Annotated in this window: 80 protein-coding genes, 11 tRNA genes, 3 rRNA genes and 1 riboswitch (1 of these 95 only partly in view); of the genes, 82 read left to right on the top strand and 12 right to left on the bottom strand. The window is 47.4% G+C overall.

Annotated elements, in window-relative coordinates; translation table 11 throughout:
- From fusA to MHI38_RS12355, 40 genes are all read left to right on the top strand, one after another.
- On the top strand, positions 1–572 hold the final stretch of the coding sequence (gene fusA / locus MHI38_RS12550) for an elongation factor G (RefSeq protein WP_341181287.1). The gene continues 1,507 nt to the left of window position 1, outside the view; the window shows 572 of its 2,079 coding nt (coding positions 1,508–2,079); its start codon lies off the left edge, out of view; its stop codon occupies positions 570–572.
- A gap of 93 nt (positions 573–665) precedes the next feature.
- Positions 666–1,856, top strand: coding sequence for an elongation factor Tu (gene tuf, locus MHI38_RS12545; RefSeq protein WP_123067252.1), 1,191 nt, complete (start codon positions 666–668; stop codon positions 1,854–1,856).
- Positions 1,857–2,289: 433 nt separating this feature from the next.
- On the top strand, positions 2,290–2,598 hold the full coding sequence (gene rpsJ, locus MHI38_RS12540) for a 30S ribosomal protein S10 (protein ID WP_017692074.1): 309 nt from the start codon (positions 2,290–2,292) through the stop codon (positions 2,596–2,598).
- Between the two features lie 47 nt (positions 2,599–2,645).
- Positions 2,646–3,269: a 50S ribosomal protein L3 gene (rplC, locus tag MHI38_RS12535; RefSeq protein ID WP_090924677.1), complete on the top strand. Its 624-nt coding sequence runs from the start codon at positions 2,646–2,648 to the stop codon at positions 3,267–3,269.
- A gap of 25 nt (positions 3,270–3,294) precedes the next feature.
- Positions 3,295–3,918: a 50S ribosomal protein L4 gene (gene rplD / locus MHI38_RS12530; RefSeq protein WP_090924676.1), complete on the top strand. Its 624-nt coding sequence runs from the start codon at positions 3,295–3,297 to the stop codon at positions 3,916–3,918.
- Entirely contained in the window at positions 3,918–4,208 is a 291-nt protein-coding gene (gene rplW / locus MHI38_RS12525) for a 50S ribosomal protein L23 (protein ID WP_090924675.1), read from the top strand. The genes rplD and rplW overlap by 1 nt, the downstream gene beginning before the upstream one ends.
- Positions 4,209–4,239: 31 nt before the next feature.
- Positions 4,240–5,070 (top strand): 50S ribosomal protein L2, encoded by an 831-nt coding sequence (rplB, locus tag MHI38_RS12520; protein ID WP_076292169.1) that lies wholly within the window; start codon positions 4,240–4,242, stop codon positions 5,068–5,070.
- Between the two features lie 71 nt (positions 5,071–5,141).
- Positions 5,142–5,420: a 30S ribosomal protein S19 gene (rpsS, locus tag MHI38_RS12515; RefSeq protein ID WP_056697694.1), complete on the top strand. Its 279-nt coding sequence runs from the start codon at positions 5,142–5,144 to the stop codon at positions 5,418–5,420.
- A gap of 35 nt (positions 5,421–5,455) precedes the next feature.
- Positions 5,456–5,788 carry a 50S ribosomal protein L22 gene (rplV, locus tag MHI38_RS12510; protein WP_090924674.1) on the top strand — a complete coding sequence of 111 codons (333 nt, stop codon included), beginning with the start codon at positions 5,456–5,458 and terminating at the stop codon, positions 5,786–5,788.
- Between the two features lie 15 nt (positions 5,789–5,803).
- Complete coding sequence (gene rpsC, locus MHI38_RS12505) at positions 5,804–6,469, top strand: 30S ribosomal protein S3 (RefSeq protein WP_090924673.1); 666 nt, start codon at positions 5,804–5,806, stop codon at positions 6,467–6,469.
- A gap of 2 nt (positions 6,470–6,471) precedes the next feature.
- Entirely contained in the window at positions 6,472–6,906 is a 435-nt protein-coding gene (gene rplP, locus MHI38_RS12500) for a 50S ribosomal protein L16 (protein ID WP_076292170.1), read from the top strand.
- Complete coding sequence (rpmC, locus tag MHI38_RS12495) at positions 6,896–7,093, top strand: 50S ribosomal protein L29 (protein ID WP_017692083.1); 198 nt, start codon at positions 6,896–6,898, stop codon at positions 7,091–7,093. Before rplP ends, rpmC begins: the two co-directional genes overlap by 11 nt.
- 48 nt (positions 7,094–7,141) lie before the next feature.
- On the top strand, positions 7,142–7,408 hold the full coding sequence (rpsQ, locus tag MHI38_RS12490) for a 30S ribosomal protein S17 (RefSeq protein ID WP_056697701.1): 267 nt from the start codon (positions 7,142–7,144) through the stop codon (positions 7,406–7,408).
- Positions 7,409–7,444: 36 nt separating this feature from the next.
- A complete protein-coding gene (gene rplN, locus MHI38_RS12485; protein ID WP_024633579.1) occupies positions 7,445–7,813 on the top strand; it encodes a 50S ribosomal protein L14 in 369 nt (122 codons plus the stop codon).
- A gap of 41 nt (positions 7,814–7,854) precedes the next feature.
- Complete coding sequence (rplX, locus tag MHI38_RS12480) at positions 7,855–8,208, top strand: 50S ribosomal protein L24 (RefSeq protein ID WP_090924672.1); 354 nt, start codon at positions 7,855–7,857, stop codon at positions 8,206–8,208.
- Between the two features lie 32 nt (positions 8,209–8,240).
- Complete coding sequence (rplE, locus tag MHI38_RS12475; RefSeq protein WP_090924671.1) at positions 8,241–8,783, top strand: 50S ribosomal protein L5; 543 nt, start codon at positions 8,241–8,243, stop codon at positions 8,781–8,783.
- A gap of 74 nt (positions 8,784–8,857) precedes the next feature.
- The gene (locus MHI38_RS12470; protein WP_013312154.1) at positions 8,858–9,043 is read left to right on the top strand and encodes a type Z 30S ribosomal protein S14; all 186 of its coding nucleotides are present in this window, start codon (positions 8,858–8,860) and stop codon (positions 9,041–9,043) included.
- Positions 9,044–9,075: 32 nt separating this feature from the next.
- Positions 9,076–9,474, top strand: coding sequence for a 30S ribosomal protein S8 (gene rpsH / locus MHI38_RS12465; protein ID WP_090924670.1), 399 nt, complete (start codon positions 9,076–9,078; stop codon positions 9,472–9,474).
- A 30-nt stretch (positions 9,475–9,504) separates the two neighbouring features.
- On the top strand, positions 9,505–10,047 hold the full coding sequence (gene rplF, locus MHI38_RS12460; RefSeq protein ID WP_090924669.1) for a 50S ribosomal protein L6: 543 nt from the start codon (positions 9,505–9,507) through the stop codon (positions 10,045–10,047).
- A gap of 117 nt (positions 10,048–10,164) precedes the next feature.
- Complete coding sequence (gene rplR, locus MHI38_RS12455; RefSeq protein WP_017692090.1) at positions 10,165–10,533, top strand: 50S ribosomal protein L18; 369 nt, start codon at positions 10,165–10,167, stop codon at positions 10,531–10,533.
- Positions 10,534–10,560: 27 nt separating this feature from the next.
- The gene (gene rpsE, locus MHI38_RS12450) at positions 10,561–11,058 is read left to right on the top strand and encodes a 30S ribosomal protein S5 (RefSeq protein WP_024633574.1); all 498 of its coding nucleotides are present in this window, start codon (positions 10,561–10,563) and stop codon (positions 11,056–11,058) included.
- Between the two features lie 12 nt (positions 11,059–11,070).
- Entirely contained in the window at positions 11,071–11,256 is a 186-nt protein-coding gene (gene rpmD, locus MHI38_RS12445) for a 50S ribosomal protein L30 (RefSeq protein WP_090924668.1), read from the top strand.
- Positions 11,257–11,301: 45 nt separating this feature from the next.
- Positions 11,302–11,742 carry a 50S ribosomal protein L15 gene (gene rplO, locus MHI38_RS12440; RefSeq protein WP_090924667.1) on the top strand — a complete coding sequence of 147 codons (441 nt, stop codon included), beginning with the start codon at positions 11,302–11,304 and terminating at the stop codon, positions 11,740–11,742.
- Positions 11,742–13,040, top strand: a complete 1,299-nt coding sequence (gene secY / locus MHI38_RS12435) for a preprotein translocase subunit SecY (RefSeq protein WP_090924666.1) — start codon at positions 11,742–11,744, stop codon at positions 13,038–13,040. Before rplO ends, secY begins: the two co-directional genes overlap by 1 nt.
- A gap of 90 nt (positions 13,041–13,130) precedes the next feature.
- Positions 13,131–13,775, top strand: a complete 645-nt coding sequence (locus tag MHI38_RS12430; protein ID WP_090924665.1) for an adenylate kinase — start codon at positions 13,131–13,133, stop codon at positions 13,773–13,775.
- A gap of 3 nt (positions 13,776–13,778) precedes the next feature.
- Positions 13,779–14,531: a type I methionyl aminopeptidase gene (gene map / locus MHI38_RS12425; protein WP_090924664.1), complete on the top strand. Its 753-nt coding sequence runs from the start codon at positions 13,779–13,781 to the stop codon at positions 14,529–14,531.
- Between the two features lie 10 nt (positions 14,532–14,541).
- Positions 14,542–14,850, top strand: coding sequence for a KOW domain-containing RNA-binding protein (locus MHI38_RS12420; RefSeq protein WP_090924663.1), 309 nt, complete (start codon positions 14,542–14,544; stop codon positions 14,848–14,850).
- A gap of 3 nt (positions 14,851–14,853) precedes the next feature.
- Positions 14,854–15,069: a translation initiation factor IF-1 gene (infA, locus tag MHI38_RS12415; RefSeq protein WP_017692098.1), complete on the top strand. Its 216-nt coding sequence runs from the start codon at positions 14,854–14,856 to the stop codon at positions 15,067–15,069.
- A 152-nt stretch (positions 15,070–15,221) separates the two neighbouring features.
- Positions 15,222–15,335 (top strand): 50S ribosomal protein L36, encoded by a 114-nt coding sequence (rpmJ, locus tag MHI38_RS12410; RefSeq protein ID WP_003333770.1) that lies wholly within the window; start codon positions 15,222–15,224, stop codon positions 15,333–15,335.
- A gap of 20 nt (positions 15,336–15,355) precedes the next feature.
- A complete protein-coding gene (gene rpsM / locus MHI38_RS12405) occupies positions 15,356–15,724 on the top strand; it encodes a 30S ribosomal protein S13 (RefSeq protein ID WP_056697730.1) in 369 nt (122 codons plus the stop codon).
- Between the two features lie 19 nt (positions 15,725–15,743).
- Positions 15,744–16,139: a 30S ribosomal protein S11 gene (gene rpsK / locus MHI38_RS12400; RefSeq protein WP_068537278.1), complete on the top strand. Its 396-nt coding sequence runs from the start codon at positions 15,744–15,746 to the stop codon at positions 16,137–16,139.
- Positions 16,140–16,275: 136 nt separating this feature from the next.
- Complete coding sequence (locus tag MHI38_RS12395) at positions 16,276–17,220, top strand: DNA-directed RNA polymerase subunit alpha (RefSeq protein ID WP_024633566.1); 945 nt, start codon at positions 16,276–16,278, stop codon at positions 17,218–17,220.
- 34 nt (positions 17,221–17,254) lie between these two features.
- Positions 17,255–17,620: a 50S ribosomal protein L17 gene (rplQ, locus tag MHI38_RS12390; RefSeq protein ID WP_017692102.1), complete on the top strand. Its 366-nt coding sequence runs from the start codon at positions 17,255–17,257 to the stop codon at positions 17,618–17,620.
- Positions 17,621–17,780: 160 nt separating this feature from the next.
- Complete coding sequence (truA, locus tag MHI38_RS12385; protein WP_090924662.1) at positions 17,781–18,554, top strand: tRNA pseudouridine(38-40) synthase TruA; 774 nt, start codon at positions 17,781–17,783, stop codon at positions 18,552–18,554.
- A gap of 205 nt (positions 18,555–18,759) precedes the next feature.
- Positions 18,760–19,197 (top strand): 50S ribosomal protein L13, encoded by a 438-nt coding sequence (gene rplM, locus MHI38_RS12380; protein WP_024633564.1) that lies wholly within the window; start codon positions 18,760–18,762, stop codon positions 19,195–19,197.
- Positions 19,198–19,216: 19 nt separating this feature from the next.
- The gene (rpsI, locus tag MHI38_RS12375; protein ID WP_090924661.1) at positions 19,217–19,609 is read left to right on the top strand and encodes a 30S ribosomal protein S9; all 393 of its coding nucleotides are present in this window, start codon (positions 19,217–19,219) and stop codon (positions 19,607–19,609) included.
- A gap of 790 nt (positions 19,610–20,399) precedes the next feature.
- Positions 20,400–21,092, top strand: coding sequence for a phosphoadenylyl-sulfate reductase (locus tag MHI38_RS12370; protein ID WP_090924660.1), 693 nt, complete (start codon positions 20,400–20,402; stop codon positions 21,090–21,092).
- 115 nt (positions 21,093–21,207) lie between these two features.
- Positions 21,208–22,377 (top strand): sulfate adenylyltransferase, encoded by a 1,170-nt coding sequence (sat, locus tag MHI38_RS12365; protein ID WP_308723521.1) that lies wholly within the window; start codon positions 21,208–21,210, stop codon positions 22,375–22,377.
- 68 nt (positions 22,378–22,445) lie between these two features.
- Positions 22,446–23,201, top strand: a complete 756-nt coding sequence (gene cwlD / locus MHI38_RS12360; RefSeq protein WP_090924658.1) for an N-acetylmuramoyl-L-alanine amidase CwlD — start codon at positions 22,446–22,448, stop codon at positions 23,199–23,201.
- Positions 23,202–23,279: 78 nt separating this feature from the next.
- On the top strand, positions 23,280–24,383 hold the full coding sequence (locus tag MHI38_RS12355) for an Mrp/NBP35 family ATP-binding protein (protein WP_154892111.1): 1,104 nt from the start codon (positions 23,280–23,282) through the stop codon (positions 24,381–24,383).
- A gap of 143 nt (positions 24,384–24,526) precedes the next feature.
- On the opposite strand, the gene gerD is transcribed toward MHI38_RS12355, so the two are convergent.
- Complete coding sequence (gene gerD / locus MHI38_RS12350) at positions 24,527–25,273, bottom strand: spore germination lipoprotein GerD (RefSeq protein WP_341181286.1); 747 nt, start codon at positions 25,271–25,273, stop codon at positions 24,527–24,529.
- A 125-nt stretch (positions 25,274–25,398) separates the two neighbouring features.
- Between gerD and MHI38_RS12345 the strand changes: the two genes are divergently transcribed.
- Complete coding sequence (locus tag MHI38_RS12345; RefSeq protein WP_090924655.1) at positions 25,399–26,013, top strand: KinB-signaling pathway activation protein; 615 nt, start codon at positions 25,399–25,401, stop codon at positions 26,011–26,013.
- A gap of 112 nt (positions 26,014–26,125) precedes the next feature.
- Here the strand turns inward: MHI38_RS12345 and pdaB are convergent, their stop codons facing one another.
- On the bottom strand, positions 26,126–26,902 hold the full coding sequence (gene pdaB, locus MHI38_RS12340; protein ID WP_090924654.1) for a polysaccharide deacetylase family sporulation protein PdaB: 777 nt from the start codon (positions 26,900–26,902) through the stop codon (positions 26,126–26,128).
- Positions 26,903–27,024: 122 nt separating this feature from the next.
- Here pdaB and MHI38_RS12335 point away from each other — a divergent pair, with 122 nt between their 5' ends.
- The 16 genes from MHI38_RS12335 to MHI38_RS12260 all read left to right on the top strand — a co-directional run bounded on the left by MHI38_RS12335 (position 27,025) and on the right by MHI38_RS12260 (position 34,642).
- A complete protein-coding gene (locus MHI38_RS12335) occupies positions 27,025–27,642 on the top strand; it encodes a stage II sporulation protein M (protein ID WP_308723516.1) in 618 nt (205 codons plus the stop codon).
- A gap of 171 nt (positions 27,643–27,813) precedes the next feature.
- Positions 27,814–28,044 (top strand): hypothetical protein, encoded by a 231-nt coding sequence (locus MHI38_RS12330; RefSeq protein WP_090924652.1) that lies wholly within the window; start codon positions 27,814–27,816, stop codon positions 28,042–28,044.
- Positions 28,045–28,518: 474 nt separating this feature from the next.
- Positions 28,519–30,074: ribosomal RNA gene (locus MHI38_RS12325) — 16S ribosomal RNA — on the top strand.
- Positions 30,075–30,421: 347 nt separating this feature from the next.
- Positions 30,422–33,348: ribosomal RNA gene (locus MHI38_RS12320) — 23S ribosomal RNA — on the top strand.
- A 139-nt stretch (positions 33,349–33,487) separates the two neighbouring features.
- Positions 33,488–33,604: ribosomal RNA gene (rrf, locus tag MHI38_RS12315) — 5S ribosomal RNA — on the top strand.
- The 16S, 23S and 5S rRNA genes sit together here with 11 tRNA genes alongside, the layout of an rRNA operon.
- 84 nt (positions 33,605–33,688) lie before the next feature.
- Positions 33,689–33,764: transfer RNA gene (locus MHI38_RS12310), tRNA-Asn, on the top strand.
- Between the two features lie 3 nt (positions 33,765–33,767).
- A tRNA-Thr gene (locus MHI38_RS12305) sits at positions 33,768–33,840 on the top strand.
- A 10-nt stretch (positions 33,841–33,850) separates the two neighbouring features.
- Positions 33,851–33,922: transfer RNA gene (locus tag MHI38_RS12300), tRNA-Glu, on the top strand.
- A 45-nt stretch (positions 33,923–33,967) separates the two neighbouring features.
- Positions 33,968–34,043, top strand: a tRNA-Val gene (locus tag MHI38_RS12295).
- 8 nt (positions 34,044–34,051) lie between these two features.
- Positions 34,052–34,126 (top strand) — tRNA-Gln (locus tag MHI38_RS12290).
- Between the two features lie 9 nt (positions 34,127–34,135).
- Positions 34,136–34,208 (top strand) — tRNA-Lys (locus MHI38_RS12285).
- Positions 34,209–34,220: 12 nt separating this feature from the next.
- Positions 34,221–34,301, top strand: a tRNA-Leu gene (locus MHI38_RS12280).
- A gap of 11 nt (positions 34,302–34,312) precedes the next feature.
- Positions 34,313–34,387 (top strand) — tRNA-Gly (locus tag MHI38_RS12275).
- 6 nt (positions 34,388–34,393) lie between these two features.
- Positions 34,394–34,470 (top strand) — tRNA-Arg (locus MHI38_RS12270).
- Positions 34,471–34,486: 16 nt separating this feature from the next.
- Positions 34,487–34,560 (top strand) — tRNA-Pro (locus MHI38_RS12265).
- Between the two features lie 11 nt (positions 34,561–34,571).
- Positions 34,572–34,642: transfer RNA gene (locus MHI38_RS12260), tRNA-Gly, on the top strand.
- A gap of 243 nt (positions 34,643–34,885) precedes the next feature.
- Here MHI38_RS12260 and MHI38_RS12255 read toward each other — a convergent pair.
- Complete coding sequence (locus MHI38_RS12255) at positions 34,886–35,245, bottom strand: WGxxGxxG family protein (protein WP_145334652.1); 360 nt, start codon at positions 35,243–35,245, stop codon at positions 34,886–34,888.
- A 581-nt stretch (positions 35,246–35,826) separates the two neighbouring features.
- On the opposite strand from MHI38_RS12255, the gene ppc reads away from it, so the two are divergent.
- The 16 genes from ppc (at position 35,827) to MHI38_RS12175 (ending at position 90,654) form a co-directional block, all read left to right on the top strand.
- Positions 35,827–38,619, top strand: coding sequence for a phosphoenolpyruvate carboxylase (ppc, locus tag MHI38_RS12250; RefSeq protein ID WP_154891776.1), 2,793 nt, complete (start codon positions 35,827–35,829; stop codon positions 38,617–38,619).
- A gap of 255 nt (positions 38,620–38,874) precedes the next feature.
- Entirely contained in the window at positions 38,875–39,441 is a 567-nt protein-coding gene (gene sigW, locus MHI38_RS12245; RefSeq protein WP_090924356.1) for an RNA polymerase sigma factor SigW, read from the top strand.
- A 135-nt stretch (positions 39,442–39,576) separates the two neighbouring features.
- Complete coding sequence (locus tag MHI38_RS12240) at positions 39,577–40,191, top strand: zf-HC2 domain-containing protein (protein WP_090924355.1); 615 nt, start codon at positions 39,577–39,579, stop codon at positions 40,189–40,191.
- Between the two features lie 289 nt (positions 40,192–40,480).
- Positions 40,481–41,320, top strand: a complete 840-nt coding sequence (gene cdaA / locus MHI38_RS12235) for a diadenylate cyclase CdaA (protein ID WP_090924354.1) — start codon at positions 40,481–40,483, stop codon at positions 41,318–41,320.
- Positions 41,313–42,812: a CdaR family protein gene (locus MHI38_RS12230; protein WP_186809839.1), complete on the top strand. Its 1,500-nt coding sequence runs from the start codon at positions 41,313–41,315 to the stop codon at positions 42,810–42,812. Before cdaA ends, MHI38_RS12230 begins: the two co-directional genes overlap by 8 nt.
- Positions 42,813–42,889: 77 nt before the next feature.
- Positions 42,890–44,230 (top strand): phosphoglucosamine mutase, encoded by a 1,341-nt coding sequence (gene glmM, locus MHI38_RS12225; protein WP_154891778.1) that lies wholly within the window; start codon positions 42,890–42,892, stop codon positions 44,228–44,230.
- 180 nt (positions 44,231–44,410) lie between these two features.
- Positions 44,411–44,563 (top strand): hypothetical protein, encoded by a 153-nt coding sequence (locus tag MHI38_RS12220; RefSeq protein ID WP_186331813.1) that lies wholly within the window; start codon positions 44,411–44,413, stop codon positions 44,561–44,563.
- A gap of 31 nt (positions 44,564–44,594) precedes the next feature.
- The gene (locus tag MHI38_RS12215; RefSeq protein ID WP_154891779.1) at positions 44,595–44,840 is read left to right on the top strand and encodes a hypothetical protein; all 246 of its coding nucleotides are present in this window, start codon (positions 44,595–44,597) and stop codon (positions 44,838–44,840) included.
- A gap of 156 nt (positions 44,841–44,996) precedes the next feature.
- Entirely contained in the window at positions 44,997–46,829 is a 1,833-nt protein-coding gene (gene glmS / locus MHI38_RS12210; protein ID WP_308723178.1) for a glutamine--fructose-6-phosphate transaminase (isomerizing), read from the top strand.
- Between the two features lie 712 nt (positions 46,830–47,541).
- Complete coding sequence (locus MHI38_RS12205; RefSeq protein WP_253491078.1) at positions 47,542–47,709, top strand: hypothetical protein; 168 nt, start codon at positions 47,542–47,544, stop codon at positions 47,707–47,709.
- Entirely contained in the window at positions 47,696–48,979 is a 1,284-nt protein-coding gene (ectB, locus tag MHI38_RS12200) for a diaminobutyrate--2-oxoglutarate transaminase (RefSeq protein WP_308723180.1), read from the top strand. Before MHI38_RS12205 ends, ectB begins: the two co-directional genes overlap by 14 nt.
- A 642-nt stretch (positions 48,980–49,621) precedes the next feature.
- A complete protein-coding gene (locus tag MHI38_RS12195; protein WP_341181285.1) occupies positions 49,622–64,474 on the top strand; it encodes an amino acid adenylation domain-containing protein in 14,853 nt (4,950 codons plus the stop codon).
- 159 nt (positions 64,475–64,633) lie between these two features.
- Positions 64,634–67,942, top strand: a complete 3,309-nt coding sequence (locus tag MHI38_RS12190; protein ID WP_341181284.1) for a non-ribosomal peptide synthetase — start codon at positions 64,634–64,636, stop codon at positions 67,940–67,942.
- Entirely contained in the window at positions 67,932–69,761 is a 1,830-nt protein-coding gene (locus MHI38_RS12185) for an ABC transporter transmembrane domain-containing protein (protein ID WP_154891782.1), read from the top strand. The genes MHI38_RS12190 and MHI38_RS12185 overlap by 11 nt, the downstream gene beginning before the upstream one ends.
- Complete coding sequence (locus MHI38_RS12180) at positions 69,758–71,491, top strand: ATP-binding cassette domain-containing protein (RefSeq protein ID WP_154891783.1); 1,734 nt, start codon at positions 69,758–69,760, stop codon at positions 71,489–71,491. The genes MHI38_RS12185 and MHI38_RS12180 overlap by 4 nt, the downstream gene beginning before the upstream one ends.
- Before the next feature lie 224 nt (positions 71,492–71,715).
- Positions 71,716–90,654: a non-ribosomal peptide synthetase gene (locus MHI38_RS12175; RefSeq protein WP_341181283.1), complete on the top strand. Its 18,939-nt coding sequence runs from the start codon at positions 71,716–71,718 to the stop codon at positions 90,652–90,654.
- A 71-nt stretch (positions 90,655–90,725) separates the two neighbouring features.
- Here the strand turns inward: MHI38_RS12175 and MHI38_RS12170 are convergent, their stop codons facing one another.
- On the bottom strand, positions 90,726–91,772 hold the full coding sequence (locus tag MHI38_RS12170; protein ID WP_341181282.1) for a helix-turn-helix transcriptional regulator: 1,047 nt from the start codon (positions 91,770–91,772) through the stop codon (positions 90,726–90,728).
- Between the two features lie 96 nt (positions 91,773–91,868).
- On the opposite strand from MHI38_RS12170, the gene MHI38_RS12165 reads away from it, so the two are divergent.
- The 7 genes from MHI38_RS12165 to mmuM all read left to right on the top strand — a co-directional run bounded on the left by MHI38_RS12165 (position 91,869) and on the right by mmuM (position 100,576).
- Positions 91,869–92,312, top strand: coding sequence for a VOC family protein (locus tag MHI38_RS12165; RefSeq protein WP_221786777.1), 444 nt, complete (start codon positions 91,869–91,871; stop codon positions 92,310–92,312).
- Positions 92,313–92,613: 301 nt separating this feature from the next.
- Entirely contained in the window at positions 92,614–93,534 is a 921-nt protein-coding gene (locus MHI38_RS12160; protein ID WP_221786779.1) for a methyl-accepting chemotaxis protein, read from the top strand.
- A gap of 233 nt (positions 93,535–93,767) precedes the next feature.
- Positions 93,768–95,480: a spore germination protein gene (locus MHI38_RS12155; protein WP_154891788.1), complete on the top strand. Its 1,713-nt coding sequence runs from the start codon at positions 93,768–93,770 to the stop codon at positions 95,478–95,480.
- 90 nt (positions 95,481–95,570) lie between these two features.
- Positions 95,571–96,671, top strand: coding sequence for a GerAB/ArcD/ProY family transporter (locus MHI38_RS12150; RefSeq protein ID WP_154891789.1), 1,101 nt, complete (start codon positions 95,571–95,573; stop codon positions 96,669–96,671).
- On the top strand, positions 96,668–97,873 hold the full coding sequence (locus MHI38_RS12145; RefSeq protein ID WP_154891790.1) for a Ger(x)C family spore germination protein: 1,206 nt from the start codon (positions 96,668–96,670) through the stop codon (positions 97,871–97,873). Before MHI38_RS12150 ends, MHI38_RS12145 begins: the two co-directional genes overlap by 4 nt.
- Positions 97,874–98,010: 137 nt before the next feature.
- A riboswitch (SAM riboswitch) is annotated at positions 98,011–98,112 on the top strand.
- A gap of 92 nt (positions 98,113–98,204) precedes the next feature.
- Positions 98,205–99,599, top strand: a complete 1,395-nt coding sequence (mmuP, locus tag MHI38_RS12140; RefSeq protein ID WP_154891817.1) for an S-methylmethionine permease — start codon at positions 98,205–98,207, stop codon at positions 99,597–99,599.
- Positions 99,596–100,576 carry a homocysteine S-methyltransferase gene (gene mmuM, locus MHI38_RS12135; RefSeq protein WP_341181281.1) on the top strand — a complete coding sequence of 327 codons (981 nt, stop codon included), beginning with the start codon at positions 99,596–99,598 and terminating at the stop codon, positions 100,574–100,576. Before mmuP ends, mmuM begins: the two co-directional genes overlap by 4 nt.
- 134 nt (positions 100,577–100,710) lie before the next feature.
- Here the strand turns inward: mmuM and MHI38_RS12130 are convergent, their stop codons facing one another.
- From MHI38_RS12130 to MHI38_RS12110, 5 genes are all read right to left on the bottom strand, one after another.
- A complete protein-coding gene (locus MHI38_RS12130) occupies positions 100,711–103,116 on the bottom strand; it encodes an ABC transporter permease (protein WP_341181280.1) in 2,406 nt (801 codons plus the stop codon).
- Between the two features lie 3 nt (positions 103,117–103,119).
- Positions 103,120–103,878, bottom strand: coding sequence for an ABC transporter ATP-binding protein (locus MHI38_RS12125; RefSeq protein WP_186809840.1), 759 nt, complete (start codon positions 103,876–103,878; stop codon positions 103,120–103,122).
- A gap of 153 nt (positions 103,879–104,031) precedes the next feature.
- Complete coding sequence (locus tag MHI38_RS12120) at positions 104,032–105,486, bottom strand: ATP-binding protein (RefSeq protein WP_154891794.1); 1,455 nt, start codon at positions 105,484–105,486, stop codon at positions 104,032–104,034.
- Positions 105,487–105,506: 20 nt separating this feature from the next.
- Positions 105,507–106,205: a response regulator transcription factor gene (locus MHI38_RS12115; RefSeq protein WP_154891795.1), complete on the bottom strand. Its 699-nt coding sequence runs from the start codon at positions 106,203–106,205 to the stop codon at positions 105,507–105,509.
- A 93-nt stretch (positions 106,206–106,298) separates the two neighbouring features.
- Positions 106,299–107,120 (bottom strand): helix-turn-helix domain-containing protein, encoded by an 822-nt coding sequence (locus tag MHI38_RS12110; protein WP_090924364.1) that lies wholly within the window; start codon positions 107,118–107,120, stop codon positions 106,299–106,301.
- Positions 107,121–107,356: 236 nt separating this feature from the next.
- Here MHI38_RS12110 and MHI38_RS12105 point away from each other — a divergent pair, with 236 nt between their 5' ends.
- Entirely contained in the window at positions 107,357–108,133 is a 777-nt protein-coding gene (locus MHI38_RS12105; protein ID WP_145334688.1) for a sugar phosphate isomerase/epimerase family protein, read from the top strand.
- A gap of 71 nt (positions 108,134–108,204) precedes the next feature.
- Positions 108,205–109,227, top strand: a complete 1,023-nt coding sequence (locus MHI38_RS12100) for a Gfo/Idh/MocA family protein (RefSeq protein ID WP_123065946.1) — start codon at positions 108,205–108,207, stop codon at positions 109,225–109,227.
- A 184-nt stretch (positions 109,228–109,411) separates the two neighbouring features.
- Here the strand turns inward: MHI38_RS12100 and MHI38_RS12095 are convergent, their stop codons facing one another.
- From MHI38_RS12095 to MHI38_RS12085, 3 genes are all read right to left on the bottom strand, one after another.
- Positions 109,412–112,927, bottom strand: a complete 3,516-nt coding sequence (locus tag MHI38_RS12095) for an S-layer homology domain-containing protein (protein WP_154891796.1) — start codon at positions 112,925–112,927, stop codon at positions 109,412–109,414.
- Positions 112,928–113,322: 395 nt separating this feature from the next.
- Positions 113,323–114,273 carry an aldo/keto reductase gene (locus MHI38_RS12090; protein ID WP_341181279.1) on the bottom strand — a complete coding sequence of 317 codons (951 nt, stop codon included), beginning with the start codon at positions 114,271–114,273 and terminating at the stop codon, positions 113,323–113,325.
- A 32-nt stretch (positions 114,274–114,305) separates the two neighbouring features.
- Positions 114,306–115,310, bottom strand: coding sequence for a Gfo/Idh/MocA family protein (locus tag MHI38_RS12085; RefSeq protein WP_154891798.1), 1,005 nt, complete (start codon positions 115,308–115,310; stop codon positions 114,306–114,308).
- Positions 115,311–115,343: the final 33 nt, after the last annotated feature.

The raw sequence follows: 115,343 nt of genomic DNA, 5'->3' as shown, positions 1-115,343 counted from the left end.
AATACGGTCACGTATGGGTTGAATTCGAACCTCTCGAGCCGGGTACAGGTAGCCAGTTCGAAAGTAAGGTTGTCGGTGGTTCCGTACCAAGAGAATACATTCAACCTGCATTGTCAGGGATTGAAGAGCAAATGAAAAACGGCGTTATCGCAGGCTTCCCGCTTGTTGACGTTAAGGCTACTATCGTAGACGGATCTTACCATGATGTCGATTCCAACGAGATGGCATTTAAAATTGCCGGATCTATGGCGCTGAAAGCAGCGAAAGACAAATGTAGTCCAGTTCTGCTTGAGCCTATCATGAAAGTAGAAGTAACTGTTCCAGAAGAGTACATGGGTGACGTAATGGGTATGTTGAATTCCCGTCGTGGCCGCATTGAAGGTATGGATTCCCGTAGTGGAGCTCAAATCATTCGTGCTAAGGTACCTCTCTCTGAGATGTTTGGTTACTCTACAACTCTTCGTTCCGGTACTCAAGGACGCGGCGTGTTCTCCATGGAGCTTTCTCACTATGAAGAAGTTCCTAAGAGCATTGCTGAAGAGATCGTTGCCAAAACAAAAGGCACCGAGTAGTTTTCTCACACTGAATGTTTGTGCTTGAACCTGGTTTGAAGCACTGCATTCAGTGAAACATAAAATCATAAATTTTAAGGAGGCCACGTTCAAATGGCAAAGGCTAAATACGAACGTAATAAACCGCACGTTAACATTGGTACTATTGGTCACGTCGATCATGGTAAAACAACTCTGACTGCTGCAATCACAACTGTATTGTCCAAAACTTACGGTGGTGCAGCAATTGCTTTCGATCAAATTGATAAAGCTCCAGAAGAGCGCGAGCGCGGTATCACAATCTCGACATCACACGTTGAGTACGAAACTGACACTCGTCACTACGCACACGTAGACTGCCCGGGTCACGCCGACTATGTTAAAAACATGATCACTGGCGCGGCACAAATGGACGGAGCTATCTTGGTAGTATCCGCAGCTGACGGCCCAATGCCACAAACTCGTGAGCACATCTTGCTCTCCCGTCAAGTAGGCGTACCTTACATTGTTGTTTTCTTGAACAAATGTGACATGGTTGAAGACGAAGAGTTGTTGGAATTGGTTGAGATGGAAGTTCGCGACCTTCTTAACGAATATGAGTTCCCAGGTGATGACACTCCAATCACTCGTGGTTCAGCTCGTGAAGCTCTGCAAAACCCTGATGGTGAGTGGGCTCAAAAAATCGTTGAGATGTTCAAAGAAATCGACACTTACATCCCACTGCCTGAGCGTCAAACTGACAAGCCTTTCTTGATGCCTGTCGAGGACGTATTCTCCATCACTGGTCGTGGTACCGTTGCTACAGGTCGTGTAGAGCGTGGTACTGTTAAAGTCGGCGAAGAGATCGAGATCGTTGGTATTACTGAAGAAACTAAAAAATCCGTAGTTACGGGCGTTGAGATGTTCCGTAAATTGTTGGATTCCGCACAAGCGGGCGACAACATCGGTGCATTGCTGCGTGGTGTTGACCGTACTCAAATCGAGCGTGGTCAAGTACTTGCTAAACCAGCATCTGTTAAACCACACACAGAATTCACTGCACAAATCTACGTTTTGACTAAAGAAGAGGGTGGCCGTCACAAGCCTTTCTTCACTGGATACCGTCCACAGTTCTACTTCCGTACAACTGACGTAACTGGTATCATCAACTTGCCAGAAGGTACTGAAATGGTAATGCCTGGTGACAACATCACGGTTACTGTTCAACTGATCTCTCCAATCGCGATCGAAGAAGGAACTAAGTTCTCTATTCGTGAAGGTGGACGTACAGTTGGTGCAGGTTCCGTAGCATCAATTCAAAAATAATTTGGCATTCGCCAAATGAGCATAAGCAACAGTGTACTGGAACGAGTAACATTGTATTGTAACGAAGCTTCGGAAGAGTTCTTTATCCGACATCGGATAAAGAACTCTTTTATTATGTCAACGTTTCGGAACCTGCGTCATCTAAAATGAACAAGATTTATCTTATAGATTGATAGGTTAGGCAGCCTGGATATGAAGAAAAACATTGAGCTAAATTGAGTCGATTCTTATGAAAAGATCAATTTAAATGTTTTTTTTAAATATGCTTGCAATACGCCCATCTTTTCTATATAATAATGAATGTTGTTCTTGTGACGTTGCGATGATGTGAGAGGTTACTGGCACACCCGGCCCCTTTGCCATGGGAGAGTGGCTAGAAAATTTTCACGGAGTATGTCCGATAAAAAATTGGGCGATAGAAGGAGGGACTAAAATGGCAAAGCAAAAAATTCGTATTCGTTTGAAAGCTTACGACCACAGAATTCTTGATCAATCCGCGGAGAAAATCGTTGAAACAGCAAAACGTTCGGGTGCAGGTGTATCCGGTCCGATTCCGCTTCCTACTGAAAAACAAATCATTACTATTCTTCGTGCGGTGCACAAGTACAAGGATTCTCGGGAGCAATTCGAGCAACGCACTCATAAGCGTTTGATCGATATCGTTAACCCGACTCCACAAACTGTGGATGCCTTGATGCGCTTGGATCTGCCGTCCGGTGTAGATATCGAAATTAAATTGTAATATATAGCAACAAACAAGACCACGTATAAAAGAAAAGAGGTGTCAACATGAAAGGTATCTTAGGAAAAAAACTTGGAATGACTCAAGTGTTTACCGCTGAAGGTAACGTAGTTCCAGTAACGGTTATCGAAGCAGGTCCTTGTGTTGTTTTGCAAAAGAAAGATATTGAAAACGATGGCTACGAAGCAGTTCAAATCGGTTTTGCCGATAAGAAAGAGAAAAATGCTAACAAGCCAGAAGCAGGACACGCTAAAAAAGCGAATACTGCACCTAAGCGCTACGTTCGTGAGCTTCGCGGCATTAACATTGCGGAATATGAAGTTGGCCAAGAATTGAAAGCTGACATTTTCGCTGAAGGCGAGTTCGTTGACGTAACAGGTATTTCTAAAGGTAAAGGTTTTGCCGGCGTTATCAAACGTTGGGGACAAAGCACTGGACCTATGTCACACGGTTCGCGTTATCACCGTGGCCCAGGTTCGATGGGTTCGATCCAAGCTAACCGCGTTCCTAAAGGCAAACGCCTGCCAGGACATATGGGACATGATACTGTTACAATTCAACGTCTTGAAGTTGTTAAAGTAGACGCTGAGCGTAATGTAATCCTCGTAAAAGGTTCTATTCCTGGACCGAAGAACAGCCTTGTAAGAGTCAAAGAAACGGTGAAAAAATAACCACTGAAGAAAGGAGGAACACAAAATGCCAAAAGTATCAGTTTACAATGTAGATGGTAGCCAAGTAGGTGAAGTTGAACTGAATGATGCGGTATTCGGTATTGAGCCGAATCAACACGTTCTGTACGATGCAGTTCTTATGCAACGCGCTTCTCTTCGTCAAGGTACCCACAAAGTAAAAGGACGTTCTGAAGTACGTGGCGGTGGACGTAAACCTTGGAAACAAAAAGGTACAGGTCGCGCTCGTCAAGGTTCGATTCGTTCTCCACAATGGAAAGGCGGCGGTATCGTATTTGGTCCGACACCACGGAGCTATGCGTACAAACTGCCTAAGAAAGTTCGCCGTCTGGCGATCAAGTCTGCTCTTTCATCCAAAGTGCAAGACAATGACATTATCGTTTTGGATGCTCTTGCGTTGAGCTCACCAAAAACAAAAGAGTTTGCAGCTATTTTGAACAATCTCAAAGTAGGTCGCAAAGCTTTGATTGTAGCTCCTAGCTATGATGATAATGTAGCTCTTTCTGCACGGAATATTCCGGGCGTGAAATTCGTAGCTGCTGATGGTATTAATGTTCTTGACGTGCTTTCGCACGACAAACTGATCATTACGAAAGAAGCAGTTCAGAAGGTAGAGGAGGTGCTCGCGTAATGAAAGATCCTCGTGATATTGTAAAACGTCCGATTATTACGGAACGTACTGCCGACATGATGAACGACTTGAAATATGTATTTGAAGTCGATATCCGTGCAAACAAAACCGAGATCAAAAAAGCGGTAGAAGCTATTTTCGGCGTAAAAGTGAAAAACGTGAACACACTTCGTGTTCCAGCTAAACCGAAACGGTACGGACGTTATTCCGGATATACAAGCGAATGGAAAAAAGCGTTTGTAACACTGACGCAAGACAGCAAATCGCTTGAGTTCTTTGAAACTGTATAATTGAAATCTTTGAAGTAAGGAGGGAAAACTAGTGCCAATCAAAAAGTATAAACCAACATCCCCGGCAAGACGGAACATGTCCGTTTCTACATTTGAGGAAATTACCACAGATAAGCCGGAGAAATCGTTGTTGGCCCCATTGAGCAAACAAGCAGGCCGCAACAACCAAGGTAAAATTACAGTTCGTCACCACGGTGGTGGACACAAACGTAAATACCGTATCATCGACTTCAAACGTACTAAAGATGGAATACCGGGCCGCGTTGCTACAATCGAGTACGACCCGAACCGTACTTCCAACATTGCATTGATTCACTATGCTGATGGTGAGAAACGTTACATCATCGCTCCTAAAGGTCTGAAAGTTGGAGATCAAGTATTCTCTGGTCCTGACGCAGATATCAAAATTGGTAACGCACTGCCGCTTGAAAACATTCCAGTAGGTACCGTTATCCACAACATCGAGTTGAAACCAGGTAAAGGCGGACAATTGGTTCGTGCTGCTGGTACAGAAGCTCAATTGCTTGGTAAAGAAGAAAAATACGTTTCCGTTCGTCTCTCTTCCGGAGAAGTTCGTCGTATTTTGAAAGTTTGCCGCGCAACAATCGGATCCGTTGGTAACCAAGACCACGAGCTTATCAAAATCGGTAAAGCCGGTCGTAGCCGTTGGTTGGGTCAACGTCCTGAGGTTCGTGGTGTGGTAATGAACCCTAACGATCACCCTCACGGTGGTGGTGAAGGTCGTGCTCCAATCGGACGTAAATCGCCAATGTCACCATGGGGTAAACCTACTCTTGGTTACAAAACGCGTAAGAAAAATAAAGCTTCTGATAAATACATCATCCGTCGCCGCACGAAGTAATACACACTGTGCATAACTTCGTGAGGCATCTACGGATGCATAAAAGCTATGTTTGAAGGGAGGATCTCCACATGAGTCGCAGTTTGAAAAAAGGGCCATTCATTGATGGCTACATGCTCAAGAAGGTAGAAGAGATGGAAGCATCAGGCAAGAAGAACGTTATCAAAACCTGGTCCCGTCGCTCTACAATTTTCCCACAATTCATCGGACACACATTTGGCGTTTACGACGGTCGTAAACACGTGCCAGTGTATGTAACTGAGGACATGGTTGGACACAAACTGGGTGAGTTCGCTCCAACCCGTACGTACAAAGGCCATACTGATGATGACAAGAAAACAAGAAGATAAATGAACATCTCTAATGTTTGAGAGGAGGTTACACAATGGAAGCAAAAGCACATGCTAAGTTTATCCGGATTGCTCCTCGTAAAGTTCAACTCGTTGTTGACTTGATTCGCGGCAAGCAAGTAGGTGAGGCGGTTGCCATTCTCCGTCACACTCCGAAATCCGCTTCTCCAGTTGTTGAGAAGTTGCTTAACTCCGCTATTGCGAATGCGGAACATAATTATTCTTTGGATGTTAATAACTTGGTGATCTCGCAAGCTTACGTAAACCAAGGACCAACGATGAAACGTTTCCGCCCTCGTGCAATGGGACGTGCAAGTCGTATTAACAAACGTACTAGCCACATTACTTTGGTGGTATCTGAAAAGTAGAAGGAGGGAAAACGTGTGGGCCAAAAGGTAAATCCAGTCGGACTTCGTGTCGGAGTTATCCGTGACTGGGAATCTAAGTGGTATGCAGGCAAAGACTTCGGCGATCTTTTGATGGAAGACGTGAAAATTCGTGAATTCCTGAAAAATAAATTGAAAGACTCCGCTATGTCTCGTGTTGAGATTGAGAGAGCGGCTAACCGTGTAAACGTAACGATTCACACAGCGAAACCAGGTATGGTAATCGGTAAAGGTGGATCTGAAGTTGAGAATCTTCGTAATCAAATTACGAAAATTGCTGGCGGTAAAAAAGTACACATCAACATCTCTGAAATTAAGAACCAAGACCTGGACGCGATCCTGGTAGCAGAAAGCATTGCACAACAATTGGAACGTCGTGTTTCTTTCCGTCGTGCTCTGAAACAAGCTATTCAAAGAACTATGCGCTCTGGTGCTAAAGGTATTAAAACTCAAGTAGGCGGACGTCTTGGCGGTGCTGAGATTGCACGTTCTGAAGGCTACAGCGAAGGAACTGTTCCACTGCACACACTGCGTGCTGACATTGACTATGGTACTGCAGAGGCTCATACTACTTACGGACGTATCGGCGTAAAAGTATGGATCTATCGTGGAGAGGTTCTTCCTACGGCTAAGAAACAAGCTGCTAAGGAAGGAGGCAACTAATCATGTTGGTACCAAAACGTGTAAAACACCGTAAGCAACAACGTGGACATATGAAAGGCCAAGCAAAAGGCGGAACTACGCTGAACTTTGGCGAATATGGTCTGCAAGCTACGGAACCGGCTTGGATTACGAACCGTCAAATCGAAGCGGCTCGTATTGCGATGACTCGTTACATCAAACGTGGTGGTAAAGTCTGGATTAAAATTTTCCCTGACAAACCAATCACTCAAAAGCCTCTCGAGGTTCGGATGGGTAGCGGTAAAGGTAACGTAGAAAAATGGGTTGCAGTAGTGAAACCAGGTAAGATCATGTTTGAACTTGCTGGTGTACCGGAGGATATTGCACGCGAAGCGATGCGTCTTGCCGCTCACAAACTGCCAATCAAGACGAAGTTCGTGAAACGTGAAGAATTGGGTGGTGAAGCAAATGAAAGCTAGTGAATTTCGCAACCTAACCTCTGCTGAAATCGAGCAAAAGATTGCCGGATTTAAAGAAGAACTCTTTAACCTCCGCTTTCAACTTGCTACCGGTCAGCTGGATAACCCGACTCGTATCCGTGATGTGCGTAAAGAAATAGCTCGTGCTAAAACGATCATCCGTGAAAGAGAATTGGGAATCGGTTAATTAGAGGTCGGATATACATTCCGTCCGTAATCAGGAAGGAGGCCAACAATGAGCGAAGAACGTAATGCACGTAAAGTTCAAACTGGTAAAGTTGTCAGTGATAAAATGGACAAAACGATTGTTGTTGCTGTAGAAACCTACAAAAACCACAAATTGTATCATAAACGCATTAAAGTTACTAAAAAGTTCAAAGCGCATGACGAAGAAAACACTGCGAAAATCGGTGACACGGTGAAAATCATGGAGACTCGTCCGCTTTCGAAAGATAAACGCTGGAGACTTACTGAAGTCGTTGAAAAAGCGGTTATCATCTAATTGCATGATCAGCATAGCTGGAAGGAGGAATACTAAATGATTCAACCATTTACACGTTTGACTGTAGCCGACAACTCCGGTGCGAAGGAACTGATGTGTATCCGCGTACTCGGCGGTACGGGACGTCGTACAGCTCAAATCGGTGATCTGATCGTTTGTTCTGTAAAACAAGCAACACCAGGCGGCGTTGTCAAAAAAGGTGATGTAGTTAGAGCGGTTGTCGTTCGTACGAAGCGTTCTGTACGTCGTAAAGACGGTTCCTACATCGGTTTTGATGAAAATGCAGCTGTTGTTGTAAAAGACGACAGAAGCCCACGTGGAACACGTATTTTCGGACCTGTTGCTCGTGAACTTCGCGAGAAAGATTTCATGAAAATCGTTTCCTTGGCCCCAGAGGTTATCTAATAGATTAAGCTCGTGATGTTTAGAAACAGGAGGTGTACGAAATGCCAAGAGTGAAAAAAGTTCTGGAATCCCATAACAACAAACTTCACGTTAAAAAGGAAGATACGGTTATGGTGATCAGCGGTAAAGACAAAGGTAAAAAAGGCCGTGTCATCGCTGCTTATCCTCGTGAAAACCGCGTCCTTGTGGAAGGTGTTAACATGGTGAAAAAACACCAGAAGCCTAACCAGCAAAACCCGCAAGGCGGCATTATCGAGAAGGAAGCTCCGATTCACGTTTCCAACGTGATGCACATCGATCCAAAGAGCGGAAAAGTAACCCGTATCGGTTACAAAGTTTTGGATAACGGTAAAAAAGTGCGCGTTGCAAAACGTTCCGGAGAAATTATCGACTAATTGAACCGAATGAGAAAGGAGGGCTATGATTCATGGCATCAAGAATGAAAGAACGTTACCTGCAAGAAATTGCTCCTGCTTTGATGCAGAAGTTTAACTATACAACGGTAATGCAAGTGCCGAAAATCGAGAAAATCGTTATCAACATGGGTGTGGGCGACGCTGTCCAAAACTCCAAAGTGTTGGATTCCGCAGTAAACGATTTGCAACTGATCGCAGGTCAAAAACCTGTAATCACTCGTGCGAAAAAATCAATCGCAGGATTCAAACTGCGTGAGAACATGCCTATCGGTGTGAAAGTAACATTGCGCGGCGAGCGTATGTACTACTTCCTCGATAAATTGTTCAACGTAACACTTCCACGTGTACGTGACTTCCGCGGTGTATCGAGCAAAGCGTTCGATGGTCGTGGTAACTACACTCTGGGTCTGAAAGAGCAATTGATCTTCCCAGAGATCGAGTATGATAAAGTAGACAAAGTCCGCGGTATGGATATTGTCATCGTAACAACGGCGAAAACAGACGAAGAGTCCCGTGAATTGCTTACGCAAATGGGAATGCCTTTCGTTAAATAATGTTGGCATAAACGTTCCGGGTGTCTGGAAGGACTCCCTTTTCTCCGAAATTATTTAGGAGGTGTCAGGCTAAAGTGGCAAAAACTTCGATGAAAGTTAAACAACAACGTACACCAAAGTTTAAAGTACGTGCTTATACACGCTGCGAGCGTTGTGGTCGTCCACATTCGGTACTGCAAAAGTTCAAAATTTGCAGAATTTGCTTCCGTGAATTAGCTTATAAAGGCCAGATCCCTGGCGTGAAAAAAGCAAGCTGGTAAAAAGTCCTGAACGGGAAGGAGGTTAACTCACAATGACTATGTCTGATCCAATTGCAGATATGCTTACTCGTATTCGTAACGCGAACACAGTTCGTCACGAAACGGTAGAAATGCCTGCTTCGACAATGAAAAAACAAATCGCCGATATCCTGAAGCGTGAAGGTTTCATCCGTGACGCTGAATATATCGAAGATAACAAACAAGGGATTATCCGTGTTTTCTTGAAATACGGTCAAAATAACGAGCGCGTTATCACTGGTCTGAAAAGAATCAGTAAACCAGGTCTTCGTGTTTACACGAAAAGCAATGAAGTACCTCGCGTACTTGGCGGCCTTGGAATCGCGATTATCTCGACATCCAAAGGTGTTATGACGGACAAAGAAGCTCGTCAATCGAAATCCGGCGGAGAAGTCGTCTGCTACGTTTGGTAATATAACGTCACAAGATAGGAGGTGCAACATATGTCTCGTATTGGTCGCAAACCAATTACAGTACCAAGTGGTGTAGACATCACTTTGGACAATACCGTTATCACGGTAAAAGGACCTAAAGGAACTTTGACTCGTGAACTTCACAAAGACATGAAGGTTACAGTTGAAAACAACGAAATTACAGTTGTGCGTCCTTCCGATAACAAAACTCACCGTTCTTTACACGGCACAACACGTAGCGTTGTCAGCAACATGGTGAGTGGCGTAACTGAAGGATTCGCTAAATCTCTGGAGTTGGTTGGGGTCGGATATCGTGCAAGCAAATCCGGAGATAAAATCGTTCTGAACGTTGGTTACTCTCACCCGGTTGAAATTACACCGGAAGCGGGAATCGAATTCGAAGTACCTTCGAATACGAAAATCATTGTTCGCGGTATCGATAAAGAGCGCGTAGGTGCTTACGCTGCTAAAATTCGTTCCGTTCGTGAACCTGAGCCGTACAAAGGTAAAGGTATTAAATATGAAGGCGAGCGTATCATCCGTAAGGAAGGTAAAGCCGGTAAGAAGAAATAAGATTTCTCTTACCGCCTTTTCGCGGCTTTCGGCTTGCTTGCTTCGTGTGTTTCTAATATACCCCGTGGCTTCTGCTTTGAAGCCAGCGAGGTAACCTGAAAGGAGTGAATCCCTGAGATGATTACGAAACCAGATAAAAACAAGGCTCGTCTGAAAAGACACCTTCGTGTTCGTAAGAAAATCCAAGGAACGGCTGCACGTCCTCGTTTGAACGTTTTCCGTTCTGGTAAACATATGTACGCTCAAATCATCGATGATGTAGCTGGTGTAACAATCGCTTCCGCGTCTACTGTAGACAAAGAATTGAGCACTGACATCAAAAATGGTGCATCTGTTGAATCTGCTCGTAAAGTTGGCGAACTCGTTGCTAAACGTGCAAAAGATAAAGGTGTTTCCAATATCGTATTTGACCGTAGCGGATATCTGTATCATGGTCGTATCGCAGCATTGGCTGAAGCGGCTCGTGAAGCAGGACTTGAGTTTTAAGATATTTTTCAAAAGGAGGTTAACGACTTGCGTGTAGATCCGAATACTTTGGAACTGTCTGAAAGAGTAGTAAACATTAATCGCGTAGCTAAAGTAGTAAAAGGCGGACGCCGTTTCAGCTTTAGCGCACTGGTTGTAGTCGGCGACGGCAACGGCTGGGTTGGAGCGGGTATCGGTAAAGCGGGCGAAGTACCTGATGCAATTCGCAAAGGTATTGAAGATGCTAAGAAAAACCTTGTACACGTTCCACTCGTAGGAACTTCGATTCCTCACTTGGTAACAGGTAAGTTCGGCGCAGGACGCGTTCTGTTGAAACCAGCATCTGAAGGTACTGGTGTTATCGCTGGTGGTCCTGTACGTGCGGTTCTCGAACTTGCTGGTGTAGGTGACATTTTGACAAAATCTCTGGGTTCTTCGAATTCCATGAACATGGTCAATGCGACTTTGGAAGGTTTGTCCCGTTTGAAGCGTGCTGAAGACGTGGCTAAACTGCGCGGAAAATCCGTCGAAGAGCTTCTGGGTTAGGAGGGAATTCTCATGGCTAAATTAGAAATTACCCTCGTCCGTAGCTTGATCGGACGTCCGGAGACGCAAAGAACAACTGTGAAAACATTGGGATTGCGCAAAATCAACAGCAAAGTGATCCAAAACGATAATCCTGCCATCCGTGGTATGATTAACAAAGTAAGTCACTTGGTAGCTGTAAAAGAAGTAGAAGCTTAATATACGGGTATACACCCACAAATCTTTAAGGAGGTGCAACGAACGATGAAGTTACATGAGCTTTCACCATCTCCTGGATCGCGTAAAGAACGCAAACGTGTTGGTCGCGGTCCAAGTAGTGGTACAGGTAAAACATCAGGTCGCGGTCATAAAGGACAAAACGCTCGTTCGGGCGGTGGTGTTCGTCCAGGCTTCGAAGGTGGACAAAATCCATTGTATCGTCGCTTGCCAAAACGCGGTTTCGTAAACCCAACTCGCAAAGAATATGCAGTTGTTAATATCGAAGACCTGAATAGTTTGCCTGCGGGTACTGAAGTAACTCCAGAATTCTTGATGACGAACGGCGTTGTTAAAAACGCTAAATCCGGAATCAAAGTCCTGGGTAACGGTGAAGTCACTGTGAAGCTGACTGTTAAAGCTAACAAGTTTTCTCAATCTGCGGTGGAGAAAATTGAAGCTGCCGGCGGTACAACCGAGGTGATTTAATGTTCAAGACCCTAAAGAATATCTGGCGGGTTGAGGATCTGCGCAAAAGGGTATTATTTACCCTTTTTGTACTGATCATTTACCGCATCGGCTCCTTTGTCCCCGTTCCGGGCGTTAACAAAGATGTGTTCGAAGCGACAAATTCTGCGGGTAAAGAAGTTTTTGGACTTCTCAATACGTTCTCGGGTGGAGCACTGTTCCAGTTCTCTATATTTGCTCTCGGGATCGTTCCTTACATCACTGCGTCTATCATAGTACAGTTGCTTTCCATGGACGTTATTCCTAAATTAGCGGAGTGGGCAAAGCAAGGTGAACAAGGTAAGAAGAAATCTGCACAACTGACTCGTTATTTAACGATCGGGCTGGCATTGATTCAAGCGTTCGGTACGTCGATCGGATTCAACCGCTTGTACAATACAGACATGATTCCTAACGCTACGTTTGCAGATTATATCTTGATCGCAATTGTACTTACGGCCGGTACTTCATTCCTGATGTGGCTTGGTGAGCAGATCACCGAGAAAGGCATCGGAAACGGAATCTCGATTTTGATCTTTGCGGGTATCCTGTCAACAGTGCCTAACATTATCAAACAAACAATCGAGTCCGACTTCATCCAACCTGATCAATTGTTCATGAACATTCTTAAAGGTGTGATCATCGCGATTGTCATCGTGCTGATTATCATCGGGGTCATTTACATTCAACAGGCGATTCGGAAAATTCCTGTACAGTACGCAAAACGTGTCGTAGGAAACAAAATGTACGGTGGACAGAATACACATATCCCGCTGAAGATTAATGCAGCTGGTGTTATCCCTGTCATCTTCGCATCATCGCTGTTGATGTTCCCAACGATTATCGCCAACTTCTGGGCTAATCATGGTTGGGCACAGTGGATCGGTCAGAACTTGACTACACACAAACCACTTGGTATGGTGCTGTATGTCGTGATGATCTTCGGATTCACATTCTTCTATACGTTCGTACAGATGAATCCACAGCAGATGGCTGATAATATGAAAAAGAACGGCGGTTACATTCCGGGTATTCGCCCAGGTAAAGCAACCGAGAAATATCTGACCCGTGTCATGACTCGTTTGACAATGGCCGGAGCCATCTTCTTGGCAGTCATTTCCGTTCTGCCTGTATTCTTAGGGGCACTTTCTGGTTTGCCTCAATCAGCGCAAATTGGAGGAACTTCCCTCCTGATCGTTATCGGTGTTGCGCTGGATACGATGAAGCAAATCGAAAGCCAATTGATCAAACGCCACTACAAAGGTTTTATCAATAAATAGGCAATAGGTTCCGGTTGAGTAAAGATTTACTTGCCGGCACCTATTGTGCTGTTTGTTGATGTAGGGTAGTCTTGGAGGGAGTGACATAACGTGAACATCCTATTCATGGGCCCTCCGGGGGCAGGAAAAGGTACGCAAGCAGACGTCATTGTGAAAGAGTTCGGTATTCCCCATATTTCAACAGGCGATGCATTTCGTCTTGCGATTAAACAGGGAACTCCCATTGGCCTGAAAGCCAAGGAATATATGGATCAAGGATTACTTGTACCAGATGATGTTACCATTGGCATCGTTGAAGAACGATTGCAACAGTCGGACTGCAGAGAAGGTTTCCTCTTGGATGGTTTTCCAAGAACCCTGTCTCAGGCAGAAGCGCTGGATGGCATCCTGGAACGACTGAACTCAGGTCTTGATCATGTGATCAACCTGAAAGTGGATCGCAACAAATTGCTGGCTCGTTTGACGGGTCGTCGTATTTGTAAAAACTGTGGTTCGACTTATCATGTCGTATTTAATCCACCAAAGCAGGATGGTATCTGTGATAAATGCGGCGGCGAGTTGTACCAACGCTCTGATGATAACGAAGAGAGCGTAGGCACTCGTTTGGACGAATATATCAACAAAACAGCACCACTCCTCACGTTCTACGAAACTAAAGGCCTTCTTCGTCAAATCGACGGAGAACAGGATATCGATCAAGTTTCTCAAGAAATCGTGTCCTTGTTGAGAGGTTAATTGATGATCATTGGTAAGTCCGAAACGGAACTGGGTTTGATGAGGGAAGCTGGGAGAATTGTTGCGGAAACGCATCGTCTCTTGGAAGAACACATTGTTCCCGGTATTACGACTGGTGAACTTGACCATATGGCTGATCAATTTATTCGCAGTCAAGGAGCTGTGCCGTCTTTCAAAGGTTATAACGGTTTCCCTGCCAGTGTGTGCGCTTCAGTGAATGAAGAGTTGGTACATGGATTTCCCGGCAAACGCAAGTTGAACGAGGGCGATATCGTTACGTTTGACATTGGCGCGCAGTACCAGGGGTATCATGGAGATTCTGCCTGGACCTATCCAGTTGGCCGTATTTCCGAAGAAGCTCGTCGTCTTCTGGACGTTACCGAGGCTTCATTATACGCAGGACTAGCGCTGGTAAAACCAGACGTTCGCTTGTTTACAATATCTCATGCAATTCAGAAATATATCGAAGATGAAGGGTTTTCCGTCGTTCGTGAATATGTCGGTCACGGCATTGGAGCGAATCTGCACGAGGAACCATCGATTCCGAACTATGGTCTTCCTGATCGTGGACCAAGGTTAAAGGCTGGTATGGTGCTAGCTATTGAGCCAATGGTTAACGCAGGCAGACGGTATGTGAAAACGTTGGAAGATAACTGGACTGTCGTTACAGCTGATGGATCGTTATGTGCCCACTTTGAACACACCGTAGCAGTTACACCTGAGGGTATGGAAATTTTCACAAAACTGAATGCGTAGGTGATTAGGCATGAACAATCCGTCGAATCCGCAGCTCGGTCAAATTGTGAAGATCCGTAAAGGCCGCAATGCGGACCAAGCCGCAGTAATTGTTGCTATAGAGGACAATAGGTTCGTATATATCGCGGATGGAGACAAACGAAAGTTTGATCAACCCAAGAAGAAGAATGTTCTTCATCTTGAACTTCAACCGATGATTAGCAGTGAGGTTGTAAACAGTTTAAACGAGAGTGGTCGGGTGACAAACGGAAAGCTCCGCTATGCGGTTCATTCGTTTCTGGAATCCACCAACATTCAAGCTGAAGAGAAAGGAGACTGACTAATGGCCAAGGAAGATGTCATTGAAGTGGAAGGCACGGTTCTTGAACCGCTGCCGAATGCAACGTTCAAGGTTGAGCTTGAGAATGGTCATCAAATTCTCGCTCACGTTTCCGGGAAATTACGGATGCACTTCATCCGTATCCTGACTGGAGACAAAGTAGTTGTTCAGTTATCGCCTTATGATCTAACAAAAGGTCGTATAACTTACCGTAAATAGTAGTAGACAGTTGCAATGAACTGTGAAGCTTATGAAGCGGGTTTTGCCCGGCAAAACTTGCGAAAGCTTCGAAGCCGGTTTTACAATAGTAGAACAAGGTCAATGCTTACGAAGAGGGTTTTGCTAAGCAGAACTTTGAGGAGGTAATTCACATGAAGGTAAGACCTTCGGTCAAGCCGATTTGCGAAAAATGCAAAGTCATTCGCCGCAAAGGGAATGTAATGGTTATCTGTGAAAATCCAAAACACAAACAAAAACAAGGTTAATGAAGGGGGTGTAGCGTAAAATGGCACGTATAGCTGGTGTGGATTTGCCACGTGATAAGCGCGTTGAGATCGCCTTGACTTATATTTTCGGAATCGGTAAAACGACTTCCCAGAAAATTCTGAGCTCTACAGGCATCAATCAGAACACTCGTGTTCGTGATTTGACGGAAGATGAAGTCAGCAAATTGCGTGAAAGTATCGACAAAGAGGTCAAAGTTGAAGGTGACCTGCGTCGTGAAATCTCTTTGAATATTAAACGTTTGACGGAGATCGGTTGTTACCGTGGAGTTCGTCATCGTCGTGGTCTGCCTGTTCGTGGACAACGTACGAAAACGAATGCTCGTACTCGTAAAGGTCCTCGTCGTACTGTAGCGAACAAGAAGAAATAATAAGGGGGGATAAGAGAAAATGGCTAAACCGAAAAAAGTCGTACGTACTAAACGTCGTGACCGTAAAAATATTGAATCTGGCGTGGCACATATCCGTTCCACTTTCAATAACACTATCGTTACTATTACGGATCCTCACGGAAACGCGATTTCGTGGGCAAGCTCCGGCGGCCTCGGATTCAGAGGTTCCCGTAAATCGACTCCGTTTGCTGCACAAATGGCTGCTGAGACTGCTGCCAAAGCTGCAATGGAGCATGGGATGAAATCCGTTGAGGTTATGGTTAAAGGACCAGGCGCAGGCCGTGAAGCAGCGATCCGCTCTTTGCAAGCTGCTGGTCTTGAAGTTAACCTGATCAAAGACGTAACTCCAGTCCCGCATAACGGATGCCGTCCTCCAAAACGTCGTCGTGTCTAATGAGATTTGCCCCTGCGTGTGGTATACTTCCGGCACAATCTGCTAATAATGGTTGTTTAGGCATACTACTACATGTTTTCGCAAGAGAAGGTAAATGTTTCATAGAGGACCGACGTTTTGAAGGAGGGGTATTGCAGTGATAGAAATCGAAAAGCCGAAAATTGAGACGGTAGACGTCAACGATGATGGCACCTATGGGAAATTCGTAGTAGAACCGCTGGAGCGCGGATACGGTACGACGCTTGGAAACTCGCTTCGCCGAATCCTGCTCTCATCACTGCCGGGTGCGGCAGTGTCTTCGGTTCAAATCGATGGCGTTCTGCATGAATTTGCTACAGTTCCTGGCGTAATGGAAGATGTTACAGAGATTATCCTTAACCTGAAAGCTTTGTCGCTCAAAATTCATTCTGACGAGGAGAAAGTGCTCGAGATTGATGCTGAAGGCGAAGGAGCAATCACGGCTGGAGACATTCGTGCTGATTCCGATGTAGAAATCCTTAACCCGGATCTTCACATTGCTACGCTTGGACCAGGTTCGAGACTTCACATGCGTATTTTTGCCAATCGCGGTCGCGGCTACGTCCAGGCAGATCGGAATAAACGCGATGACCAGCCGATCGGCGTCATCCCTGTCGATTCCATCTTCACCCCGATCAGCCGCGTAAACTACGCTGTGGAAAATACGCGTGTAGGCCAAGTAACCAACTATGACAAGCTCACGTTGGAAGTTTGGACTGACGGAAGTATTCGTCCTGAAGAGGCTGTAAGCCTTGGCGCTAAAATTTTGACCGAGCATCTCATGCTCTTCGTGGGTCTTACAGACGAAGCGAAGGATGCAGAGATCATGGTTGAAAAAGAAGAAGACAAAAAAGAAAAAGTACTCGAAATGACGATCGAAGAGCTGGATCTCTCTGTTCGTTCCTACAACTGCCTCAAACGTGCTGGTATTAATACCGTACAAGAGCTGACTACGAAAACGGAAGAAGACATGATGAAAGTCCGTAACCTCGGACGCAAGTCTTTGGAAGAAGTTCAAGAGAAGCTTGAGGAACTGGGTTTGGGACTACGTACAGAAGAATAGACAGCTGAGTGCTTGAAGTGAAGGAGGGAAAACAATGGCATACCAAAAGTTGGGCCGTAATTCCAGCGCACGTAAAGCTTTGTTCCGTGACCTGGTAACCGACCTGTTCTTATACGAGCGCATTCAGACAACTGAAGCGAAAGCAAAAGAGGTTCGCTCTATTGCTGAAAAACTGATCACTAAAGCGAAAAAGGGAGATCTTCATGCCCGTCGCCAAGTGGCAGCATATGTTCGCCGCGAAACTATCGATGGTGAGCAAGATGCAATCCAAAAACTGTTTAGCGAATTGTCCGGTCGTTACGCTGAGCGTCCAGGCGGATACACACGTATCCTGAAACTGGGACCTCGTCGTGGTGACGCAGCGCCTATGGTTTACTTGGAACTGGTAGACCGCGCGTAATACAGATGTGAGATGAGGAAAGGGGACAGAGTCCAAGATTCTGAGTCAACCCTTTTTTTCTCTTCATTTCGGAATTCGTGCTGTAAATGAAGCTCCGTAAGGGGCTTCTTTTGCTGTTCGGGATAGGGTTATGTATAGTATGGAACAAAGGTGTGGTAATATGCGCAACTTATGTATGACGGTAACTTATGATGGAACGGCCTACTACGGCTTTCAAGTACAGCCAGGAGGTAATACCATTCAGGACCACCTTGAGGATGCTATTCGTGCGTTGACTGGTGAGACGGTGAAAATCACGGGGTCAGGCCGAACGGATGCAGGCGTTCATGCCCGCAGACAAATCTTCAATTTTCCTACAGCGTCCCAGATTCCGGTGGAACGTTGGTGTATTGCACTCAACTCCAGATTGCCATCTGACATTGTTGTTATTGATGCAATGGAGGTACCGCTAGATTTTCATTCTCGTTATGCAGCGAAAAAGAAAACCTATCGATATACGGTCAATGCAAACCAATTTCCGGATGTCTTTAACAGAAGACTGCAGCATCATCATCATGCCAAGCTGGACATCACTGCGATGGAAGAGGGCCTGCGTCATTTCATAGGCACATATGACTTTACTTCCTTTGCTTCACGCAAGTCTCAGAAAGAGAATCATGTGCGTTCGGTATACGAAGCATGGATAGAAGTGGACCGTTCAATGTGCAGGGACCATCCTCGCGATCAGGGTGTCATTCACATTTATGTGAGTGGTAACGGCTTTTTGCAACATATGGTGCGTATCATTGTAGGGACACTGCTGGAGGTCGGAGAGGGTAAACGGAAAGCCTCTGATGTGCCGGATATGATTGCTGCATGCAACCGTTCTGCTGCGGGACCAACTGCAGTTAGTTGTGGTTTGATGCTCTGGGATCTTGAATACAAAAAAGATTAAATTTGGTGAGTAAAAAGCTCAAATAATACTTGCGAATTAGTCTCCTATCATGTAATATAAAAGTTGTGTTTTCTTAATGGCTTTCCCACAGCCCCAATTAAGATGTTCACATCGCAACAACTATCCATCAACACCTAAAGTTATCACTTAACGAACGAAGATAAATGAAAAATGATGATTTTGAACATTTAAGGAGGAACTTTTCATGCGTACTACGTACATGGCGAAGCCTAACGAAGTTGAGCGCCAATGGCACATCATTGATGCTGAAGGCAAAACCCTCGGACGTTTGGCGAGCGAAGCAGCTGCTTTGATCCGCGGCAAACATAAGCCACAATTCACTCCACATGTGGACACTGGCGATTTCGTTGTTATCATCAATGCAGAGAAAATTGTATTGACTGGTAAAAAAATGCAAGGTAAAAAATACTACCGTCACTCGATGCACCCAGGTGGTTTGAAAGTAACTACTGCAGAAGAGATGGTTAAAAACAAACCTGAACGTATGTTGGAATTGGCTGTTCGCGGTATGCTTCCTAAAACTCGCATGGGCGAGAAAATGAAGCTGAGACTTAAAGCGTACAGAGGCACTGAGCATCCACACGCAGCACAAAAACCAGAAGTTTACGAACTTCGCGGTTAATTAAAAGGAGGACAGTTTCATGGCACAAGTACAATACTATGGGACAGGTCGTCGTAAACATTCGGTAGCACGTGTTCGCCTTGTACCGGGTGAAGGACGCATTGTCATCAATAAACGTGATATTAATGAATACTTTGGTTTGGAAACACTCAAACTGATCGTAAAACAACCACTGACTTTGACAGAAACGCTCACTAACTATGACGTTTTGGTTATCGCTCACGGTGGCGGAATCTCCGGTCAAGCCGGTGCGATCCGTCACGGTATCTCCCGCGCTCTGCTCAAAGCAGATCCAGAATACCGTGCATCCCTGAAAAAAGCAGGATTCCTGACTCGTGACCCACGTATGAAAGAACGTAAAAAATACGGTCTTAAAGCGGCTCGTCGCGCACCTCAGTTCTCCAAACGTTAAGATTTTTCAAAGTCCTTGGCTTCGGCCAGGGACTTTTTTGTGTTTTATCTACTAATAGGCTATGCCTAATTTGAATATTCTAACGTTAACGTAATAGCAACATGATTCCCATTGAGAGAAAAACGAGGTTACAAGAGATTAGCTGTAACTTTAGTTTTGTATATCCTTGAATTTTGATCTAATTCATATCTAAATTAACCTTCTTAATCCAAATGAATTCAAATTGATTAATCAATGTCCATCCGCCATTCCCCTCTATGACTTGATCCACGTTATAACTCTAACTATCGTTAGCACAAATCTTAACCGTATATAGCAATACTACTACACCCAATCAATATCATTTTTTCTCATGTCTCAGATATCAGTCTTTTTTATGAATACGATAAAGGGTTCTTACTTTTGTTATTTGACGGAGTTGCAGTCTCGGCTTTCACTATTCCTCAAATGAGGATGCCTCTTCTGACAGGATACGCTCTCTAATGATGAAAAATAATTCGTCCTTCATCCCAAAAATCCAACAATAGCAACGTTTTTTTCTCTTTAGGATCTTGAGCACTTGAAAGTTATGTTTATAAGATTTTTGTATAGTTTTACCTTCATTTCATCTAGAAGCCTAATAAGCACTAAAAGTTGAGCGTTGTTATACTGATTTTTTCTGAGTAGAACTGATGTAATTTACCAGATGGCAGGCATTGACATCGCGAGTGAAAGATTTATACTATACATAATTCATATTAGATTAGTCGGCTTTTGTGGTTTTGAGATCATGAATGGGGGAAATTGAACAATGAACTTGTTAGAAAAGGAAGAACTGGCTCGTACAAAAGCAGAGGAACTGGAGCACGCAAGCCCGGAAGATATTATTCGCTATGCGGTTGAAACATTTCCTAATATCACATTTGCATGCAGCTTCGGTGCAGAGGATGTTGTACTTGTAGATATGTTGCAAAAAATTAGCCCATCTACTGATGTTTTTTATCTGGATACAGATTTTCATTTTCAGGAAACATATGATACGCGTGATCGGATGCAAGAAAAGTACAACCTTGAGTTTGTAAAAGTATCGCCAAAAATCACACCAGAAGAACAAGCTGCTCAGCATGGGGAAGAATTATGGAAATCCGATCCTAATGCTTGTTGTAACATTCGTAAGGTGGAACCTCTGACACGTATTCTTTCGCAGTATGATGCATGGATTACGGGGATTCGCAGAGATCAGGCACCAACGCGTGCAAACTCCAAGAAGGTTGAATATGATACTAAGTTTGGACTCATGAAATTTAACCCGATTGCACATTGGACGAGTGAGGATGTGTGGGAATACATTCGTGCTAATAACGTGACATATAACCCGCTGCATGATCAAAATTACCCGAGCATCGGGTGCGAGCATTGCACACGCCAGGTAATGCCTGGGGAAGATCCTCGCGCGGGGCGCTGGTCTGGTAATGATAAAACGGAGTGCGGATTGCACAAATAAGCTGATTAATAGAGTTATGGCATGATAGCGCAAATGTCTTTTTCAGTTAAACCATTTTAGAATGATAATGCAGTTTTCATCAAAATATCGGATGTTTTAATAAGGAGCTGACAAGATGACTTCGATTCTGCCTCATGGAGGTGCGCTGGTGCAGCGTATCGTACAAGGAGAAGAACGTGAGCAATTATTGCAGGATAGCAAAAACCTGAACTCATTGCAGATTAACACCTGGACGATCTCAGATTTGGATTTGATTGGTGTAGGTGCGTTTTCACCGCTTCAAGGCTTTATGAATGAGGAAGATTATCTGTCTGTCGTATCCCGAATGCGTTTAGCGGATGGCACAGTATGGAGCATACCGATTACACTGGCTGTAAATGATCAACAGGCTGATTCACTTCGTAAAGGTGAAACTGTAGCTCTTGTTGGTGAAGCGGATGGAGTAACGTACGGTCTGCTCGAGGTTCAAAGCATCTATAAGGTGGATCAGGCAGAGGAAGCACGTCGTGTTTTCAAAACCGATGATCCTGAACACCCTGGTGTGAAAAAACTGCTGGAGCGTCCTGCAACATATGTAGGAGGTCCAATTCAAGTGTTGAACCGTCCGAAACCGGCCAAGTTTGAAGAATTCTATTATGACCCGGCTCAGACACGTAAGATTTTTCAGGATAAAGGATGGAGAACTGTTGTTGGTTTTCAGACGCGTAACCCTGTCCACCGGGCACATGAGTATATCCAGAAGAGTGCAATGGAAATCGTTGATGCACTTTTTTTGAATCCACTTGTAGGTGAGACGAAGTCTGATGATGTTCCAGCGAATGTGCGCATGAAGAGTTATCTGGTACTGCTGGAGAACTATTATCCGGCGGATCGTGCGTTTCTGGGTGTATTCCCGGCTGCAATGCGGTATGCGGGACCTCGTGAAGCCATTTTTCATGCCATGGTACGTAAAAATTATGGCTGCACTCATTTTATCGTAGGGCGTGATCATGCGGGTGTAGGTGATTATTACGGAACCTATGAAGCACAAGAGATCTTCTCTAATTTTACGGCTGAGGAATTGGGCATTACACCACTGTTCTTTGAGCACAGTTTCTTCTGTACCAAATGCGGAAATATGGCTTCCAGCAAAACCTGCCCTCATGACAAGAAACATCATATGACTTTGTCGGGAACCAAGGTACGTGGATTGTTGCGTAATGGTGAATGTCCACCGCCAGAATTTACACGTCCTGAGGTTGCTGAGGTGTTGATTGAGGGCATGTCAGAGCAAGTCCATTCCTAAGGGTATATTTGTCCATCTTGTCCCATATAGATGATTAGAGTCATTTATAGGGACGAGGTGGTTTTTTTATGCGCAAAAACATGGGGAAACATCTGGTAGTCTGGGTCCGGTTAAAAACAGTGAAGAGGGTTATGCTGAGCCTATGTTTGTTGGCTATGTTTGTAGCGGTTGTTTCGTATGAGATGCCCTCGGCCAAAACGTCAGGATATTGGAGTTTGCCTCTGGCTGGCAAGGTGATCGCTATTGATGCAGGTCATGGCGGACCAGATGGGGGAGCCGTGAGCAGGCAGGGAGTTATTGAGAAGGATATCAATCTGTCCATTGCGCTGTATGTTAGAGACTATCTGCAACAGGCAGGAGCTCTTGTTGTGATGACTCGTGAGATCGATAAGGATTTGGCCGACGAGGGAACGAGAGGGTACTCCAGACGTAAGACAGAGGATCTCAAACAGAGAGTAAGACAGATTGAAGATAAACAAGCTGATTTATTTATCAGCATTCACATGAACAGTGTGCCATCTAATCGGTGGAGCGGTGCACAAGTCTTTTACACGCCTAATCATCCTGATAACGAAGGTCTTGCAAATCTGCTACAAGCCGAAATGATTCGGAATCTGGAAAATACAGACCGTATAGCGAAAACGGTGAGTACCGTTTATCTGCTTCAGGCTCTGAAAATCCCGTCAGCACTCGTTGAGGTCGGCTTCTTGTCTCATCCGGAAGAGGCCCGTCTGCTCGCTGAAGAAACGTACCAACGCAAAGTAGCCGCATCTATTTATAACGGTATTCTCCGATATGCTTCAGGTGAACGTCCGAAAAGTTAGTCACAAGAAGAGAGGTAGTGCTATAATTGGAACAGCATACCTAACACATGCCAATAGATAAAACCGAGGTGCTGTCTGATGTTATCAAAAGAACAGATACTTGAACTTTTACAGCCATTACAGGAACCGCAGCTAGGACAAAGCTTAGTGGAACTGGGATGGATTCGTGACATTATGGTGAAAGAACACCATGTGGCCTTAAGCATGGTGACACTGGAGAATCGGCCAGAAGATGCAACCGCTTTAACGGATGCTGCACGTAACCTGCTTTCCCAGCATGGAGTGAAGGATGTGCATATCCGCACACGGGTAGCGTCAGAGCATGACCGTCAGAGCCTTAACCTGGGACAAGTGCAGCAAGAGCAAGATCAGGATGAAGTGCTTGTAAAAGGTCATGCGGCTGGTCTCGATGGACATGAGCTGTTAAGCCCTGAGTCGGGAGTTCGTTTTATTGCCATAGCTAGTGGTAAAGGGGGCGTGGGGAAATCAACGGTCACCGTTAACCTGGCTGTAGCCCTGGCTCGTCAAGGGAAGAAAGTCGGTCTCATTGATGCTGATATTTATGGTTTCAGTGTGCCGGATATGATGGGGATTGAAGAATACCCTGTCGTTGAGGACGGTGTGATTCAACCGGTCGAACGTTTTGGCGTCAAAGTGATGTCTATGGGTTTCTTCATTCGGGAAAATAACCCTGTGATCTGGCGTGGCCCAATGCTTGGCCGGATGCTACGTCAGTTCTTCACCGATGTTCAGTGGGGCGAACTGGATTACATGTTGCTGGATCTGCCACCGGGCACCGGAGATGTTGCGCTTGATGTGCATCAGATGTTGCCACAGAGCAAAGAGATCATTGTAACGACTCCACATGCGACCGCAGCCTTTGTAGCGGCGCGTGCCGGAGCGATGGCCATTCAAACAGAACATGAACTGTTAGGTGTGGTTGAGAACATGGCGTACTACGAATGTGGTAAATGTGGGGAGAAAGAGTATGTCTTTGGTCGTGGAGGGGGCGGACGTCTTGCCGAAAGCTTGCATACGGTACTGCTTGCCCAGATTCCATTAGGTGCTCCAGATAACCATCCTTCTGAGCCGGATTTCTCACCGTCTGTGTACAAGGCAGAGACAACAATAGGAGCTATATATGACGAGGTTGCCAAGTCAATCGAGTCTAAGTTTGAATGAGTTTCTTATGTGATTAAAATTTAATGTGCTTATAAATAAAGCCTGCGTCCTTTGGATGCAGGCTTTTCACATGATCTCTACTTTGGAAATTTGAAGCTTATCAACGTTTCTCTTCTTGCAGAACCTGGATCATCTTTGCAGTTCTATGAACTTCCACCGCCACCACCGGAGTCTCCACCTCCAGAATCACCACTGCCACCATCTCCCTGACCACCGGATTCCTGCCCCTTTTGCCCGCCACCGCTTTCCGTTTTAGGCTGGAGCTCTTCTTGTACCACTTTTTTCAGCAAAGTAAGAACTTCCATACGAAACAAAGGATTTTGCATCACTTCCTGCATAACGGTCATCGTTTGTTTTCGGTATTCCGGGGTTTTGGTCATATCCATGAACATCTTGGATACTTCAGGAGATTTCATGATATCCCCAATCGACTTCTGATACGTCGGATCTTTGATCAGTTGCATATGCAGTTGTTTGCTTTGTCCGTTGATCGCTTTGGCGAATTCACCGGCAAATTGCGGATCGGTCATGATTTTCTCGAATTCCTTCTGGTATTCAGGAGCGGTTATGGTATCTTTTACGGCAATACGTATTTGTTCCGAAGATTGCATTGGCATTAACATTTTCATTCCTACCGTTCCCGATCCACCACCAGAGCTCCCGACTTCTTCTGACCCACCGCCTCCACCACCGCCAGAGGAGCTTTGACCCGTTAGAGCCTCTTCAACAGCCTTCTTGCCTTCATCACTTTTCAAAATATCTACGACCATCGTTTTCATCTCTTTATAACTGCCCTGAGGAGGCGAAGAACTCTGATCTGAACCGCAGCCGGCGAGCATGACGGATAGCCCCAATACAACGTAGCATAGCTGCCATATAGGCCGTTTCATGTGTACAATCCCTCCTTGATTAGATACTGGATGTAGTATGTGATGGGAAAGGGGGAAATATGTTGAGCAATGATGGTTTTTTGCTGTGAAGGTTGGTAAAATAAACACTCGGGGGTGGAAAACATTTGAATTTGCGTAGATGGTTTTTCCTATTTTGGACAGCCTTGCTTATTGGCGCCGCGGGAGCATTAGGTACAGGATTGATTATGATGTTGGTAAACGGAGAAAAAATGAATGGTATTGCTGATTTTATGCTGTATCTTCTGATTCTGTTTGGCTCCGGAGTGATGATTAGCGTATATTCACAAATGGGTTTCTTTGCATATCTCATCTTGAATTATATGGGCAAGGGTGTATTCCCAAGACGCGGATGGCAGATTGTGCAGGTTGTGCTGACTGTGCTAGCTTTGCTGGACATCATGTTCTTGCGTTTATTTGTCGGAGGAGGACGAGAGCGTATCTCGGACATTGTGCTGGGACTGATCATTTTGGCGGCTGCAATTGTTACCGCTTACGTGAAAGTGAAACAGACACATATCTCTGCGTTAGTACCAACGCTCTTTTTCATGATCGCCGTGACTGCAGTGGAAACGATTGGTGTACTGCGTATTGACGTTAATGCAGCTACCATCTTTATTGTGATCCCTTTGCTGTTATGTAATGCATATCAGATGCTGATCCTGCACAAGCTGGTCGATAGCTCAAAAGAAGCGGCTGTGAATCCTGCTCCGAGTCGTTGAATGAATGTTGGGTATAAAGAGTTGAAGGGCCATACACATGAATAAGGTTTTCATAACGATGAAAAATACAAAAAGAGCTAACTGTGTTAGCTCTTTTTCAACTGTTTGCGTATTATTGGCCGCTGGCTTGATCGCGTACTTCCTTACCCTCTACACTTGAATGGTTAAGGAGTTCAGATACGGTGACGAATTCATAGCCCTGATTTTTTAATTTATCGATGATGGCCGGAAGTGCTTCATGAGTTTGTTTCGATGAGTCGCTGGCATGCAACAGGACAATGTCACCGGGATGTGCTTTGCTGACGACACGATCAACGATTGTCTGTACTCCGGGGTTTTTCCAATCCAGAGAATCTGTATCCCATTGTACAACTTGATAGTTTAGACTATTCGCAACCTGAAGCACGCGTTTATCAAAATCTCCGTTAGGCAATCGTAGCAAATTGGGTTCTTTTCCCGTTAAATCGGTTAAAATGCTGTGAGCTGTCGAAATCTCCTTGCGGATCTGCTCTTCGGTCAGGCTAGTATAGTTCTCGTGCCGATGTCCATGACTACCGATCTCATAGCCTGCATCTTTGATGGCAGTCACAATCTCGGGATGGGTTTTGCTCCAGGGTGAGGAGAGAAAGAAGGTGGCCTTCTGCACTTTATTCTCCTGAAGAACTTTAAGAATCGGTTCAGTTCGTTTATCACCCCAGCTAATGTCAAAGGTAAGTGCAATGACCTTCTTGTCAGTCGGTACACTGTAGACGGCGGAAGGTGCTTCTTCCGAGAACACTGACACGTTGCCACTTTCCAAATAAATAATACCAATCGCAAAAATGGCAGCAACGAGCACAATCAGATTACGTTTGATCTTTTTGCCGCTGAATACATAGAACGAGTTCATTTCGCTAAGCGCCCCTCTCCCAATAAAGAAATGCTTGTTTACTTCTCAATGTATGCTCGTACCGTCCAGTTATTCGTTTTACATCTTTGTTTGTCCATCATTTCGGTTTACAGGAGGTTGTTATGTTAAAATTCAGTACATTTATAAGAGATATGGGTAAGATTAGAGGAGCTTTAATCTGGTCATTTTTATTGTTCGCTGTGGGTATAGGAGCAGGGTGGGTGAGTACTGGCCCCCTAGAAGAGTTACTGTTAGGGCAGATTGAAGGGCTTCGCCAAATCAGTCAGCAGTTGGAGCAAGGAGGAAATGTGCAGTGGAATTTCTTCTTACTTATCTTTTTCAATAATGCCATTAAAAGTGTATTGGTTATCTATGCAGGTATTTTCTTCGGAATCTTGCCAATTATCTTTCTGCTAATCAACGGGATGGTGCTTGGCTTTGTTGTTCACACCACGATGAATTATGGGGCAAGCTTTTTTGATATTGTCGTGAAGGGGCTTCTTCCACATGGCATTATCGAAATCCCGGTTATTATTATTGCCTGTGCGTTTGGATTGAGGTTCGGCGGTTTGGTCGTGCGGAGTCTGGCGCAAATGGGAGGCGACAAACGGGCAATGATCGGATCTCGGTGGAAAGAGTTTATGAATATGACGTTAACGGCAAGTTTTTGGGTAGTCATCTTGCTTCTCGTTGCAGCGGTTATTGAGAGCACGCTCACATATGCACTTGTGAGAGATTAAAATTATTTGTGCAAATTTTGTGATACCCAGCATTCATAAATTCCCAGTAATTTGACCATAACAATAAAACGGGTTTCAGCAGTGCAGACAAAAAAGAGATATGTTCAACAAAAGAAGATGCTGAAAGACGAGTGTGACTATAGAGGCTATGCACAAAAAGGAGAACTCTTAATGCTGGGTATGCTATTTAACGAGAAAGAATGCAAGGAACTGGACTATGTATTACGCAAAGAGTTGGATGAAATGCTGTTCGATCTAAGTGACCATCGTCTTGACCAAGAGATTAAATATGCTATAGCGAGTCGGTATAAAACAGTATTCCGTATGTATGCAAGGTTCGCCCCGCCTAAAGAGTTATCCAAGTATGCAAGAGGCGGTAAGCTAAAAAACTCCAAGCTATAAAATAAAGCTGAACATATAATTTTAAACGTTATGATGAGAGGTGTAGCTCTCTAGATAGAGAATGCGCCTCTCATTGTATTCGCCATTTGCTAAAGGGAATGATCAACTTATTTGTCGAAATAGGGTTGACCTTTTCGAAACTATATGGTAAATTAATTTTCGTTCCATTTTTAAGGAGCCGTTTGATTGGACAAGCATTTTTATAAGACAGTAGCTAAAACGGTTGAAAAAAATGCTTGCAAAGAAAACGTGGATGTGTTACATTATAAAAGTCGCCGCTGAAACGACGACAACATGAAAAACAACGCATCAAATTATGTTTGATCTTTGAAAACTGAACAACGAGTGAGTATCGATCTTGCTTGCAAGATCAAAATGAGATTTTTAATCTCGTCAGATTCAAAATGAGCTTATCGCTCTTTTCAATACCCTGATGAGTTTCAGAACGTTTAACGACGCTGACGAAATTCATCTTTATTGGAGAGTTTGATCCTGGCTCAGGACGAACGCTGGCGGCATGCCTAATACATGCAAGTCGAGCGGACTTGAAGAGAAGCTTGCTTCTCTGATGGTTAGCGGCGGACGGGTGAGTAACACGTAGGCAACCTGCCCTCAAGCTTGGGACAACTACCGGAAACGGTAGCTAATACCGAATACTTGTTTTCTTCGCCTGAAGAGAACTGGAAAGACGGAGCAATCTGTCACTTGGGGATGGGCCTGCGGCGCATTAGCTAGTTGGTGAGGTAACGGCTCACCAAGGCGACGATGCGTAGCCGACCTGAGAGGGTGATCGGCCACACTGGGACTGAGACACGGCCCAGACTCCTACGGGAGGCAGCAGTAGGGAATCTTCCGCAATGGGCGAAAGCCTGACGGAGCAATGCCGCGTGAGTGATGAAGGTTTTCGGATCGTAAAGCTCTGTTGCCAGGGAAGAACGCTTGGGAGAGTAACTGCTCTCAAGGTGACGGTACCTGAGAAGAAAGCCCCGGCTAACTACGTGCCAGCAGCCGCGGTAATACGTAGGGGGCAAGCGTTGTCCGGAATTATTGGGCGTAAAGCGCGCGCAGGCGGTCATGTAAGTCTGGTGTTTAATCCCGGGGCTCAACCCCGGATCGCACTGGAAACTGTGTGACTTGAGTGCAGAAGAGGAGAGTGGAATTCCACGTGTAGCGGTGAAATGCGTAGAGATGTGGAGGAACACCAGTGGCGAAGGCGACTCTCTGGGCTGTAACTGACGCTGAGGCGCGAAAGCGTGGGGAGCAAACAGGATTAGATACCCTGGTAGTCCACGCCGTAAACGATGAGTGCTAGGTGTTAGGGGTTTCGATACCCTTGGTGCCGAAGTTAACACATTAAGCACTCCGCCTGGGGAGTACGGTCGCAAGACTGAAACTCAAAGGAATTGACGGGGACCCGCACAAGCAGTGGAGTATGTGGTTTAATTCGAAGCAACGCGAAGAACCTTACCAGGTCTTGACATCCAACTAACGAGGCAGAGATGCGTTAGGTGCCCTTCGGGGAAAGTTGAGACAGGTGGTGCATGGTTGTCGTCAGCTCGTGTCGTGAGATGTTGGGTTAAGTCCCGCAACGAGCGCAACCCTTATATTTAGTTGCCAGCACTTCGGGTGGGCACTCTAGATAGACTGCCGGTGACAAACCGGAGGAAGGTGGGGATGACGTCAAATCATCATGCCCCTTATGACCTGGGCTACACACGTACTACAATGGCCGGTACAACGGGCTGCGAAATCGCGAGATGGAGCCAATCCCAACAAAGCCGGTCTCAGTTCGGATTGCAGGCTGCAACTCGCCTGCATGAAGTCGGAATTGCTAGTAATCGCGGATCAGCATGCCGCGGTGAATACGTTCCCGGGTCTTGTACACACCGCCCGTCACACCACGAGAGTTTATAACACCCGAAGTCGGTGGGGTAACCGCAAGGAGCCAGCCGCCGAAGGTGGGATAGATGATTGGGGTGAAGTCGTAACAAGGTAGCCGTATCGGAAGGTGCGGCTGGATCACCTCCTTTCTATGGAGAATCGTCTTCTGCAATGAAGACATTCAAAACTAAAATCTAGCCAGGTCGGCTAGTTACTCACTCGTTGCTCAGTTTTGAGAGCTCAAACTCTCAAAACTTCTCGTTGATTCGACCGACACTTCTGTGAACGGCCCGAATGAAACGATTTGTTCTTTGAAAACTAGATATCGAAACGAAACAAACGCGAATTAGAACATTCCTTTTTAGCTGAACTTGTGTATAACAAGTTTCAATAAAAACGGTAGATAATGCAATTGCGATGGTATCGGGTGGGAGCGACTTTTGGCTTTGGACGTAGTCCAAACCAAGGGAAGCGAGCGAACGAAACCGGAGCATATGGTTAAGCTACTAAGAGCACACGGAGGATGCCTAGGCGCTAGGAGCCGATGAAGGACGTGGCGAACAACGAAACTGCCTCGGGGAGCTGTAAGCAAGCTTTGATCCGGGGATGTCCGAATGGGGAAACCCAGCTGGGGTAATATCCAGTTACTCATAACTGAATACATAGGTTATGTAGAGGCATACCAGGGGAACTGAAACATCTAAGTACCCTGAGGAAGAGAAAACAATAGTGATTCCGTCAGTAGCGGCGAGCGAACGCGGAGAAGCCCAAACCAAAGAGCTTGCTCTTTGGGGTTGTGGGACGTCTCACATGGAGTTACAAAGGAACCGGTTAAGCGAAGAGGTCTGGAAAGGCCCGCCAAAGAAGGTAAAAGCCCTGTAATTGAAAGTCTGTTCCCTCCGAGACGGATCCCGAGTAGTGCGGGGCACGTGAAACCCCGTATGAATCCGGCAGGACCATCTGCCAAGGCTAAATACTTCCTAGCGACCGATAGTGAAGCAGTACCGTGAGGGAAAGGTGAAAAGCACCCCGGAAGGGGAGTGAAATAGAACCTGAAACCGTGTGCTTACAAAAAGTCAGAGCCCGTTTTAGGGGTGATGGCGTGCCTTTTGTAGAATGAACCGGCGAGTTACGTTCCCGTGCAAGGTTAAGGTGAAGAGCCGGAGCCGCAGCGAAAGCGAGTCTGAATAGGGCGAATGAGTACGTGGACGTAGACCCGAAACCGGGTGATCTACCCCTGTCCAGGGTGAAGGTGCGGTAACACGCACTGGAGGCCCGAACCCACGCATGTTGAAAAATGCGGGGATGAGGTGGGGGTAGCGGAGAAATTCCAATCGAACTCGGAGATAGCTGGTTCTCCCCGAAATAGCTTTAGGGCTAGCCTCGGAAAACAGAGTCGTGGAGGTAGAGCACTGATTGGGTGCGGGGCCCGCAAGGGTTACCAAGCTCAGTCAAACTCCGAATGCCATAGACTTACTTCCGGGAGTCAGACAGTGAGTGCTAAGATCCATTGTCAAAAGGGAAACAGCCCAGACCATCAGCTAAGGTCCCCAAGTGTGTGTTAAGTGGGAAAGGATGTGGAGTTGCACAGACAACCAGGATGTTGGCTTAGAAGCAGCCACCATTGAAAGAGTGCGTAATAGCTCACTGGTCGAGTGACTCTGCGCCGAAAATGTAACGGGGCTAAACACACCACCGAAGCTATGGCTTGATGCTTGCATCAGGGGTAGGGGAGCGTTGTATAAGGGTTGAAGGTGTACCGTAAGGAGCGCTGGACATTATACAAGTGAGAATGCCGGTATGAGTAACGAAAAGATCAGTGAGAATCTGATCCGCCGAAAGCCTAAGGGTTCCTGAGGAAGGCTCGTCCGCTCAGGGTAAGTCGGGACCTAAGGCGAGGCCGAAAGGCGTAGTCGAAGGACAACAGGTCGAAATTCCTGTACCACCGTAAATCGTTACGAGCGATGGGGGGACGCAGTAGGGTAGTGACGCAGGCTGATGGATGCCTGTCCAAGCAGTAAGGCTGGTTAGTAGGCAAATCCGCTAACCGTAAGGCTGAGCTGTGATGGGGAGTGAAAATTACAGTAGCGAAGGTCATGATCTCACACTGCCAAGAAAAGCCTCTAGCCAGATGAAGGTGCCCGTACCGCAAACCGACACAGGTAGGCGAGAAGAGAATTCTAAGGCGCGCGGAAGAACTCTCGTTAAGGAACTCGGCAAAATGACCCCGTAACTTCGGGAGAAGGGGTGCCCCGGTAGTGTGAATAGCACGAGGGGGCCGCAGTGAAAAGGCCCAAGCGACTGTTTAGCAAAAACACAGGTCTGTGCGAAGCCGTAAGGCGAAGTATACGGGCTGACGCCTGCCCGGTGCTGGAAGGTTAAGGGGAGTGGTTAGGGAGTAATCCCGAAGCTGTGAACCGAAGCCCCAGTAAACGGCGGCCGTAACTATAACGGTCCTAAGGTAGCGAAATTCCTTGTCAGGTAAATTCTGACCCGCACGAATGGCGTAACGACTTGGGCGCTGTCTCAACGAGAGATCCGGTGAAATTTTAATACCTGTGAAGATGCAGGTTACCCGCGACAAGACGGAAAGACCCCATGGAGCTTTACTGCAGCTTGATATTGAATTTGGGTACGATCTGTACAGGATAGGTGGGAGCCTTTGAAGCGTGAGCGCCAGCTTGCGTGGAGGCACCGTTGGGATACCACCCTGATCGTATCTAGGTTCTAACCTGGTACCGTAAACCGGTGCGGGGACAGTGTCAGGTGGGCAGTTTGACTGGGGCGGTCGCCTCCTAAAGAGTAACGGAGGCGCCCAAAGGTTCCCTCAGAATGGTTGGAAATCATTCGAAGAGTGCAAAGGCATAAGGGAGCTTGACTGCGAGACCTACAAGTCGAGCAGGGACGAAAGTCGGGCTTAGTGATCCGGTGGTACCGCATGGAAGGGCCATCGCTCAACGGATAAAAGCTACCCTGGGGATAACAGGCTTATCTCCCCCAAGAGTCCACATCGACGGGGAGGTTTGGCACCTCGATGTCGGCTCATCGCATCCTGGGGCTGAAGTAGGTCCCAAGGGTTGGGCTGTTCGCCCATTAAAGCGGTACGCGAGCTGGGTTCAGAACGTCGTGAGACAGTTCGGTCCCTATCTGTCGTGGGCGTAGGAAATTTGAGAGGAGCTGTCCTTAGTACGAGAGGACCGGGATGGACGTACCGCTGGTGTACCAGTTGTTCCGCCAGGAGCACCGCTGGGTAGCTATGTACGGACGGGATAAGCGCTGAAAGCATCTAAGCGTGAAGCCCCCCTCAAGATGAGATTTCCCAGTATGTAAGACCCCTTGAAGACGACGAGGTAGATAGGCTGGGGGTGGAAGTGCAGTAATGCATGGAGCTGACCAGTACTAATCGGTCGAGGGCTTATCCAATATGCAAGTTTTGATCGCGCACGTTTCGTTTCGAATCTAGTTTTCAGAGAACAACACTCTGAATATGCGCTGAACCATTCATCCACACCGCTGTGATGGACCGAATGGAACGCGAATGCATTTGTTTCACAAATGCTCGTTTGGTGGCGATGGCGGAGGGGTTCCACACGTACCCATCCCGAACACGACCGTTAAGCCCTCTAGCGCCGATGGTACTTGGACCGCAGGGTCCTGGGAGAGTAGGACGCCGCCAAGCGAACTCTTTCATCATACATAGAAAACAGGCTCTGCATGTGGACGTTGTACGATGAATTGCATTTGCACTGCAAATGCATATTATTCCCTGATAGCTCAGTTGGTAGAGCACTCGACTGTTAATCGAGTTGTCACAGGTTCGAGTCCTGTTCGGGGAGCCATTTGCTCTCATAGCTCAGTAGGTAGAGTGCATCCATGGTAAGGATGAGGTCACCGGTTCGATCCCGGTTGAGAGCTCTGCAAATGGGGCCCGTTGGTCAAGGGGTTAAGACACCTCCCTTTCACGGAGGTAACAGGGGTTCGAATCCCCTACGGGTCATAGTTTTATCTAATGTTTTTAATTAGGGATGAACATCCCAAAGATGGAGGCTTAGCTCAGCTGGGAGAGCATCTGCCTTACAAGCAGAGGGTCGGGGGTTCGATCCCCTCAGCCTCCACCATCTATTTTTGGGGATTAGCCAAGCGGTAAGGCAACGGACTTTGACTCCGTCATGCATAGGTTCAAATCCTATATCCCCAGCCATTTTAATATGAGTCATTAGCTCAGTTGGTAGAGCACCTGACTTTTAATCAGGGTGTCGAAGGTTCGAATCCTTCATGACTCACTTTTACTACATGCGCGTGTGGCGGAATTGGCAGACGCACTAGACTTAGGATCTAGCGTCTTTGACGTGGGGGTTCAAGTCCCTCCACGCGCATACCTTATTTTGCGGAAGTGGCTCAGCGGTAGAGCATCGCCTTGCCAAGGCGAGGGTCGCGGGTTCGATTCCCGTCTTCCGCTCCAATATTTGCGCCCTTAGCTCAGCTGGATAGAGCGTTTGACTACGAATCAAAAGGCCGGGAGTTCGAATCTCTCAGGGCGCGCCATTATTACCTTTCATATCGGGATGTAGCTCAGCTTGGTAGAGCACCTGGTTTGGGACCAGGGGGTCGCATGTTCAAATCGTGTCATCCCGATTTTTGTTTATGCGGGTGTAGTTCAATGGTAGAACTTTAGCCTTCCAAGCTAATAGCGTGGGTTCGATTCCCATCACCCGCTTACTGATTCAAAAAAGTCTCTGCACTTATAGCAGAGACTTTTTTTTGTAATGAATCTGAAACGTTGATATATCGTGTTAGGAGGCGATCTAAGACACAGATCGCCTTGTATGTATCTAAGAGCCGAATCCATTGTGTGAAGCAGTACACAATGGGTTCGGCTCTTTTATGTTGCTTTACGCTAAAGGTCAGTGATGACCAGCTTAGTAGCGGAGGTCCTTTTTTTCACAAAAGAACCAATCAATTAACGCTCGTGATGATCAGTTGCTCTCTTACGCATACCGGCCAGTCCCAGCAACCCGAGCAAACCAAGCCATCCCCAGTCCATTCCGTTGTCGCGGTCTGTTGTTGTAGCTGCATTTGTACGTACACTGTTAGTGCGGTAATCCCCATTGTTTCGGTAATCACCATTGGTACGATAGTTACCATCCATGTTCATGTTCAAGTTGCTGTTTGTACGGTCCATGTAGTTGCTATTCTGATAAGACTTTACACGTGAACCGTTGGTATCCATCCCGTTGGTCATATGGCCCTCAGCACCTGCAGAACCAGCCATTGCGGCAACGACTAACATGGAAGCAATAATGGTTGTGGCTTTTTTCATGATGTGAACTCCTCCTTTATGTTGTAAGAACTATCAAGTAATCTGCCCAAATACACAAGAACATTATGTAGCAGGAGGAGTGTTAAGTTATGGGGGACAAACAAATTTTACTGTGAAATACATAAGAAATATGTCTAAAGACAACGGTAAGTGTTAGAAAATCGAAATTTCTCTTTAATTCATTGCGTCAGTGTGGTAAAGTATACAAAAGCTTGCTTTGCCGGTCATGTTTCTTAGGAGCGCCTGTTATCCATGAATGCTAAAACTGGAGAATTGAAAGCCTACTTCCGTATTCCAAAACCTAGAATAATGTGACTGCATAATTATGAATTTTTTAGATTAGTTATGAGATGTTCAAGGTATAAAAAGTACGTGAAAAAGGTATCATGCGACAGCATATGGCTATTCATAGAAGCAGAACAAGAAAATGAATAAAAAAGCGTGTTTTTGTGATGTATTTCGGGGATAATCCCCATTTTTACTAGTAGAAAAATAAAGATTTTCGTACCATTTTATTGTATGATGTTATGAAGGTGTCAAATTTACGTGTACGAATGGAACGATCAGATGGGAGGATAAGCATGACTGAAACTACGGTAACCGCCAGCAAAAGCCAATCCAACAACCTGCTTCGGCGAGACGTGCGGTTCCTGGGCAACATACTCGGAGAAGTTCTTGTCCATCAAGGAGGCACGGAGCTTCTAGATGTCGTTGAGAAGATTCGGGAAACGAGCAAATCGTTGCGTGCAGAGTTTTTGCCAGAACTGTATGAAGAGTTCAAAACGATGATCCAGGAATTAGACTCGGACAATCGTCATCAGGTTATTCGGGCTTTCGCTATTTATTTTCAATTAGTTAATATTGCTGAACAAAACCATCGGATTCGGCGTAAACGGGATTATGAGCGTTCTGCGGGAGATGCTGTACAGCCAGGTTCGATTGAAAAGGCAGTACAGGACCTAAAAGAACGTGGATTGTCTCATACCGAAGTAGAAGAGATTCTGGATGATTTATCACTGGAACTCGTGATGACAGCTCACCCGACAGAAGCGATGCGCCGGGTTATTCTGGATATCCATAAACGGATTTCTGAAGATGTCATGCTACTGGACAATCCTACGCTGACGTTGCGTGAACGTGAACAACTGCGTGAGAAACTGTTGAATGAGGTTATTACGCTCTGGCAGACAGATGAGCTTCGCGATCGCAAACCGACTGTACTCGATGAAGTGCGGAACGGGATGTATTACTTTCATGAAACGTTGTTCCACGTACTTCCGGATGTATATCAGGAACTGGAACGTTGCCTGAATAAATTTTATCCAGACCATGACTGGCATGTGCCGACGTATTTGCGTTTCGGTTCCTGGATTGGTGGAGACCGGGATGGAAATCCATCGGTAACTTCAGATGTAACATGGCAAACGCTTCTCATGCAACGCAAGCTCGCTTTGCGTGAGTATCAGCGGATTATGATTGAACTTATGGGACACCTCAGCTTCAGCACCAACATCATTCATATCTCGGATGAACTGGCGCAGTCGATTGAGCAGGATCGCAACTGTGTTACTTTGAAAAAAGTGGACATTTGGCGTAATGAAAAAGAGCCTTATCGCATTAAACTGGCTTACATGATTGCCAAGCTGAACAATGTCCTTGATGAGGACAAGGTTGGTCAGCCGGATCGCTACCAGAACGCTCAAGATCTGATTGATGATCTGTTAATTATCGACCGTAGCTTGCGTCATCATTTTGCTGACTATGTAGCAGACACAACGGTTCGTAAAATGATTCGTCAGGTTGAACTGTTCGGATTCCATACCGCTGCCCTGGATGTGCGTCAGCACAGCAAGGAGCATGAAAGTGCGATGTCGGAAATTTTAGCAAAAATGAACATTGTAGACGATTATGCACGTCTGACGGAAGACGGGAAAATCGATCTGCTTGCTCGTTTGCTGGATGATCCAAGACCGCTTACTTCTCCGTATCATCAGTACACGGAAGGAACGAGAGAGTGTCTGGATGTCTTCCGTGCAATTAAGCGTGCACAGAATGAGTTCGGTACAGGCTGTATCACGAGTTACTTGATCAGTATGACACAAGGAGCAAGTGATCTACTTGAAGTGATGGTATTTGCCAAAGAGGTTGGTTTATTCTCCAAAGGGGCAAACGGTGAAGTGATCTCTACACTGCAAGCTGTTCCGTTGTTTGAAACGATTGACGACCTTCATGCAGCATCGGAAATTATGCAACGATTGTTTAACTTACCTATATATCGTGCAAGCGTGACTGGACGTAATGAGTTGCACGAAATTATGCTTGGATACTCCGACAGTAATAAAGATGGCGGTGTAGTTACGGCAAACTGGGAACTGCGCGTAGCGATGAATGCGATTACGGCTGTGGGCAATGAGCATGGTGTGAAGCTGAAATTCTTCCACGGACGCGGCGGAGCGCTCGGACGTGGCGGCATGCCACTGAACCGTAGTATTCTTGCACAGCCTCCTCATACGATTGGCGGCGGCATCAAAATTACGGAGCAAGGTGAAGTTATTTCATCTCGTTATTCTCTCCAAGGAATTGCTTACCGCAGTTTGGAGCAGGCTACTTCGGCGCTAATCACAGCGGCTTTGAATGGTCTGGAGCCGCAAGAGTCGGCGTCAGAGCAAGCTTGGGATGAGATTATTAAGGACATCTCGGAAGTGTCACTGACGAAGTATCAGGATCTCATTTTCCGTGACCCGGATTTCTTCACGTTCTTTAAAGAGTCTACGCCGCTTCCAGAAGTAGGCGAACTCAATATTGGTTCACGTCCATCCAAACGGAAGGGCAGTGACAAGTTTGAAGACTTGCGTGCGATTCCTTGGGTATTTGCCTGGACACAAAGCCGTTACTTGCTTCCGGCTTGGTATGCGGCAGGTACGGGGTTGCAAAGTTACTATCAGGGCAAAGAGGAGAACCTGAACGTCCTGAAAGAAATGTATGCTAACTTCCCGTTCTTCCGTACGCTGATTGATACGGTGCAAATGGCGGTTGCCAAAGCAGATCTCGTGATTGCTAAAGAGTATTCTGCCATGACTTCCAATAAAGAAGCTCGTGACCGTATCTTTGGTCAGATCGAATCGGAGTTTAAGCTTACCAAAGAGCTGATTCTGAAAATTACAGGTGAAGCTGAAATTCTGGATGATGTACCTGTAATTCAGGAATCGATTCGTTTGCGTAATCCGTATGTTGATCCACTTTCCTACATGCAAGTACAGTTGCTAAGTGAACTGCGTGACATGCGGGAACGTGGTGAGGATGATACCGAACTACTTCGTGAAGTATTGTTAACCATTAATGGTATTGCAGCAGGATTGCGGAATACAGGCTGATGTTTGATCACAAGATCATTCACAACGTTCATATGATGAATGATTTATGTAATAAAATAAATATCTATCTCTTCTTTTGAAAAGAGAGATTAGACGGGACTCCTTAGGGAGTTCCCGTTTTTACTGTTTTTGGAGGATATTTGTCATACAGTCTTGATTTTTGACCAAAGTTGATTTACGATTTGATTGGTGAATTACAAGTGTGGACGGGTATCAGAAGACGGAAGACCCATCAGCATGTCTGGGGGAATCAGGGTGGACAATTTGGAGAACAGGCTTGTGAAGCTGGTACTCAAGGGAGACCAGAGAGCCTTTGCAGAAATCGTTGAATTATACAAGGACAAGCTGTTTCATTTGGCGTATCGGATGCTGAGCAACCGTCACGAAGCGGAGGATGTTGTTCAGGAGACGTTTTTGCGTGTGTTTCGAAATATGGAAAAGTATGATCCGAATCAGAAATTCTCGACCTGGATCTATCGGATTGCAACGAATTTGTGCATCGATCGGTTACGGAGAAAGAAACCTTCTTACTCACTTGATGCAGAACTGAATGATCAGGAAGGATCTGACGGCTACGCAATGCTTCCTAGTGATGATCGAACACCAGAGAGTGAAGCACTGCTTTCCGAAACACAGACCCTCATCCGTGAGGCGATTGATAGCTTACCAGCCAAGTATAAGTCCGTTATGGTTTTGAGATATTTACAGGACTTGTCATTACAGGAGATCAGTGATGTCACAGGTATGCCCGTAACAACGATTAAGACAAGGGTGCACCGTGGCCGTGATTTTCTGCGCAAAAAACTAGAATATAAGTTATAATCACAATCACCCGAAATTTTGGGCAAAATTATTTGAAACATATCTCAAACGGGTGCGTATGAAATGTATGCAAGTCTTATGCATGCTTTTTGCAGGTGCATGGACTAAGTGTCTAAGGAAAGGATTGGCTCTCATATGGATTGCAACTCGGCCGTCTCTTTAATGCATGAATGTTTGGATGAGTCGTTGTCCCCGGATCAGAAAACTGAATTGAAAAGCCATTTGTTGATCTGTCCGGATTGTCGCATGCGCTTTAAAGAGTTGGAACAGACGGAAATGCTACTCTTTGCCATGAAACATTATTCACCGTCTGCCTCGGATGAGCTGACCAATCGAATTATGAATGCTCTGCCACAGCCCAAGAGACAACAAGTATGGCTCAGATGGGTCAAAGGACATCCCGCGCTGACGGCGGCAGCCTTCTTTTTGGTCGTGATGCTCTTTAGCGCCTTCAATTTCTGGAATCAGAACAACGAAATGGTCGTTAAGGGGAACAGTCTGGATCAGCTCGTGATTCAAGGCAACACGGTTATTGTTCCAGAAGGTAAGTCAGTTGCTGGCGATCTTACGATAGAGAATGGAACCGCTCAGGTGTATGGTGATGTGAATGGCAATCTGACGGTCATCGACGGACAACTGTTTCAAGCTTCTACAGCGCACGTGTCAGGTCAGGTGAAAAGTATCGATCAGGCGCTGGATTGGTTTTGGTACAAAATAACCAATATGGTAAATGAAGTAGCTTACCGCTAAGTCAGGGTATAACTTCACGGGTATATACCAAGCAGGGTACCTCCGAATTGCGTGGGGTACTTTTTTTTATTGCCTAAATGACAGAGAAAGTGCGAAAAGGAAGCTTATATGCAGTTTGTGACTGGAGTAACTTGCAACCTGAACGGTAACGTTATAACCTAGATAGTAATGAGAACATACTACATATAGATAAGCATTGAATAAATGCGAAGAAGGGATTATGTAAAATCCCAAATGGTTAATATGAGATCAGAGTTTACTCATCAATGGGGATAGCGGGGGCTGGCTTATGAATTATTTTGCTGACTTAACGTGGAAAGAGTCCATTAAGGACGTTATCGATATATTGATCGTTACCTATATTATGTACAAACTGATTTTGCTAGTGCGGGGTACACGCGCGGTTCAGCTACTGAAAGGAATTTTGTTCCTGGTGTTGATCTGGGCGTTAAGCACATGGCTAAATCTGTATACACTTAAATGGCTAATGAACCAGATGTTTACGTTTGGGGTTGTTGCGGTGTTTATCATATTCCAGCCGGAACTCCGTCGTGGTTTGGAACAATTGGGTCGAGGTAAACTGTTTGGGCGCTCAGCCGCCGCAAGTGATGAAGAGTTAACCGTGTTAATTGGTGAAATTATTAAGTCCGTTAACTATTTGTCTCGCCGTAAAATTGGTGCACTTGTCGTCTTCGAGCGTGAAACAGGACTGAATGACTACACGGAATCCGGGATCAAGATGCAATCTCTCGTCAGTTCTGAACTGATGATTAACATTTTTATTCCCAATACACCGCTCCATGATGGAGCAGTCATCATTCAAGGAAAACAAATATCTGCAGCAGCCTGTTACCTGCCATTATCCGAGAATCCGTTTATCAGTAAGGAATTGGGAACGCGCCATCGTGCGGCAATCGGAATAACGGAGGTGGCCGATGCAATCTGTCTGGTTGTTTCGGAGGAGACAGGGCAAGTTTCTCTGGCGATGAATGGACAGGTAGTTCGTGATATTAAGGAAGAGTCGCTGATTGCCAAGCTGTATGAGGAATTGCGTCCGACCTCCAATCTGAGCAAAAAGAATGCATGGTCAACCTTCTGGAAACGGAAGGGGGGACGTAACAATGGATAAATGGTTTAACAACAATAACTTTGCGAAAATACTTGCACTGGCGGTAAGCCTGCTTCTCTGGTTCATGATTCATCTGGATGAGGTACCCACTACACCAACCATCACAACGGGGATATCGAGCAAGGTTGTGGAGCGTACTGTACCTGTTCAGCCATATGGGCTGGATAGTAATGCTTATGTTCTTACTTCACTTAGCACAGATGAGGTGCGGCTAGAGATCAAAGGACAGCGTTCGATGCTGACGTCCATTTTTACCAATGATGATTATAAGGTTCTGGTTGATTTGAGTCAGGTTAAAGATGGTTCGAACACACTGCCGCTTGTACCTGACCTGCCTTCCGGCGTTGAAGTGGTCAGTATGGAACCTTCCATGGTAACGGTGAACGTGGAGAAATTGGGCACCAAATCGTTCAATGTGAATATTGTACCCGAAGGAGAGCCTTCGGCTGGATATACGGCTGGAACGCCCGTGGTTGAGCCTTCTGCTCCAGTTAAGGTAACTCTGCCGGAAGGACAGCTTGATGCTGTGGCGAGTGTTCAGGGCAGTGTCAGTGTGAAAGATGCGAAGGAAGATGTAATTCAGAAAAAAGTGAAGCTTCAGGCATATGATGCTGAGGGTAAAGTCATCGAGAATGCAACCATATCACCTCAAACAGTCGAAGTTCGAATACCAGTCAATCAGCCCTACACCAAAGTTCCCTTGAGGATCAAATATTCGGGACAGTTACCAGAGGGTCTGGTGCTGTCTTCGGTCGAGCCGAGCGTGAAAGAAGTCTCGATTTATGGGAGTGAGGGAGCACTTGCAGGTATACAGTCCTACGACCAAGCTACTCTTGATCTTACGCAATTCACGGAGTCTGGTACCTCTACAGTTAACGTGGACTTGACGCCGCCCTCTGGTTCTGAGAAAATCGAGCCTAGTTCGATTCAGATCAAGGTGACGGTGTCCCCATATGATGAGGTCGAAACAACGACCAAAGTCTTTCCCAACGTGCCGATTCATTTAACTGGCGTGGGGAACGGGCTGGAAGGTGAGTTGGTTACTCCTAAAAATGGTGGACAGAACATTACACTAAGTGGGCCAAGAACCATGCTTGAAGGTCTCAATGGTGATGACATCAAGCTTACAGCCAATCTCCAGGGACTTGGTGTGGGCACACATGAGATTAAACTGGAAGCTAATCTGCCCCGGTTCGCTAAGCTGGATGAGGCGTCTAATAATTTAAGTGCCACGGTGAAGATCAGTGAGAAAGCCGCAGATGCGACTGCTCCTCCAGAGCAAAATTCTGGTGAGGATAATCCCTCAGGGCCAGATCCATCACCGGCAGAAGTCGAGAATGGACAGCCAAACACGGATCCTGTAGAAGAGCAAAACGAATCGAATACGGAACAGCAGGATCAAACTCAGCAGGGAAGTGCAGCGACCAATCGTGGTAGTGTAAATAACAATGCAAATAATAATAACGGCAGTAAATCTGGTTCTAATCCGTAATTATGCAATTTTTTATTTTCAAATCTAAAAATGATATTGATGTGCTCATATATGATGCAAATAGAAGGAGTTAGATCATGGGTAAATATTTTGGTACAGATGGTGTAAGAGGGGTTGCGAATAAAGAATTGACGGCGGAGCTGGCTTACAGCATCGGACGCTGTGGTGGTTATGTGCTTGCAGGTGGGGTGGAAAGACCTAAAGTAGTGATCGGCATGGACACACGAATCTCCGGACTTATGCTGGAATCAGCACTCGTAGCGGGTCTGTTGTCTATTGGAGCGGATGTAATTCGTTTGGGCGTTGTGTCTACACCAGGTGTCGCTTATATTACTCGTTTGCTCAAAGCAGACGCGGGTGTAATGATCTCGGCTTCCCACAATCCTGTTGAGGATAACGGTATCAAATTTTTCGGTGGAGATGGCTTCAAGCTATCGGATGAGACGGAGAACCGGATCGAAGAGCTGATGGATGCGGCAAAAGATGAACTGCCACGCCCCGTTGGTGCAGGTCTTGGAACGGTGACGGTGGATGAACAATCTCGTTATCGTTATCTGGATTATCTGAAAACCACTGTATCCGAGTCGTTCTCAGGTCTCAAAATTGTACTTGACTGTGCCAATGGTGCGGCATATGAGCTGGCACCAAAATTATTCAGTGAGCTTGGGGCTGAAGTTATTGCCATTGGCGCTGAGCCGAACGGTCTGAACATTAACGAGCAGTGCGGTTCGACTCATCCGGAGCATTTAAAACAAGAGGTGCTGAAACATCAAGCGGATCTTGGCCTTGCTTTTGACGGGGATGCCGATCGTCTGATTGCTATTGATGAAACGGGTGCCGAAGTGGATGGAGACTTTATTCTGTGTATTTGCGGAGACGCGATGAATCGGGCAGGCAAGCTGAAAGATAGCACGGTGGTGTCTACCGTTATGAGTAATATTGGTTTCTACAAAGCAACAGAGAAGCTTGCGCTGAAAACAGCCAAAACGGCTGTTGGTGACCGCTATGTGATGGAAGAGATGCGTCGTGGTGGATATAACCTGGGCGGCGAACAGTCGGGTCACGTTATTTTCCTGGACTACAATACAACGGGAGATGGCATGCTAACGGCGATTCAACTTGTCGACACACTGAAAGCTTCAGGTAAAAAGCTGAGTGAGTTGAAAGCAATCATGACACAGTACCCACAAGTGCTGGTTAACGTTCGTGTTGAAGACAAGAGCAAATACGAAGGCAATGTTGCCATTGGAGAAGCGATCGCTGCAGTAGAAGAAAAACTGGGGGATAATGGTCGTGTGCTTGTTCGTGCATCGGGTACCGAGTCCTTGATCCGTGTTATGGCTGAAGGGCCAGATAAGGATGAGCTGGAGCAGTTTGTATCCCAGATTGCAGATGTTGTGCAAAAAGAACTGGTATAACCTACTGAAAAAAGCCTGTTGTCATGCGATTTGAGTGTTATTTTTCACAAAATTGAGATCTTGGCATATGGTTATACAGAGGCTGATTTAATTCCATATATTAACGATTCATTCATTGTTCCTGCGTCCTGGCCAGATAAGACTATGGGTCTGATTATTTGGCTGGGAGCGTGGGTAAATATGCTGAAATGGTTACAGGTACTTTGCTCCATTGCAAAATGGACTTCAGGTGCATATAATGAGTGGAGTCGTCATTCAGACACGGAAAGTGAGGATTGTAAGGTTACAGTTACACAAGCGCCAGAGCTTGGAGTTGCGCGGGACGCATGTTGATGGATGTCTCTTTTGCTAATCAGGAGATAACATGGGAAACATGGACGGCAATCAAGCTGACGAGGTGGAGGTGTTCGGATTGTTCGGCGGGGACCTCCCGGTGATGCACCAGAGCCGTAAACCGGATTGCGGAAAATGGATAGGTGACTGTCCACACAACGCGCCGGTAGGTGCAAAGGATCAGATAAAATTCAAAATGAATGTGCTTGAAGAGCGTAAACAGCGCGCGGACGGGAAAATGATGTACATTCATGATTGCATTCGTAATAGAGCATGAACACAACAGGGCGGCAGAAGGCCGTTCTGATCATTGATAATTGAATAGGAAATGATATTCATGATACGGTAAGCAATCTATCATTTTCCAATACGTCCACCTCTGCCTGTTTCTCTTCCAGACACAGTATTCATATACAAACGGAGGAACTAAATTATGTGCGGTATTGTTGGATATATTGGTAATAAGAACACTCAATCGGTATTGGTTGAAGGATTGAAAAAGCTCGAGTATCGTGGTTATGACTCTGCAGGGATCGCTGTATTTACACCGCAAGGTCTGCAAATTACCAAAGCTCTTGGACGTTTGGCGAATCTTGAAGCAAAGCTGGATGGTGCTCCGCTGGTAGGTAATGCCGGAATCGGACACACTCGCTGGGCTACGCATGGTAAACCATCGGACGAGAATTCCCATCCACACACGGATGGAAGCCAGAAGTTTTCCGTTGTGCATAACGGGATTATTGAGAACTATCTGGAGCTGAAGGATGAGCTGATCTCTCAAGGTCACACGTTTACTTCCGAGACAGATACTGAAGTCATTTCTCACCTGGTTGCACGTGAATACAATGGTGATATTGTTAAAACTGTGCAAAAAGTGATCACGTTGTTGCGTGGTGCATTCGCACTGGGTGTATTGACAGAGCATGAGCCTGAGAAACTCGTTGCTGTGCGTCAAGCTAGTCCATTGATTATTGGTGTTGGTGAAGGCGAGAACTTCATTGGTTCCGATATTCCGGCAATTCTGGAACATACACGTAATGTGTACATTCTGAATGATGGCGAAATGGCTGTATTGACACATGATGCTGTCGAATTGATGACGATTGAGGGCAATTTTATTTCTCGGGAAATGATTCGTGTCGATTGGGATGCAGTAACCGCGGAAAAAGGCGGATTTGAGCACTTTATGTTGAAAGAGATTCATGAGCAACCAAAAGCATATCGTGATACAATGTTGGGTCGCATCGACAATGAAGGCAAAAAAGTGCAGCTTCCTGAGCTCAAAATGACGGAAGAGCAAATTAAAAATATTCGTAACGTTCAAATCATCGCATGTGGTACGGCGTACCATGCTGGTCTGGTTGGACGTACAGTGATTGAACAAATGGTTCGTATTCCGGTTGAAACGGATGTTGCTTCCGAGTATCGTTACCGTTCACCAATTGTAAACAAAGATACACTTGTTATCGTAGTGAGCCAATCCGGTGAAACAGCAGATACGCTGGCAGCACTGCGTGAAGCTCAATCTAACGGTGCGCATGTACTGGCGATTACAAATGTTGTGGGTAGCTCGATTGCACGTGATGCAGACGATGTAATTGCTACATTGGCTGGACCTGAGATCGCAGTGGCTTCCACTAAGGCTTACACGTCCCAGTTGATCGCGTTCAACCTGCTTGGTCTGTACCTTGCACAAGTACGTGGTACACAAACACCGGATGAGATTGCACACACACTGGCAGCGATGCAAGCACTGCCTGAACAAGTGGAATCCATGCTGGAGCAAGCGGATGCGATTAAAGGGTATGCGGAGCAAATCTCTAAACATGAACATCTCTTCTTCATCGGCCGTGGTTTGGATTATGCGGTAGCACAAGAAGGCTCATTGAAACTGAAAGAAATCTCTTATATTCACTCTGAAGCTTATGCTGCAGGTGAGTTGAAACACGGTACACTCGCGTTGATCGAGGACGGTATTCCTGTTATTGCCTTGGCAACACAGGAGAACGTACTGGAGAAAACGGTAAGTAACATCAAAGAAGTAAAAGCACGTGGCGCAGACGTACTGGCGATTACGTACGAAGAGCACGTAGCTCCATTGCTTAAATCCGTTGACCAAGCGTTTGCGATTCCTAAGACACTGCCACTTCTAAGCCCAGCTCTGTCTGTTGTAGCGTTGCAATTGCTGGCATATTACGCTTCCCTCGCTCTGGGTCACGATGTCGATAAACCACGTAACTTGGCGAAAAGTGTAACGGTTGAGTAAAACCCTGGCTTGAATGAACAAGCACATGTTCAGTGATGAAAAAGTTGTGAACCAGTAAAAGAGTTTTGAATCGTATGGTACGAAAAAAGTTTTAACATCGAAAAGGGAGCCCGAGAGATTGACTCGTGGCTTCCTTTTTTTAGTTCTCAAAATATACGATACAGCCTTAATCATTCGTTGTAGTGAAAATGAAAGAAAAAGACGAAGCCAAATGAAGAAGAGAGAACCTTCCACGTATCGAAATCGCAAGTAATGCACTTCGTAAAATAGTTGTTAAATCGACATCAACGTAATTTTTAGCTCTGCTAATCTTTACAAAACAAAAGTAAATTAAAATGAAAAGTATAACTTCTTAAATTCTTCTGCTTATATAAGTTAACGAGATCAATTTAGGACAATCATGTTAAATTTTTGTAAAGTGAAAGGATTCAAAGCTTCGACGGAGAAAGTGAAGGTAATATATACCATTAGTACCATTCGGATTATTGGTAAATTACTTCTGTTTAATTCCTCGATTGATGACAAAATCTGCTTATTTCCCTCCTAATTGTGTTAATTTAAGGCGAAATATTAACACTTTATACTTCAAAGATCTAATTTAACCAAAATTTTACTATACATTCTTTGGAAATTTGATATAATTCTACGCAGGTCGACCTTCCAATTATTGAAAAAAATAGAATTGGTGGGTTTTTATACATACCTAAGCTGTGTGCGAGAGACCAGTCTACTGGATACCCAGCAAGCCGGCATGCGAGGACCGACAATTGTGGTAACGACAGCCAAGAATTTTTTGCTCGATGACGCCAGAAGTTTCAGAAAGAATGAAGCTAAACTTATCCCAATTACGATGGAGGATGAAGCGCGTGAGCATTTTTGAAAAGCTGGAATCTAACGTAAGATCTTACTGCAGAAGCTTTCCGGTAGTATTCGACCGGGCCAAGGAAGACCTGTTATATGCTGAGGATGGAAGAGCATACATTGATTTTTTTGCAGGTGCTGGAGCACTGAACTATGGTCATAACAACGATTATATTAAAGGTCGGATTCTAGATTATCTGACCTCCGATCGGATTATGCATGGTCTCGATATGTACACAATGGCCAAGCGCGAATTCATCCAGAGCTTCTCGGAACGGATCTTGGAGCCAAAGAAGCTGAATTACAAGCTTCAATTCTGCGGTCCGACGGGCACAAATGCAGTGGAAGCGGCACTCAAGCTTGCACGCAAGGCGAAGAAAAGAACCGGCATCTTTGCATTCATGGGTGGTTTCCACGGCATGTCACTTGGCAGCCTCTCGGCAACAAGCTCTAAGTCGATGAGGGAAGGAGCGGGGCTTCCTCTGGATGGAGTTACCTTCATACCACATCCGAGTGGAGCTTTCGCAGATATGGATACACTTGGTTATATTGAAAATATTCTAACGGATTCGCACTCCGGAGTTGATAAGCCGGCTGCCATTCTGCTCGAAACAGTTCAAGCTGAAGGCGGCATTCATGTTGCTGACGCACAGTGGTTACGCGGATTGCAACAGATTTGCCGCAAGCACGATATACTGCTCATTACCGATGAGATTCAAGTCGGTTGCGGCCGAACTGGCGAATTCTTCTCCTTCGAACGTGCGGGGATTGAGCCGGATCTGATTACCCTGTCAAAGTCGATCAGCGGGTACGGCCTGCCAATGTCCCTCCTGCTCCTGAAGCCTGAACTGGATATCTGGACGCCAGGGGAACACAACGGTACCTTCCGCGGCAACCAGCTCGCTTTTGTGGCTGCCAAGGCTGCTCTTGAGTTCCGGGACAGAGTAGCCTTGGAACAACAGGTGAAGCAGAAGGAAGAGTTCGTGCGAGCGTTCCTTGATAAAGAAATCAAACCTTTACATCCTTCCATCACCATCCGCGGAATTGGCCTGATCTGGGGCATTGACGTTTCGGGCTTTACGGATGAAGCCGGGGCGAAGCGGATGTCGGAGATCAGTTTTGAGAATGGGCTTATTATTGAAAGGGCCGGCAGAGGGGATCTCGTCCTGAAGATCATGCCTCCGCTGACTGTTTCCATGGAGAATCTGGCTGCTGGTTGCGATATTATCAAGTCTAGTATTCAGCAGGTAATCTCTCAAGAGGCCCAGCGTTTGCTGGTAACAACCTAAGCTTGGTCAAACTGACGGGTGCACTGGTAATAGGGCTAGAACTTCTTTCAGGGGGCCGCGCGTCAGACAACATGGAATTCATTTCTATTCCTAGGGCTAACCCGTTCATCTAATACAGAGCATTTTTGTGAACCTCATGAAATACCATCTTCACATGTAATCGCCCGGGAAAAGATCACTACCCCGCGGCCTGATCTTGACTTATCCACATCGGGACTGCGGGGGAATTCATTAAGCGTACATAGAGTGTATCAATGCCCCTTAACATAGGTTTTGATCAAGGTAACTCCGTTGCAAAATCCGAAGGTACGGCTGATTTTCTGCTGCCTCTGGAATCCTACAGCACGTCTTACATCAATGGGAGGAGCCTCCCTTGTCCACCTCTAATTCCAATTCCGAATCCAAGGTTAAATGCAAGGTCCGTTTTCGGGCATCTGTGTTCACAGTAAACATATTGAAGCAAGGGAGTCAGTAACAGATACACCTTTTGCGTAAACGATGTCTCTATTTTTTTCAAGCAGGGTAGTCGTTCGAGATCGTTACCAGGCAGAAGATTGCCATATGCAATCAATTGGATAAGCAGAGCGGTGATTTGGCATAAGCCATAGCTATTGTTATCACATTTTGAAAAGGCGGGGAGCATTGCTGCGGCATAGGCTCTGCCGGATTGCTTTTACCGATGAAGAGAGGGGAACGATCCAGGTGGCTTTTGAAAAAGAAACGTTGTTTTGGAACGAAAAACTCGGTAGTGATGATGATATTCTGACGCGGTTACCTTACAGCAAAACGCAAAGCCCTTTAAGACCCATGATGACAACCGTTAGTGGTTCGCTTTCAGAGAAAGCGTCGCAACGTGTCCTACAAATGAGTAAGGGGACTCCGCTGGCGACGTTTATGATTATGCTTGCGGGTGTGCAGTCACTTTTATATAAATATACAGGCGCTTCCGACATTTTGGTTGGTATGCCGATTGTACCGAAAAAGACGGAACAGCGACGCTCCATTAATCATACCGTCATATTAAAAAACTCGTTTGCGGCGGGTGTGACTTTTAAAACACTTCTGAATGAATTGAGGACTTCCTTACCGGAAGTGATTCAGCATCAACATATTCCGTTCTCGAAAATGACGGAGAAGCTGGACTTGCAATATGAGGACGGGAAGCCAATCATCCATACACTAGTATCTCTAAAGGAGCTACACACGGATGAAATCACACCATATGTGGTCACGGATTGTTCTTTTGAGTTCAGCATAACCGGCGGGACCATACAGTTAGCTCTTTTATACAACGAGCATTTATATGATTCTGAATTCATGACTCGGGTTGTTGGTCATCTCAACAGCTTGCTAACTGTGGGTCTCCACGAGCTGGAACTGGACATCGTGAAGATTGATATGTTGTCTGAAGAAGAGAAAATTAAATTGCTCCAAAGCTTTAACGATACCAAGCAGGACTATGCCCGGGATTGGACAATCCATCAACTCATAGAAGAACAGGTACAGAGGGTGCCAGAAGCGACGGCAGTTGTTTTTGAGAATCAGCAACTTTCATACGCGGAGTTGAATGAACGAGCTAACCGGCTGGCGAGAACGCTACGATCCGTCGGCGTGTTACCCAATCAATTGGTCGGCTTGATGGTAAGGAGGTCGCTGGAGACGGTTGTTGGTATTCTGGCGGTTCTAAAAGCTGGCGGTGCTTACGTACCCATTGATCCCGAATACCCGGAAGAACGAATCCGATACATTCTGGAGGACTCTAACGCGCAGCTGCTACTGACTCAAAGGGAGCTGATGCACCAAGTACCTTTCAAAGGGACTGTTCTTGCACTGGATGACGAGAACTCCTATGACAACGATGGGGCGGATCTGGAGCTCGCTAGTGGTCCGAATGACCTCGCTTATGTCATCTATACGTCAGGTACGACAGGCAAACCCAAAGGAGTCATGCTGGAGCATCGGGGTTTGGTAAGCTTGAAATTGATGTTTGCGGACAGGCTTGGTATTACGGAGCGAGACCGAATTGTTCAATTCGCCAGCCTGTCATTCGATGCATCCTGCTGGGAAATGTTCAAAGCGCTCTACTTTGGTGCGACTTTGTACATTCCTACAGCCGAAACGATTCTCGACACTCGTTTGTTCGAGCGTTATATGAATGAGCATGCAATTACAGCGGCCATTTTGCCGCCAACGTATAGCGCTTATTTGCACCCGGATCAACTCCCTAGTTTAACGAAACTCGTAACGGGAGGCTCGGCAGTATCAGCCGAATTCGTGCAACAGTGGAAAACGAAGGTTCACTATTTCAATGCTTATGGTCCTACTGAAGCGTCCATTGTTACGACACTTTGGGATGCGAATGAGGAGCAACCGGAACACAGAGTGATTCCGATCGGGCGTCCACTGGCGAATCACCAGATTTTTATTCTGGATGCCTACCTGCAACTTGTACCTCCAGGAGTGGACGGCGAGTTGTGCGTAGCAGGTGTGGGACTTGCGAGAGGTTATCTGAACCAACCGGAGCTAACGGCAGAGAAGTTCGTGGAACATCCGTTTGCACCAGGAGAACGCCTTTACCGGACGGGAGATCTGGCCCGCTGGCTTCCAGACGGAAATATGGAGTATTTGGGACGGATCGACCATCAGGTTAAAATCCGTGGATTCCGAATCGAGATCGGGGAGATTGAAGAGCAACTTCTGAAGATTGACTCTGTACAGGAGACAATCGTAATAGCGAGGGAAGGCAAAAGCGGCCAAGAACTGTGTGCTTACCTGGTCGCGAGCCACCCACTTACACTAGGTGAGCTGAGAAGCACGCTGGCACAAAACTTGCCGAATTACATGATTCCGGCCCATTTTGTTCAGCTTCCAAGGATGCCCCTTACGCCGAACGACAAAATTGACCGCAAGGCTTTGCCTGCCCCAGAAGGAAATGCACTGATTGGAGGCGAGTACGTAGCTCCCCGAAATGAAGTGGAGCGGACTCTTGCTGATGTATGGCAGGCCGTATTGAACGCTGATCGCGTTGGGGTAACGGATCACTTCTTTGAGCTTGGTGGAGACTCGATTAAGTCCATTCAAGTATCTTCGCGTCTTCATCAAGCCGGGTACAAGCTGGAAATCCGGGATTTGTTCAAATATCCGACGATCTCACAGCTCAGTCTGCATGTAAAACCGATTGGACGTACCATCGATCAAGGAGAAGTTACGGGTGAAACAGTACTGACGCCGATCCAGCAATGGTTTTTCGAGAGCTCCTTTGTGGATTCCCATCATTTCAATCAGTCGGTGATGCTGTACCGAAAGGACCGATTTGACGAAGAAACGGTAGGACATGTACTGCAAAAGCTGGCCGAACATCATGACGCTTTGCGAATGGTATTCCGTAAGACGGAACAAGGGTTCAGCGCCCGGAACCGAGCAATTCAGGAAGGCGGGTTGTTCACGCTGGATGTGTTCGACTTCAAGGATGAGCAACACACCGGGCAGGTTGTGGAAGCGAAGGCAACGGACATTCAAGCAGGTATTAATCTGGAGAATGGGCCTCTTATGAAAGCGGGACTCTTTCAGTGTGCGGATGGGGATCATCTGTTACTGACGGTTCACCATGCCGTGGTGGACGGTGTATCTTGGCGTATTTTGATGGAGGATTTCGCACTGGGTTACGAGCAGGCAGTCAAAAACGAGAACATTCGTTTCCCGGCGAAAACGGATGCGTACCGCACTTGGTCAGAACAATTGGCCGCTTACGCACAAAGTGCAGAGCTTGCGAAGGAGCGAGCCTACTGGCAGGACGTGGAACAAATTGAGGTTCCTGCCATACCGAAGGATATGGAGACGGATATGACGACACAACAAGACAGCGAATCACTATTCGTCCGTCTAACTCCCGAAGAAACAGAGCTGTTACTGAAGCGGGTTCACCGAGCTTATAACACTGAAATGAATGATATTTTAATTACGGCGCTCGGCATAGCCATTCGTAATTGGACAGGACACGAACGTGTGCGGATCAATCTCGAAGGACATGGACGTGAATCCATCGGAACTGATATCGACATTAATCGCACAGTTGGCTGGTTTACGACCAAATTCCCAGTGGTCCTGGAGCCGGAAAGCGATCGGGATTTGGCCTACCAGATTAAACAGGTCAAGGAACGCTTGCGCCGCATTCCTAACAAAGGTCTTGGCTATGGCGTATGCCGTTATCTCTCCAAGTCGGAGGATAGCTTGGTTTGGGGCGCAGAGCCGGAAATTAATTTTAATTACCTCGGTCAGTTCGACGATGATGTCAATCAAGATGAGATCGGCATATCTGCTTATTCCAGTGGTAGCCCGGCTAGTGATCGGCAGGCCCGCAGCTTTGTGCTGGATATTAACGGCATGGTGCTGGACGGAGCTTTATCGCTTGATCTTAGCTACAGTCGAAAGCAGTATCGGAAGGAAACAATGGAATTTTTTGCTCAAGGACTTGAGCAAAGTCTCCGAGAGCTCATAGCGCACTGTGTAGGGAAAGAACATACCGAACTGACACCAAGCGACGTACAATTTAAAGGTTTGACCATTACAGCATTGGAGCAAATCGCTCAGCGTTCCGGTCATCTCGGGGAAATCGAAAATATTTACTCGCTTACGCCGATGCAAAAGGGTATGTGGTTCCACAGCGCGCTTGATCAGCAAACAGCCGCTTACTTCGAGCAGACGCGATTTACGATGCGGGGAGCACTCAATGTCCAGCTTTTCGAGAAAAGCTGGATGGAGCTTGCGAAACGACATCTGGTGTTACGGGCGAATTTTGTGAAAGGTCCGACAGGGGAGCCGTTGCAAATTGTGTACCGTGATAAACCAGTTGGCTTCGAATATGAAGAGTTGCTTCATTTGAAAATGGATGAAAAACAGAAACAGGCCTATCTGGACAAAAAGGCTGAGGATGACAAACTTCGCGGCTTCGACATGGAACATGATGCACTTGTTCGCTTTACGATCCTCCGTACTGAAGAGCAAAGCTACCATGTATTGTGGAGTTTCCAGCATATTTTAATGGATGGTTGGTGTCTGTCTCAGCTGACACAGGAGCTGTTCGAGGTGTATTCTGCTTTGATCTCTGGTGAGCAACCGGTGGTAGATAAAAGAGCAGATTACGGTACTTATATCGAATGGTTGGAGAAGCAGGACGATAAGGCAGCATCCGATTATTGGACGGCATTCTTGGCAGGTTATGAGGGGCAAACGGTACTCCCCGGGCAAAAGGAATCAGCGCCGCATAACAGATTTAAAGCCGATCACGTCACAGCTCTGCTGGGCAAGGATTTAAGTGAACGGATGGATCAGGTAGCAAAACAGCACCTGGTTACGGTAAATACACTTTTGCAGGCTACATGGGGTGTGATGTTGCAAAAATATAACGGAACCCACGATGCCGTATTTGGTAGCGTTGTAGCCGGAAGACCGGTGGAGATTCCAGGCGTCGAGTCCATGATCGGTCTGTTTATCAATACAGTTCCGGTTCGTGTCACGAGTGAAGCCGACACCGTATTTGCCAACTTGATGGTGAAGCTTCAGGAGCGAGCGCTGGAGTCCGGGAGTTATGATTACTATCCGCTGTATGAGATTCAAGCCCTCAGCTTGCAAAAGCAGAACCTGATCAACCATATCATCGCTTTCGAGAATTATCCTGTAGATGAACAGATGGAGCAAGCGGGCGACCAGAACCATGGGGAACTGACGATCGCAGACGTTCAGATGGAGGAGCAGACGAACTATAACTTCAACGTGACCGTATCACCAGGAGCCGAGATCGAAATCAGGTTCGATTTTAATGCTGAAGTGTTCGACAAAGATAGTATCGAGCGACTGAAGGGGCATCTCGTACATCTGCTGGAGCAGGTGACGGCTAATCCGAAAATTGCGGTGGGTGAGTTGGAACTTGTGACGGAGGCAGAAAAGACGGACCTACTCGAACGTTTTAACGATACCACCACAGCGTTTCCTCGCGATAAGACGCTCATTCAATTGTTCCAGGAACAAGCGGGGCGCATCCCGGATGCAACTGCTGTCACCTTGAATGGACACGAGATGACCTACCGCGCTCTGAATGAACGTGTCAACCGCCTTGCCCGTACCTTGCGTAGTCACGGGATAACCCGAGGGAGACTAGTCGCTATTATGGCTGAGCGTTCCATTGAAATGGTGGTGGGTATGCTGGCGGCACACAAAGCCGGGGCGGGTTACGTACCAATTGATCCAGAATATCCAGAGGAGCGTATCCGTTTTCTGATCGAGGATTCGGGAGCTCAGGTCATGCTGACCCAGAGCCACTTGCGTGAACGTCTGGCGGATTCGGACTCCGTGATCTTATTGGATGATGAATTTTTCTATCACGAGGACAGCACTGATCTACATCCAGGCACAGAAGCGACAGATCTGGCATGCATCATCTATACGTCAGGCACGACGGGCAAGCCGAAAGGCAACCTTGTTTCACATCGTAACATCGTGCGTATCGTGCGAAATACGAATTATATCGACATCACGGAGCACGATCATGTCCTCCAGCTTTCGAGTTATTCGTTTGACGGAGCGATCTTCGATATTTTTGGTGCTTTAACCAACGGAGCACGGTTGGTACTAGTTCCCCGTGAGACTGTGCTGGAGATTGGTCAGCTTGCAGATCTCATTCAGCGTGAGCATATCTCTGTGATGCTGATAACGACGGCGTTTTTCAACGTGCTTATAGATGTGAACATCGACTGCTTGCGAGATGTCCGGGCAATATTGTTCGGAGGAGAGCGAGTGTCGGTTGGCCATGTGCGTAAAGCACTCGCCCATATCGGACCGGGAAAACTTAACCACCTGTATGGCCCATCGGAAAGCACAGTGTATACCACATACCTTCCGGTCGACTTCATTGATGACGCAGCCGTTACCGTTCCTATAGGAAGACCCATCAGTAATACAACGGTGTATATCGTGGACAGCCGGAACCGACTTCTGCCGATCGGTGTGGCTGGCGAATTATGCGTTGGTGGAGAAGGCTTGGTACAGGGCTATAATAACCGGCCTGAGCTGACGGCAGAGAAATTCGTGGAACATCCTTTTGAACCGGGAGCACGCATGTACCGAACGGGGGATTTAGCGAAATGGTTGCCGGACGGTACGATTGAATACGTTGGACGGACGGATGACCAAGTGAAAATTCGTGGCTTCCGGATTGAACTCGGCGAGATTGAAGCTCAGCTTCAGAAAGTGGAAGGCATTCGGAAAACAACGGTATTTGCCAGAGAGAGTGCTTCCGGCGAAAAGCAACTTTGTGCGTATTATGAAGCAGACGTTGAGCTTCCAGCGGCTGAGGTGAAGAGTGTACTTTCCCAGGAGCTACCGGCCTATATGATTCCGTCATACTTGATCCAGCTAGAGCAACTCCCGCTGACAACGAACGGCAAGGTTGACCGCAGGTCTCTCCCGGCGCCAGAGGAGAGCTTGCAGGTTGGAGAAGAGGGGACTCTACCACGGACCCCACTCGAAGCCAGTCTGGCTGATATTTGGAAAAGTGTACTCGGACTCGCGCACATTAGCGTTCATGATAATTTCTTCGACCTTGGCGGCCATTCACTTCGGGCGACAACACTCGTAAGTAAGGTGCACCAGGAGTTGAACGTTGAATTGCCTCTGCGGGACGTATTTCGCTATTCGACAATTGAAGAGATGGCCCTAGCCATATCCCGGATCGGAGAGCAGATGTTCTCGTCGATTCCGTTGGCAGACAGAAGAGCATATTATCCACTTTCATCAGCTCAGAAGCGGTTGTATATCCTGAATCAGCTGGAAGGAGCAGATCAGAGCTACAACATGCCTGGTGTGTTACTGGTGGAAGGAACAATCGATCGGAGTCTGCTGGAAAAGGCTTTCCGCGGACTGATTGCACGGCACGAAACGCTGCGAACCGGCTTCGAGATCGTGCAAGGCGAAGCAGTACAGCGCATTTATGAGAGTGCCCACTTTGCTGTGGAGTACTGCCATGCGAACGAGGAAGAAGCGCCAGACGTTGTACAGGCCTTCATCCAGCCTTTCGACTTGGCGAAGCCCCCACTGCTGCGAGCGAAACTCGTAGAGCTGGCGACCGAACGTTATTTACTGATGTTTGACATGCACCATATTATCTCCGACGGGGTTTCGATGGACGTATTCGTCGATGAACTCGTCCGTCTATACAGCGACGAGTCATTAGAACCTTTATGCATTCAATACAAGGACTATGCGGTATGGCAACAGTCAGACGAGCATAAGGAGCAGTTGAAACGGGAGGAAAGCTATTGGTTGGAACGTTACCAAGGCGATTTGCCGGTGCTGGAAATGCCGACTGACTATCCGCGTCCTGCCGTGCAAAGTTTTGAAGGACAGACGTTAACGTCTTTCGTCGATGAGGAGACAAACGAAGGTTTGAAGAAACTGGCCGCCCAAAGAGGAACGACGCTGTATATGGTGTTACTTGCGGCATATACCGTGCTTTTGCATAAATACACAGGTCAGGATGATTTGATCGTCGGAACTTCAATTGCGGGCAGAACACATGTTGACACACAGCCTTTGATCGGAATGTTCGTTAATACGCTGGCACTTCGCAATTATCCGACTGCGGGCAAAACCTTCCTTTCGTATTTGGAAGAAGTGAAAGAAACGACTTTAGGAGCTTACGAGCATCAAAGCTACCCGTTTGAAGAGCTTGTCGACAAAGTTCAAGTCACTCGTGATCTGAGCCGCAACCCGCTCTTTGATACGATGTTCTCCCTGCAAAACTTGGAGGAAAAAAAGATAGAACTGAAAGGACTGAAGTTATCACCGTACTCTAGTGACTACGGCTCAGCCAAGTTCGACTTGAGTGTGGATGTTACAGAAGAAGACGGCGTGTTGGAGTGCAACTTTGAATTCTCAACGGCTCTTTACAAAGAAAGCACGATTCGAAGGTTGCAGGCTCATTTCGGACATTTGCTTGCGACGATCGTAAGCCGTCCGGATGCGAAGATTGCTGAGCTACACCTGTTGACTATAGCGGAAAAGGAAGAATTGATCAGCGCATTTAACCCGGCGCAAGCCGAAGCAGAAACGGCTCCCGCAGCTGCGTTCCACCGTCTGTTCGAGGAGCAGGCACAGCGCGTGCCTGAATCGGAGGCCGTTGTGTACGAAAACGACCGCCTAACGTATGCGGAGCTGAACGAGCGGGCAAACCGTTTGGCGGCCACACTGCGTGCAAGTGGCATTGGCCGTGAATCCATCGTCGGCATTCTCGCCGAACGTTCGGTGGATTTGCTGGTAGCCGTGCTGGCTGTCTGGAAAGCAGGCGGCGCGTATGTACCGCTCGACCCGGATTACCCGGCAGATCGCGTTCGGTTCATGCTGGAAGACAGTAGAGCAAAGGTACTACTCACCCAGAAACCACTTCAAGAACGTGCCGAAGCTTGGCTCGTTGAAGAGGAACTGGCTTTGTCGGCAGTGCTGTACCTCGACGACGAAGCATCCTACAGCGATGAGCAGGCCAATGCCCCGATGAGTTCTGATATGAATGATTTCCACGAAGCCCGTCCAGAGGATCTGGCCTATGTAATCTACACGTCGGGAACGACAGGACAGCCTAAAGGCGTCATGATCGAGCACCGCAGCCTGGTGAATACGGCGGCAGGATACCGACGGGAATACCGATTAGATCAGTTCCCGGTACGGTTGCTACAGCTGGCCAGCTTCTCGTTTGATGTGTTCGTGGGTGATATCGCACGCACGCTGTACAACGGAGGCACGATGGTCATTGTGCCGAAGGACGACCGGATTGATCCGTCGCGTCTGCACCACTGGATCGAGCAAGAGTGGGTGACCCTTTTTGAATCGACGCCAGCGTTAATTGTGCCATTTATGGAGTATGTGCATGAAAATCAGCTGGATATGAGTCAGATGGAGTTGCTCATCACAAGTTCGGACAGCTGCAGCGTGGCCGATTATCGAACCTTGCAGGAACGTTTTGGCTCGCAATTCCGAATCATCAACGCCTATGGCGTAACGGAAGCAGCGATTGACTCCAGTTTCTACGACGAGTCACTGGAAATGCTGCCCGAGACAGGGCATGTGCCTATCGGAAAAGCGTGGTTGAATGCGAAGTTTTACATTGTGGATGCGCACCTGAATCCGGTGCCTGTGGGGGTGCTGGGCGAACTGGTTATCGGCGGAGTTGGGGTCTCGCGCGGATATTTGAACCGTCCAGAATTAACAGAGGAGAAGTTCGTAGACAGTCCGTTTGCCGTAGGTGAGCGGTTGTATCGCACAGGAGACTTGGCGAGGTGGATGGAAGACGGCAACGTGGATTTCATCGGTCGAATGGACAACCAGGCTAAAATTCGGGGCTACCGGATTGAAACAGGTGAGGTCGAAGCGAAGCTGTTGCGTGTGGAAGGTGTTCGCGAAGCAGTCGTTCTGGTTCGAACTGATGGAGAAGGACAGAAGATGTTATGCGCGTATTACACAACGAATACGGGAACGGATCTGGCAATGAACGTTCTGCGAGGTGCACTGGCACAAGAGTTGCCGGGATACATGATTCCATCGTACTTCGTGGAAATGGAGTGTCTGCCTCTGACGCCGAACGGAAAGATCAATCGGAAGGCGTTGCCAGCGCCGGAAGGGGAGGCAGGAAGCGGAACGGAGTATGTCGCACCACGCAATGAGCTAGAAAGAAAATTGGCCTCGATATGGCAGGAGGTGCTGGGGCTTACGAAGGAGATCGGCGTGTACGAGAACTTCTTCGACATCGGCGGTCACTCCCTACGGGCAACGACACTGGTCAGCAAGATTCATAAAGAGTTGAACGTGGATCTGCCACTGCGAGAGGTGTTTCGTCATTCTATGATCGAGAACATGGCGGTTGCCATTTCCCGGCTAGATGAGCAGAAATTCGTTGCTATTCCGCTGGCGGAGAGACGTGAGGTGTACCCACAATCTTTTGCTCAAAAACGTCTCTTTATTTTGAATCAACTAGAAGGTGCGGAGCTTAGTTACAACATGCCGGAAGCCATGGTGCTAGAGGGGGCTTTGGATCGTGCAAGGTTCGAAGACGCATTCCGTAAGCTCGTGGATAGACATGAAATGTTGCGCACCGGTTTCGAGATGGTGGATGGCGAAGCAGCGCAACGGATTTACCAAGACTTGAATTTGGCCGTGGAGTTCTATTCAGCAGATGAGCAAGAGGTCGAAGAGATCGTTCATCGTTTTGTCCGTCCGTTTGACTTGGCGAAACCTCCGCTACTGAGAGTAGGCCTTGTCCAGCTTGCTCCGGAACGCCATATTCTAATGTACGATATGCATCATATTATTTCCGACGGTGTATCGATGGAGATCTTTGTTGAAGAATTCGTCCGCTTGTATGGGGGAGAACAACTGGAGCCTTTACGCATTCAGTACAAAGATTATTCCGTTTGGCTACATTCACAGGAGCAGAAGGAACGGCTTCAGCATCAGGAAACGTACTGGCTGGACATGTTCCAAGGAGAACTTCCGGTGCTGGAAATGCCAACCGATTATCCGCGTCCTGCTGTGCAGAGCTACGATGGTCACACACTGGAGTTTTTCTTAGAAGCTTCGAAAACCGATGCCCTGAAACAGTTGGCTTCAGAAACGGGCACGACACTGTTCATGGTGTTGCTTGCTGCTTATAACGTGCTTCTGCACAAATATTCAGGTCAGGAAGATGTAGTTGTTGGTACGCCAATTGCCGGAAGGAACCATGGAGATGTGCAACCGTTAATCGGGATTTTCTTGAATACACTGGCGATTCGCAGTTATCCGTCTTCGGAGAAGACATTCCTGTCATACCTGAACGAGATTAAAGAAACGACCCTTCATGCTTTCGAGCATCAAAACTATCCGTTCGAAGAATTGGTGGACAAGGTGCAAGTCACCCGTGATTTAAGCCGTAATCCCCTTTTTGACACGTTGTTTACGATGCAGAATACGGAGAACGAGGAATTCGAATTGGAAGGGCTCCGTTTGACTTCTTATCCGAGCGCAATGGATACCGCCAAGTTTGATATTAGCTTGGATGTGGGTGAGGAGAACGGCGGCTTGGATTACAGCTTCGAATATGCGACGGCTCTTTATACAAGGGAGACCATCGAACGGATGGCCAAACATTACGAGCAGTTGCTTGTCACGATTGTAAGCCGTCCGGATGCGAAGATTGCTGAGCTGAACTTGTTAACGGCTGAGGAAAAAGAAATGCTCAACGCTTTTAACCCGGTGCAGCTCGAAGTGGAAGTTGCTCCTGCGGTTGCGTTCCACCGTCTGTTTGAAGAACAGGCGCAGCACGCGCCTGAATCGGAGGCTGTTGTGTACGAGAATGACCGCCTAACGTATGCGGAGCTGAATGAGCGGGCGAACCGTTTGGCGGCTACACTGCGAGCAAGCGGCGTTGGCCGGGAATCCATCGTCGGCATTTTCGCCGAACGTTCGGTGGATTTGCTGGTAGCGGTGCTTGCTGTCTGGAAAGCAGGCGGTGCGTATGTACCGCTCGACCCGGATTACCCGGCAGACCGTGTGCGGTTCATGCTGGAAGACAGCGGGGCAAAGGTGCTACTCACCCAAAAGCTACTGCGAGAGCGTGCCGAAGCTTGGCTCGCAGCAGAGGAACTGGCGTTGACGGATGTGTTGTATCTCGATGACGAAGCATTGTACAGGGAGGAACGGTCAAATGTGCCGATGAGTTCTGGCACGGGTGACTTCCACGAAGCCCGACCAGAGGATCTGGCCTACGTGATTTATACGTCGGGAACGACAGGTCAGCCCAAAGGGGTCATGATCGAGCACCGAAGTCTGGTGAATACGGCGGCAGGATACCGACGGGAATATCGATTAGATCAGTTCCCGGTAAGGTTGCTACAGCTTGCCAGCTTCTCGTTTGACGTGTTCGTGGGTGATATTGCACGCACGCTGTATAACGGAGGCGCAATGATCATTGTGCCGAAGGATGACCGGATTGATCCATCGCGTCTGCACCACTGGATTGAGCAAGAGCAAGTGACCATTTTTGAATCGACGCCAGCGCTGATTGTGCCGTTTATGGAATATGTGCATGAGCAGCGGCTGAATATGAGTCAGATGGAGCTGCTCATCACAAGTTCGGACAGTTGCAGCGTGGCAGATTATCGGATCTTGCAGGAACGCTTTGGCTCGCAATTCCGAATCATCAACGCTTACGGTGTGACTGAGGCGGCGATTGACTCCAGTTTCTATGATGAGCCACTGGAAATGCTTCCCGAGACAGGGCATGTGCCTATCGGCAAAGCGTGGTTAAATGCGAAGTTTTACATTGTGGATGCACATTTAAATCCCGTGCCTGTCGGGGTGCTGGGCGAGTTGGTTATTGGCGGAGTTGGGGTCTCGCGCGGATACTTGAACCGTCCAGAGCTGACAGAAGAGAAGTTCGTCGATAGTCCGTTCACCGCGGGGGAACGGTTGTATCGCACGGGAGACTTGGCGAGATGGACAAAAGACGGCAACGTGGACTTCATCGGTCGGATGGATAATCAGGCGAAAATCCGGGGGTATCGGATCGAAACAGGCGAGATCGAGTCACAACTCTTGCGGGTGGGAAATGTACGCGAAGCCGTGGTGCTGGTTCGAAATGACGCAAACGGGCAGAAAGTGCTATGTGCATATTACACACCGGATACAGGAACGGATCTGGCAGTAAACGATCTGCGCGGAGCGCTGGCACAGGAGTTGCCGGGGTATATGATCCCATCGTACTTCGTGAAGATGGAGCATCTGCCTCTGACTCCAAACGGAAAAATTGACCGGAAGGCGTTGCCAGCCCCGGAAGGGGAGGCAGGAAGCGGAGCGGAGTATGTCGCACCGCGCAATGGACTGGAAATAAAATTGGCCTCGATTTGGCAAGAGGTGCTGGGGCTAACGAAGGAGATCGGCGTGTACGAGAACTTCTTTGACATTGGTGGTCACTCTCTACGGGCAACGTCATTGGCAGGCAAGGTATTTAAGAAATTAAATGTCAATCTGCCGCTGCGCGACGTATTCCGTCACTCGACCATTGCAGCGATGGCCGAGGTAGTCGCCCGGATGGAGCGACGGGAACATGACGCCATTCCCCAAGCGGATGTGAGAGAGTACTACCCTCTCTCCTCTGCGCAGAAGCGATTGTTCATTCAGCACACACTGGATGGAGCAGACCAGCTTTATAACATGCCGGAACTGGTGCAGTTGGAAGGTGAGTTTGATTTAGAGCGTTTTGAAGATGCCATGCGCAAATTGATAACTCGCCATGAATCGCTACGTACCGGTTTTGAAGTTGTGAAGGGTGAAGCGGTTCAGCGCATTTACCAGCAGGTTGATTTTGCTATCGAGCACCATCAAGCAGATCCAGAGGATGTGACTCAAATGGAGCAGATCATTCGCGGCTTCGTTCGCCCGTTCGACCTTGGCAAGCCGCCACTTCTGCGCGCCGGGGTCATAGAACTGGAGCGGGACCTGCATATTCTCCTTTTCGATATGCATCATATTGTGTCCGACGGCGTATCGATGGCAATTGTGATGGATGAGTTCTCGAGTTTATATGCCGGTGAAGAACTGCCTCCACTAAGGATTCAATACAAAGATTATGCTGTTTGGCAACACTCTAAGGATTACCAAGATCGGATCGGGCGGCAGGAAACGTACTGGCTGAAAGCCTTTGAAGGCGAGCTCCCAAGGGCCGACTTACCGATGGACTATGAACGGTCTGCGATTCGCGATTACGAAGGCATGCATCTGGATTTCGACGTTGACGCTTCTCTCTCTGAGCGATTACGTCAATTGGCAGCTCAGCAAGAAAGCACGCTGTACATGGTGCTACTAGCGGCGTATACCTTGTTGCTGTCCAAGTACAGCGGACAAGAGGATATCATCGTTGGTACCCCGGTGGCGGGAAGAACGAATGCCGATTTGGAGCCGGTCATCGGGATGTTTGTCAATACGTTGGCGCTCCGCAATCGTCCGTCAGGCGGCAAAACGTTTTTGTCCTACCTTGAAGAAGTGAAGGAGACCGCTTTGGGTGCTTTTGAGAACCAGGATTATCCGTTCGAAGAGCTCGTGGAGCGTTTGAATGTGAAGCGGGAACCAGGGCGCTTCCCGTTATTCGATGCTGTTTTCGACTTGCAAAATATCGAAGAACAAGACGTCGAACTGGAAGGGGTCAGCCTGAAAGATGTTGAACTCGACCAGTTGGAAGAAGCCAAATTTGATCTAACCCTGTTTATGTATGAAAACAACGGGTCGCTGAGCGGAGGCTTCTTCTATGCCACCAAACTGTTCAAAGAGACGATGATTCGTACCTTGTCCGAGGATTACCTGCGGGTGCTGTCTCAAATCGTGGAAAATCCACATCTTGAGCTAAACCGCATTGAATGCCATAAACCGGAGACAGGCGGAAAGAATGCGGTGGATACAATCGAATTCGCGTTCTGATTCTACAAACGTAACTTTGATGTCTCTAGCGAAATCTGCACGTATCCCGAGCCCAAGTAAGATGGCGAACAACATGCAAGCCCTGGATGCACAGATCCGAAAACAAACGTTTTGGATCTGCGCAGGGCATGCGGTCACTTCATTTTAGGGGAGGTATCCATGAAATCTTTATTTGAAAAGGAAGAACGATACTGGAGCAGCAAGTTTGATGCCGGTGATAGCCTGAGCTTCCTTCCTTACAGTCAATCCTCCAAATTATCTGCAAGTGGGGAAGTCCAGGCCAAGTCGGGCTTGCTTCACCGCACTCTGCCAAGTGAACTCTCGGAGAGAATTATTGGCCTAGCGAGTGGTTCCGATTTGGCGATATACATGGTTGCTTTGGCAGGAGTAAAAGGCCTGCTGTTCAAATATACAGGGCAGGGTCAAGTACTGGTCGGTATGCCTTCTTATCATGCAGAAGCGGATGGGATGCCGACGTCGCATGAAATCTTGGTAATCAAAACGGCTGTAAGCCATCAGACGACGCTTAAAACGTTACTTGGAGGAATTAAAACCTCCATCGGCGAGGCGCTGGAGCATCAGCACCTGCCTTTTCGGAAAATGGTAGAGCCGCTTCATCTGGGTTACACGAAGGATGGCTTCCCAGTCGTTAATACTGTGGTCTCCTTCGCCCCGATTCATCCTGAACCGCTGGGCAACCGGATGGCGAACGATATGATTTTTCGCTTCGACCGCGAAGGCAGCTCTATCATGTTGGAGATAAGCTATGATGGGCAGCGGTATGAGCATGCGTTTGTGGAACAGGCAGCCGACCATCTGGTTCGGCTACTATCCTTACTTTTATTTCAGCCCGATCTGGGGCTTGGACAAGCCGATGTACTATCTCCAGATGAGAGGGAAACGCTCCTGAATCAGTTTAACGACACCGAAACCGGATTTGAACGTGGGCAAACCATTCACGGCTTGTTTGAAGAGCGGGCAGCGCTTTACCCAGACAACGTAGCCGTTGTCATGAATGAAGTGAAGCTGACTTACCGCGAATTAAACGAACGATCCAACCGCCTTGCGCGGAAGTTGCGGGAGACAGGAGTCAAAGCCGACCAACTGGTCGCGATTCTAGCTGAACGCTCGATTGATATGGTTGTTGGCATCCTAGCGATTCTCAAAGCCGGTGGAGCTTACGTGCCTGTTGATCCCGATTATCCAGAGGAGCGCATCCGATTCATGATTGAAGATTCAGGCGCACCGTTATTACTGATTCAAAAGCATTTGCATGAAAAGACCGACTTCGCAGGGACTCGGCTTGAATTAGATCTTTTTGTCTGGGAAGAGAATGGGTTCAGCTCCGAAGGTACACTGGACTCTTCAAACTTAGAACCGATATCTGGATCGGGGAACTTGGCCTATGTTATCTACACGTCAGGAACGACCGGTAAACCTAAAGGAACGCTGATTGAGCATAAAAACGTCGTGCGCCTTCTGTTTAACGACAAGAACTTGTTCGACTTCGGGCCAGCCGACACATGGACGCTGTTCCACTCCTTCTGCTTTGATTTCTCTGTTTGGGAAATGTACGGAGCGTTGCTGAATGGAGGTAAGCTGGTCATCGTACCACCGCTTACGGCGAAAAGTCCCGCTGATTTTCTGGCGCTGCTAAGCCGCGAACAAGTTACGATTTTGAATCAGACGCCAACGTATTTTTACCAGTTGCTCCGTAAGGTATTGGTCGATCATGCATATCATCTACGGATTCGTAACGTCATCTTCGGAGGCGAAGCGCTCAGTCCGTTGTTACTCAAGGGTTACAAGACGAAGTACCCGGAGACAAAACTGATCAACATGTACGGCATTACGGAAACGACCGTTCATGTGACATATAAGGAAATTACGTGGACCGAAATAGAGGCGGCGAAGAGTAATATCGGCAAGCCTATTCCTACGCTACGTGTGTATGTTCTGGATGAAAACCGCCACCTTGTGCCCATTGGTGTAGCGGGTGAAATGTTCGTTGCCGGGGAAGGCCTTGCGAGAGGATACCTGAACCGTCCGGACCTAACAGAAGAGAAGTTCGTCGATTCCCCGTTTGTGAAGGGGGAGAAACTGTACCGCACGGGCGATTTGGCAACTTGGTTGCCAGACGGCAATATCGAATATCTGGGCCGGATCGACCATCAGGTGAAAATTCGTGGGTACCGGATCGAGTTGGATGAGATCGAGAACCAGATGCTGAAGATCGAAGCTGTGCAGGAAGCCAAAGTGATTGATCGCGACGACGCGAACGGTAATAAGCTTCTTGTTGCGTATTACGTCGCAGAAACAAGGTTTTCGGCCCATGAACTTAAGGAGAAACTCTCCAAGCAACTTCCGGGGTATATGATTCCTTCTCACTTCGTTCAGCTTCAGCAGATGCCGCTGACCTCGAACGGGAAAATTGACCGCAAAGCATTGCCCGCGCCAGGGGAAACCGCGGCCAGGGAAGCCGAATATGTCGCGCCGAGAACGTTGCTTGAGATGAAAATCACCCGTGTATGGCAAGATACGCTTGCCGTTCCGCAGGTTGGCGTAAAGGATAACTTTTTTGAACTTGGAGGCAATTCGTTAAGCCTGATGAGGCTCGTTCAAGCTGTTTACGATGAAACAGGAATTGAGATCCCGCTGAACCGCGAGTTCCATCATTTCACCGTTGAAGCCATGGCTTTTGGAGAGGGAGATATGGGGCTAGATCAAGGGGGAGACTCTTTCATTAAGTTGAATAAAACAGGTGATCTTAACGTGTTCTGCTTCCCTCCCGGTAGCGGCTTCGGCATAGGTTACCGGGAACTCGCAAGTAGGCTCGATGGACGATTCATACTCTACGGTATTGATTTTATCGACGATGCCACCGATTACGAGTCCATGCTGAACCGCTATGTGGATGAGATTGTTCGCATCCAGCCAGAAGGGCCCTACGTGTTACTCGGTTATTGCTTTGGAGGCAACCTGACGTTTGAGGTAGCTAAAGTGATGGAAAAAAGAGGGCATGTCGTAACGGACGTGCTTATGGTGGACTCGTGGATTAAGGAAACGCTGACGCCTGCTGAAACGTCAGAGAAAGAGCTTGAAGAAATGCTTGCCGATTTTGACGAAGAAGAGAAGGAATTAATGAGTAACTCACTCGTACGGGAGCGGGTTCATCGTAAGGTTAAAGCGACCTTGATGTACGAGGCACAGCTTATTAATTCTGGAACGATCTCGGCCCGGATTTATGAATTGATTGCGAAGGACAGCGAGGCGTTTCGTCTGGAGCACCAATTGCCATCCTGGAGGCGTGCGACAAGGCAAGCTTACACCGACTATCGTTTGGAAGGCGCGCATGAAGAACTATTAGAGCTTGTGCGTGTGGACGAAACGGCCGTCGTCATCCGGGATATTTTAGAGCAAGTTAAGCGGCAGATTGAGGCGGAGGCTGGAGTACTACATGGAAGCTGAGCGGCAACCATTCGTTCGAGAACAAGTCACAGCGGAACCTTCCAAGCGTCACACCGCTTACGCCACATGGAAAGCGTTTCGCTGGCTGATGTCTTATGTAGGCCGTCACAAGGGCTGGATGATCGTCGGTATATTGTCCGCAATTGCTGCGGCCGTCATTGAGATATGGACGGGAAGTCTGATCGAGCAACTGACCACGCAGGCCGAGAAAGGGGCAGGGCCAATCGTGTTACAGATCGTGTATGCGGTCTTTGTGGTCATCCTGATCGGTGTACCTGCGAAGTTTTTCATGAGTTTCGGCGTGGAGCGAAGCAGTGCCTCTGCGGTTCAGGATGTCCGTAACGATGTCATGCGTCATATCGGTAAACTTCGGGTCTCCGATTTGGAAAAACAGCACTCGGGTGACATGCTGTCACGGATCAATAATGATCTGCAGCTCATCCAGCAGTTTATGATGCGGGATTTTGCCCAGTGGTTCTATCATCCGCTATTGTTCATTGGCTGTTTCGCATATTTGATCTACCTCCAATGGGAGCTGATGCTGTACAGTCTGCTGTTATTTCCGGTAGCCTTGCTGGTTTCTCAGTGGATTGGCAAGCAATTGGAGCGGTTGACGGAGGAAGCTCAGACCAATATGGGCCGAATGAACGTTAACCTCCAGGATACGCTCGGGGGGATGCCTGTTGTAAAAAGCTACCTGTTATCCGGGATGTTATCTCGATCCTACCAAGTGTTGCTGCAATTGACAGCTCAAAAAAAACTGGCGGTAAAAAAGCGGGAAGCCTGGGTCAACCCGTTGCTTTCTACACTGATGATCAGTCCGATCATTTTCGCAGTCAGTTACGGAAGTTATTTGATCTATCAAGGGCAGTTAGGCGCTGGAGAACTCGTTGCCTTCTTATACTTGCTGAATCTGTGTCTGGAACCGCTGGAACATATTCCCGAGCTTATCACGCGTACGTTCGAAATGGCCGGTGCCTTGAGAAGGGTTTCCGACATCGTTGAGCAACCAACCGAAACAGAAAATGGCCGTTTAATTCCGAAGGCGAACGCAGCTCCTATTGAATTCAAGAACGTGACCTTCGGATATGAAGATCACTCTCCGATCCTGCGGAATGTTAGCTTCTCGGTACCGGAAGGTAAGACGATTGCTCTTGTCGGGGCGAGCGGCGGAGGGAAGAGCACGGTGTTTAAGCTGGTTTGCGGCTTTTATCCGCTACCGGAGAAAGGCGAAGGCGAAATCCGCGTGTTTGGCAGCCAGATTGATGGTGCCGATCCGGAGCAACTGCGGTCACATTTCTCCGTGGTCACTCAGGATTCGTATTTGTTTAGCGGGACGATTGCCGAAAATATTGGCTACGGGCAGGAGGGAGCATCGATGGACGCGATTATTGAAGCTGCCAAAGTTGCTCAGGCGCATTCCTTCATTATGCAGCTCTCTGATGGATACCAGACGTATGTCGGAGAGCGCGGAGGATTTTTGTCCGGCGGACAGCGTCAGCGTATCGCCATGGCTCGGGCCTTTTTAAAGGATGCTCCCGTGCTGTTGTTGGACGAGCCTACGTCGGCCCTTGATCCGGAGTCGGAAAGTGCGGTTCAGAAAGCTCTGGGTGTATTGATGAAACAGAGAACAACGATGGTTATTGCTCACCGACTTTCTACGGTACAAAGTGTCGACGAGATTTGGGTCATGGAACAGGGAAATATTGTGGAGAAGGGCACTCATGAACAATTACTGGGGATGAATGGGCTGTATGCCCAGTCTTACTACCAGGAGTTTACCGAGTCCGCCGAACGCAGGGAGGTGGCGCACACATGAAAAAGGGCGGATGGATCTTGCAAGTTAAAGAACTTGGCTATTTGCTGACATTTATGAACCGCAAGCAAAAAACTCAGTACGCCACCGGCCTGGCTGTAACGGCGCTCACCCAGACATTGTTTCTGATCGCCTTCAGTTTGGTTGTACATAACTTGGTTGATTTCGCCGTGTCCCGAGATACGTCCCTGATGGTGAATGCTTTTATCATTTTGGGCACGGCGCTGTTTCTGGAAAATATTATTTCGCCCTGGTTCATTTACTTGTACCAGCGTAGTGTCGAGCTGACTGTACTGAACATCCGCGAGCGTCTTTATAACAAGCTGTGCCGAGTACGTCCGAGATTTCTGGAGCAGACGCACCATGGGGACTTGTTGTCGCGGGTGAACAACGACGTAACGACAGTTGAGTTTACATTTTCACAGGTTTACTTCGTTCTGTTGTTACAAGTTGTTTTTTGCATCGGCTCTATTGTTTCCATGGTGTTGATCGATTGGCGGTTTGCTGGCGTATCTTTTGTCATTCTGCTATTGTCCTCCGCGGTCAGCCTGAAATTTGCACGAGATATTCGTGTCTTGTCCGAACAAGGATTGCAAACGCTTGGTAAAATGACTGAAAAATTCAAAGATTTCATTGGCGGCATTCAGATGGTGAAACTGTTTCGTATCCGTTCAATTTATAGCCAGTATGAGGCGTTGAACGAACAGATGACCCAGACGCTTCGGCAAACTGCACAGAAGAACGGCATGCAGGCTGCGGTGAATCATTTTATTAGTTACGTCACGTTCTGTGGCATTATCGTCATCGGTAGTCTTCTCTATGCCTATGGACTTATGGGAATGGGGAGTGTTGCTGCCCTGGCGGTTTTGCAAGTGAATCTGACGCACGCTTTATTGAACCTGGGGATGGTTCTGTCCATGACCCAGAATTCGCTCGCGGGGGCTCACCGGATTCAAGAGGTACTTGCAGAGGAAGAGGAACCAGAGCGACTAGGATCTCCAGATAGTAAACATTTTTCGGATGCTGCGGTGGAGTTTCGCGATGTGGAATTTTCCTATCAGATGGATAAAAAGGTGATTGAAGGCATGTCCTTGAAGGTGTTTCCCGGCCAGGTCGCAGCAATTGTGGGAGCCAGCGGTAGCGGCAAAAGTACGCTGATCAAGCTGTTGCTCGGCTTTTATCCGGTGGACAGTGGAGAAATCCTGCTCCAAGGCAAAGCGTTTGGCCATTACACACTGGAGGAAATCCGCAGGCAGATTGCTTATGTTCCGCAGGAGCCGTTCTTGTTTGCAGGCACGATTGAGGAAAATATCCGCTATGGCAAGCCGGAAGCCACGGATGAAGAAGTTGTCGAAGCTGCCAAGGCGGCATACGCTCATCATTTTATTCAGGAACTTCCTGAGCAGTATCAAACGTCGGTTGGAGAGAGAGGCGCATCGTTGTCAGGCGGACAAAGGCAACGCATTGCGATTGCGCGGGCGATTCTTAAGAATGCACCAATTCTCCTGCTGGACGAAGCAACCTCTGCACTGGATAACGAATCCCAGCATTGGGTACAGCAGGCTCTGAACGTACTGATGAAGGGGCGTACGACTATTCTGATCGCGCACCGTCTCAGCACCGTGGAACATGCAGATTTGATTACGGTTATGAACCAAGGGACAGTCGTTGAGCGGGGCCGGCATCAGGATCTGCTCGCGCTCGGAGGTTATTACGCCCGACTTTACGGTTAGCTGATTTATATAAGTTGAATAATTTTTTACACAAAAACGGAGAGGACAGAAAAAACCTGGAAAAGCGAAGCGCTCGCCTTTATCACCGGATTTTCCCGTTAGAAAAGGATCAAAAAATCTGGGGATAACAGCGATTGGAAGGTTATTCTGTCATCGGAGTGGTCTGTGTAAACCCTTTAATTCAACTTATTAACAAACAATCTCTAAAACGGGAGTGTGTCGATGTGAGAGAAAATACCAACAAGCAATACGGATTAACGCAAGCCCAGCGCCGAATATGGTTTATGGAAATTATGAATCCGGGTACGTCCATCACGATGCTTTCCGCAACTTACCAAATTACGGGTGAGATTGACACACCGCTTCTGGAGCAAGCGACGGGTGAAATCGTCAAAACCTATGATGCTTTCCGCATCCGTCTTAGTGGAGATTTACAACATCCAACACAGTGGTTTGAAGAACTGGAGAATGTGCAAGCCAGGATAAGCCACCTCGAATTAGATACAACTGAACAATTTTATACATGGGTAAACGGAGTAAGCGAAAAACCGGTAAGCGTGTTTGACGAACACCTTTACCAATTTACAATGATTCATTTTGCGAACGGTCAGGTATGGCTTAATTTGACGATAAATCATATCATTGCTGACGGTTTGTCCGTAAATGCTTTGTTGCATGCCGTGATGGAAAAATATCTGAAACTGCGCAAAGACAAAGGTAAGGTAAAAGGCAAAGTCAAAGAGAATGAGAATGAGAATGGCAGAGATAAAGATATCTCAGGTAATGATCAGGCTCCCTCCTATTTGGATTATATTTCTGCTGAGCAAGAGTATGAGCAATCACAACGTTATCAAAAAGGCAAGGAATATTGGCTGACAAAGTACAGTACGTTGCCTGAAACGACGGGCATTAAATCGGTGCCATCATTCTCCGTTGGCAGTGAGTCCAATAAACTCGCCATCATTTTGGACGGTTCCCGGTATGAACGCATTCTGGCCTTCAGTGAACGATATCAGGTCAGCTTATATACGTTATTTCTGTCCACCATGTACGCCCTGCTGTACAAGCTGACTGACAGCACCGATGTGCCGGTCGGCACGGTTTTCGCCAATCGTACCAGCAAAAAGGAAAAAGAAACCATTGGTATGTTCGTCAGCACTGTGGCCACACGGATTCATCTTGATCCAGACGCTCATCTGATGTCCCTGATCCAGACCGTTTCCAAGGAAAATACGGCGGATCTGCGGTATCAGAAATATCCGTATAACCAATTGATCCAGGATTTGCGTGAGCAACATGGACGGAACGATCTTTCAGAGCTTTTCCGCACATCTCTGGAATATCTGCCTCTGAAAATTGAGGAGTACGAAGAAATCAAAGTACGTCTGGAGGCTCATTTTGCCAGACATGAGATGGACGATTTATTGCTACGCTTCGACCATATGCTGAATGAAGGACATGTCATTCTCCATGCTTCTTACCGTACGGGTCTGTTCGGAAAGGCAGAGATCGATCGGATTATGGAACAGTATGTAACGGTTCTGGATCAGTTTCTTCAGACTCCCGAACTACGGGTACGTGAACTTTCTCTGCTCAGTGATGAGGAGAGACATCGCATTCTGGACGTTTTTAACCCGCCAGTGGCAGAGCTTAACGAGGGGAAAGCGTTTCATCGATATATTGAAAAGTTTTCTAGGGAAATACCGGATCATCCTGCAGCCATCTACATGGACAAGCAGCTGACGTATGGCGAATTGAACGAGCGCGCCGAACGTCTGGCTGCTCTCCTTCGTGAACAGGGCGTGGGAAAGGAGAGCATTACAGGGATCTGGGCGGAACGTTCGGTCGAACTGCTGGTAGGGGTACTCGCTGTATGGAAAGCGGGCGGAGCCTATGTGCCGCTAGATCCTGATTATCCGGCAGAGCGAATCGAGTATATGCTAAGCGACAGCGAGGCATCGGTGTTGCTTACGCAACGTCATTTGTTGGAGCGGGCCGGAGGTTGGCTGGCTGATGACAGGCTGAAGCTTCAAGCGATTTATGCCATGGACGATGAGCAGCTTTATACCGGGGACGCGGTTGGCATGGAATTTGACTCTGTCGACAGTGCTCCGCAAGACTTGGCTTATGTAATTTACACCTCGGGTACAACGGGACATCCGAAAGGTGTCATGGTTGAGCATGGTAGTCTCGTAAATACGGCGGATGCATACCGCCTTGAGTACCGTTTGGATCAGTTCCCGGTACGGCTATTGCAACTGGCGAGTTTCTCGTTTGACGTATTCGTCGGAGATATCGCACGCACGCTGTACAACGGGGGTACGATGGTGATTGTGCCGAAGGATGATCGGATTGATCCGAACCGTTTATACGGCTGGATTCGGGATCATAACATTACGGTATTTGAATCGACACCTGCGCTCATTTTGCCGTTCATGCAACATATCTATGAAGAAAAGCTGGACGTTAGCTCCATGCAGTTGCTGATTACCAGCTCGGATGCTTGCAGTGTCAACGACTATCGTTTGTTACAGGAAAGATTCGGCGGACAATTCCGCATTATTAACAGCTACGGTGTTACAGAAGCGGCGATTGACAGCAGCTTTTACGATGAGCCGTTGGACAAACTGCCGACGTCGGGCCATGTGCCAATCGGCAAAGCTTGGCTGAACGCCAGATTTTATATTGTTGATGCTGCATTAAAGCCAGTGCCTATAGGGGTTCCGGGGGAACTTGTTATTGGTGGTGCTGGGGTAGCGCGCGGCTACTGGAACCGTCCCGACTTAACCGCTGAGAAGTTTGTAGAGAGCCCGTTTGTGCCGGGCGAACGTCTGTACCGTACAGGGGACTTGGCTCGTTGGTTGGAAGACGGAAACGTGGACTTCATCGGCCGGATCGACTACCAGGTGAAAATTCGCGGGTTCCGAATCGAACTCGGGGAAATCGAAACGGCTCTGTTACGTTATCCTGGTATTAATCAGGCTGTAGTGATCGACCGCACGGATGAGCATGGGCAGAAGTATTTGTGTGGTTACGTTGCTAGCGATGTATCTTTGCAGATAAGCGATCTGCTGTCTCAATTGAAGGAAGAGCTACCTGTCCATATGATCCCGGCTCGATTCGTATCACTCGATAAGCTTCCCCTTACGCCGAACGGTAAAATTGATCGTAAAGCATTGCCTGAACCGAGCGGAGAGGTAGAAGCAGGGCATGAGTATGTGGCACCTCGCACAGGGCTCGAAACAAGACTTGCTCTCATATGGCAGCAGGTGCTGGGTATTGTGCGAGTTGGCGTTCAAGATGATTTCTTCGACCTGGGAGGGCATTCCTTGCGGGCCTCCTCACTGGTTTCCAAGATTCGGAAGGAACTGCAAGTCGAGGTTCCGTTGCGGGATGTTTTTCGCTACACCACGATTGAACAGTTGGCCCAGAGAATCGGTGGCTTAAAGCAGCAGGAGACATACGAGATTACAAAGGCAGCCCAGGCAGAGTACTATCCGGTTTCCTCTGAACAAAAGCGTTTGTACATCCTGCGCCAGCTTGATGGAGCCGAGCGTAGCTACAATATGTCAGCGGCGCTTCTACTCGAAGGTGCATTGGATCATACGCGCGTCGAGCAAGCATTCCGGGCACTGATTCAGCGCCATGAGACGCTGCGCACCGGGATCGAGCAGGTTCAGGGCGAGCTTGTGCAGCGCATCTATGATGAGGTGCAGTTTGCCGTGGATTATTTCCAGGCGAGCGAGCAGGAATTCGATCAAATGGTGGAGGCTTATTATCGCCCGTTTGATCTGACCAAGCCGCCACTTCTACGTATCGGCCTGATCCAAGTCGCCGAGAATCGCCACATTCTGTTGTTTGATATGCATCATATCGTCTCCGATGGCATTTCGACTGCGTTGCTTTTCGACGAGTTCAGCCGCTTGTATCGGGGTGAGACGCTGGTTCCGCTAAACATTCAATACAAAGACTATGCTGTGTGGCAACATTCCGAAGCCTATGGGCTGATGCTTGAGCCGCAGAAGGAGTATTGGCTGGAACAGTTGTCGGGTGAATTGCCTGTTTTGGAGCTACCGACGGATCACCCGCGCGCTGCGGTGCAGAGCTTTGACGGCCGGACTGTGAAGTTTTATATCGGAAAAGAACGAACGGAGAAGTTGAAAGAACTTGCGGCACGGACGGGAACGACCCTGTATATGGTGCTACTGTCGGCGTACTCCATCCTTATGCATAAATATTCAGGCCAGGAAGATCTGATCGTAGGAACGCCGATTGCCGGAAGAACGCAAGAAGAAGTGCAACCTATCGTGGGAATGTTCATCAACACACTGGCCATTCGTAGCCGTCCAGAGCGTTCCAAGCTTTACCTTTCCTACCTTGATGAAGTTAAGGACATCACACTTGGGGCTTTTGAAAATCAAAATTATTTGTTCGAAGACTTGGTGGAGAGTCTGCACATTGCGCGCGCGACTGGCCGGAATCCGCTCTTTGATACGTTCTTCTCCCTGCAAAATACGGAGAACGAGCGAATTGTCATCGAGGGGCTTGAACAATCTTTTTATCCGCTGGAAAACCGAACATCCAAGTTCGATTTGCTACTAGATATTTCGGAGCTGGACGGTCAGCTTGAATGTCGGTTGGAGTACGCTACGGCTCTGTATAAACAGGAAACTGCGGAGCGGTTCGCCAGACATTATGACAAGTTGCTCGAAACCATCGTAGCAGCACCGGACAGGGACATTGCATCACTGGAAATGCTTACGGGTGAGGAAATCCACGAGCTGATGCACGGGTTTAACGATTCGGAGGCGGACTACCCACGTCAGCAAACCATTCACGGACTGTTCGAAGAACAAGCAGAGCTCTACCCGAATAACGTGGCCGCTGTCATGAATGAGAAGCAATTGACCTACCGTGAGTTAAATGAACAATCGAATCGCCTCGCACGAAAACTGCGGGAGACCGGAGTCGAAGCGGATCAGTTGGTGGCCATTCTGGCCGAACGTTCGCTTGATATGGTCGTCGGCATTCTGGCGATTCTCAAAGCGGGCGGAGCTTACGTTCCTGTCGATCCCGACTATCCGGAAGAGCGTATTCGTTTCATGATCGAGGATTCCGGTGCACCATTATTGCTGATTCAAAAGAAATTGCATGAGAAGACGGACTTCGCTGGAACCCGGCTTGAATTGGATGATTTTGTTTGGGGAGATGGCAAAGCGGACTTGGGAAGTGCGCTGGATGTCTCGAACTTGGAACCGATCTCTGGCCCGGGCAATCTGGCTTATGTCATCTACACATCGGGAACGACGGGCAAACCGAAAGGAACGTTGATCGAGCATAAAAACGTTGTGCGCCTCCTGTTTAATGACAAAAACCTGTTCGACTTTGGACCGTCTGATACGTGGACGTTGTTCCATTCGTTCTGCTTTGATTTCTCGGTCTGGGAAATGTACGGAGCACTGCTGTACGGAGGCAAGCTGGTTATTGTACCACCGCTTACGGCGAAAAACCCGGCCGATTTCCTGGCACTGTTAGGCCGCGAACAAGTCACGATTCTAAATCAGACGCCAACGTATTTTTATCAACTGTTGCGGGAGGTATTGACGGATCATGCATACGATCTGCGGATTCGCAACGTCATTTTTGGGGGAGAAGCGCTCAGTCCTTTGCTGCTCAAGGGCTTCAAGACGAAATACCCTGATACGAAGCTGATCAACATGTATGGTATTACGGAGACAACGGTTCATGTGACGTATAAGGAAATTACGTGGGTCGAGATAGAGGCAGCCAAAAGTAATATCGGTAAACCGATCCCTACGCTGAGCGTATACGTTCTGGATGAAAACCGCCGTCCTGTGCCGATTGGCGTGTCCGGCGAAATGTATGTGGCTGGGGAAGGGTTAGCCAGAGGATATCTGAACCGTCCGGATCTGACAGCGGAGAAGTTCGTCGATTCTCCTTTTGCGGAGGGGGAGAAACTGTATCGCTCGGGTGATATGGCGGCCTGGCTACCGGATGGCAACATCGAATATCTAGGCCGGATCGACCATCAGGTGAAAATCCGCGGTTACCGGATTGAGCTGGACGAAATCGAGACTCAGCTTCTAAATGTAGAGGGCGTGGAAGAGGCAGTGGTGCTCGCTCGTGAGGACAGCGGAGGTGAGAAGGCGCTTGTCGCTTACTTTGTGGCGGATCGAACGCTGACAGTCAGTACCATGAGAACTGCATTGGCGGAGGAAATGCCGGGATATATGATCCCGTCATACTTCGTGCAGCTGGAGCGTATGCCGCTGACGTCCAACGGTAAAGTCGATCGCAAATCGTTGCCTGAGCCACAAGGTGGCATGGAAACAGGCGTTGAATACATAGCACCGCGTAACCAGTTGGAGGCTCAACTCGTGGAAATTTGGGAGGAAGTGCTGGGCTATTCTGGCATTGGAGTCCTGAACAATTTCTTCGAGCTCGGAGGCCACTCCTTGCGGGCAATAAACCTTGTCAGCAAAATCAGGAAGGAGATGAACGTCGAACTCCCGTTACGTGATGTATTCCGCTATATAACGGTAGGGGCGATGGCCGAGGCTATTGCCAGCTTAGAAGTAACGAAACATACTTCCATTCCCAAAGCGGAGGACAAAGCATACTATCCGGTTTCTTCTGCGCAAAAAAGGTTGTATGTCCTGAACCAACTGGATAGCTTGGAGCTGAATTACAACCTCCCAAGCGCCTTGCGATTAGAAGGTGTTCTGGATGAAGCCAGAGTGGAAAGAGCACTGGATACGTTGATGGCCCGTCATGATATGTTACGCACCGGTTTTGAAATCGTAAATGGAGAGCCGGTTCAACGTATCCATCCACATGTCGCTTTCAAGATCGAGAAGCTTCAAGCCAGTGAAGATCAGATTGCGTCCATTCTTGAAGGCTTCATTCAGCCTTTTGACTTGAGCGCGCCGCCTTTGCTACGTGCCCTGCTGATCGAACTGGGAGAAGAGCAGTTCCTGCTCGCACTGGATATTCATCATATTGGTTCCGACGGCCTTTCCATGGACGTACTACTGCGTGAATTCGTGCGGCTTTACAATGGGGAAGAGTTACCGGAGATGCATATTCAATACAAGGATTATTCCGTTTGGCAACAATCCGAGGAGCAGCGACAGCGCGTTGAGCAACAGGAGGAATACTGGCGCGGGGTATTTAGCTCCGAGCTTCCGGTTCTTGAGCTACCATCTGACTTCTCGCGTCCAGCTGTTCAGCAGTTTGACGGTCAAACGCTCACGTTTACACTGGATGAAGCCAAAAGTGAAGCCCTTAAACGTCTTGCAGGTGATACGGGCTCAACGCTGTACATGCTTTTGCTGGCCGCATACTCCGTATTGCTTCATAAATATGCGGGACAGGAGGATATCGTAGTCGGCACGCCGATTGCCGCCCGTTCACATGCCGACCTGCAACCGATTATCGGCATGTTTGTCAACACGTTGGCTCTTCGTTTGGGTCCAGCGGCAGAGCGGACGTTCATGGAATACTTGCAGGAAGTGAAGGAAACAACACTTGGAGCCTATGAGCATCAGGACTATCCGTTTGAGGAACTGGTGGAAGTACTTCAGGTGAACCGGGATTTGAGCCGGAATCCGCTGTTTGATACGATGTTTTCTTTACAAAAGCACGAGAGCTTGGATTTAAAGATGGAAGGTTTGCAATGGGCGCTATTCGACATCGAGGAGAAGACAGCAAAGTTTGATCTTAGCTTGGATATCGTGGAAGCGGGGAGAGAACTGGTTTGCAAGATTGAGTATGCTACCTCGCTATTCAGACCTGAAACGATCGTACGGCTGGCAGGGCATTACGAGCATCTTCTGGAGTCGATTCTGGCTCAGCCTGGAGCACGGATTGCGGATCTGGATTTCCTGACGGATGACGAAAAGCATGATTTGCTGGTTGGGTTTGACGTGTCGTCTCTGGCTCTCGCGAAACAATCCTCCGAAGAGGAAGAGGGCACAGATCTGGAAGCACATGAAGCTTGGCGGGAGAGAACATTCCACGAGCGATTTGAGCAACAGGCGGAGCGTACGCCAGAAGCGCTGGCCGTTGTCTACGAAGATAGCAAGCTGACATATGCGGAGCTGAACGCCAAAGCGAACCGTTTGGCATATATACTGCGGACGCACGGAGTGAAGCCTGAGCAGGTGGTTGGCATTTTGGCTGGTCGTTCCACGGAGCTATTGATTGGGGTGCTTGCCGTATGGAAGGCAGGCGGCGCTTATGTACCGCTTGACCCGGATTACCCTGCGGAACGAATTGAGTATATGCTCGCGGACAGTGGTGCATCTGTCCTGCTCACGCAGACTTGCCTGCTGGAGCAAACAGAAGTCTGGCGTACTGATACAAATCTGATGCTGCAAACGGTGCTTGCGCTTGATGACGAGACAACGTACGGACTTGCAGGGGAAAATGGGGCTGTAGGTACACAAGCTTGGGGTGAAACATGCGCTGAAGAGAGAGCTACGTTGCAGGCGGAAGTGGAATTGGCTGCTGCCGAAACCTCTGCCACAGCAGAAGCTGAGAAGAGCACACAAGTAGCAGATCCGGCATCCAATCCTGCAAATGTGAACAAGGCGGGTGATTTGGCTTACGTCATTTACACCTCAGGTACAACAGGCCAACCGAAGGGCGTGGCAGTGGAACACCGTAGCTTGGTGAACACGGCATCTGGCTACCGGAGGGAATACCGTCTAGATCAGTTTCCGATCCGGTTATTACAGCTCGCGAGCTTTTCGTTCGACGTGTTCGTCGGCGATATTGCGCGCACGCTGTATAATGGCGGTACTATGGTCATCGTACCGAAGGATGACCGAATTGATCCAAGCCGGCTGTACGGCTGGATTCGTGACTATGCCATAACGGTGTTTGAATCGACTCCGGCGTTAATCATACCGTTTATGGAACATGTGTATGCCGAAGGTCTCGATATCAGTTCGATGCAGTTACTGATCACAAGTTCCGATGCGTGTAGCGTAGCAGATTACCGTACTTTGCAGGAGCGCTTCGGATCACAGTTCCGTATTATTAACAGCTACGGCGTAACGGAAGCCGCGATTGACTCTAGCTTCTATGATGAGCCGATGGAGAAACTGCCGAAGACGGGGAGTGTGCCGATCGGGATGGCGTGGCTGAATGCCAAGTTCTATATCGTGGATGCGAACCTGAAGCCGGTGCCAATCGGCGTACTCGGTGAGCTTGTTATTGGCGGTGTGGGTGTAGCCCGCGGTTATTTGAACCGTCCGAATTTGACGGCGGAAAAATTCGTAGATAGCCCGTTCACCGCTGGGGAGCGGTTGTACCGGACGGGTGACCTGGCCCGCTGGATGCCGGATGGCAACGTAGATTTCATCGGTCGGATCGACAACCAGGTGAAAATTCGCGGTTACCGGATCGAGCTTGGTGAGATTGAAGCAGCCATGAATAATGTGGCTGGTGTACGTCAAGCGCTTGTCATGGATCGGATGGATGAGCGGGGGCAGAAATATTTGTGCGCGTATGTCGTAGCCGAATCAAGTTTCGATCTGGAAAGACTGGTGGCTCATCTGGACACAGCCCTACCTTCCCATATGGTGCCTGCGCGCATGATGCGTCTGGATCAGATGCCGCTTACGCCGAACGGAAAGGTAGACCGAAAAGCGTTACCTGTGCCCGAAGGGAGTATTCGCGCCGAGGTTGCATACACGGCACCACGTACTAATGCTGAGCAAGCACTTGCGTTAGTATGGCAGTCTGTACTTGGTGTGGATCAGGTCGGCACAAAGGACAATTTCTTTGCGCTCGGCGGTGATTCGATCAAGGCCTTGCAGGTATCGTCCCGTCTTTTGCAAACGGGCTACAAGTTGGTCATGAAAGATTTGTTCCATTACCCGACAATTTCTGCCCTTAGCTTAAGACTGCAAACGGTGGAAAAAACGGCTAGCCAAGCCGAAGTAACGGGTGAGGTGATCTTAACTCCGATTCAGCACTGGTTCTTTGGACAAAATCCGGCTGACGTGCATCATAGCAACCAGGCGTTCATGCAATTTTCCAAGCAAGGTTTTGACGAAGAAGCATTACGCCATGCGATGCATCAGCTTGTTGCGCATCACGACGCTCTCCGCACGGTTTACCGTCAAAGCGAGAACGGTTATACAGCTTGGAACCGAAGCGCCCTGGAGAATGAAGCGCTGTTCGATCTGGAAGTTATCGATCTCAAGGGAGTCTGCGACGTTAAAGAAACGGTAGAGGCTAAGGCGAATGACATTCAAGCGAGCATCGATCTGGAAAACGGACCCTTGGTGAAGCTCGGTTTGTTCCGCTGTGACGACGGCGATCATCTGCTCATTGCGATTCATCATCTGGTTGTAGACGGTGTATCCTGGCGGATTCTGCTTGAGGATTTGGCTACTGGCTATGAGCAGGCTATGCAAGGACAGCCAATTCGTCTACCGCTCAAAACGGATTCATTCCAAACGTGGGCAAAACAACTTGCTGATTATGCCAACAGCTCGGCAATAGATAGCGAAAGAGCGTACTGGCAACAAGTCGAGCAATTGACCTATGAATCGCTTCCGAAAGATTTTGAACAAGGCAGATCGAAGCTGAAGGACAGTGGGCTTGTGACTGTTCGCTGGTCGGCAGAGGAAACGGAACAGCTGATGAAGCAGGCACACCGTGCATACCATACGGAAATGAACGATCTGTTGCTGACCGCGCTTGGTCTTGCGGTACAAGCTTGGAGCGGTCAGGAACGTGTGCTGGTGAATCTCGAAGGCCACGGCCGGGAAGAACTTTTGCCAGATGTGGACATTACACGTACAGTAGGCTGGTTTACAAGTCAATTCCCTGTTGTACTGGAGCTGAGTCATGTTCAGGCTCTTGGTCATCAGGTAAAACAGGTGAAAGAAAGCTTGCGCCGTATTCCGAACAAAGGAATCGGTTATGGCATCCTGCGTTATTTGTCGGCACCGCGTGACGGTGAGGCCTTTACTTTGGAACCAGAGATCAGCTTTAACTACTTGGGTCAGTTCGACCAGGATGTTGAAAGCAACGGGGTGCAGCCGTCTCCATTTAGTGCGGGCGCGGATTCAAGCCCGAATGCAGTGATGGATTTTGTCCTCGATATCAATGGTATGGTGTCAGAAGGCATGCTGGAATTCACGATCCGTTACGGGGAGACCCAGTATAAAAGGGAAACGATAGAGAAATTAGGAACCTTGCTTCAATCGAGTTTACGCGAAGTCATCCTTCATTGTGTTTCGAAAGAGCGACCAGAGCTTACACCTAGCGATGTACTGCTTCGAGATGTGACAGTGGAGGAATTAAATCAGTTAGCTGAACAGACGGCGGCGATTGGCGAACTGGAGAATGTGTATATCCTGACTCCACTGCAAAAAGGGATGTTGTTCCACAGCCTGCTGGATGCTGATTCGGAAGCGTACTTCGAACAGGTGACCTTCGATCTGTACGGAAGCTTGAATGTCGAAGCCTTTGCTAAAGGATTGGATACGTTGGTGCAACGGAATGAGGCATTGCGGACCAACTTTATTACGGGCTGGAGAGACGAGCCGATTCAAGTGGTATTCCGTGAGCGAAAGTGTGAAGTGTACTTTGAAGATATTCGCTCGGTAAGCGGTGAAGACCTGGAGAAGACCATAGCCGATTTCGTTAGCGCCGATAAAGCGAACAAGTTCGATTTGGCTCAAGGCTCTTTGATGCGAGTGACCGTATTGCGTACAGGCGACGAGTCCTACCATGTGATCTGGAGTCACCACCATATTTTGATGGACGGCTGGTGCATGTCTTTTATGATCAAGGAAGTGTTCGACACCTACTTCGCGTTGCAAGAGAATCGGAAGCTGGAGCTTCCACCGGTTACTTCATACTCCAAGTATATCGAATGGCTGGAAACGCAAGATGTTGCGAAAGCTTCACACTACTGGTCCGAGTATTTGAAGGGTTACGACGAGCAGACCAAACTGCCTCAGGAAAAAATGAAGCTGAATCCGCATGCTTTTGAGATGGCTGAAATGGATGTGGAACTCAGCAAGGAATTGACCGGGAAAATCGAACGGGTGGCACGCCAGCAGCAGGTGACGCTTAATACGTTCATGCAAACCGTATGGGGACTGGTTCTGCAAATATACAACAACAGTGAGGATGTCGTATTCGGTTCGGTCGTATCCGGGCGTCCGGCTGAAATTCCAGGCATCGAAAGTATGATTGGCTTATTTATTAATACCATTCCGGTTCGTATTCAAAGCAAACCATCGGAAACGGTAGCTAATATTTTGAGAAATACTCAGGATCAGGCACTGACATCGGGAGCTTATGAGACATATCCGTTGTTCGAAATTCAGTCGCTGAGTAAGCAAAAGCGCGACTTGATTAACCATATCATGGTCTTTGAAAATTATCCGATGGAGGAACAGATTGAGCAGGTTGTTGGCGGGGACAAAGAAGCGCTTAAAATCGCTAATATCCAGTCACCGGAGCAAACGAATTACGACCTGGACATTACTGTCATTCCGGAAGAGCATATTTGGCTGCGGTTTACGTACAATGCGCTGACCTTCAGAGAAGAAGATATCAGGTCGATCCACGGTCATTTTGCCCGGGCACTGGAGCAGGTCGCGGCTAATCCGAACATCTGTGTGAATCAGTTGGAACTGCTGACAGCGGCAGAAAAGGAACAAATTCTCGGTGGCTTTAATCCAGTGCAACTGGAAGCAGAAACGGCTCCTGCGCTTGCGTTCCACCGTCTGTTTGAGGAACAGGCGCAGCGCGTGCCTGAATCGGAGGCCGCCGTGTACGAGAACGACCGTCTGACGTATGCGGAGCTGAACGAGCGGGCAAACCGTTTGGCGACTACGCTACGTGCAAGTGGCATCGGTCGTGAATCCATCGTCGGTATTCTTGCCGAACGTTCGGTGGATTTGCTGGTAGCTGTGCTGGCTGTCTGGAAAGCAGGCGGCGCGTATGTACCGCTCGATCCGGATTACCCGGCAGACCGTGTGCGGTTCATGCTCGAAGACAGTGGAGCAAAGGTACTATTAACGCAAACGCCACTGCGAGAGCGTGCTGAAACATGGCTGGGTGAAGAGGAACTAGCGTTGGCGAAGGTAATGTATCTGGACGACGAGGAATCGTATAGCGATGAGCAGGAGGATTTCACGGTGAAATCTGGTATAGCTTCGGACTCCGTCTCCGGTAAAATCTCCGGTATGGACAGCTTCCACGAAGCCCGACCAGAGGATCTGGCCTACGTAATCTATACGTCGGGAACGACAGGACAGCCTAAAGGCGTCATGATCGAGCACCGCAGTTTGGTGAATACGGCGGCAGGATACCGGAGGGAATATCGATTAGATCAGTTCCCGGTGCGGCTATTGCAGCTTGCCAGCTTCTCGTTTGACGTGTTCGTGGGCGATATTGCGCGCACGCTGTATAACGGAGGCACGATGGTCATTGTGCCGAAGGATGACCGGATCGATCCGTCTCGTTTGCACCACTGGATTGAGCAAGAGCAGGTCACTATTTTTGAATCGACGCCAGCGCTGATTGTGCCATTTATGGAATATGTGCATGAGCTGGGGCTGAATATGAGCGGGATGGAGCTGCTTATCACAAGTTCGGACAGCTGCAGCGTAGCAGATTATCGAACCTTGCAGGAACGCTTTGGCTCGCAATTCAGAATTATCAATGCTTATGGTGTAACGGAAGCGGCGATTGACTCCAGTTTCTACGACGAGTCACTGGAAATGCTTCCCGAGACGGGGCATGTGCCTATCGGAAAAGCATGGCTAAATGCGAAGTTTTACATTGTGGATGCACACCTGAATCCGGTGCCTGTCGGGGTGCTGGGCGAACTGGTTATTGGCGGGATTGGGGTCGCGCGCGGATACTTGAACCGTCCAGAGCTGACGGAAGAGAAGTTCGTAGACAGCCCGTTCTCAGCAGGTGAGCGTTTGTATCGCACGGGAGACTTGGCAAGATGGACGAAAGACGGCAACGTGGATTTCATTGGTCGGATGGACAACCAGGCAAAAATCCGGGGTTACCGGATTGAAACAGGCGAAGTCGAAGCAAAGTTGCTGCGTGCAACGGGTGTGAAGGAAACCGTCGTTGTAGTAAGGGAAGATCAAGAAGGTCAGAAAGCATTGTGCGCCTATTATACTGCGGAAGAAGGCTTAACCGTAGCAGACCTGAAACGAGCCATCTCAAGCGAGTTGCCGGGGTACATGATCCCGTCATACTTCGTAGAAATGGAGCATCTGCCTCTGACGCCGAATGGAAAAATCGACCGGAAGGCACTGCCGGCACCAGAGACGGGAGCAGATGGAGGTCGTGAATATGTGGCTCCGCGCACCGAACTGGAGGCCAAGCTGGCTGTTATCTGGCAAGATGTGCTTGTGCGGGAGAAAACAGTGGGCGTAACCGACAATTTCTTCGATCTGGGCGGACACTCTCTGCGGGCGACAACGCTGGTCAGCAAAATGCATAAAGAGCTAGGCGTACAATTCCCGCTTCGCGACGTATTCCGCTACTCCACGGTTGAGGAAATGGCCACGGCTATGGAGAAGCTGGAGAACGGCTCGTTCACAGCTATTCCGGTTGCGGAACCGAGCGCGTATTATCCGCTCTCTTCCGCTCAGAAACGTCTTTATATTTTGAACCAGCTGGAAGGAGCCGAGCTGAGCTACAACATACCGGGAGCTATGTTGCTCGAAGGTGAGCTTGACCGACAGCGGATTGCGGAAACATTCCGAGAACTCGTAGCTCGTCATGAAACGCTGCGTACTGGCTTTGAGATGATAAAAGGCGAAGCGATTCAGCGGATTTATGATGAAGTCGTCTTCGATGTGGAATATGTGCATATCAGCGGAGATCAAGCGGAAGAGACGGTGCGCCAATTCGTTCGTCCATTTGATCTTGCGAAGCCGCCACTGCTGCGTGTAGGTCTTGCAGAACTGGCGCCGGACCGGCATATTCTGATGTTTGATACGCATCATATCGTATCTGACGGTGTCTCGATGGACGTACTAATCGAAGAATTCGTACATTTGTACAGCGGTAAGTCGCTTGATCCGCTCCGCATTCAGTACAAAGATTACGCGGTATGGCAACAATCAAACGAGCAGAAGGCGCAGCTTGCCAAGCAAGAAGCCTACTGGCTGGACATGTTCCGCGGAGAACTGCCAGTTTTGGAATTGCCGACTGACTATCCGCGCCCGGCAATGCAGCGTTACGAGGGACGTACACTTCAATTGTTTATGAATAGCGAGCAAAGCGAGGGTCTGAAACGACTTGCATCCGAGAACGGTGCAACACTTTACATGGTTCTACTTGCTGGATATACGATATTGTTGCAGAAATACACAGGACAAGAAGACGTGGTCGTCGGTACACCGATTGCGGGAAGAAATCATAGTGACGTTCAGCCATTGATCGGCATGTTCGTTAATACTTTGGCTATTCGCAGTTATCCGGCTGCAGATAAGACGTTCCTAGACTATTTGAAGGAAATCAAGGAGACCACCCTGGGTGCTTTTGAACATCAGAATTATCCGTTTGAAGAACTGGTAGATAAGGTGAGTGTGGCTCGGGATCTAAGCCGTAATCCGTTGTTTGATACGATGTTTGCTTTGCAGAATACAGAGAATTTGGAAATTCAGCTTCCTGGACTCCGCTTATCGACGTACGCCAGCGAAGAGATTGTTTCTAAATTCGATCTAAGTTTAGACGTCACGGAGATTGAGGAAGGGTTGGAATATCTGTTTGAATATGCCACAGCTCTTTATAAAACCGAAACGGTGGAGAAAATGGCATCTCATTACTTGCAACTGCTCGAGTCCATTCTCCGTAACCCGTCAGGGACCATTGCTGAATTGGATATCTTAACCACTGTGGAAAAAGAACAAATTCTCTGCGTGTTTAACCCGGCGCTTTCAGAAGTGGAAGCTGCTCCTGCAGCTACGTTTCACCGTCTGTTCGAGGAACAGGCGCAGCAAGCGCCTGAATCGGAGGCCGTTGTGTACGAGAACGACCGTCTAACGTATGCGGAGCTGAATGAGCGGGCGAACCGTTTGGCGACTACGCTACGTGCAAGTGGCATTGGTCGTGAATCCATCGTCGGCATTCTTGCCGAACGTTCGGTGGATTTGCTGGTAGCTGTGCTGGCTGTCTGGAAAGCAGGCGGCGCGTATGTACCGCTCGATCCGGATTACCCGGCAGACCGTGTGCGGTTCATGCTCGAAGACAGTGGAGCGAAGGTACTATTAACGCAAACGCCACTGCGAGAGCGTGCTGAAACATGGCTGGGTGAAGAGGAACTGGCGTTGTCTGCAGTGTTGTATCTCGATGACGAAGCATCGTACAGCGAGGAGCGGGCAAATGCGCCGATAAGTTCTGGTATGGACAGCTTCCACGAAGCCCGTCCAGAGGATCTGGCCTATGTAATCTACACGTCGGGAACGACAGGACAGCCTAAAGGCGTCATGATCGAGCACCGCAGCCTGGTGAATACGGCGGCAGGATACCGACGGGAATACCGATTAGATCAGTTCCCGGTACGGTTGCTACAGCTGGCCAGCTTCTCGTTTGATGTGTTCGTGGGTGATATCGCACGCACGCTGTACAACGGAGGCACGATGGTCATTGTGCCGAAGGACGATCGGATTGACCCGTCGCGTCTGCATCACTGGATCGAGCAGGAGCGGGTGACCCTTTTTGAATCGACGCCAGCGTTAATTGTGCCGTTTATGGAATATGTGCATGAAAATCAGTTGGATATGAGTCAGATGGAACTGCTCATTACAAGTTCAGACAGCTGCAGCGTAGCCGATTATCGAACCTTGCAGGAACGATTTGGCTCGCAATTCCGAATCATCAACGCTTATGGCGTAACGGAAGCGGCAATTGATTCCAGTTTCTACGATGAGCCACTGAAAATGCTTCCCGAGACGGGGCATGTGCCTATCGGAAAAGCGTGGTTAAATGCGAAGTTTTACATTGTGGATGCGCACCTGAATCCGGTGCCTATCGGGGTGCTGGGCGAACTGGTTATTGGCGGAGTTGGGGTCGCGCGCGGATACTTGAATCGTCCAGAGCTGACGGAAGAAAAGTTCGTAGACAGCCCGTTCACAGCAGGTGAGCGTTTGTATCGCACGGGAGACTTGGCGAGATGGACGAAAGACGGCAACGTGGACTTTATCGGTCGGATGGATAACCAGGCCAAAATCCGGGGTTACCGGATCGAAACGGGCGAGATCGAGTCACAACTCTTGCGGGTGGAAAATGTACGCGAAACCGTGGTGCTGGTTCGAAATGACGCAAACGGGCAGAAAGTGCTATGTGCATATTACACAACGGATACAGTAACGGATCTGGCAGTAAATGATCTGCGCGGCGCGCTGGCCCAAGAGTTGCCAGGCTACATGATCCCATCGTACTTTGTAGAATTGGAAAACTTGCCACTAACGCCGAATGGAAAAATTGACCGGAAGGCGTTGCCATCGCCAGAAGAAGGAGCTGGAGGAGGACGCGAAACCGTGGCGCCGCGCACCAAGCTAGAGACGAAACTGGTCGCCATCTGGCAGGACGTGCTCGGACCAATAACAATAGGTGTAACGGATAACTTTTTTGATCTTGGCGGGCACTCCTTACGGGCGACAATGCTGGTTAGCAAGGTTCACAAGGAGTTGAGTGTAGACTTGCCGCTACGCGATGTGTTCCGACACTCGACGATTGAATCGATGGCTGAAATAATCAGTCAATTGGAGTGGCAGGAACACCGATCCATTCCGGTGCTGGATCAGAAGGATTACTATCCGCTTTCCTCCGTGCAAAAACGGTTGTACATCCAGCAACAGATGGAGGGCGCGGAGCTTAGTTACAACATGTCCGGCATGACGGTTCTCGTCGGGCGTTTGGAACGGAATCGATTCGAGTCCGCGCTCAAAGGATTAATCGCTCGTCATGAAGTTTTGCGAACCGGCTTCGAAATGGTGGACGGTGAACCCGTACAACGAATTTATCCGAACTTGGAGTTTGCCGTCGAGTATACCAAAGCGACAGAAAGTGAAACGAAAAATATCGCAGATGGATTTGTACGAGTCTTTGATTTGGAGCGGCCGCCGCTGCTGCGTGTGGGCTTAGTTGAATGGGAAGCAGAGCGGCACTTGCTTATGCTGGACATCCATCATATCATCACGGACGGCATGTCGATGGGCATATTCGTCGAAGAACTCTTACGTCTGTATAACGGCGAGACTCTTGAACCGCTTCGAATTCAATACAAGGAATATGCCGCTTGGCAACAGTCTGAGCCTGTAAAAGAACAGCTGAAACGTCAGGAAGCCTATTGGCTGGACGTGCTGGAAGGCGAACTGCCGACGCTTGAACTGCCGACGGATTTTGTCAGACCTGTCACTCGCAGCTTTGAGGGAGATGTGCTACCTTTCAATATCGACCAGCAGATGACGGAAAGCTTGGAACGCATCGCCAGTCAGAACGGTGCTACTCTTTATATGGTATTATCGGCGGCCTATTCTATCCTGCTCAGCAAGTACTCGGGGCAAGAAGACTTCATTGTAGGCACGCCGGTTTCGGGTCGCACACATACCGACTTGGAGGCACTGATCGGAATGTTTGTCAACACGTTGGCCATTCGCCATTATCCTTCGGGGGAGAAGACATTCCTTGCTTACTTGAACGAAGTCAAAGAAACGATGCTGGGGGCTTACGATCACCAGGATTATCCGTTTGAGGAGCTTGTGAAGAAACTTCAGGTACCGCGAGATCTAAGCCGCAATCCTGTATTCGATGTCATGTTTGCTCTGGAAACGAAGGAAGATAACGTTCAAAGCTTCGGAGAGATCCAGATCGAATCTTATCCGGAAAAGCATACAGTTGCTCAATTCGATCTGACTTTGGTCATTTCGATGCTAGATGAGGGGATGACCGGGCAGTTTGAATATGCGACCAAGTTGTTTACACGCAATCTGATCGATAATTTCGCTCAGGATCTGCTCGGAATCATCAGCCAGATTGGCGAACAGCCTTCGATGTTGCTGAAGGATATTTCCCTGAACGGTCAATCTGAACAGGAACAAGATGAGCTAGAGGCCATTGATATTATGTTCTAATCTTATACCCGGCTTGGGTGTATGCCGTATTTTTTCTCGGTATGCACTCTACCGGGTATTTTTTATTAGCATCAAATACACTCCAACAAATTTAAATAGTATTGTCTCAACGATTCCTTCAACATCTCAGGCTCAACAATCTTAATGGAAGTACCGTACCCTGCAAGGTAGCTCACAATGAACTCCAGTTCATGAGGTTCATAGGTTCCGACGAGCAGATAGAATCCGTCTTGTTCTTCAAGGCGCATGGAGGGATAGTGGTTTTGCTGAAATTGCTCCATGCCCGCCTCACTGATCCTGCATTGAAACGAAATAGCTTGTTCGGAAGGTTTCCATAGGGATTGGAGATGTTCACTTTGTATTTCAGCAAGGTGTGAGACAGGTTCGATATGCGTTAATACAGCCGAAATGATTCGATCACAGCGAAATACACGGTACGCTTTTTTCTTCAGATCGTATGACTGGCAATACCAGTACCCTTTAATGGAATATAGCGCAATGGGCTGTATAATACGGGTGCTGGTTTTTGTTTTGGAAACTGCTTCTGACTGATCATGGTAATCTTCCAGATTCTCTTTCGTAGGCTCTTTGTTCTCAATAGAAACTGTGACTTTACTCTGCTCCGCCGCACTCCTGTTTTTGTCATGATACGTAATTTGAATAACGATCTGCTGTACTGCGGCATTTAATAGAAGCTCCCGATGATCACTGTCTTTGATCTGTTCGTTATGTTTAAAAGCAACACGCTGTTGAATGTTATGAATGTTTTCTTGCTGTCTGTCTGATAATGCTGCCATAAATTTCTTATGAACAGATTCAAATGTGGTTCGAAAAGGCAAACTGGTGAAGCTGCGAAGAGCCTGCATAGCGAAATACAAGGCATAGAGCTCATCTGTATTAAAAGAGATCGGAGGCAGTTGCATCTGCTGAAGTAGACGGTAACCGCCATAACGTCCGTACTCCACATAGATGGGCGCACCCATCTCTTCCAGAGACGCAATATCTCGTAATGCGGTTCGTTTGGATATTTGAAACTCTTGCATTAAGTCAGGCAGCGTGAAGTGCTGTTTATGATTAATAAAGCGAAGCATATGGTGTAGACGTTCAGTCTTTTTCATTTGTTCGCATCTCCTCTTCTCAATGGTGCCATCTATTGGCACCTTTAGTCGTTATAGTAATAAGTGTAAGACAGACAAATGAAGGAGGCAAGCCACATGAATGTTGAAGTTATCCCCTTTCTCTCGATGAACGGAGAGGCGGCAGAAGCAGTTACATTTTACGAAAAAACATTGGGTGCAAAAGTGTTATTCCGAAAAAGCTACAAAGAAATGAAGCAGATGAGTCCCGATTTCACGTATCCTGACGGTCAGGATGAGTACATCACCCATTCGGTGCTGGAGATCGGAGCGAACAAAATCATGATTGCGGAGGAAGCGATGGATACGGAGAGACCTTGGGAACTGGGAAACAGTACATCGCTGTGCATTCAATCTCAGGATCAAGGCCAAATGGATGGACTATACGAGGCGTTGACGCAACATGAAGGGGTGAAGGTGCTTGTGCCTTATGCAAGGAATGAATTTAGTCCCGGCTACGGGATTGTCCGTGATCCGTTTGGTGTTGTCATTCAGTTATGTGTAACGGTACATGATTTCTAAGTTTTTAGGTCAACTTATATAGAATAAAGTTTCCAGAAAAAAGCAAGTTATGATTATCCATAACTTGCTTTTTATGTTGCTTTATGTTCCCACAGATCGTGAATTATGACCCAGAGTATGAAGGTTGTATGTACACAAAAAAATATTTTTTGGGATTCGTGCAAATTAGTGATCCAAAAGTCCCGAATTCGGGTATCATTACTAGGAGTCAACGCATCGCATGAATACATCTGTCATGAACGGCATGAAGTAATTAAATGCAACACTTTATTGACTATGGGACGGATTGTGGGGGATTTGGATGTCTTTATTGGAGACGGGGCGGCAAGATCAGGTGACGGACGATTTAGTGGTCAAGGCGATGGAGAAAAGTTTGGCGATTATTCGCTTCGACTTAAACCGTAGGGTTACATACGTGAATGATGTATTTGCTTCAAGAATGGGGTATACCAAGGAAGAGATGTATGGAATGCAACATCGGCAACTATGCTTTGCAACATTTACAGATAGTCCGGCATATGAGGAGTTCTGGAGAAGTATTTTGGCCGGGAACAGCTTTCAGGACAAGATTGAGCGTATGGATGCCAAAGGCCAATCGGTATGGCTCGAAGCTACATACATGCCCGTGTTTGATGCGTCGAATCAGAAGGTGCTTGGCGTTTGCAAGATGGCTACGGATATTACGAATCGCCAAAATAACATTACAGCCGTTGTTCAGGAATTGAAGACGCTATCTCAAGAGCTGAATGAGCAGGCAGGGGCAGGGATTGGCCGAAGCCATGAATTAATGTCCAGCGTTTCTTACATCTCGGAAGTATCTGCAGCTAACCAATCTACGCTAACCCATCTGCAAGAACAGGCTGGCTCCATTCAAGGCGTGGTGCGAACGATTCGGGAAATCTCTTCTCAGACACAATTACTCGCGCTCAATGCAGCGATTGAGGCTGCACATGCAGGAGAGTTCGGCCGAGGATTCGATATTGTGGCGAAAGAAGTGCGCAAGCTGTCAGCCATGGTGGAGAATTCAATTAATGAGATTCGAGACAGTGTAACAGGCATCACCAAAGAGATTACCAATATTACCAATGGTACGAAAAAGGTAGAGGACTACGTGCAACAGAGTCACGAAAGAATTGAGATTGCGTTAAATGATTTCAAAACGATCGCGGCCGCGGCCACTTTACTGGATGATAAGGCACAGCATGTGACTCGAATTGTGTAAGCGAAAAATAAATACGGTATGAATTCCAGAACGATTCTGTGCTCATGGCAGGGTCGTTTTTTTGCTGTGTGGATCATATTCCTCGGAAATCAAAAGTGGTCGTTAACCATCAGGCAAGAAAGTGTTCTATTGCATATCCTGCCAAAATCACGGAATTTTTATGGGTAAACAGGACACAATAAGCCGGGAATACCTGTGGTTTGATTTTACAGAGAAGGGAGGATGGATGGAGGATGTGGTCAACGATCTTATCTTATGTACCGAAATGGACCATCTGGGCACAGGCACTCATGGTGTTTATTGTACCGATTATGATATATTTCACGACCAACTGGTTCCATACGGCAATCAAGCGGGGCAGCTTCTCTCGCAAAAATAAAATGACTCTTTCGCCGAAAGATATTTCACCAGCGGAAGCGGGCATCGGGCCAGGCACAGAAACGGGGCACTATGCCAACATTAAGTTAACCGGAATATACATGACAGATCTGATAACGGTTCGAGAGACGTTTGGCAAAAATGCAGATGTACATATTCGAGAGTTCACCATTCGAGGAACGAACACGAGAGCGGCGATCATGTATACCGAAGGACTTACGGATACAGATCTGATCGACCAATATTTAATTGAACCTTTGATGATTAAGGGAATACCTGAACTCAAACAGGAAAGCTTCCTTCATCCTGAACAAGCAGACTTCCTGTCCACGTATCTGAAAACTCAGATTCTTCCCGTCAGCGAGGTTCAGGAGACAGAGTCTCTACAGAAGCTTGCAAAAAGTGTATTAACGGGCAAAAATGCCTTGCTAGTAGATGGCATGCCGGGAGCCATGTTGATCGGAACGTCCAGATTAAAGACGCGCGGGGTGGATGAACCTTTATCGGAAGGTCTGCTACGCGGACCCCGTATCGGTTTTACAGAGGAGCTTAGTGATAACACGGGCATTTTACGACGTTATGGAAGCGATCAGAGTTTGTTTATCGAAAAGCTTGAAGTGGGCAGCCGGATCAAAAAAGACTTGGCTATTGCTTATATTCAGGATATTGCCGACCCTAAACTCGTAACCGAGGTTATGAAACGGGTGAAAAGTATTGATATGGACATGATGCTGGAGTCCGGTTATGTAGAACAACTGATTGAAGACGATGTCTTGAGTCCTTTCCAGCAAATTCTGAATACGGAAAGACCTGACCGCGTTATTGGTGCTTTGTTGGAAGGACGAGTCGCTATTTTGCTGGACGGAACTCCGTTTGTTCTGGTCGTGCCGGTTACCTTCAGCATGCTGCTCCAATCTCCAGAAGACTACTATGAACGCTGGATTCCAAGTACGTTCCTTCGAATCCTACGGTTTATGGCGGCTATGTTAGCCTTGCTTGCTCCGGCGCTTTATATCTCTTTCATTTCGTTCCATCCAGGTCTGATTCCAACGAAACTGGTATTAACGATTATTGAAACCCGTTCGGGAGTACCCTTTCCTTCCATTATCGAGGCTTTAATTATGGAGCTGTCCATTGAGATTCTAAGAGAGGCCGGAATTCGTTTGCCCAAACCTATCGGACCTGCAATGGGAATCGTTGGTGGTCTGATCATCGGTCAGGCAGCAGTACAGGCAGGTATTATAAGCCAATTTCTAGTTATTGTTGTAGCGGTCACAGCGATTTCGTCCTTCACCATTCCAGTGTATAGTGCGGGATTAACGCTCCGTTTGCTCCGTTTTGCCGCTATGTTTAGTGCCGCTGTAATGGGATTATATGGCGTGGTTATGTTCTTCTTGCTGATGTGCACACATCTGGCTCGGCTCTCCAGCTTCGGGGTGCCTTATATTGCACCAGCGGTTCCGTACCACTTGAGTGATTGGAAGGATTTTGTCATCCGTGCCCCGCTGAATATGATGAGAAGACGTCCAGACATGATGAATCCGACCGATGAAGATCGCAAGAAATAACGTTGATCGAAGTGAAGTTTCGTACCAAACAGTGCTGTACTGTTCAGTTTAGCCTCGTATAATCCGCAGATGGTCTGGAGGTGCTAAGAAGTGAATGACTCCCAAGTAAAAATAAGCACGACACAAGCCGTGGTCATTATCGTCAATTACATGCTGGGTGCAGGCATATTAACATTGCCTAGGACAACAAGCAAAGCGGTTGGTACACCGGACGTCTGGATTTCGATTATCCTATCCGGGTTGATTATCACGGGTGTAGGAATTATTCTGGTGACTTTGTGTCGACGATTCCCGGAAAAGACCGTTTTCCAATTCACCCGTGAGATTACGGGACGTTGGGTTGCTTACATACTCGGCTGTGCCAACATTCTTTATTTTATGGTGATTGCCGCCTTCGAAATTCGGGTGATGGCTGACGTGACCGGAATGTATTTGCTGGAGCGTACACCTACCTGGGCCATAGTGATGGTGTTTATGTGGATTGGAATCTATCTTATTTCCGGAGGACTTCCAGTTATCGTGCGTGTGTTTGAGGTCATTTTGCCGATTACCTTGGTCATCTTTGTGATGGAAATATTGCTGAGTAACCAACTGTTTGAAATCAGTAATCTGAGACCGGTTCTCGGAGAAGGGATTTTACCTGTGATCAAAGGGTTGAAGCCTTCCTTGTTATCATACACAGGTTATGAAGTAATGCTCGTCATTACAGCTTATATGCAAAATCCCCAAAAAAGCAATAAGGCGATGACTTGGGGGCTGGGCATATCTACGGCGATTTATTTGATCACGGTCGTTATGGTCGTTGGCAGTTTGTCCCTGGATGGAATTAAAACGAGAACTTGGCCAACGCTCGATCTGGTTCGAAGTTTTGAGATTCAGGGTTTGATATTTGAGCGCTTTGAATCGTTATTGCTGGTCATCTGGATTTTGCAGATATTCTCTACATTTGCGATCACTCATTATTGCGCTTCTGTGGGGATTCGTGATCTGTTTAAAGCGAAAAAGATGCGGACCATTATGTACTGCCTTCTACCGTTTATTTATTTGGCAGCCATGATTCCCAAAAATGTATATGAAACATTTGCACTAGGTGACATGTTGGGTAACGTGTCTGTCGTTTTGTTTGCCATTATGCCTCTGATACTGCTGTTGCTGAGCATTATTCGTAAAAAAGGAGGTAAACACGCATGATTCCACTTCGTTTGTGGCTACGTATGATCTGTGCGTTACTGATTCTTAGCCTCATCTCGGGATGCTGGAGCAGCCGGGAAATTGAAGATTTGAGTCTGTATGTGGGTCTCGGCATTGATGTTGGTCAGGAAACGCAATTTGAGAAAAATATATCAGCCCAAGGAGGGCATTATCCCAAAGAAGATAACGTTACGGCAACCGTGCAGATTGCCCCTGGGAAATCGAGCGGCCAGCAGAGCGAGCAGGGGGGGTCACCTTCATCTGGTAAATCCTCTTACTCTAATGAACAGCTAACAGGAGATTCCATGCTCCAGATTTTTCGCCAATTTGCTTTACGCCGAGATCGTCCGCTCATTGGGCATCATCTGAAAGTGATCGTCATTTCCAAAGATATTGCTAAAAAATATGGATTACAACAGTTGCTTGATTTTGTGCTACGGGATAACGATATTCGCCCCAATTGCCTTGTACTAATCAGCCATCACCGTGCGGTGGATGTGCTTACTTCGAGAGACCCTTCCCGGATTCCGGCCTTTTATCTTACGGGAATCACAAATAATTCGTATATATCCAATAAAATAATGGAACCTGTTTCGCTTGCCAAACTGGATGCAGAGATGCAGTCTGGGTCTAGCTTTTTGCTTCAAAACGTGTTGAATGCATATGGCGAGGATAAATTTTCAGGGGGCAGCATCTTTAAAGCTAAAACAACGAAATTTATCGGGGAGCTCAGCCAAACCGACCTGGAAGCATTATCTTGGATTAAGCCTGAGGAAAAGGCGGGCGGGGTCATCAAAACATATAGTAAGGAAGGCTTCACGGTTCTTTATGAGATCAAGAAAAAGACTATAAAAATCATTCCGAAGGTAAGTCACGGCGACATTTCATTTCACGTTAAGGCAGAGTCCGAAGGCTGGTTGATGGAGGATTGGCGTTCCCCTGAAAAAGAAGAGAAGGGAGCCTATCTGAAGGAACTGGAGAAGGATTTTGCTAAAATCGTAGATCAACAGATCGATCAAATGCTCTATAAACTCCAGCATACGTATAAAGCTGACGTTGCCGGTTTTCGGGACAGCATTCGCATCCATTATCCAAAAACGTGGAAAAAGGTAAAAGATAACTGGGATGAAGTGTTTGCGACAGTACCTATTACCTATGAGATTAAAACGAGTATTATAAATCCGGGTTCCTCTACAGAGTAGCTCTATACTCCCGTTCGCAAAAACTTTATGTGTTAATTTCAGCACAAGAATATGGAAAGCTCTGCTTGGGTCGGTTATCGTGTTTATTTAAATGTTGACACATCAGGCAGCAGTCGATATAGTTATACAAAATCATTTTCTTATCCAGAGAGGTGGAGGGACTGGCCCTTAGAAACCTCAGCAACAGATCTGAAGGATACTGTGCTAATTCCAGCGGGTGAAAGCCTGATAGATAGGAGCGTTTGTTTTTATTTGTCAGTTACGGCGCACTCTTCAGGAAAGAGTGGGTCTTTTTTGTTTGTTCTGGATGAAGAAGCAGGGAGCAGGTTATATGGAGAACAGCAACGAAAAGGGTCAATTTCAGCGGAAAATGCAAACGAGGCATGTGGTCATGCTCTCTCTTGGCGGCGTCATCGGAACAGGCCTTTTCCTTAGCTCAGGGTATACCATTCAACAAGCCGGACCACTGGGTACGATTCTTTCTTATCTGATTGGCGCTTTGGTAGTGTACCTGGTGATGCTCTGTCTTGGTGAACTGTCTGTTCATATGCCGGAGACAGGTGCATTTCATAGTTATGCGGCTAAATACATTGGACCAGCGACAGGTTACACGGTGGCCTGGCTGTACTGGCTTACTTGGACTGTAGCACTTGGATCAGAATTTACAGCAGCGGGATTGCTTATGCAACGCTGGTTTCCGTCTGTGAACGTCTGGATTTGGAGCGCACTGTTTGCTCTGATGATCTTCCTGTTTAATGCGTTCACCGTAAAACTGTTTGCCGAATCCGAATTTTGGTTCTCTTTGGTGAAGGTGATGACGATTGTCATTTTTATCATTCTTGGAGGTGCCGCCATGTTTGGTATCATTCCGATGGCAAATGCTGAACCGGCTCCGTTCTTTTCCAACATTACAGCGTCTGGGTGGTTCCCATACGGGGCAACTGCGATCCTGATGACGATGCTGGCGGTCAATTTTGCCTTTTCGGGTACGGAACTGATTGGTATTGCCGCAGGCGAAACGGAAAATCCGGAAAAAACCATTCCGAAGGCCATTCACACCACGCTGTGGCGTTTGATTATTTTCTTTATCGGCACGATCGTTATTCTGTCTGCTTTGTTGCCGATGTCAGATGCGAGCGTGCTGGAGAGTCCGTTCGTTGCTGTCATGGAGCGGATCGGTGTTCCATATGCAGCCGACATCATGAACTTTGTTATTTTAACGGCGATTCTATCCGCAGCGAATTCGGGGTTATATGCTTCATCACGGATGCTCTGGTCATTGGCGGATAAAAAAACCATCTCTCCATGGTTTGCCCGTTTGACCAAACGCGGTGTGCCGTTCAATGCACTTGTGCTTAGTATGGCCGGTGGTGCACTGGCTTTACTGTCCAGCATCATTGCGCCGGGAACTGTCTATATTACGCTTGTTTCAATCTCAGGTCTTGCTGTGGTAGTTGTCTGGATGAGCATCAGCGTGTCTCAATACATGTTCCGTAGACAGTATCTGCGGGAAGGACATGACGTGAAAGACCTGGTTTACCGAACGCCGCTGTATCCATTTGTGCCTATCGTTTCATTTGTATTGTGCCTCGCATCCTGCATAGGTATCGCTTTTGACCCAACACAGCGGATTGCTTTATACTGTGGTATTCCATTCATTATTTTGTGTTATATCATGTATTATTGGACGGATCGTACGAAGAAGAAAAGAGGGCTGACTTCATGACACAACGTGAGCAAACGAATGATATAAATGTGGTTCAACGTATTCTGGACGAGTATCCAATCATGATTCTGGATGGTGCACTGGCAACGGAACTGGAACAGCATGGCTGTGATCTGGATGACCCGCTCTGGTCTGCACGAGTGTTGCTGGAGAACCCGGATGTTATCGTGAACGTGCATGCTGATTATTTCCGAGCAGGGGCAGATTGTGCAATTACCTCCAGTTATCAGGCAACAGTGGAGGGTTTCCGCAAGCGTGGAATCGGAGAAGAGGCTGCCCTGGATCTGATTCGAAAAACAGTGGAACTGGCGGCGAAGGCCAGAGATGATGTATGGGCAGAAGTGCAGGCAAGTGGAGCAGGCGATGCAGGTGAACGTCGTCCGCGACCTGTCGTTGCTGGCTCTGTCGGCCCATACGGTGCCTATCTGGCAGATGGTTCCGAATATGTGGGACATTACGGCGTATCAGATAAGACACTGGCTGCATTTCACCGACCTCGTATGGCTGCGCTGATTGAAGCAGGAGCTGACGTACTAGCATTCGAGACGATTCCTTCGTTGCAGGAAGCTCGTGTTCTTGTAGAATTGCTTAAGGAATTTCCAAATGCTCAAGCGTGGATTTCGTTTTCATTAAAAGATGGGACAAGCATCAGCGAGGGAACATCACTTGAGGTATGCGCACAGACATTTGGCTCTGAACCGCAGATTACGGCAGTCGGCCTGAACTGTGCTCCGATGGAAGTGGTCACGGAAGCCATTGGTATCCTGCGCCAAGCTTGCGATAAACCAATCATCGTGTACCCGAATTCAGGTGAAACCTACGATGCCGAGACCAAAACATGGAGTGGCCAAGGTTCCTGCGGCAGCATGAAGGACGCATCAGAACAATGGGTTGCCGCTGGTGCTCAGATTATTGGCGGATGCTGCCGGACAACACCGCATCAGATCAGCGAGCTGGCAAAGAAGTGGCGTAGTTAGTAGACCGAATTTTTTTTATAGAACAAACCTGAATAAGAACATAAAAATATATATAAACCTAAAAAACTTATATAATCTCCAACAGCCCTTACCTTTTTTTAATAGGTAAGGGCTATTTTCAGGTTCTTTTTAGGTTATTCAATAACTAACATACGTGGTGATGCCTTGCGAATTTCCCGGGATGCCAGCCAGCATCCGATTGCTGCTGCCAATATACTCAAACAGGCGAATAGCAGAATGCCCCATCCATTCAGAACCAAGGGAAGGTGTACGATTCCATATCCTGAGAGGACTTGTTCAAGTAGCCGGGGAAGAAGGTATACACCCGCAATAACACCAAACATCGAACCAATCAGGGATAACGATGCGATACCAAACGTGAGAGATGAACGAATACTACTGGATGTCATACCTATTGATTTGTAGATGCCATACGTCTTGTTTTCTTTGCGAATACTGATCCGGCAGGTACTGAAGATGATCATAAAGGTAACGGTGATGAACAGTAGACCAATCAGAGCCATTGGATATATAAGAATGTTTGCCGCTTCTGCAAAAACGGAATCCAGCAGCGTTTTTTGCGTGACGATGGAAGCAGAGTCTCTGAACCGCTCATTCAGTTGGGCTGCAATTGCCCCTGCTTGTGATGGGTCGGTGACATTAATAAAGGCAACATCTACATCACTGTAACTTGGATTTACGTTCTTAACCGCCTGAACGGTGATTCTCCCGGATACCGACATGTTTGCGATTGCTTGATAGATACCCGAAATGATGAATGTGCGCTTCTCTCCTTCAACGTAAAGATCGATAAGGTCTCCCAAATCCTTGTTTAACATCTTGGCCACACTGACTCCGATTGAAATTTCATTCTCGCGTTCAGGGTTATTTCCTCTTAACGTCTCGAATCCGGAGTCCTTATAGCTCCCGTCCAATACACCCAAATAAAGACTGATCGATGGACGGGTTGTATGGTTTTCCAAAACTTCGGAGGGAATTACGCCGGTAAGGTTTCCCTGCCAGCCCACATTTTTGATGCGGTGATCTTCTTCCAGTACACGTTGAAGTGCTGCTTTTGGAAATGTCGTTTTGTCTACGACCACAGCAGCAATGTTGGCATTGTCATACCCCCATTGGGCTGCCGTCTGATTGATTCCGATGATGCTGGTCAGAACAACATATCCGAAGACAAGAACGGAAGCGGCTACTGATGTCAGAAGGAGCATTAAGACGGAACTTTTGCTATTTTTGATCAAACTACGTAAACCGATGACCCAAGAAACAGGCAGCTTTCCAAATGAAGCGATATGTGCTAGTGGTGAATTCATTCGTTGCACCATGCGTACATTGTCGCTCTCTGACATACCGTAACGAATGGCCTGAACAGGCTCGATCTTACGAGCTTTTTTGGCATATAACACGACAAATGCAATAACCAAGACGAGTAACAGCAGCCCTACAACAATAGCAGCTCCAATGCCCTCAATTGCAAGATCACCCTGGTCAGTCCGCAGGGATGATACGGAGATGTTGATGATGAATTTGGAGACGAATACGCTTAGTACCACCCCAGGAAGAACGGCGATGATGGACAACAGAGCATATTGAATAACGTAGGTAGCAATGGTTGCTCGGGAGGTCAATCCAAGCGACTTAAGGATACCTATCGTTTTGTAGTTGGACAGAATGGCATCGGATATGGTGAAGCCAATCGTAATGAGGGCAATCATCATCATGACGGTCCCTAAGAATATCATAATGAAACCGATGATCTGGTTGATGATTAGATAGAAGGATGAGATACTTTCGAATTCCATTTTGGTTTCCAGAAATGGAGCACCCATCTCGCTTGTATAGCGGTCCCAGTAGCTGGGGCTCGTACTGTAATCATCAAAATGTATGCCCATCATGTGATGTTCTTTGACTGCAAGCGTGCTGAAATCATGTTGATAATCGCCAGGGTTCATCCAGATTCTTGCCGTATTGCTGAACGGTGCTCCGTAAGGAACATCTACAACAACCGCTGATACGGTGAGACTTAGCGTAGAAGGTCCCGTTCTGAATTGAACGACATCACCGACATTAATGTTATAACTGTAGGCCATCGAAGTAGGAATCCATACATTTCCTTGTGCGGGAGACGGGCTTTCTTTACCGGATGCAAATACGAGTTGATCTACATTCCATGGAGGTGGAGGGGTGTTCATCATATACAGATAAATGTTGGGGATATCCACATTATCCAAGGTCATGCCTGACAACGTACGGTAAGTAAGCAAAGGCGAGACCTGAACACCGTTCTGAGCGGCCCACCAGTCATACACCGTTTGGGGATCATTTAGATCTTTTTCGAATGTCAACATCTGATGCGATCCGTTTGTTCGGCTATGCATTTCCTTGAACTGATGACCTGTGTTCGCCAAAATGATAACGGAAGTGCACACGAGAAGGGTGGAAAGTAATATAAGCAGGGTAATAAACAGGTTTTGGATTTTATTTTGAGTGAGATAAGAAAAACTCAGCTTCAGGATGGCAGCCATAAATTACTCCTTCCCCGATACAAAAGCGAAGACAATGGACTCCCGCTCCGGAATTTGATGCTCGTGATATTTGTCGAATTCCAGAATACCGCCGATTTTACCATCCTGGATCAAGATCAGACGATCAGCCCGGCAAGCGGCTTGGATGTCATGGGTTACCATCACGACGGACTGTCCTTCCCGGTTCATATCCGTCAGGATGTCGAGCACCGCTCTTCCATGTTCGAAGTTTAAACTTCCGGTAGGCTCGTCAGCGAACAGGATATCCGGTGAATTGATGAGTGCACGGGCAATCGCAGCCCGTTGTTGCTGACCCCCGGAGGTCTGGGAGGGCAGGCGATTGTGTTGTTCATAGATGTCCATGTCGCGCATAAGTTGTTTCGCCCGCGCTTGAACCTCACTTTTTTTGTTTCTGGCGATGTACCCGGGAAGAGCGATGTTTTCGTGAATAGAAAGGTCGGGAACAAGGTTGATGCTTTGATAGATGTACCCGATTCGACGTGTGCGGAATGCAGACAATTCTCGTTCGCTATAGGTATCAATACGTTGATTTTGAAAATAAACCTCGCCAGCAGTAACCATGTCCAGTCCACTCAGTAAATATAACAGCGTAGATTTGCCTGAACCGGAATTCCCCATGATCACAGTGAAATCCCCTTCATAGATATCGAGATTAACGTTACGAATCGCATGGTACTGTTCACTCCCGGTCTGGTAGGTCTTACACAGATTTTGGGCACGAATGATGGATGTTTTGTTCAAGCAGATTCACTCCCCGTTGCAGTATATCGTTCATCATAAAGGGAAGATATTGAGAAACCCTTATCCAAATATAAATAAAGTATTACAAACCTAGGACAGCTCAGAGTTAAAAAGGTATTCATGATCAGTATCCCTTCATTGCTATTTGTCACTTCAACATAAAGGCAGACTGAACTGAAAGAGAGTTTCTTGACCGTTTTTGCTGGAAAAATGAATCTGTCCTCCATGTGCTTCAATGATGCTTTTGCAGATCGAGAGGCCAAGTCCTGTTCCTTCCTGAATTGGAGTGGAGTAGGGGGAAGAGGAAGAGCCACCTCTAAAGTACCGTTCAAATACAAACGGCATGTCCTGAGCCTGTATCCCTCGCCCCGAATCAGTGATGGTCAGCTTGAATTGTCCCGAGTGAACCTCGGCATGAATGCGGATATAATCACCGGGAGCAGTATGTTTAAGTGCATTAGATACCAGATTGGAGACGACCTGTTCTATGCGTACCGGATCAATCCGAATAAGTACGTCAGGGATAGGGCTAGGCTGTACGTAGGTCAATCCGTGGGATTGCACGATATGTGCAATGGGTCTCAGCATATTTTCGAAGACGGAACGACTGTATCGTTCTTGTGGCTCAACCGAGATCTGCCCAAGCTCATGTAATGCGTGAACGAGCAAATCCTCTACTAGCCGGGCTGTTTTGTCTGTATGGATCTGCATAATATCCAAATATTCTTTGAGGGTATCTTCATCTTCGCATACCCCTTGGGAGATCGCATCTATGTATGCCTTTATCGTGGTAATGGGAGTCTTGAGATCATGAGAGATATTGGTGATGAGCTCTTTCTGAGCCTTTTCCTGCCTCATGCGCTGTGTACTCAAATGCATAAGCTCCATCCGCATCAAGTCCAGCATAGCGTAGAGGTCACCTATTTCGTCCGTGCGTTGATATTGGATTTTCTCGTCGTATTTGCCTTTAAGAATCGATTCGGCATGATGTTTCAGCTGATTGACCGGGGTTAACAACTGTCCTTTGATCCGGCGAACGATGGTGTATAGAAGAAACATGAACAGAAGGGAAAGTATGATTACTGCAACCAGCAAGAATATGGGAACAGTAGACGTCTTGTGAGCAAATACAAGAGATGGGGGTACGGTGAAAATAACATTTCCGACCTGATGGCCATTTGGCTTTGGGCTTCCCATGACGGGAAAAGCAATATCCAGCAATTCATTACCGTCCGCAATCTGTAACACATCTGCCAAGTTGTAATGTAACGCAGATCTAAGGTTTACTAATGTACCTTCGGATGATGGTACAGAGGACAGTTTGATTAGACCATCCAATCCTACATAGGAAAAAGGAATGTTTTCTTTGCTCGCTGTGGTGCGGATTTGCTCCTGAACAACAGGGTCAGCAAGACGATTATGATTTTGCTCCAGTTCAAGCAGTATCGGGTTAACCTTCAGACGCACCTGATTAATCATCGGTGCAGACTCACTGGAAGAAGGAGATGTGAGCATATGAAGGAATAAGCCAAGGCTACACAGCAGAATTAGAAGTAGGATTGCTAATGATAATTTCAGCCATCGTGTAGACCAGTTATGTAGTGACATGAACGCTTCTCCATTCGTGCTTAGTCATGATTAAACTTGTATCCGACTCCCCAGACGGTTTTTAGAAGGGTTGGATGAGAGGCATCGTGTTCGATCTTTTCCCGCAGTCTGCGTATGTACACCGTTACTGTATTTTCATCTCCGTAAGCGTCGAAGCCCCAGATCGCATCAAGTAATTGAGATTTGGAGAAGACCTGATTTTTGTTGCTGGCGAGATAATATAAAAGTTGGAATTCTTTTGCCGATAGAGAGACTTCATTACCATTTACGGTAACTTTATAAGCCTTCTTGTCAATCTCCAGGTTAGCAAAACGTAGCAGATGGGAGTGATCCTGTACCGTGTTCAGACTGTCGTATCTTCTGAAGTGAGCATTGATTCTGGCGAGCAGCTCGCTCAGGGAGAAAGGTTTGCTCATATAGTCGTCTGCACCAAATCCAAGCCCCAGTACCTTGTCGGTATCACTTCCTCTGGCACTTAGAATAAGAATGGGAATGTTGTTCCGCCTGCGAATTTCACGGCATACATCGATACCGTCCTGATCTGGCAACATAATATCGAGAATAATATAGTCCGGCTGGAGCAACTCCATAATCTGAAGTCCATCCTCTCCAGTGGCAGCAACGGCGGCCTCATATCCATTTTTCATCAGATAATCGCGTAAAATGCGAGAAATGTCATGTTCGTCCTCGATAATGAGAACTTTGCGTTTCGAGTTCATGGGATCACTCCAGTACATCCAGTTTTAGAATGAAGGTAATAAGTAATGATTGAGAATACATCGCCGAATGGATTGGAATTATAGTGTTTCACTTTACACATGCTCCAGATCATCTATCGGTTCATGCTGCTTTGATTTTTGGTATTCCGCTGGAGACACGCCAAAATGCGCCCGAAATACCCGGTGAAAATAGGAGTAGCTCGCAAAACCGCAGGACTCGGCAATATGCTCTAGTGTCATCTCGCTGTATTTCATACGCTCCAGTGCGGCGTTCAGTCGAATTTCGATGGCATATTGGATCATGGTCTGATTGTAGTGTTCCTTGAATAAACGCACGGCCCGCGATAGACTCAGTCCGGCATAACGGGCAGCTTCCTCCAATTTGAACGTGACTGTGGCATGTTCTTCGATAAAACGCTTCAATTTAAGCGCTGAAGAAACGGCCCGGTCGGTCTGAATATTTTCCGTAATCGCCCGATCAATGTAAAGGCATAATCCCCGTAGCAGGGCGTCTTTCAGCTCCGTATTTTCCTCCAGCGGGCCGCGACGCTTCTCCAGTAGCATGTTGCGCCACAGGCTGATCAATTTGTCATCCAGACCAATACGGCTTACTGTTGGACGTTGCTGGCGTTTCCACCACTTTTCAATCCAGTCGCCTTCACAGAAGAGATAGTAGTCCCCACTCGACAAACGCCCTTCCTTGTGTGGTTCATCTACGACGAGGCGATAATCGTCCCCTGGTTTTAATAAAAGCAAATCACCGCTGGTCATGCGGAATTCCTCTTCCTGTACATATACTTTGCACGATCCTTCCGTCTGCAAGCGGAACAGATAGGTGGCTAGCTCGCCTTTCATATTATGGGTGAATGCCTTGTAGTGATAGGAGTAATCACAGATCAGTACGGATGTGTCCAAAGTTTCCACAGATGTACGTCCCCCAATCATTCGATCCTATTGAATCGACGGAATTATAGGACTGCCAGCATGCAGCCATAGAACTGAATTCACGGATTACATTAGGATGGAAATAAAATTTGATCAGATAGTTCATGTTTCGATTATATTGTATATGTTCATTTTAGCCTGTTTTGCGTTAGGATGATACCAGATAGAGCAATGTAAGCAAATTTGAGAGCAGAGGAGTATCTGTCATGAAAAAATTGAACATTGGTTTGCAACTTTTTACACTTCGTGATGAAACTGCAGCAGATTTTCGTGGTACACTGCGCAAAGTGGCCGCCCTTGGATACGAAGGGGTTGAATTTGCCGGATATGGCGACATTCCAGCAGAGGAAATGAAAGCGCTACTAGATGAGCTAGGTCTAAAAGGTTTCAGTAGCCACGTGTCCCTTCATGCGATGCGCGAAGACCTGCAAAAACAAATCGATTACCTGAAAACAATTGGTGCACAATATATGATCTGCCCTTATCTGATGCCGGAAGATCGCCCGGACAATGCAGAAGGCTGGACAAAGCTGTTTGAAGAATTGCAACAGTACGGAGCCGAAGCAGCGAAACAAGGTTTGATCTTTGGTTACCACAACCATGACTTCGAATTCCATGGCCAAGTTGGGGATGCAAATGCTTTTGATGCGATGTTCGCTCAAACGACTCCAGAAGCGGTACAAGTGGAAATGGACGTATGTTGGGTACAGTTTGCCGGACAAAATCCAATCGAGTATATTAATAAATATGCGGGCCGTTTGCCGCTGCTTCACTTGAAAGATTTCAGCAAAGACGAGCAGGGTCAGATGAAAACACTGGAGCTGGGACAAGGTGAAGTGGATCTGCCGGCTGTAATTGAAAGCGCAACAAATGCAGGGGTAGAGTGGCTGATCGTGGAACAGGACGTATGTCAGAACCCTCCGCTTGAGAGCGTTGAGAACAGCCACAACTGGCTGAAACAAAACTATCTGAACCAGTTTTAAGAGTTAAACGACTCAACATAACATCTAACCGTGTCAAACATGAATCTAATTGTCAAAGGAGACTTTTGTACATGAGTAAAATTAAAGTTGCTGTATTCGGCTGTGGAGCCATCGCTCAGCGCAGACATATTCCAGAGTACGCTGCCAATGAGAACGTAGAACTTGTCGCATTTGCTGATCCGGTAGTGGAGCGTGCGCAGGAAATGGCTGAAATGTACGGCGGTAAAGCATATTCCAGTTACGAGGAATTGCTTGCAAACGAAACAACAGTGGAAGCGGTTAGCGTATGCACACCGAACTATCTGCATGCACCGATGACGATTGCCGCTGCCAATGCGGGCAAGCATGTGCTGGTTGAGAAACCGATGGCGGTTTCCACTGAAGAAGGCGAGCAAATGATTGAGGCGGCTAAGAAAAACGGGGTATATCTGATGGTAGGTCACAACCAACGTCTGATGCCTCCTCACGTGAAAGCCAAAGAAATTCTGGATTCCGGCCGATTGGGCAAAGTGCTGACCTTCCGTACTGCTTTTGGTCACCCGGGTCCGGAAGGCTGGAGTTTAGACGGAGCAGGTAGCTGGTTTTTCCGCAAAGAAGAAGCCATTATGGGCGCGATGGGTGACCTTGGCGTACACAAATCCGACTTTATCCGTTATTTGCTGAACGACGAAGTATCCGAAGTGGCTGGTTTCATCAGCACGCTGCACAAAGAAGGTACGGATGTGGATGACAATGCGACATGTTTGCTGCGCATGAAGAGCGGCGCAATCGGCACACTCGTAGCCAGCTGGACACAATACAGAGGCGGAGACAACAGCACCGTGCTGTGGTGTGAAAATGGCGTAATGAAGATCGGCACAGTGGATGGTGACGAGGTTATCGTTGAGTTGACCAATGGTACGGTTGAAACGTACAAAGTTGGCGCGATGGCTACCAATGAAAAACAAGTACCAAGCGGCGTAATCGATGCATTCGTAGAATCCATCGTAACCAAGACGCCTCCATCCATCTCGGGTGAAGAGGGCTTGCGTTCACTTCAAGTCATTCTGGCTGCTTTTGAATCCGAGAAAACAGGTCAGATCGTTAAGCTGTAATCGAGCAGTAGCAAGCGGAGCAAAATGAAACTAAAGGACATCCTCCAGTGTAGCAAGCTGGAGAATGTCCTTTTTAGGTGTAGATTCTGGCACATATGCTGGGTAGGAAACGCAAAATTTCTCTAACTCCTCATTTTCGCAAATAGAAATAAAGCAAGATTTTCCTACGTAGATTAGATATACTCTAGATCAAATCTGATTTTTGTAGCAAACGTCTGACGATTGTTGCAGCCTCGGCTCTAGTCATATAATCGTTTGGAGCAAGATACTTACTGCCTTTTCCCATTATGATGCCAGTTTGAATATTGTCAGAGATGCCGCTCAACGCCCAATTTGAGGCTTTTTCCACATCTGAATAAGGATGTAGCACCATGTCGATGGAAGAAGGAGGAGAAGCTTTTAATCCAGTGATTTTCATCGCTTTAGCGGTGATAACCATAGCTTCTTCACGGGTAATCTTAGCATTCGGATGGAAGCTGCCATCTTTTAAACCGTTGACCAATTGATGCGAATAAGCAGTATGAATCGCATTGTTATACCAGTCAGAAGCTTTTACGTCCGAGAAAGGAGCAGGTTCGTTGTCCAGCCTCAGTCCCAGTCCCCGAACAAGGATATCCACAAATTCAGCACGAGTGATATCCGAATCAGGAAGGAAAGAACCGTCCCCTATGCCATCAATAACCATACGTGAACCCAAATCGTTGACAGCCTCTTTTGCCCAATGCTGTATAACATCGCTAAATTCTATTGGATGCCATATGAGCAGGTATGAGCTGTTAGTCAAACTATTTATTTTTGCGTAATATTTCCCGTCAATTAAGACGACTTTGGTAGGAACGTGACGAACGGAGCGGTCGGGTTCGACAACAACGCTTGTTGTAATCTTTTTAGGATCAACATCGTCTGGGATTGTAATCATGCGTTCGATATAGGTGCTAAACTTTGATACAACAATCGTTCTGCCTTCATGTAGGGCTCTAACTGTAAATTCAATTGGTGGAACGACCGTAGTGAAAGCTTCCTTATCCGCTATATTCGCCAACACTTTTGCTGCCTCTGCAGTTGTTTTGGCGATTTCAATTTGAAACTTTACATCTTGAAGAGCAATCGATTTTTCGATTTGGTCGGAAATCGAACTAATATTGATTTGTTGCATGGGGAGTGTGTACACTGCTTGATTCGTTCTCATTTCCAGAGTTGCCTGCATCTTTTCCATGGTTTGGATCATCTGCCCGTTTAGTTCACCAACGACGATATCGGACTCGATGTTCACCGGTATGATGACAGTTGCGCCCAGCTTTTCTTTCGCGAGCTTGTTCTCCAGCTTTTTCTCATCAATCACTACTGTAAATACAGTTTGCCCATTACGTTTAGATGTGGTTGTCGTTCCCGCGCGCTCTACTTTGCCGTTAACAATAACATCTACATCTGCAGCTTGGGTTGGAATTGGGTTTTCGTTCGTTGCTGGCGATGTGGAGGCTGTAGGTGTTGTAGGTACTGCAGGTATAGTGACTGATGTTGCCGTGACAGCCGGGGTGAACACGCTCTCCACTGCCAATCCTGTAATCTTGCCTGTCCGAGCGACAGGTGTCACTTCGAAGCTAATGTACTTTCCGATATCGGCTGCTTGTAATGTATAGGATCGCGTTGTTGCATTTGAAATGGCTGTCTTGTTCGTCCCGAGTGTATCCTCGGATCGGTACCACTTAAATGTGCTATTCCCCTCCACATCGGAGTCCACATCTTGATAAATGTAGCTGCCGCTTAAAGTTGAACCAACCTGGGCTGTTCCCGTGATGCTTACATTGAGTGCTTGTGGCGGAGCCTGTCCAAAAATTATGCCTGAAGTGCTTCCAACATTGTTAAGTGTTAAATCAGCCTGAATGCCGTAACCATCTTTACTTATTAAAGTTCCTCCATTGGGAAGCAAGGCGCTTCCGACGGTCATGATATCGGTATTAAGGTCAGACGCCTGTACCACATATTTGAATGTCAGTATGTTCGTACGTGAACCGCTGGCATATATCGCATCAACCGTGTTGCTACCAATGGTAAGCGGTAAAATTGCACGATTGGTGTACGCCCGTACTGCTTCCGTGAAGTGGACCTTAAAGAGTAATTCCTCGCCCTCATAATAAGATTTGGGCTCAGGCATCTCTACTAACGTAATCGTTGGAGTTGCAGCATTCATTACAATTCGGACACTTGCATAACTGCCCACGCTGGCCTGGCTGGTATTGTCCCCATAATCAACAATCGTTCCGTTGGTGCTGTCAAGCAGCCCTAATGCGTCAATAAAAACATCGTTATCGGAAGCTTGAACGGTGTAGCGAAATACGAGATCAGTCGATTGCAAGATTGGTGCATCGGGCATATACACAGCTTGAGCTACCGAACGGCCGCCAGACATTAATGACAAACTTGGAGTTCCGTTAACCTTAACAGGCTCAGAGAAGCGAACCTTGAACTCGAAGCTTTCTCCAGTAGTGTAATTCCGATTGATAGGAGTATGAAAGAAATGCTGAACTTGAGGGAGGACGGCATCGACGATTACATCCGAAAGGGCCAGTTTATGGATCATGTTTGATACGGGTGTCTGTTGGATCGAGTCGTTGATGCTTCCACCGTTCAATTGAATGGCGTTGCCAATCCTTATACCGTTCAAAGCTTCCTCCCCACTTTGAATAATATACTGGAATAAGACTTTGTTCCCGGATACTTCTGCAAACTTTGCTTGATGTTCTGTCGGTGTTTCCGTCGTGCCGAAGAATAATGGGAGATATGGCTCGCCGGTTACATTCACATCCGATGGATATAGAAATGCAAAATTCAAAATATCGCCTTCCTTATAGTATCCGTCACTAGGAATCTCCGTTATGAAAGGAGATCCGCCAGTACTAACTTGTACACCAGAAAGATATGTATTGGTTCCATCAGGAAAAACGGGATTGATCAAATTAGTAGCTGTATCCCTAATCGTACCTCCATACATTTTCACTTCACTGTCAAGTATGATTCCGTCGAAGTCTTCAAGTCCAGGTTCTACGATGTATTGAAATATAATCTGATTGGACCCTATGGAGTAAAAAAATTCTGCGCGTACTTCTGTTCCACCGATATTGAGACTGAGATAGGGTGTGCCATACCGGGTATTAACGACGATATTTTCAGAGAATGCGACTGTGAATAAGAGAGATTCGCCCGTAGTATACGTTTTGTCAGCAGGATAACTGACTGAAAGAATAGTCGGAATGACCGTATCTATCTTTATGCCTGTATCCATCACCGACGTACCACCTGGCCCAAAACCGCTTCCGAGATCAGCGTTCTCTGCAGCACTATTCTTAATGGAAGCACCATTTAATTGAATAGGACCTGAGACTTGAATACCATCCGCATCATTATCGCCTGATTGAACCGTGTAAGAAAATTGCAAATACTTCGAGAAGCCGGACACATAGATAGCTTCCCTCACCGTTCCACCAATATCGAGCTTTAGGCTAGGCGTTCCACCTGTCACTGTTACATCCTCAACAAATACTACGGTGAAGTTAAGCACCTCGCCAGCTTTATATGTCTTGACTAAAGGCAAATTCAGCCCTGTGGCTGTTGGCGAAGCTGCATTGGTTTGAATTGCGCCAAGCGATGTTGTTAAGAGCAGAAATACTAGTAATGTGGCGGTGAGCTTTCTCAGAACCATGATGACGATACCTCCTCGTTTTTTGTTAATTATATCGACAATATGTCATTGTTCTTTGATAGTAAATCAAAAAAATAGATGAGTTATTGATTTACACGATTAATGAAACGTACAGAAATAAACATCAGAATGAGCAGCATACTGGCTGGTTTATAACTAGGTGAAATTATGTATGCTACTATGTAGCAAAGTTTTGATAAAACACCAAAATAAAGGGGTTCAAGCAAACATTCTTCTGCTTAAACCCCTTTTTCTATTTAGTTGTCTGTTGTTCTTTAATGTTACATCCCGATTACGTTCGTGTTGAGCAACATCGCTATTTATTTTGATCATAGGTACCGTTTGCTGAAATACATAATAACTTAGAAAATATTTAATACTTCAGGACATCATCCTTACACACCTGCTGGCTTAACCTCACTAGCCAGATCGATCCAGGCGATCTCTTCCGAAGTTAGCGTGATGCGGGAGCCTTCGTCACAGGAGAGCAACTCTGCCTGATTTTGTGCCCCAATCAATGCGCAGGTCGGGAAGGACTGATTCAATACATAGGCTAACGCAATCTGAATCGCCGTTGTATTCTTGGATGCAGCCAATTCCCCGGCACGACGCAGTCGTTCCCAGTTGCCATCACTGTAGAATACACGCACCAAGTCTGCATTGTCGCGTACCTCTGGTGTGAATCGACCAGTGAAGAAACCACGAGCCTGGGAAGACCAGGACAGGAGCGGCAGTTTTGTTTGCTCATGCCATGCGAGCGTTTCGGCATCCGCCGATACACAGCCTGCCCAGAATGGCTCGTTCGCTTTGGCGAGACTGAGGTTCGGGCTGCTGAACGTGAATCCTTTGAGACCATGGGAGGCGGCATAAGCGTTAGCTTCTTCTAACCGCTGCCAGGTCCAGTTGGAGGCGCCGATGGCGCCGATTTTGCCAGACTCGATGTGTTCGTTTAGTGCCTCCAGAATGGCAGCCACAGGCATGTTAGGATCATCCCGATGCAGTGCGTACAGCTCGACATGCTCCGTCTGTAAACGCTCAAGGCTTTCAGTTAGGTCTTTGCGAATGGCATCCGCATTCACGCGAGGGCCGTTCTGGTCATGGTGTGCCCCTTTGGTGAGAATCACCATCTGGTTGCGATTGCCGCGTTCCTTCATATAACGTCCCAGTACCTCTTCGCTCTGTCCGCCGCAATAGATGTGCGCTGTATCTACCGTGTTGCCGCCGATTGCCAGAAACGCATCCAGGTTGGTTGCAGCTTTCTCATACGTATCATGAAAGAAATAGTCTGTTCCTTTGATTAGCCTTGAGACTTTTTTGCCAGCACCGGCGATTTCAATAAATTCCATAGATTAAACCGTCCTCTCTTATATAAAGTTCCTCACAACGTAATTCGTGTACGTTCTTCTGCCGAGCGCAGACAAGCTTCAAGGACTTTCATATTGGCTGCCGCATCGGAAGGGGCGAAACGAAGTTCTTTGCCCTGAAGTACAGCGCGAGCCATATCATCCCCTTGTAATGCATAATGATTGACCTGTTGCACCTCAACTTCACGACGTTCGCCACCTGCAGTAACAAAGAAGTTGGAGCTACTGTCTGTACGAGCAATATAAGCCGAAGGGACTTCAATAATACCCTCAGAGCCAAGTACCTCCAGCGTATTACGGAAGGCTGCCCACATACTGCTATCAAACGTAACGCCAACATGGTTATCGAATTCAAGCAGTCCGGAAGCCATCATATCCACCTGATCATGCTCTGGTGAGAACATACCGATAACAGTTACCGCTTTCGGTTCCTGTCCCAGCAGAAGGCGAGCCGCACTAATGGAATAACAGCCGATATCGTACAGCGCGCCGCCACCCCATTCTTTGCGGAAACGCACGTTGCCGGACGAACCCGAATTGTTAAACGAAAACGTACTGTGGATGCCACGAATTTCACCAATCTCGCCGCTGGCAATAATCTCCCGAATCTGGTCATAACGCGGATGATGGCGGTACATAAACGCTTCAGCCAGATGCACGCCTGCATCTGCACAAGCTTCAACCATCTCTAGTGCTTCTTTTTCCGTGAGAGCGAGTGGTTTTTCGCATAAAATATGTTTGCCAGCTTGTGCTGCGCGGATCGTCCATTCCCGGTGCAGATGATTCGGAAGTGGAATGTAAACGGCATCGATTGAATCATCTTCTAAAATGGCTTCATAGCTTCCGTAAGCCTTTTCAATTCCAAGTTTATCAGCGGTTTGCTGTGCTTTATCGAGATCACGGCTGGCAATAGCGGTAACCTCGTTCAACTCCGATTGCTGCAAGCCAGGAATGACGGAACCTATTGCAATGTTGGCGCTGCCGAGAATGCCCCAGCGTAACTTTTGAACAGAATTCATAACTTGTTTCCTCCTGTATTTGAATGTATATTG

This window comes from Paenibacillus sp. FSL K6-1558 (assembly GCF_038002565.1).
Taxonomy (GTDB): domain Bacteria; phylum Bacillota; class Bacilli; order Paenibacillales; family Paenibacillaceae; genus Paenibacillus; species Paenibacillus polysaccharolyticus.
The sequence above is the reverse complement of the archived record's forward strand: the minus strand, read 5'-3'. Positions and strand labels throughout refer to the sequence as shown.

Coding starts and splice junctions, on each gene's coding strand:
- tuf (WP_123067252.1), top strand. CDS start 666: ATGGCAAAGGCTAAATACGAACGTAATAAACCGCACGTTAACATTGGT.
- rpsJ (WP_017692074.1), top strand. CDS start 2,290: ATGGCAAAGCAAAAAATTCGTATTCGTTTGAAAGCTTACGACCACAGA.
- rplC (WP_090924677.1), top strand. CDS start 2,646: ATGAAAGGTATCTTAGGAAAAAAACTTGGAATGACTCAAGTGTTTACC.
- rplD (WP_090924676.1), top strand. CDS start 3,295: ATGCCAAAAGTATCAGTTTACAATGTAGATGGTAGCCAAGTAGGTGAA.
- rplW (WP_090924675.1), top strand. CDS start 3,918: ATGAAAGATCCTCGTGATATTGTAAAACGTCCGATTATTACGGAACGT.
- rpsS (WP_056697694.1), top strand. CDS start 5,142: ATGAGTCGCAGTTTGAAAAAAGGGCCATTCATTGATGGCTACATGCTC.
- rplV (WP_090924674.1), top strand. CDS start 5,456: ATGGAAGCAAAAGCACATGCTAAGTTTATCCGGATTGCTCCTCGTAAA.
- rplP (WP_076292170.1), top strand. CDS start 6,472: ATGTTGGTACCAAAACGTGTAAAACACCGTAAGCAACAACGTGGACAT.
- rpmC (WP_017692083.1), top strand. CDS start 6,896: ATGAAAGCTAGTGAATTTCGCAACCTAACCTCTGCTGAAATCGAGCAA.
- rpsQ (WP_056697701.1), top strand. CDS start 7,142: ATGAGCGAAGAACGTAATGCACGTAAAGTTCAAACTGGTAAAGTTGTC.
- rplN (WP_024633579.1), top strand. CDS start 7,445: ATGATTCAACCATTTACACGTTTGACTGTAGCCGACAACTCCGGTGCG.
- rplX (WP_090924672.1), top strand. CDS start 7,855: ATGCCAAGAGTGAAAAAAGTTCTGGAATCCCATAACAACAAACTTCAC.
- rplE (WP_090924671.1), top strand. CDS start 8,241: ATGGCATCAAGAATGAAAGAACGTTACCTGCAAGAAATTGCTCCTGCT.
- rpsH (WP_090924670.1), top strand. CDS start 9,076: ATGACTATGTCTGATCCAATTGCAGATATGCTTACTCGTATTCGTAAC.
- rplF (WP_090924669.1), top strand. CDS start 9,505: ATGTCTCGTATTGGTCGCAAACCAATTACAGTACCAAGTGGTGTAGAC.
- rplR (WP_017692090.1), top strand. CDS start 10,165: ATGATTACGAAACCAGATAAAAACAAGGCTCGTCTGAAAAGACACCTT.
- rpmD (WP_090924668.1), top strand. CDS start 11,071: ATGGCTAAATTAGAAATTACCCTCGTCCGTAGCTTGATCGGACGTCCG.
- rplO (WP_090924667.1), top strand. CDS start 11,302: ATGAAGTTACATGAGCTTTCACCATCTCCTGGATCGCGTAAAGAACGC.
- secY (WP_090924666.1), top strand. CDS start 11,742: ATGTTCAAGACCCTAAAGAATATCTGGCGGGTTGAGGATCTGCGCAAA.
- map (WP_090924664.1), top strand. CDS start 13,779: ATGATCATTGGTAAGTCCGAAACGGAACTGGGTTTGATGAGGGAAGCT.
- MHI38_RS12420 (WP_090924663.1), top strand. CDS start 14,542: ATGAACAATCCGTCGAATCCGCAGCTCGGTCAAATTGTGAAGATCCGT.
- infA (WP_017692098.1), top strand. CDS start 14,854: ATGGCCAAGGAAGATGTCATTGAAGTGGAAGGCACGGTTCTTGAACCG.
- rpmJ (WP_003333770.1), top strand. CDS start 15,222: ATGAAGGTAAGACCTTCGGTCAAGCCGATTTGCGAAAAATGCAAAGTC.
- rpsM (WP_056697730.1), top strand. CDS start 15,356: ATGGCACGTATAGCTGGTGTGGATTTGCCACGTGATAAGCGCGTTGAG.
- rpsK (WP_068537278.1), top strand. CDS start 15,744: ATGGCTAAACCGAAAAAAGTCGTACGTACTAAACGTCGTGACCGTAAA.
- rplQ (WP_017692102.1), top strand. CDS start 17,255: ATGGCATACCAAAAGTTGGGCCGTAATTCCAGCGCACGTAAAGCTTTG.
- truA (WP_090924662.1), top strand. CDS start 17,781: ATGCGCAACTTATGTATGACGGTAACTTATGATGGAACGGCCTACTAC.
- rplM (WP_024633564.1), top strand. CDS start 18,760: ATGCGTACTACGTACATGGCGAAGCCTAACGAAGTTGAGCGCCAATGG.
- rpsI (WP_090924661.1), top strand. CDS start 19,217: ATGGCACAAGTACAATACTATGGGACAGGTCGTCGTAAACATTCGGTA.
- MHI38_RS12370 (WP_090924660.1), top strand. CDS start 20,400: ATGAACTTGTTAGAAAAGGAAGAACTGGCTCGTACAAAAGCAGAGGAA.
- sat (WP_308723521.1), top strand. CDS start 21,208: ATGACTTCGATTCTGCCTCATGGAGGTGCGCTGGTGCAGCGTATCGTA.
- cwlD (WP_090924658.1), top strand. CDS start 22,446: ATGCGCAAAAACATGGGGAAACATCTGGTAGTCTGGGTCCGGTTAAAA.
- MHI38_RS12355 (WP_154892111.1), top strand. CDS start 23,280: ATGTTATCAAAAGAACAGATACTTGAACTTTTACAGCCATTACAGGAA.
- gerD (WP_341181286.1), bottom strand. CDS start 25,273: ATGAAACGGCCTATATGGCAGCTATGCTACGTTGTATTGGGGCTATCC.
- pdaB (WP_090924654.1), bottom strand. CDS start 26,902: ATGAACTCGTTCTATGTATTCAGCGGCAAAAAGATCAAACGTAATCTG.
- MHI38_RS12335 (WP_308723516.1), top strand. CDS start 27,025: ATGTTAAAATTCAGTACATTTATAAGAGATATGGGTAAGATTAGAGGA.
- MHI38_RS12330 (WP_090924652.1), top strand. CDS start 27,814: ATGCTGGGTATGCTATTTAACGAGAAAGAATGCAAGGAACTGGACTAT.
- MHI38_RS12255 (WP_145334652.1), bottom strand. CDS start 35,245: ATGAAAAAAGCCACAACCATTATTGCTTCCATGTTAGTCGTTGCCGCA.
- ppc (WP_154891776.1), top strand. CDS start 35,827: ATGACTGAAACTACGGTAACCGCCAGCAAAAGCCAATCCAACAACCTG.
- MHI38_RS12240 (WP_090924355.1), top strand. CDS start 39,577: ATGGATTGCAACTCGGCCGTCTCTTTAATGCATGAATGTTTGGATGAG.
- cdaA (WP_090924354.1), top strand. CDS start 40,481: ATGAATTATTTTGCTGACTTAACGTGGAAAGAGTCCATTAAGGACGTT.
- MHI38_RS12230 (WP_186809839.1), top strand. CDS start 41,313: ATGGATAAATGGTTTAACAACAATAACTTTGCGAAAATACTTGCACTG.
- glmM (WP_154891778.1), top strand. CDS start 42,890: ATGGGTAAATATTTTGGTACAGATGGTGTAAGAGGGGTTGCGAATAAA.
- MHI38_RS12220 (WP_186331813.1), top strand. CDS start 44,411: ATGCTGAAATGGTTACAGGTACTTTGCTCCATTGCAAAATGGACTTCA.
- MHI38_RS12215 (WP_154891779.1), top strand. CDS start 44,595: ATGGGAAACATGGACGGCAATCAAGCTGACGAGGTGGAGGTGTTCGGA.
- glmS (WP_308723178.1), top strand. CDS start 44,997: ATGTGCGGTATTGTTGGATATATTGGTAATAAGAACACTCAATCGGTA.
- MHI38_RS12190 (WP_341181284.1), top strand. CDS start 64,634: ATGAAATCTTTATTTGAAAAGGAAGAACGATACTGGAGCAGCAAGTTT.
- MHI38_RS12185 (WP_154891782.1), top strand. CDS start 67,932: ATGGAAGCTGAGCGGCAACCATTCGTTCGAGAACAAGTCACAGCGGAA.
- MHI38_RS12180 (WP_154891783.1), top strand. CDS start 69,758: ATGAAAAAGGGCGGATGGATCTTGCAAGTTAAAGAACTTGGCTATTTG.
- MHI38_RS12170 (WP_341181282.1), bottom strand. CDS start 91,772: ATGAAAAAGACTGAACGTCTACACCATATGCTTCGCTTTATTAATCAT.
- MHI38_RS12165 (WP_221786777.1), top strand. CDS start 91,869: ATGAATGTTGAAGTTATCCCCTTTCTCTCGATGAACGGAGAGGCGGCA.
- MHI38_RS12160 (WP_221786779.1), top strand. CDS start 92,614: ATGTCTTTATTGGAGACGGGGCGGCAAGATCAGGTGACGGACGATTTA.
- MHI38_RS12155 (WP_154891788.1), top strand. CDS start 93,768: ATGTGGTCAACGATCTTATCTTATGTACCGAAATGGACCATCTGGGCA.
- MHI38_RS12145 (WP_154891790.1), top strand. CDS start 96,668: ATGATTCCACTTCGTTTGTGGCTACGTATGATCTGTGCGTTACTGATT.
- mmuP (WP_154891817.1), top strand. CDS start 98,205: ATGGAGAACAGCAACGAAAAGGGTCAATTTCAGCGGAAAATGCAAACG.
- mmuM (WP_341181281.1), top strand. CDS start 99,596: ATGACACAACGTGAGCAAACGAATGATATAAATGTGGTTCAACGTATT.
- MHI38_RS12130 (WP_341181280.1), bottom strand. CDS start 103,116: ATGGCTGCCATCCTGAAGCTGAGTTTTTCTTATCTCACTCAAAATAAA.
- MHI38_RS12120 (WP_154891794.1), bottom strand. CDS start 105,486: ATGTCACTACATAACTGGTCTACACGATGGCTGAAATTATCATTAGCA.
- MHI38_RS12115 (WP_154891795.1), bottom strand. CDS start 106,205: ATGAACTCGAAACGCAAAGTTCTCATTATCGAGGACGAACATGACATT.
- MHI38_RS12105 (WP_145334688.1), top strand. CDS start 107,357: ATGAAAAAATTGAACATTGGTTTGCAACTTTTTACACTTCGTGATGAA.
- MHI38_RS12100 (WP_123065946.1), top strand. CDS start 108,205: ATGAGTAAAATTAAAGTTGCTGTATTCGGCTGTGGAGCCATCGCTCAG.
- MHI38_RS12095 (WP_154891796.1), bottom strand. CDS start 112,927: ATGGTTCTGAGAAAGCTCACCGCCACATTACTAGTATTTCTGCTCTTA.
- MHI38_RS12090 (WP_341181279.1), bottom strand. CDS start 114,273: ATGGAATTTATTGAAATCGCCGGTGCTGGCAAAAAAGTCTCAAGGCTA.
- MHI38_RS12085 (WP_154891798.1), bottom strand. CDS start 115,310: ATGAATTCTGTTCAAAAGTTACGCTGGGGCATTCTCGGCAGCGCCAAC.